Origin of the sequence: Collinsella sp. An271 (assembly GCF_002159695.1) — a bacterium.
Classification (GTDB): domain Bacteria; phylum Actinomycetota; class Coriobacteriia; order Coriobacteriales; family Coriobacteriaceae; genus Collinsella; species Collinsella ihumii.
In genome coordinates this window covers 1-113845 of sequence record NZ_NFJE01000004.1, presented here as the reverse complement: position 1 = coordinate 113845, position 113845 = coordinate 1, and the positions used below count along the sequence as shown (strand labels likewise).

The 113845-nt window shown below is 67.4% G+C and carries 99 protein-coding genes, 2 tRNA genes and 1 riboswitch (1 of these 102 cut by a window edge); of the genes, 75 read left to right on the top strand and 26 right to left on the bottom strand.

Annotation, left to right across the window (positions count from 1 at the left end; all coding sequences use genetic code 11):
- The 4 genes from B5F74_RS04965 to B5F74_RS04950 all read left to right on the top strand — a co-directional run.
- Positions 1-38: transfer RNA gene (locus B5F74_RS04965), tRNA-Gly, on the top strand (it extends 38 nt beyond the left edge of the window).
- Positions 39-84: 46 nt separating this feature from the next.
- A tRNA-Cys gene (locus B5F74_RS04960) sits at positions 85-158 on the top strand.
- 565 nt (positions 159-723) lie between these two features.
- A complete protein-coding gene (locus B5F74_RS04955; RefSeq protein ID WP_143753786.1) occupies positions 724-1362 on the top strand; it encodes a hypothetical protein in 639 nt (212 codons plus the stop codon).
- A 241-nt stretch (positions 1363-1603) separates the two neighbouring features.
- Entirely contained in the window at positions 1604-2350 is a 747-nt protein-coding gene (locus B5F74_RS04950; RefSeq protein ID WP_087200540.1) for a GyrI-like domain-containing protein, read from the top strand.
- Between the two features lie 302 nt (positions 2351-2652).
- Here B5F74_RS04950 and B5F74_RS04945 read toward each other — a convergent pair whose 3' ends face one another.
- Positions 2653-3402, bottom strand: coding sequence for a VTT domain-containing protein (locus tag B5F74_RS04945; RefSeq protein ID WP_087200538.1), 750 nt, complete (start codon positions 3400-3402; stop codon positions 2653-2655).
- Positions 3403-3641: 239 nt separating this feature from the next.
- Between B5F74_RS04945 and secA the strand changes: the two genes are divergently transcribed.
- The 16 genes from secA to B5F74_RS04865 all read left to right on the top strand — a co-directional run bounded on the left by secA (position 3642) and on the right by B5F74_RS04865 (position 21111).
- Entirely contained in the window at positions 3642-6452 is a 2811-nt protein-coding gene (gene secA, locus B5F74_RS04940; protein WP_087200536.1) for a preprotein translocase subunit SecA, read from the top strand.
- On the top strand, positions 6452-7597 hold the full coding sequence (prfB, locus tag B5F74_RS04935; protein ID WP_087200534.1) for a peptide chain release factor 2: 1146 nt from the start codon (positions 6452-6454) through the stop codon (positions 7595-7597). The genes secA and prfB overlap by 1 nt, the downstream gene beginning before the upstream one ends.
- A 60-nt stretch (positions 7598-7657) precedes the next feature.
- Positions 7658-8548: a YitT family protein gene (locus tag B5F74_RS04930; RefSeq protein ID WP_087200532.1), complete on the top strand. Its 891-nt coding sequence runs from the start codon at positions 7658-7660 to the stop codon at positions 8546-8548.
- A 198-nt stretch (positions 8549-8746) separates the two neighbouring features.
- Entirely contained in the window at positions 8747-9568 is an 822-nt protein-coding gene (locus B5F74_RS04925; protein WP_087200531.1) for a transketolase, read from the top strand.
- Positions 9569-9573: 5 nt separating this feature from the next.
- Positions 9574-10515, top strand: a complete 942-nt coding sequence (locus tag B5F74_RS04920) for a transketolase family protein (protein WP_087200529.1) — start codon at positions 9574-9576, stop codon at positions 10513-10515.
- Between the two features lie 176 nt (positions 10516-10691).
- Positions 10692-12083, top strand: coding sequence for a hypothetical protein (locus tag B5F74_RS04915; protein ID WP_087200527.1), 1392 nt, complete (start codon positions 10692-10694; stop codon positions 12081-12083).
- Between the two features lie 398 nt (positions 12084-12481).
- Positions 12482-13021, top strand: coding sequence for a hypothetical protein (locus tag B5F74_RS04910; protein ID WP_066834638.1), 540 nt, complete (start codon positions 12482-12484; stop codon positions 13019-13021).
- A gap of 21 nt (positions 13022-13042) precedes the next feature.
- On the top strand, positions 13043-13273 hold the full coding sequence (locus B5F74_RS04905) for a helix-turn-helix transcriptional regulator (protein WP_222704304.1): 231 nt from the start codon (positions 13043-13045) through the stop codon (positions 13271-13273).
- A gap of 243 nt (positions 13274-13516) precedes the next feature.
- Positions 13517-14689 carry a cell division ATP-binding protein FtsE gene (ftsE, locus tag B5F74_RS04900; protein ID WP_066834642.1) on the top strand — a complete coding sequence of 391 codons (1173 nt, stop codon included), beginning with the start codon at positions 13517-13519 and terminating at the stop codon, positions 14687-14689.
- Complete coding sequence (gene ftsX, locus B5F74_RS04895) at positions 14679-15626, top strand: permease-like cell division protein FtsX (RefSeq protein ID WP_066834645.1); 948 nt, start codon at positions 14679-14681, stop codon at positions 15624-15626. Before ftsE ends, ftsX begins: the two co-directional genes overlap by 11 nt.
- Positions 15627-15912: 286 nt before the next feature.
- Positions 15913-18033 carry an RNB domain-containing ribonuclease gene (locus B5F74_RS04890; protein WP_087200526.1) on the top strand — a complete coding sequence of 707 codons (2121 nt, stop codon included), beginning with the start codon at positions 15913-15915 and terminating at the stop codon, positions 18031-18033.
- A 30-nt stretch (positions 18034-18063) separates the two neighbouring features.
- Positions 18064-18942 (top strand): hypothetical protein, encoded by an 879-nt coding sequence (locus tag B5F74_RS04885; RefSeq protein ID WP_087200524.1) that lies wholly within the window; start codon positions 18064-18066, stop codon positions 18940-18942.
- The gene (gene smpB, locus B5F74_RS04880; RefSeq protein WP_066834647.1) at positions 18929-19399 is read left to right on the top strand and encodes an SsrA-binding protein SmpB; all 471 of its coding nucleotides are present in this window, start codon (positions 18929-18931) and stop codon (positions 19397-19399) included. Before B5F74_RS04885 ends, smpB begins: the two co-directional genes overlap by 14 nt.
- 109 nt (positions 19400-19508) lie before the next feature.
- Positions 19509-20012 carry a flavin reductase family protein gene (locus tag B5F74_RS04875; RefSeq protein ID WP_087200522.1) on the top strand — a complete coding sequence of 168 codons (504 nt, stop codon included), beginning with the start codon at positions 19509-19511 and terminating at the stop codon, positions 20010-20012.
- 157 nt (positions 20013-20169) lie between these two features.
- Entirely contained in the window at positions 20170-20310 is a 141-nt protein-coding gene (locus B5F74_RS04870) for a rubredoxin-like domain-containing protein (RefSeq protein WP_087200520.1), read from the top strand.
- A 114-nt stretch (positions 20311-20424) separates the two neighbouring features.
- A complete protein-coding gene (locus tag B5F74_RS04865) occupies positions 20425-21111 on the top strand; it encodes a Bax inhibitor-1 family protein (protein WP_087200519.1) in 687 nt (228 codons plus the stop codon).
- Between the two features lie 98 nt (positions 21112-21209).
- Here B5F74_RS04865 and B5F74_RS04860 read toward each other — a convergent pair whose 3' ends face one another.
- The 4 genes from B5F74_RS04860 to B5F74_RS04845 all read right to left on the bottom strand — a co-directional run bounded on the left by B5F74_RS04860 (position 21210) and on the right by B5F74_RS04845 (position 24737).
- Positions 21210-21650, bottom strand: coding sequence for a zinc ribbon domain-containing protein (locus B5F74_RS04860; protein WP_239283358.1), 441 nt, complete (start codon positions 21648-21650; stop codon positions 21210-21212).
- Positions 21651-21854: 204 nt separating this feature from the next.
- Positions 21855-22127, bottom strand: coding sequence for a metal-sensing transcriptional repressor (locus tag B5F74_RS04855; RefSeq protein WP_087200515.1), 273 nt, complete (start codon positions 22125-22127; stop codon positions 21855-21857).
- Positions 22128-22139: 12 nt separating this feature from the next.
- A complete protein-coding gene (locus tag B5F74_RS04850; RefSeq protein ID WP_087200514.1) occupies positions 22140-22361 on the bottom strand; it encodes a heavy metal-associated domain-containing protein in 222 nt (73 codons plus the stop codon).
- Positions 22362-22409: 48 nt separating this feature from the next.
- On the bottom strand, positions 22410-24737 hold the full coding sequence (locus B5F74_RS04845; protein WP_087200512.1) for a heavy metal translocating P-type ATPase: 2328 nt from the start codon (positions 24735-24737) through the stop codon (positions 22410-22412).
- A 205-nt stretch (positions 24738-24942) separates the two neighbouring features.
- Between B5F74_RS04845 and B5F74_RS04840 the strand changes: the two genes are divergently transcribed.
- The 4 genes from B5F74_RS04840 to B5F74_RS04825 all read left to right on the top strand — a co-directional run bounded on the left by B5F74_RS04840 (position 24943) and on the right by B5F74_RS04825 (position 30884).
- The gene (locus B5F74_RS04840) at positions 24943-26910 is read left to right on the top strand and encodes a bifunctional UDP-sugar hydrolase/5'-nucleotidase (protein ID WP_158095699.1); all 1968 of its coding nucleotides are present in this window, start codon (positions 24943-24945) and stop codon (positions 26908-26910) included.
- Between the two features lie 131 nt (positions 26911-27041).
- Complete coding sequence (locus B5F74_RS04835) at positions 27042-27296, top strand: DNA-binding protein (protein ID WP_087200509.1); 255 nt, start codon at positions 27042-27044, stop codon at positions 27294-27296.
- A gap of 216 nt (positions 27297-27512) precedes the next feature.
- Positions 27513-29363 (top strand): DEAD/DEAH box helicase, encoded by a 1851-nt coding sequence (locus B5F74_RS04830; RefSeq protein ID WP_239283356.1) that lies wholly within the window; start codon positions 27513-27515, stop codon positions 29361-29363.
- Between the two features lie 477 nt (positions 29364-29840).
- Positions 29841-30884, top strand: a complete 1044-nt coding sequence (locus B5F74_RS04825) for a CPBP family intramembrane glutamic endopeptidase (RefSeq protein WP_158095698.1) — start codon at positions 29841-29843, stop codon at positions 30882-30884.
- An 86-nt stretch (positions 30885-30970) separates the two neighbouring features.
- Here B5F74_RS04825 and B5F74_RS04820 read toward each other — a convergent pair whose 3' ends face one another.
- Positions 30971-32989, bottom strand: a complete 2019-nt coding sequence (locus tag B5F74_RS04820; protein WP_087200503.1) for a YgiQ family radical SAM protein — start codon at positions 32987-32989, stop codon at positions 30971-30973.
- 239 nt (positions 32990-33228) lie between these two features.
- On the opposite strand from B5F74_RS04820, the gene B5F74_RS04815 reads away from it, so the two are divergent.
- The 5 genes from B5F74_RS04815 (at position 33229) to fucO (ending at position 37609) form a co-directional block, all read left to right on the top strand.
- Positions 33229-33915 (top strand): YoaK family protein, encoded by a 687-nt coding sequence (locus B5F74_RS04815; protein ID WP_204212457.1) that lies wholly within the window; start codon positions 33229-33231, stop codon positions 33913-33915.
- A gap of 162 nt (positions 33916-34077) precedes the next feature.
- On the top strand, positions 34078-35475 hold the full coding sequence (locus B5F74_RS04810) for a threonine/serine exporter family protein (protein ID WP_087200501.1): 1398 nt from the start codon (positions 34078-34080) through the stop codon (positions 35473-35475).
- A 67-nt stretch (positions 35476-35542) separates the two neighbouring features.
- Positions 35543-35761 (top strand): hypothetical protein, encoded by a 219-nt coding sequence (locus tag B5F74_RS12190; RefSeq protein WP_143753784.1) that lies wholly within the window; start codon positions 35543-35545, stop codon positions 35759-35761.
- Between the two features lie 145 nt (positions 35762-35906).
- Positions 35907-36233, top strand: coding sequence for an L-rhamnose mutarotase (locus tag B5F74_RS04805; protein WP_087200499.1), 327 nt, complete (start codon positions 35907-35909; stop codon positions 36231-36233).
- Positions 36234-36448: 215 nt separating this feature from the next.
- Positions 36449-37609 carry a lactaldehyde reductase gene (gene fucO / locus B5F74_RS04800; protein WP_087200498.1) on the top strand — a complete coding sequence of 387 codons (1161 nt, stop codon included), beginning with the start codon at positions 36449-36451 and terminating at the stop codon, positions 37607-37609.
- A gap of 115 nt (positions 37610-37724) precedes the next feature.
- Here fucO and mnmA read toward each other — a convergent pair whose 3' ends face one another.
- Entirely contained in the window at positions 37725-38861 is a 1137-nt protein-coding gene (mnmA, locus tag B5F74_RS04795; RefSeq protein WP_204212455.1) for a tRNA 2-thiouridine(34) synthase MnmA, read from the bottom strand.
- A 120-nt stretch (positions 38862-38981) separates the two neighbouring features.
- Positions 38982-39926: a cysteine synthase A gene (gene cysK, locus B5F74_RS04790; RefSeq protein ID WP_087200496.1), complete on the bottom strand. Its 945-nt coding sequence runs from the start codon at positions 39924-39926 to the stop codon at positions 38982-38984.
- 220 nt (positions 39927-40146) lie between these two features.
- Here cysK and B5F74_RS04785 point away from each other — a divergent pair, with 220 nt between their 5' ends.
- A complete protein-coding gene (locus B5F74_RS04785; RefSeq protein WP_087200494.1) occupies positions 40147-40572 on the top strand; it encodes an Rrf2 family transcriptional regulator in 426 nt (141 codons plus the stop codon).
- 53 nt (positions 40573-40625) lie between these two features.
- On the opposite strand, the gene B5F74_RS04780 is transcribed toward B5F74_RS04785, so the two are convergent.
- Positions 40626-40997, bottom strand: coding sequence for a phage holin family protein (locus tag B5F74_RS04780; protein WP_066833914.1), 372 nt, complete (start codon positions 40995-40997; stop codon positions 40626-40628).
- Between the two features lie 85 nt (positions 40998-41082).
- On the opposite strand from B5F74_RS04780, the gene B5F74_RS04775 reads away from it, so the two are divergent.
- From B5F74_RS04775 to dnaE, 6 genes are all read left to right on the top strand, one after another.
- Positions 41083-42144 (top strand): FAD:protein FMN transferase, encoded by a 1062-nt coding sequence (locus B5F74_RS04775; protein ID WP_087200492.1) that lies wholly within the window; start codon positions 41083-41085, stop codon positions 42142-42144.
- A 137-nt stretch (positions 42145-42281) separates the two neighbouring features.
- A complete protein-coding gene (locus B5F74_RS04770) occupies positions 42282-42593 on the top strand; it encodes a YerC/YecD family TrpR-related protein (RefSeq protein WP_066833907.1) in 312 nt (103 codons plus the stop codon).
- A gap of 183 nt (positions 42594-42776) precedes the next feature.
- Positions 42777-45764, top strand: coding sequence for a PD-(D/E)XK nuclease family protein (locus B5F74_RS04765; protein ID WP_087200490.1), 2988 nt, complete (start codon positions 42777-42779; stop codon positions 45762-45764).
- Between the two features lie 3 nt (positions 45765-45767).
- Positions 45768-49418, top strand: coding sequence for a UvrD-helicase domain-containing protein (locus tag B5F74_RS04760; RefSeq protein ID WP_087200489.1), 3651 nt, complete (start codon positions 45768-45770; stop codon positions 49416-49418).
- A gap of 225 nt (positions 49419-49643) precedes the next feature.
- Positions 49644-51101, top strand: a complete 1458-nt coding sequence (locus B5F74_RS04755) for a M81 family metallopeptidase (protein ID WP_087200487.1) — start codon at positions 49644-49646, stop codon at positions 51099-51101.
- Positions 51102-51259: 158 nt separating this feature from the next.
- Positions 51260-55066: a DNA polymerase III subunit alpha gene (dnaE, locus tag B5F74_RS04750; protein ID WP_087200485.1), complete on the top strand. Its 3807-nt coding sequence runs from the start codon at positions 51260-51262 to the stop codon at positions 55064-55066.
- Between the two features lie 83 nt (positions 55067-55149).
- Here the strand turns inward: dnaE and B5F74_RS04745 are convergent, their stop codons facing one another.
- Positions 55150-56253, bottom strand: a complete 1104-nt coding sequence (locus tag B5F74_RS04745; protein WP_158095697.1) for a plasmid pRiA4b ORF-3 family protein — start codon at positions 56251-56253, stop codon at positions 55150-55152.
- Between the two features lie 385 nt (positions 56254-56638).
- Between B5F74_RS04745 and B5F74_RS04740 the strand changes: the two genes are divergently transcribed.
- Positions 56639-58105: a hypothetical protein gene (locus tag B5F74_RS04740; protein WP_087200482.1), complete on the top strand. Its 1467-nt coding sequence runs from the start codon at positions 56639-56641 to the stop codon at positions 58103-58105.
- A 109-nt stretch (positions 58106-58214) separates the two neighbouring features.
- Here B5F74_RS04740 and B5F74_RS04735 read toward each other — a convergent pair whose 3' ends face one another.
- Complete coding sequence (locus B5F74_RS04735; protein WP_087200480.1) at positions 58215-59063, bottom strand: hypothetical protein; 849 nt, start codon at positions 59061-59063, stop codon at positions 58215-58217.
- A 140-nt stretch (positions 59064-59203) separates the two neighbouring features.
- Positions 59204-60721: an S-layer homology domain-containing protein gene (locus B5F74_RS04730; protein ID WP_087200477.1), complete on the bottom strand. Its 1518-nt coding sequence runs from the start codon at positions 60719-60721 to the stop codon at positions 59204-59206.
- A gap of 390 nt (positions 60722-61111) precedes the next feature.
- On the opposite strand from B5F74_RS04730, the gene B5F74_RS04725 reads away from it, so the two are divergent.
- Both B5F74_RS04725 and B5F74_RS04720 read left to right on the top strand, forming a co-directional pair.
- Positions 61112-61363 carry an AbrB/MazE/SpoVT family DNA-binding domain-containing protein gene (locus B5F74_RS04725; protein WP_158095696.1) on the top strand — a complete coding sequence of 84 codons (252 nt, stop codon included), beginning with the start codon at positions 61112-61114 and terminating at the stop codon, positions 61361-61363.
- Complete coding sequence (locus B5F74_RS04720) at positions 61364-61693, top strand: type II toxin-antitoxin system PemK/MazF family toxin (RefSeq protein ID WP_087200473.1); 330 nt, start codon at positions 61364-61366, stop codon at positions 61691-61693.
- Between the two features lie 82 nt (positions 61694-61775).
- Here the strand turns inward: B5F74_RS04720 and ilvC are convergent, their stop codons facing one another.
- The 5 genes from ilvC to ilvA all read right to left on the bottom strand — a co-directional run bounded on the left by ilvC (position 61776) and on the right by ilvA (position 68859).
- On the bottom strand, positions 61776-62771 hold the full coding sequence (gene ilvC, locus B5F74_RS04715) for a ketol-acid reductoisomerase (RefSeq protein WP_066833871.1): 996 nt from the start codon (positions 62769-62771) through the stop codon (positions 61776-61778).
- A gap of 154 nt (positions 62772-62925) precedes the next feature.
- Positions 62926-63411 carry an acetolactate synthase small subunit gene (gene ilvN, locus B5F74_RS04710; protein ID WP_066834327.1) on the bottom strand — a complete coding sequence of 162 codons (486 nt, stop codon included), beginning with the start codon at positions 63409-63411 and terminating at the stop codon, positions 62926-62928.
- 2 nt (positions 63412-63413) lie between these two features.
- A complete protein-coding gene (ilvB, locus tag B5F74_RS04705; RefSeq protein ID WP_343217546.1) occupies positions 63414-65480 on the bottom strand; it encodes a biosynthetic-type acetolactate synthase large subunit in 2067 nt (688 codons plus the stop codon).
- The gene (ilvD, locus tag B5F74_RS04700) at positions 65477-67141 is read right to left on the bottom strand and encodes a dihydroxy-acid dehydratase (RefSeq protein ID WP_087200470.1); all 1665 of its coding nucleotides are present in this window, start codon (positions 67139-67141) and stop codon (positions 65477-65479) included. The genes ilvB and ilvD overlap by 4 nt, the downstream gene beginning before the upstream one ends.
- Before the next feature lie 497 nt (positions 67142-67638).
- On the bottom strand, positions 67639-68859 hold the full coding sequence (gene ilvA / locus B5F74_RS04695; RefSeq protein WP_087200469.1) for a threonine ammonia-lyase: 1221 nt from the start codon (positions 68857-68859) through the stop codon (positions 67639-67641).
- 256 nt (positions 68860-69115) lie between these two features.
- Between ilvA and B5F74_RS04690 the strand changes: the two genes are divergently transcribed.
- The 12 genes from B5F74_RS04690 to B5F74_RS04635 all read left to right on the top strand — a co-directional run bounded on the left by B5F74_RS04690 (position 69116) and on the right by B5F74_RS04635 (position 82919).
- The gene (locus tag B5F74_RS04690; protein ID WP_087200467.1) at positions 69116-69928 is read left to right on the top strand and encodes an ATP-binding cassette domain-containing protein; all 813 of its coding nucleotides are present in this window, start codon (positions 69116-69118) and stop codon (positions 69926-69928) included.
- Between the two features lie 196 nt (positions 69929-70124).
- Positions 70125-70598 (top strand): universal stress protein, encoded by a 474-nt coding sequence (locus tag B5F74_RS04685; RefSeq protein WP_066833858.1) that lies wholly within the window; start codon positions 70125-70127, stop codon positions 70596-70598.
- Positions 70599-70790: 192 nt separating this feature from the next.
- Positions 70791-71150, top strand: a complete 360-nt coding sequence (locus B5F74_RS04680) for a desulfoferrodoxin family protein (RefSeq protein ID WP_066833855.1) — start codon at positions 70791-70793, stop codon at positions 71148-71150.
- Between the two features lie 161 nt (positions 71151-71311).
- Positions 71312-73294 carry a hypothetical protein gene (locus B5F74_RS04675; protein ID WP_087200465.1) on the top strand — a complete coding sequence of 661 codons (1983 nt, stop codon included), beginning with the start codon at positions 71312-71314 and terminating at the stop codon, positions 73292-73294.
- Between the two features lie 199 nt (positions 73295-73493).
- Positions 73494-74018, top strand: a complete 525-nt coding sequence (ruvC, locus tag B5F74_RS04670; protein ID WP_066833849.1) for a crossover junction endodeoxyribonuclease RuvC — start codon at positions 73494-73496, stop codon at positions 74016-74018.
- Positions 74015-74635 (top strand): Holliday junction branch migration protein RuvA, encoded by a 621-nt coding sequence (gene ruvA / locus B5F74_RS04665; protein ID WP_087200463.1) that lies wholly within the window; start codon positions 74015-74017, stop codon positions 74633-74635. Before ruvC ends, ruvA begins: the two co-directional genes overlap by 4 nt.
- Positions 74635-75717 carry a Holliday junction branch migration DNA helicase RuvB gene (gene ruvB / locus B5F74_RS04660; RefSeq protein ID WP_087200461.1) on the top strand — a complete coding sequence of 361 codons (1083 nt, stop codon included), beginning with the start codon at positions 74635-74637 and terminating at the stop codon, positions 75715-75717. The genes ruvA and ruvB overlap by 1 nt, the downstream gene beginning before the upstream one ends.
- 109 nt (positions 75718-75826) lie before the next feature.
- Positions 75827-77494, top strand: coding sequence for a formate--tetrahydrofolate ligase (locus tag B5F74_RS04655; protein ID WP_087200459.1), 1668 nt, complete (start codon positions 75827-75829; stop codon positions 77492-77494).
- Positions 77495-77920: 426 nt separating this feature from the next.
- Entirely contained in the window at positions 77921-78778 is an 858-nt protein-coding gene (gene folD / locus B5F74_RS04650; RefSeq protein WP_066833837.1) for a bifunctional methylenetetrahydrofolate dehydrogenase/methenyltetrahydrofolate cyclohydrolase FolD, read from the top strand.
- Between the two features lie 206 nt (positions 78779-78984).
- On the top strand, positions 78985-80616 hold the full coding sequence (locus B5F74_RS04645) for a C69 family dipeptidase (RefSeq protein WP_087200457.1): 1632 nt from the start codon (positions 78985-78987) through the stop codon (positions 80614-80616).
- A gap of 83 nt (positions 80617-80699) precedes the next feature.
- Positions 80700-81143 carry a hypothetical protein gene (locus B5F74_RS04640; protein WP_087200455.1) on the top strand — a complete coding sequence of 148 codons (444 nt, stop codon included), beginning with the start codon at positions 80700-80702 and terminating at the stop codon, positions 81141-81143.
- A gap of 153 nt (positions 81144-81296) precedes the next feature.
- Positions 81297-82919, top strand: a complete 1623-nt coding sequence (locus B5F74_RS04635) for a lipopolysaccharide core heptose(II) kinase RfaY (protein ID WP_187119145.1) — start codon at positions 81297-81299, stop codon at positions 82917-82919.
- 96 nt (positions 82920-83015) lie between these two features.
- Here B5F74_RS04635 and B5F74_RS04630 read toward each other — a convergent pair whose 3' ends face one another.
- Genes B5F74_RS04630 through B5F74_RS04620 form a run of 3 tightly spaced genes read right to left on the bottom strand, consistent with a single transcriptional unit; the run spans position 83016 to position 86060 of the window.
- Complete coding sequence (locus B5F74_RS04630) at positions 83016-84599, bottom strand: ABC transporter substrate-binding protein (protein ID WP_158095695.1); 1584 nt, start codon at positions 84597-84599, stop codon at positions 83016-83018.
- A gap of 15 nt (positions 84600-84614) precedes the next feature.
- Positions 84615-85124, bottom strand: coding sequence for a hypothetical protein (locus B5F74_RS04625; RefSeq protein WP_087200449.1), 510 nt, complete (start codon positions 85122-85124; stop codon positions 84615-84617).
- 9 nt (positions 85125-85133) lie between these two features.
- Positions 85134-86060, bottom strand: coding sequence for a sirohydrochlorin cobaltochelatase (locus B5F74_RS04620; RefSeq protein ID WP_087200447.1), 927 nt, complete (start codon positions 86058-86060; stop codon positions 85134-85136).
- A 190-nt stretch (positions 86061-86250) separates the two neighbouring features.
- A riboswitch (cobalamin riboswitch) is annotated at positions 86251-86390 on the bottom strand.
- 163 nt (positions 86391-86553) lie between these two features.
- Between B5F74_RS04620 and cobM the strand changes: the two genes are divergently transcribed.
- From cobM to cbiB, 13 genes are all read left to right on the top strand, one after another.
- Positions 86554-87315 carry a precorrin-4 C(11)-methyltransferase gene (cobM, locus tag B5F74_RS04615; protein WP_087200444.1) on the top strand — a complete coding sequence of 254 codons (762 nt, stop codon included), beginning with the start codon at positions 86554-86556 and terminating at the stop codon, positions 87313-87315.
- A complete protein-coding gene (cbiD, locus tag B5F74_RS04610; RefSeq protein ID WP_087200443.1) occupies positions 87305-88477 on the top strand; it encodes a cobalt-precorrin-5B (C(1))-methyltransferase CbiD in 1173 nt (390 codons plus the stop codon). The genes cobM and cbiD overlap by 11 nt, the downstream gene beginning before the upstream one ends.
- The gene (gene cobI, locus B5F74_RS04605; RefSeq protein ID WP_087200441.1) at positions 88464-89162 is read left to right on the top strand and encodes a precorrin-2 C(20)-methyltransferase; all 699 of its coding nucleotides are present in this window, start codon (positions 88464-88466) and stop codon (positions 89160-89162) included. The genes cbiD and cobI overlap by 14 nt, the downstream gene beginning before the upstream one ends.
- Complete coding sequence (locus B5F74_RS04600; RefSeq protein WP_087200438.1) at positions 89159-90187, top strand: cobalamin biosynthesis protein; 1029 nt, start codon at positions 89159-89161, stop codon at positions 90185-90187. The genes cobI and B5F74_RS04600 overlap by 4 nt, the downstream gene beginning before the upstream one ends.
- Before the next feature lie 111 nt (positions 90188-90298).
- The gene (gene cobJ / locus B5F74_RS04595) at positions 90299-91051 is read left to right on the top strand and encodes a precorrin-3B C(17)-methyltransferase (RefSeq protein WP_087200435.1); all 753 of its coding nucleotides are present in this window, start codon (positions 90299-90301) and stop codon (positions 91049-91051) included.
- A gap of 9 nt (positions 91052-91060) precedes the next feature.
- The gene (cbiT, locus tag B5F74_RS04590) at positions 91061-92356 is read left to right on the top strand and encodes a precorrin-6Y C5,15-methyltransferase (decarboxylating) subunit CbiT (RefSeq protein WP_087200433.1); all 1296 of its coding nucleotides are present in this window, start codon (positions 91061-91063) and stop codon (positions 92354-92356) included.
- Positions 92353-93744: a cobyrinate a,c-diamide synthase gene (locus B5F74_RS04585; protein ID WP_239283355.1), complete on the top strand. Its 1392-nt coding sequence runs from the start codon at positions 92353-92355 to the stop codon at positions 93742-93744. Before cbiT ends, B5F74_RS04585 begins: the two co-directional genes overlap by 4 nt.
- Positions 93734-94882 (top strand): nicotinate-nucleotide--dimethylbenzimidazole phosphoribosyltransferase, encoded by a 1149-nt coding sequence (locus tag B5F74_RS04580; protein ID WP_087200432.1) that lies wholly within the window; start codon positions 93734-93736, stop codon positions 94880-94882. The genes B5F74_RS04585 and B5F74_RS04580 overlap by 11 nt, the downstream gene beginning before the upstream one ends.
- Before the next feature lies 1 nt (position 94883).
- On the top strand, positions 94884-95444 hold the full coding sequence (locus tag B5F74_RS04575; protein ID WP_087200430.1) for a bifunctional adenosylcobinamide kinase/adenosylcobinamide-phosphate guanylyltransferase: 561 nt from the start codon (positions 94884-94886) through the stop codon (positions 95442-95444).
- Positions 95441-96211: an adenosylcobinamide-GDP ribazoletransferase gene (locus tag B5F74_RS04570; RefSeq protein WP_158095694.1), complete on the top strand. Its 771-nt coding sequence runs from the start codon at positions 95441-95443 to the stop codon at positions 96209-96211. The genes B5F74_RS04575 and B5F74_RS04570 overlap by 4 nt, the downstream gene beginning before the upstream one ends.
- Entirely contained in the window at positions 96208-96576 is a 369-nt protein-coding gene (locus B5F74_RS04565) for a bifunctional adenosylcobinamide kinase/adenosylcobinamide-phosphate guanylyltransferase (protein WP_087200426.1), read from the top strand. Before B5F74_RS04570 ends, B5F74_RS04565 begins: the two co-directional genes overlap by 4 nt.
- Entirely contained in the window at positions 96573-97166 is a 594-nt protein-coding gene (locus B5F74_RS04560; protein WP_087200425.1) for a histidine phosphatase family protein, read from the top strand. The genes B5F74_RS04565 and B5F74_RS04560 overlap by 4 nt, the downstream gene beginning before the upstream one ends.
- Positions 97163-98119, top strand: a complete 957-nt coding sequence (gene cbiB, locus B5F74_RS04555; protein WP_239283354.1) for an adenosylcobinamide-phosphate synthase CbiB — start codon at positions 97163-97165, stop codon at positions 98117-98119. Before B5F74_RS04560 ends, cbiB begins: the two co-directional genes overlap by 4 nt.
- A 19-nt stretch (positions 98120-98138) precedes the next feature.
- On the opposite strand, the gene B5F74_RS04550 is transcribed toward cbiB, so the two are convergent.
- Positions 98139-99095: a tRNA-dihydrouridine synthase family protein gene (locus B5F74_RS04550; RefSeq protein WP_087200423.1), complete on the bottom strand. Its 957-nt coding sequence runs from the start codon at positions 99093-99095 to the stop codon at positions 98139-98141.
- 170 nt (positions 99096-99265) lie between these two features.
- Positions 99266-99745 carry an HD domain-containing protein gene (locus B5F74_RS04545; protein WP_087200422.1) on the bottom strand — a complete coding sequence of 160 codons (480 nt, stop codon included), beginning with the start codon at positions 99743-99745 and terminating at the stop codon, positions 99266-99268.
- 241 nt (positions 99746-99986) lie between these two features.
- On the opposite strand from B5F74_RS04545, the gene cobD reads away from it, so the two are divergent.
- From cobD to cobK, 4 genes are all read left to right on the top strand, one after another.
- A complete protein-coding gene (cobD, locus tag B5F74_RS04540; RefSeq protein ID WP_087200420.1) occupies positions 99987-101105 on the top strand; it encodes a threonine-phosphate decarboxylase CobD in 1119 nt (372 codons plus the stop codon).
- Positions 101090-102592, top strand: a complete 1503-nt coding sequence (locus B5F74_RS04535) for a cobyric acid synthase (protein WP_087200418.1) — start codon at positions 101090-101092, stop codon at positions 102590-102592. The genes cobD and B5F74_RS04535 overlap by 16 nt, the downstream gene beginning before the upstream one ends.
- 62 nt (positions 102593-102654) lie before the next feature.
- On the top strand, positions 102655-103293 hold the full coding sequence (locus B5F74_RS04530) for a precorrin-8X methylmutase (protein ID WP_087200416.1): 639 nt from the start codon (positions 102655-102657) through the stop codon (positions 103291-103293).
- A complete protein-coding gene (gene cobK / locus B5F74_RS04525; protein ID WP_087200415.1) occupies positions 103290-104033 on the top strand; it encodes a precorrin-6A reductase in 744 nt (247 codons plus the stop codon). Before B5F74_RS04530 ends, cobK begins: the two co-directional genes overlap by 4 nt.
- Positions 104034-104053: 20 nt before the next feature.
- Here cobK and B5F74_RS04520 read toward each other — a convergent pair whose 3' ends face one another.
- From B5F74_RS04520 to B5F74_RS04510, 3 genes are all read right to left on the bottom strand, one after another.
- Entirely contained in the window at positions 104054-104641 is a 588-nt protein-coding gene (locus B5F74_RS04520) for a histidine phosphatase family protein (protein WP_087200413.1), read from the bottom strand.
- Between the two features lie 2 nt (positions 104642-104643).
- Positions 104644-105201 (bottom strand): GNAT family N-acetyltransferase, encoded by a 558-nt coding sequence (locus tag B5F74_RS04515; protein WP_087200412.1) that lies wholly within the window; start codon positions 105199-105201, stop codon positions 104644-104646.
- 171 nt (positions 105202-105372) lie between these two features.
- Positions 105373-107436: a class I tRNA ligase family protein gene (locus tag B5F74_RS04510; RefSeq protein WP_087200410.1), complete on the bottom strand. Its 2064-nt coding sequence runs from the start codon at positions 107434-107436 to the stop codon at positions 105373-105375.
- A 315-nt stretch (positions 107437-107751) separates the two neighbouring features.
- Between B5F74_RS04510 and B5F74_RS04505 the strand changes: the two genes are divergently transcribed.
- From B5F74_RS04505 to B5F74_RS04485, 5 genes are all read left to right on the top strand, one after another.
- On the top strand, positions 107752-108336 hold the full coding sequence (locus B5F74_RS04505) for a DUF3267 domain-containing protein (RefSeq protein WP_158095693.1): 585 nt from the start codon (positions 107752-107754) through the stop codon (positions 108334-108336).
- The gene (locus B5F74_RS04500) at positions 108333-108917 is read left to right on the top strand and encodes an epoxyqueuosine reductase QueH (RefSeq protein ID WP_087200406.1); all 585 of its coding nucleotides are present in this window, start codon (positions 108333-108335) and stop codon (positions 108915-108917) included. The genes B5F74_RS04505 and B5F74_RS04500 overlap by 4 nt, the downstream gene beginning before the upstream one ends.
- 23 nt (positions 108918-108940) lie before the next feature.
- Positions 108941-109684 carry an AAA family ATPase gene (locus tag B5F74_RS04495; RefSeq protein WP_087200739.1) on the top strand — a complete coding sequence of 248 codons (744 nt, stop codon included), beginning with the start codon at positions 108941-108943 and terminating at the stop codon, positions 109682-109684.
- Positions 109685-109818: 134 nt separating this feature from the next.
- Positions 109819-110295 (top strand): hypothetical protein, encoded by a 477-nt coding sequence (locus tag B5F74_RS04490; protein ID WP_087200404.1) that lies wholly within the window; start codon positions 109819-109821, stop codon positions 110293-110295.
- A 355-nt stretch (positions 110296-110650) separates the two neighbouring features.
- On the top strand, positions 110651-111073 hold the full coding sequence (locus tag B5F74_RS04485) for a hypothetical protein (RefSeq protein WP_087200403.1): 423 nt from the start codon (positions 110651-110653) through the stop codon (positions 111071-111073).
- A gap of 33 nt (positions 111074-111106) precedes the next feature.
- Here the strand turns inward: B5F74_RS04485 and B5F74_RS04480 are convergent, their stop codons facing one another.
- Positions 111107-111457: a DUF2200 domain-containing protein gene (locus B5F74_RS04480; RefSeq protein WP_087200401.1), complete on the bottom strand. Its 351-nt coding sequence runs from the start codon at positions 111455-111457 to the stop codon at positions 111107-111109.
- A 188-nt stretch (positions 111458-111645) separates the two neighbouring features.
- On the opposite strand from B5F74_RS04480, the gene B5F74_RS04475 reads away from it, so the two are divergent.
- Positions 111646-112347, top strand: a complete 702-nt coding sequence (locus B5F74_RS04475) for a TetR/AcrR family transcriptional regulator (RefSeq protein ID WP_158095692.1) — start codon at positions 111646-111648, stop codon at positions 112345-112347.
- Between the two features lie 94 nt (positions 112348-112441).
- A complete protein-coding gene (locus tag B5F74_RS04470) occupies positions 112442-113692 on the top strand; it encodes an MFS transporter (RefSeq protein WP_158095691.1) in 1251 nt (416 codons plus the stop codon).
- The last annotated feature ends 153 nt before the right edge of the window (positions 113693-113845 follow it).

Genomic DNA, 113845 nt, shown 5'->3' with positions numbered 1-113845 from the left:
GGTTGGGGTCGCGGGTTCGAGCCCCGTTGTCCGCTCCATCGCATGATTCGGGCCGATTGGAAGATCGGCCCTTCTCATATAGATGGCGAAGTGGCCAAGTGGTAAGGCAGAGGCCTGCAAAGCCTTTACCCCCGGTTCGAATCCGGGCTTCGCCTCCAGACCGTCACAGGGGCCCCCGCGGGCCCCTTTTCATTACGCTGCCTTCAGCCTTTCGCCGCCCTGTCGTTTAAAGCTCGCCAAAAGGCCCCTTTTCTTGTTGGTAATCCAACAAGAATCCGGCGCGCTCGTTAGATTCAAGGTAAGCGCCCGGTAAGCTTGCGAGGGCCTTTCTCAAAATGCGGCCGATGACTCGCGCGGATGGCCGACGCTGTACCCATTATGAGTATTGTGCTTTGCTTCCCACTCGCGTGAACCATTCACAACGCGCACAACGTCTCACTCGAGAGTCCCTCGCTACCCGACCAGAACATGCCGCTGCGAGGATATGCCCCTACCGTCGAGTCCATTCGTGCCGCCCGACAAGCGCTTGAACAGCTCGGCATCTCCCCGTACGACATGCGCGCTCTCGATGTGCTTGTTCCCTCTGAAGGAGACAAGCGCAACAGCGATAGCCTCCGCTGCCATGTGTGGCGCCTCGATCTGCCGGCGAGATCCCTCATCAAGCTTGATTCCGGCGTGTATCTTGCAGGCATAGAGCTCTGCGCTTTTCAGGCGGCGCGCACAATGGATGAATATGAGCTCATCGAGTACTACTTCGAGCTCTGCTCCTTCTATTCGATGCCGGAAGATCCGGCGGAAGACTATCGCGAGTTAAAGGAGCCAAGGACAACGGTTCGCAAGCTCAAAGACTACTTCCTGTCGCTTCCCGATGCATGTAGGGGGCGTTCCAAAGCGCTGCGTGCCCTGCGAAGCGTGCGCGAAGGATCGCGCAGCCCTATGGAGACTGGTATGACCATGGCCATCACCGTGAGGGTCGGGCTTGGCGGCATTCAGGTTCGCGACCTTTCGATGAAGCATAGGGTGGCTATCGATGAAGAGGCGCGGGGGCTTACGAGGCGCAAGGAGATCATCTTCGATGCCTATATCAAACGCGGCAGGCAGGATGTGGAATACCAGGGCGCGCGCCACAACGAGGAGCTGCAGAGCGCGATTGACAACGAGCGGCGCCATGTACTCCAGAAGATGGGATACAAGATCGTGGAGATCAACAAGCAGCAGCTGTTCGACAGGGAGGCGTTCCAGCGCGTCATGAGGACGATCAGCGAGAATGCAGGGATCAGGACCGGCAACCGCCCCGATGATTTCGAAGAACGTCAAGAGCGGCTCAGGCAGTTCATCATTCGCAGGTGGAGACAGCAGTAGGCGCTATGTAGACGCATGCAAACGAGGACGATGGCGGGCGTTACCCGCTAACAGGGCCCCGTAACTGTACCCAGAAGTGGGAGTGAGGCCCCTTTTGGACGCCCTCTCTCATAGTTCTGGGTACCGTTACGGGACCCTGTTAGCGGGTATCCTGGTAGAAGGGCCGAGGCGTTCGGCCCGGTGCCGGACTCGCTCGGGGCGCCTCGGGCGGCACCGCGCGCAGAAGGAGGAGGGCCGCGCCATGGCGTATGACTTCAAGAAGGAATACCGCGACCTGTATGTTCCCAAGGCAAGGCCGTCGCTTGTCGATGTGCCCGCCATGACGTTTGCCGCGATGGCGGGGACGGGGGATCCCAACGAGGAGGGCGGCGCGTACCAGCGTGCCCTCGGCGTGCTCTACGGGTTTTCGTATACCGTCAAGATGGCGAAGATGGGCGATTGGCAGCCGAAAGGGTATTTCGACTATGTGGTGCCCCCGCTCGAGGGCCTCTGGTGGGCGGGCTCCGGTGCGTTCGATGGCGCCTCGATCGCCGACAAGGGGGCCTTGTCCTGGGTGTCGCTCATCCGTCAGCCCGATTTCGTGACGCCCGAGGCGTTCGAGCGCGCCTGCGGCATGATGGTCGCCAAGAAGCCCGAGCTCGCGGATGCGGTCGAGGCGGGCGAGCTGAGACTCGTCCGGTTTGCCGAGGGCCCGTGCGCGCAGATCATGCACAAGGGGCCCTATGACGACGAGCCGGCGACGATCGCCCGCCTCTCGGATTTCATCTCGGCGCAGGGCCTTGCTGCCGATATCGCGGAGGGAGGGGAGTCGCCTGCGGGGCATCGCGCTACGAAGGCGTTCGATGGAGCCGCGATACTCGCCGCGCTCGATACCGGCGGCGCCGTGCCGACGGTCCGGTTGCATCACGAGATCTACCTCGGGGATCCGCGTCGCACCAAGCCGGAAAACCTCAAGACCGTGATCAGGCATCCGGTGCGCTCGGCCTAAAGGGTGCGGATGAATTTGCCGATTCCGGCCCGGATTCGAGTGCTTCCCGCGCGCACCGCGGTGTCGCCCGAATCGAGAGTACGCTATGGGAGCGCCGCCCTGTTGACTGTACGCTATAGCAACGTTTTTCGCCCGAAAGCGTTCCTATAGCGTACAGTCAACAGGGCGGCGTTCCATATGCGTACCGTCGATCCCCCAGCCTCCCCGGTCCGCGGGGCTCGAGGCCCTTTGATCAGCGGTTTCTAGGGGGCACGGGCACAATCGGTACCCACGTGCGGCAGGCGCCTGCGGATATAAGCGGGCTAGCTCTTCGCACGCCGCTTGATCACGGCGAAGATGCCCGTTCCGACGACAGCCAGGGCGACCGCCACCACGACCGCCGCAACTGCTGCCACCCAGTTGCCCTCGGAGGCGAAGCCCGCGGCGAGCGTCGAGGTGATGACGGACGGGATCCGTCCCACCGTGGTGATCGCGGCGATGCGCCACCACGGGCAGGTGGTGAGCCCCGCCACGTAGGTGAGGATGTCCTTCGGGGTGCCGGGTATCAGGAACACGACGAACATGATCAGCTCGAAGCGCGCGGAGTCGCGAAGCCAGGAGACGCCCTCGATCTGCTCGGCGGAGAAGAACGCGCGCACGACGCGCATGCCGAGAAGGCGCACAAGCAGCGTGACCAGCAGCGTGCCGACAAGGCTACCCGCAAGGCAGATGGCGGTTCCCTCCCAGAACCCGAACAGGTAGCCGGCGGCGAGCTCGACGGGCTCGCCGGGCAGGATGGCGACGGCGATCTGCGCCACGACCAGCGCCGTCATGGCGACCGGTGCGAACGAGCCCTGCGCATCGACCCACGCGCGCACGGCCTCGCCGTTCATGAAGAAGCCCCAGAGCTGCGGCCCGAACGCGATGCACGCGCCGATAAGCCCGGCGAGGCAGATGCCCCCGATGACCGCGGCGGCGAGCTTGCCGCACCTTGGGTGCTGCGCGTCGTCCCGCTTGCGCTCGGCGCTGCCGAATCCTGCGGGAACGAAGGTCTCCTCATTCGTCGTCGACATATCCGTCTCCTTTCTCACTGCCATGAGCGTATGAGACGGAAGTCAAGAAAGCGTCAACATCGCGAGATTCTTTCGCACGACAGGGCACTGGCCTTTTGATTCAGAGCCGTTTCGTGTCGTTCCGCATGGTTTCCGTGTGACTGCACGTAACCTTCGCATAACGCAAACTGCAATTGGCTAGAGTAATCATCGACTGTGCATGCGCATGACTGCGCACGAAGATATGAGAAGGAAACCACATGGGATTCGTTTCAAAGCTGCTCTCCTTCGGGGCGGACAAGGACCTCAAGCGCTACGAGAAGATGGTCGTCAAGATCAACGATCTCGAGCCCACCTATGAGAAGATGAGCGACGAGGAGCTCGCCCATCAGACGGTTCTGTTCCGCGAGCGCTATGAGGGCGGCGAGAGCCTCGACAGCATGCTGCCCGAGGCGTTCGCCGTGGTCCGCGAGGCGTCCAAGCGCACGCTCGGCCTGCGCCATTTCGACGTCCAGCTCATCGGCGGCATGGCGCTGCACGAGGGCCAGATCGCCGAGATGAAGACCGGCGAGGGCAAGACGCTGGTGTCGACGCTCGCCGGCTACCTCAACGCGATTCCCGCTAAGGGCGTCCACATCGTCACCGTCAACGACTACCTGGCGCGCCGCGACTCCGAGCAGATGGGGCGCATCTACCACTTCCTGGGGATGACGGTCGGCCTGCTGCAAAACGGCATGCAGCTCGATCTCAAGCGCCCGGCCTACCAGGCCGACGTCACCTACGGCACCAACTCCGAGTTCGGCTTCGACTACCTGCGCGACAACATGGTCGTCCGCCCGCAGCAGCGCGTGCAGCGCGGCCACGCCTACGCCATCGTCGACGAGGTCGACTCCATCCTGATCGACGAGGCGCGCACCCCGCTCATCATCTCCGGCGCCGGTACCAAGTCCGCCGACACCTACAAGAAGTTCGCGCGCGCCGTCCGCGGCCTGACCCGTGGCGAGGAGCCCGAGTTCGACGTCATGGCCGTCGGCGCCGAGCGCCCCGAGCCCACCGGCGACTTCATCATGGACGAGGCCAAGCACACCATCGCCTGCACCGAGCAGGGTCTGGAGAAGGTCGAGCAGCGTCTCGGCATCGACGACATCTACGCCGACCTGTCCGGCCAGCTCGTGAACCACCTGCAGCAGGCGCTCAAGGCCCAGTACATGTTCCATCGCGACAAGCAGTACGTCGTGACGAACGGCGAGGTCAAGATCGTCGACGAGTTCACGGGCCGCATCATGGAGGGCCGCCGCTACTCCGAGGGCCTGCACCAGGCCATCGAGGCCAAAGAGGGCGTGCTCGTACGCGAGGAGAACCAGACGCTCGCGACCATCACCCTGCAGAACTACTTCCGCCTGTACGACAAGCTTTCGGGCATGACCGGTACGGCGCTGACCGAGGACGCCGAGTTCCGCGAGATCTACAACCTGGCCGTCCAGGTGATCCCGCCCAACAAGCCCGTCATCCGCAAGGACAACGATGACCTGGTCTACCGCACCATCGACGCCAAGTTCAACGCGGTGGCCGACGACGTGGCAGCGCGCCACGCCAAGGGCCAGCCGGTGCTCGTGGGCACGGTCTCCATCGAGAGCTCCGAGCGCCTGTCGCGCCTGCTCAACAAGCGCGGCATCCGCCACGAGGTCCTGAACGCCAAGTACCACGAGCGCGAGGCGCACATCGTCGCGCAGGCCGGGCGCCTGGGCGCGGTGACCATCGCCACGAACATGGCCGGCCGCGGTACGGACATCCTGCTCGGCGGCAACGCCGAGGAGCTCGCCCGCGAGGAGACGCTCGCGCTGGGCATCGACCCCGCCGAGAGCCCCGACGAGTACAAGCGGACCTATATGGAGAAGTACGCCGAGGCGCGCGAGATCTGCGCGAGCGAGCGCGAGAAGGTGCTGGCCGCCGGCGGCCTGACCGTGATCGGCACCGAGCGCCACGAGTCGCGCCGCATCGACAACCAGCTGCGCGGCCGTTCCGGACGTCAGGGCGACCCGGGCGAGACCCAGTTCTACCTGTCGCTCGAAGACGACCTCATGCGCCTGTTCGGCGGCGACCGCATGGACAAGGTCGGCGCCATGATGCAACGCTACGACATGCCCGACGACCAGCCCATCCAGAACAAGATCATCTCCAAGGCCGTCGAGGGCGCCCAGCACAAGGTCGAGAACATCAACTTCTCCATGCGCAAGAACGTCCTGGAGTACGACGACGTCATGAACAAGCAGCGCCAGGTCATCTACGCCGAGCGCAACAAGATCCTGGACGGCAAGGACCTGGCCGGGCACATCGACGAGGTCATCGACGACACCGTGTCGCGCTGCGTGCAGGAGTTCTGCGCGGTCGACTCGCGTTCCGGCGAGCGCGACCTCGAGGGCCTGCACAAGTGGCTCGTGGAGCTCACGGGCAACCAGGACGCCCCCGAGTTCGGCGACGAGGACTACGAGGACCTCAAGCGCGACGTGCTCTCCTACGTCGACACCTGCTACGAGCAGAAGTCCGAGCGCCTGGGCGAGAACCTCATGCGCGACCTCAACACCCAGGTCATGCTGCGCGTCATCGACACGCGCTGGATGAACTACCTGCAGGAGATGGACTACCTCAAGCAGGGCATCGGCCTGCGCGGCTTCGGTCAGCGCGACCCGCTGGTCGAGTACAAGTCCGAGGCGTTCGCCGCGTTCCACACGCTGGTCGACACCATGTACGAGGACTACCTGCGCACCGTGCTGCGCATCGAGGTGCGCCAGGCCCCCAAGCCCGAGCCCCCCTCGGCGCTCGACCACGCGACCTATTCCGGCCCCTCCGATCCGGACGGCGCCTCGACCCTTCGTCGCCAGGCCGCGGCCAACGCCGCCAACGCGGCCGGACGCGCCCCGCAGGGGACGGCCGGTGCCGCCGGCTCCACCGTGCGCACGTACCGCAAGGATGAGAGCGGCGACCCGTACGCCAACGTCGGCCGCAACGATCCCTGCCCGTGCGGCAGCGGCAAGAAGTTCAAGAACTGCCACGGCAAGGACCGTGTGTAATGGACGCGTCCACCGTGACCGTGGAGGATCTGGACTCCCTCGCCGTCCGTCTGGCGGAGGTGGAGTCCTATCTCCATCTGGAGGAGAAGCGCGAGCGCGTGGCCGAGCTCGAGCGCAAGAGCGCCGAGCCGGGGTTCTGGGATGATGCCGAGGCCGCCCGCTCGCTGATGGCGGAGCTCTCGCGCGACCGCGACGACGTCCAGTCGGTCGAGCACGCGCGCGAGAGCCTTGCCGACGCGCGCGCCGCGCTCGAGCTCGCCGAGGAGATGGGGGGCGACGAGGAGCTCCTCAAGGAGGCCGCATCGACCGTGGCCCAGCTCACGCATGCCATCGACGAGATGGAGCTCTCTTCGTGGTTCACCGGCAAGTTCGACCATGGCGACGCCATCGTCACCATCAAGCCGGGTCAGGGCGGCCTGGAGGCCCAGGACTGGACCTTCATGCTGTTCAAGATGTACATGAAGTACTGCGCGCGCCGCGGATGGAAGGTGACGGTCAACGACTGCCCGGCGGCAGAGGTGATCGGCATCGACCGCGCGACGTTCACGGTCGAGGGCAAAGACGCGTTCGGCATGCTGCGCGCCGAGGCGGGCGTGCACCGTCTGGTGCGCATCTCGCCGACCGACGACAAGAAGCGCCGCCAGACGACGTTTGCGGGCGTCGAGGTCATCCCGGTGCTGCCCGACGACATCGACATCGAGATCGCGTCCGATGACATCCGCGTGGACGTCTACCATGCGAGCGGTCCCGGCGGACAGGGCGTCAACACGACCGATTCGGCCGTGCGCGTCACGCACCTGCCGACCGGCATCGTGGTCACCTGCCAAAACGAGCGCAGCCAGATCCAGAACAAGGCGGCGTGCATGCAGATCCTGAAGGCCCGCCTCTACGAGCTCGAGCTGCAGAAGCGCGAGGAGGAGCTCGACCAGATTCGCGGCCCCAAGCACGCCATCGGGTTCGGCAACCAGATCCGCAGCTACGTGCTGTACCCGTATCAGATGGTGAAGGATCTTCGCAGCGGCGTGGAGACCGGCAACGTCGAGGCGGTGCTCGAGGACGGAGATCTCGACCCCTTCATCATCGGTTACCATCGCTGGGCGACCGGCAACGCCGACTACACGCCGAGCGAGTCGGACGTGGAGTAGGCGCCGTTGCTGTCGCCACGCGCGGCGGCCGGAGGCGGGGCGTGAGAGAGGGGATGCCGCATGGCCCGTCGTATCGACGTGCGCGCTTTGATCAAATCTCGGTTCGTGCATGAGCTCCCGCTCGTCGTTGCGGGCTGTGCTGTCGCGGCGCTCGCCATCGACATGTTCATGGTGCCGCAGGGCCTCGCCGCCGGCGGCGTGACGGGACTCGCCACCATCATCGCCGAGCTCACGCGCCGCTCCGGCTTCGAGTTGCCCGTCGGCATGCAGACCATCGTCATGAACGCCGTGCTTCTGCTCGCGGCGGTCCGCGCCGGCGGCATGCGCTATGCCGCCCAGACCGTCGTGGGCTTCGTGCTGCTCGGTTTCTTCACCGACCTGTTCGCCCCGTTCGTCTCGCCGCTCGCGTCGGGCGACCTGATGCTCTGCGCGCTGTGGGGAGGAATCCTGTCGGGCGTCGGCTACGGGCTGGTGTTTCGCTGCGGCGCCAACACCGGCGGGTCGGATACGGTGGCCCAGATCGTCTCCCGCAAGACCTCGCTGCCCGTCGGCACGACCGTCATGGCGATCGATGTGGCGGTGTGCGCGGCCAGCGCGCCGGTCTTCTCGCTCGAAAACGCCCTGTACGCTGCGCTCTCGATGGTGCTTATGGGCTTCGTGGTCGACATGGTGGTCGACGGCGCCGAGCGCAGGCGCGCCGCGTACATCATCTCCGAGAGCCACGACGAGATCGCCTACGACATCATGCACGGGCTCGATCGCGGCGTGACCGAGCTGTCCGCGCGCGGCCTGTGGAGCGGGCGGGAGCGCCCCATGCTCATGGTCATCCTCGATCGTCGCGAGGTGTCCGCGCTCAAGACCATCGTGGCCGAGCACGATTCCGACGCCATCATGTTCATCAGCGACGTGACCGAGGCGATCGGCGAGGGGTTCAAGGATTTCGAACGCTGACGGGCGGCCCCCTCCCAAAACGTACCATTGCGCGAAACCGCGCATTCTGACTGGTTCGCTGTGGTATGGTGGAGTAGTCGTGATTGCGGGTTTGACGTGCGCATACCGTGCTCGCGACAGCACGTCCGGATGGGGGCGTTTTCGTTGATCAGTGCTGTTCGGGATATAGCCTAACGCACACCACGGAAAGGAGGCGCCATGAGCGACGATGAGCTCAAGAAGGTTGCCAACGAGGTACGCAAGGGGATCGTGACCGCCGTGCACGCGGCGAAGTCGGGACATCCCGGTGGTTCGCTGGGAGCCGCCGACATCGTCACCTACCTGTATTTCGAGGAAATGAACATCGATCCGGCCGACCCGCGCAAGGCCGACCGCGACCGCTTCGTCCTCTCCAAGGGCCACTGCGCGCCGGCGCTGTACGCGGCGCTCGCCGAGCGCGGCTTCTTCCCCAAGGAGGACCTGGAGACGCTGCGCCACATCGGCAGCCATCTGCAGGGTCACCCCAACATGAACGACACCCCGGGCGTCGACATGTCCACCGGCTCCCTCGGCCAGGGCATCTCGGCCGCCGTGGGCATGGCCCTTGCCGCCAAGCACTGGGGTGATACCTATCGCACCTACTGCCTGCTGGGCGACGGCGAGATCGAGGAGGGCCAGGTCTGGGAGGCCGCCATGTTCGCCGGCAACCACGCTCTGGACAACCTCTGCCTGATCGTCGACCACAACGGCCTGCAGATCGACGGCAGCATCGAGGAGGTCAACTCCGCGATGCCCATCGCCGACAAGTTCCGCGCGTTCAAGTTCCACGTGGTCGAGGTCGCCGACGGCAACGATATGGCTCAGCTGCGCGCGGCCTTCGCCGAGGCGCGCGAGACCGCGGGCATGCCCACGTGCATCGTGTGCGAGACCGTCAAGGGCAAGGGCGTCTCCTTCATGGAGAACCAGGTCGGCTGGCATGGCAAGGCGCCCAACGACGAGCAGTTCGAGCAGGCCATGGCCGAGCTCGCGAAGGAGGCTTAAGAACAATGGCTGACGTGAAGAAGGTCGCCACCCGCCAGAGCTATGGCGAGGCGCTCGTCGAGCTCGGCGCCGAGCACGACGATTTCGTGGTTCTGGACGCGGATCTCGCGGCCGCGACCCAGACCGGCAAGTTCAAGGCCGCCTATCCCGACCGCTTCTTCGATGCCGGCATCGCCGAGTCCAACATGGTCGGCATCGCCGCCGGCATCGCGACCACGGGCCGCGTGGCGTTTGCGAGCACGTTCGCGATGTTCGCCGCGGGCCGTGCGTTCGAGCAGGTGCGCAACTCCATCGGCTACCCTCACCTGAACGTCAAGATCGGCGCCACGCACGCCGGCATCTCGGTGGGCGAGGACGGAGCCACCCATCAGTGCAACGAGGACATCGCGCTCATGCGCACCATTCCGGGCATGACGGTCATTGTTCCGTGCGATGACGTCGAGGCCAAGGCCGCCGTGCGCGCCGCCTACGAGATGGAGGGCCCTGTCTACATGCGCTTCGGCCGTCTGGCCGTGCCGGTCGTCAACGACGCCGACTCCTTCGAGTTCGAGATCGGCAAGGGCATCCTCATGCGCGAGGGCACGGACGTGACGATCGTCGCCTGCGGCCTCATGGTCCAGGCGTCGCTCGAGGCCGCTGAGGCGCTCGCCGCCAAGGGCATCTCCGCCGAGGTCATCGACATGCACACCATCAAGCCGCTCGATGAGGATCTCGTCCTGGAGAGCGCCAAGAAGACCGGCCGCGTGCTGACGGTCGAGGAGCATTCCGTCATCGGCGGCCTGGGCGACGCAGTGTGCGCGGTGCTTGCCGAGAAGAACCCCGTGCCGGTCAAGAAGCTCGGCGTGAACGACGTCTTCGGCGAGTCGGGCCCTGCGGTCGACCTGCTGCACAAGTACGGTCTGGACGCCGAGGGCGTCGAGCGGGCCGTCGAGGAGCTGCTCGCATAAGGACGCGGTGCACTATCGTGCGGGCGCAACTCTAGGGACAGTCCCTTAAATTTAACGGAGGAGGCGCATGCGCCTCCTCCGTTAAATTTAAGGGACTGTCCCTAGAGTTGCGCCCGCACGATTTAGGCTACGATAGGGCGCAGCGCGGGTGGACGTAATGGAAGAAGGGCACGCCGATGAGCGACGAGACTCGTCTCGAAACCGACAATGCCAAGGGCCTCGATCCCGATACGACATCGGGGGAGAGCGCGGCGACCAAGGTGCTTGCCGTCACGGCGACGGCCGCCTTCGCCGATGCCTGCGAGCTGGCGGCGATCGCGGAGCAGGAGCACCGCGAGGCCGCGCTGGCCCTCGAGTCGCTCGTCCAGGCGCCGTCCACCACGGCGATGCTCACCGAGGCGACGCGCTCCGGTGTCACCCAGGAGCTTCCCTATCGCGCGGAGGCCGAGGCGAGGATGGCGGCCGAGGCTGCAGCCGCCGGCGGGGACAACCCGGATGCGGGCGCCTCGCGGGGGCCGCGCCGCCTGCCGATATCCCGCCGCCATCTCGCAGTCGCGGGGGCGTGCCTCGCCGTTCTCGCGGTCGTCGCCGTGGGCGCGGTCTGGTTCGCGAACTCCTCGTTCGCGCAGCCCGACGCGGCGGCGGTCGAGCAGGTCCTCGCGGAGGACCCCGACATCATGGACGGCTTCGCCTCGAACGACTACGTCGACGAGACCCCCTACGAGCTGTCCGATGTCGTGCTGAACTCGTGCGAGGCCGATGACGACGGATCCTACATCGTCGACGCGTCCGCCACCATCTCCAACGAGAGCTTCGAGTCCGAATTCACGGTCGCGCTCAAGTTCGCGCGCGCATCCGAGAAGGATCGCTACGGCGAGCTCGCCCATGCGCAGGCGACGTCGACCGGGTGGGCGGGCGCCGTTCTGCAGACGAACGATACGACCGAGGCCATTGCCGGCGTCACGCGCGACAGCGCGTTCCCGGACGGCTTCGACGCCACGTTCGACCGGGCGGCCCAGACCTGCACGTATACGGCGCAGGACGTCTACGACTTCTGGTTCGGCGCCAATACGGTCAGCACGCCGTACACGTATTCGTTCAACGGGGATGCGTGGACGCGCACGCAGGGGGATGCGACCTCCACGGTCGCCTACGATGCCGATGCGCTTCAAGGCTCCTATGTCGCGTCCGACGGCGATGCGGCGAGCATGGTCGGCTTCAAGATCGACCATGTCGATATCGAGCAGGGGACCTTCACGGTGGAGTATCGCGCCGTGACGCCGGGGTTCGCGAGCGCCGAGATCACGGGCATCATCGACTGCACGCTGACCCGCATGACGCCGGACGGCGCGTGGCGGGGCTATCGCCAGACCGACGGGATGACCTATGTGTTCTCGGGTGATGGCTCGAGTTCCGGGGGCGAGGGCACGGCGCACCTCGAGGGTGCGCTCGGCCTGGACAAGTCGATCATCTTCTCGTTTACGGGCGACTACACGCGCGCCCCACTGCTGTTCGGGCAGCCGACGGACGAGTCGATGGAGCTCGCGGGCACGCTCGTACGCGAATAGGGACGCGCTCGAATAGACAACACGATATTGCTTCCTTCTTCCTATGCACAGGCTGTAGATAACTATAACTAACATATCGATAAGCACCAAAGTAAATAATTATCGAAACGTTTTCACCTGTGATAGTACCTGTACCATATTTCGAGCATGTGGAGACGTTCGCGGCTGGTGCCTGGACGCATACGTTCGTCATCTCATATTCGGGCATCTATAGCCGGTCGGGCGGCTGACGGGTCATTTGCCTGAAGCCGGGGTTGAAACGGGTCGTGGTATGGGAATGGAGGTGATCGGTGTGTCGCTCGCAGTGAAGAGCAAGCCGTCACGAGGTTCGCGTCGCGCTTTTCGTTCTCGAGGCGCCTTGTTACGCCATTCATAATTGAAGATTATATGGAGATTCTATGCTTCGCGAATCATTTTCCGACGTGCGCACGGCGGATTCCATGGTGCCCCGATGGGGCATTTCATACCGGCGCATCGTGGTCGGAGCCCTGTACGGTTTTTGCGGTGTCCTTGCGGTGGGGATCGGGCTGAATGCCGCGGTGATCATCGATCTGATCGCTGATCTGCTTGGGTCGGGCATGCCCGCGCAAGCGGTCCACTATCTTATCATCAGCGGGTTGATCATAGCCTTTGACCTGCTGATTCTTGCAGTCTTTCTTTCGTTTGTCCTCACTGTCGGACGTCGAGCGGAGTTCTTTTCAGCTGCGCAGACGACCCGCCTGGTCATGTTGGGGGCCCTGAACGCGGGCAGTGCCGTAGTGGGTCTGTTAATGCCGCGCTACAGCCTTCAGACCAACATAGGGGAGTGGCTGCGGGCCCCCGAGGTAATTCCGGATTTGGACCTCAATTCTCTTATGTTTTCTATGATGTTCTTTGCACTTGCTGGAGTCTTTGAATACGCTAGAATTCTTCAAGAAGATTCGGACAGTATTCTGTAGGTGATCTAAGTGCCCATTGTGATGCGTCTCGACCGTGTAATGGCGGATAGGAAGATGAGCTCGCTCGAGCTTGCGGAGAAGATCGGTATCTCTCCGGTCAACGTGTCCCGTATCAAAACCGGCAGGTTGAAGGGCATTCGCTTCTCGACCCTGACGGCTATGTGCGAGGCGCTGCACTGCAAGCCCGGCGATATCATCGACTGGATGGACGACGACGAGTACGTCCAGAACTTCGGCAAGCTGCCGGAGTAGCAGACGCCTGATCAATAGCGTTGCCTATGTGGGGAGGACCTCGCGTCTTCTCCACATATCGCATGTCTCGATGCCGTGGTCCGCTGCGTGCGGCTCGGATGGCGCCGGCGTTCGCGTCGCTTGTGCGCGAACGTTTTATGGTTATGTGCCATGGCGCTGCCGTGCTTTATCTGTGCATGCAGAAATCCACTGGTAGAATATCCAGCGTATGTAGTTCAAACGCACGACACGAAGGAGCTTATAGTGGGTAACCACTTCCGTAAGCCCGGTGACGAGCAGGTTGCGAACGGCGCGCCGGTACCAGAGGCCGCGACGGCCTCCCCGGTTTCCGTCGACGAGACGGGCGATCTGTTCTCGCAGGCGGCGGCGCCCGAACAGGCGGCGCAGCCGGTCGCCGACCCCTTTGCCTACGCACCTGCCCCCGAGCAGGTTCCCGCCGTCCCCGAGGTGCCCTCGGTGCCGAGCCTGGATGCCGTCCCGTCGCCCGATGCGGCGCCGGCAGCGGACCAGTCGCTGTTCAGCATCCCGTCTCCCGCCGAGCCCGCCCACGCCGATGTGTTCATGACGCAGGCGGCCCCTGCGCTCGATTCGAGCGACGAGTCCGAGCAGCGCCAGATCGACGATGTGAACGAGGCCCTGACGAGCCCCGATTTCACCTCAGTGTTCGCACCGGTGCAGGAGTCGCGCAAGCAGATGGCGCGCGAGGCAGGCGTCGAGCCGGTCATCCTCATGGAGCACCTCACCAAGATCTACGCGGCCCAGCCCAACAAGCCGGCGCTCGACGACGTCAACCTGGAGATCTATCCCGGTGAGTTCGTCTTTCTGGTCGGCCACTCCGGTTCGGGCAAGACGACGCTGCTCTCCACGATGATCCGCGACGTCAAGCCGACGAGCGGCCGCATCCTGGTCGCCGGCCAGGACCTCATGCGCATCAAGAACCGCAAGGTCCCCTTCCTGCGCCGCCAGATCGGCGCGGTGTTCCAGGACTTCCGCCTGCTGCCCAACAAGACCGCGTACGAGAACGTCGCGTTCGCGCTCGAGTGCATCGGCAAGCCCAAGGCGGTCATCCGCAGCCAGGTGCCCGAGGTGCTGCGCCTCGTCGGCCTGGCCGATCAGATGGACTCCATGCCCGACCAGCTCTCCGGCGGCGAGCAGCAGCGCGTCGCCGTGGCGCGCGCCATGGTCAACCGCCCGCCGCTTCTGATCTGCGACGAGCCGACCGGCAACCTCGACCCGGCGATCTCGCTCGGCATCATGAAGCTGCTCGAGCGCATCAACCGCACGGGCACGACCGTCATCGTGGCGACGCACGACCGCGAGATGGTCGACTCCATGCACCGCCGCGTCATCGCGCTCGAGGCGGGCCACATCGTTCGCGACCAGGAGAGGGGAGGCTACGGCAACTATGGCGCCTAGCAACTTTGGGTATTCGCTGCGCGAGGCGGGCAGCCACTTCGCACGCAACCTCGGCACCTCGATCGGCGCAGTCATCACCATCTTTCTGTCGCTGTTCATCATCGGCCTGTTCATCCTGGGTTCCGCGGTGGTCAACTCGATGATCGGCTCGGTGGAGGATCAGGTGAAGATCAACGCCTTCATCTCCGACGACGCGACCGACGAGCAGATCCAGGCGTTCTACGACAAGCTGACGAGCTGGGAGAACGTCAAGAGCGTCCAGTTCAAGACGAAGGAAGACGCGCTGGCGGACTACACCAGCAACATCTCCAACAACGCCGACATGACGCTCGGTGCGCTCGACGGCGAGAATCCGCTGCCCCGTTCGTTCGTGATCGAGATGTACGAGCCCTCGCAGGTCGAGGAGACCGCGGAGCGCATCAAGGCGGACACCGACTTCCGCCAGATCGTCGACGACGACAACCCCGATGTGGACGACGTCGAGGCCGACGTGAACGCCGGCGTCCTGTACGGCCAGGAGGAGGTCAGCGTCCTGTTCCAGATGACGGCCTACATCCGCGTCGCGGTGGTCGTGCTCGTGGGTCTTCTGACGTTCATCTCCTTCATTTTCATCAACAACACCATCCGCCTGTCCATCACCGCCCGTCGCCGCGAGATCGCCATCATGCGCCTGGTGGGCGCGTCGAACAGCTTCATCCGCGGGCCGTTTTTGACCGAGGGCGTGCTGCAGGCGCTTCTGGGCTCGCTTCTGACCATCGGCGCCTTGGAGCTGTGCCGCAACTTCGGCATGCCGATGATCCAGAGCGTCGTCTCGTTTTTGACCATCAACATCCCGCTGCGGATGTACCTGTTCACCTACGCGGCGCTCGTGCTGATCGGTATCGTGATCGGTCTGTTCGGTTCCGCGATCGCCATGCGTCGCTACCTCAAGGTGTAGACGACGCGCGACAGCTTGCTTGCATGGGGCCGCCTTCGGGCGGCCCTTCTTGTTCTCGCCGCGGGTTCGCCCCCGCCGCGCAGTCTCGTCGACGGTACGCCATAGGCACATCGCCCCGTCGACGGTACGCCATAGGCACGTTATTCGCTCAAAAGCGTTCCTATACCGTACTGTCAACGGAGCTGTGTGCCTATAGCGTACCGTCGACGGGGCTACGTACCCAGGGCGCGCCCGCGGCGCGCGATTGGGTATACACCAACTGATTCGCCATGAGGAGGGAGGCGCCATGGGGCGCAAGAACAGAGGGGGCCGCAGGCACGGCCCCACGCGTGCGCGGCATACGGCGCGCCTGACCGGAACCGTGCGCATCACGGACGCCGGTGCGTTCGTGGAGACCGCGGAGGGCGCCTTCCGCCTGACGCAGCGCGGCGAGCGGGAGGCCATGAACGGCGATGTCGTCACGGTGAGCCTGCACCACGCGCCGGGCGGCAACCACCGCGCCGTGGTCGAGGGCACCCTGTCGCGCGCCAACGCGTGCGTCGTGGGCACCTATGAGCTTGCCGGGCCCCTGGGCGTCATTCGGCCGCTCGACACCCGCATCCGCCAGGATTTCTTCGTGCTTCCGCATGACACGTCCGCCGCCGACCACGGCGTCATGTCGGGCGATGTCGTGTCGGCGCGCATCGTGAGCTACCCGACGCGCTACGAATCGGGTGTGGCGACCATCGAGCAGCGCATCGGCGGCCCGGATGCGCCGGATCTCGGCATCCGGTGCGTCATGGCCCGCTACGATCTCGAGGACGGCTATCCCGAGCAGGCGGTCGCCGAGGCGCAACAGTGCGTACTCGATGTGGAGGGGGCGCTGGAAGACCCGCTGCGCCGCGACATCCGCGACCGGTTCCTGCTGACGATCGACCCGGTCGACGCGCGCGATTTCGATGACGCGATCTCCGTCGAGCGCACGAAGGCTGGGGGCTGGAGGCTCGGCGTCCACATCGCCGACGTGTCGCACTACGTGACCTGGGAGTCGTCGATCGACCTGGAGGCGCGCCGGAGGTCGACCTCGGTGTATCTTGCCGACCGCGTGCTGCCCATGCTTCCCGAGGCGCTGTCGAACGATTTGTGCTCGCTCAAGCCGGACGTGGACCGCCTGGCGTTCACCGTCGATATCGATCTCGACCGCCGGGGGCGCGTGAGCGGCTTTACCGCCTACCCGAGCGTCATCCGCTCGCGCGTGCGCATGGACTACGAGGCTGCCGACCTGCTGCTCGCAGACGGCGCCGGCACGGACGCGCCGCCCGCCGCCGACGACGACGTCGCACGCGCGTGCGGCGAGCGGGCCCGGGCGGCGTGCGAGAAGGCCAGGGCTGCCGGCGTGGACCTGAGCGCATTCTTGCGCGATGCGGACGGGCTCGCCTGCGCGCGACGGGCGATCCGCCATGCCCGCGGGGCCATAGACTTCGAGACGGTCGAGGTGCATGCGCTGCTCGACGGGCAGGGGCTGCCGGTGAGGATCGTCACGCGCGAGCGGACGGCGGCGACCTCGCTGGTGGAGGAGGCCATGCTGCTTGCCAACGAGTGCGTTGCGAGCTGGCTTGCCGACCGCGGGCTCGATGCCGCCTACCGCGTGCACGAGCCGCCGTCGCCCGATGAGCTGGCGGCCGCCTCGAAGACGCTGGCGGAGATCGGCGCCATCGACCGTGCGAGCGCCGCGGCCATCAAGGCGGGCGACCCGGCGGCCATCGAGCGCGCCGTCGAGAAGAGCCATGGCACGGGCTACGCCCCGCTCGTGAACGCCCTGCTGCTGCGCGCCATGCAGCGGGCGGTCTACCGGCCTCACAACCTGGGGCACTACGCGCTGGGTGCAGACGCCTACTGCCACTTCACCTCGCCGATCAGGCGTTATCCCGACCTGCTGGTCCATCGCGAGCTCAAGCGCGCGCTCGCGCAGGAGCGCCTCGGCAAGGCTGCGGCGCGCGAACGGACGCCCCAGCTCACCGGCGTCGGCTCACAGGCCCTGCTGCCGGTGCTGCCGCAGCTCTGCCGCCACGCGAGCACGCGCGAGCGCATCGCCGACGCCGCCGCGCACGCGACGCAGAAGGTCAAGGTCGCCCAGTACTACGCGAGCCGCATCGGGGAGCGCTACGCGGGATCGGTGTCGTGGATCGACGAGATGGGGGCGTTCGTGCGCCTCGACGACACGGGCGCCGAGGGCCTCGTGCGCATGTCCGCTCTCGGCGGTGACGAGTGGTGGGATTTCGACGGGGACCTGATGGTGCTGTCCGCGAGTGCGAGCGGACGGACGATCTCGCTCGGGACCCGCGTGGTGGTCGAGGTCGCGCGCGTCAACCCGGTGCGCGGCCATCTCGATCTTGCCCTCATCCACGCGGCCCGTGCGCTACACTGATAACCCACCGTATTCGATTGGGAGGAACTTGTGGAACTGCCCATTTCCGAACGAGATATCGCGCAGGCGGAGAGCTACCTCGCCGCAGGCGACCTGCCGTCGGCGACCCCGCTGCTCGAGCGCCTAGTCGAGCAGGCCGAGGAGTACATCGACGCCGAGTGCCAAGCGACCGACAAGGTCCAGTACTTCAGCTTCGCCGACGCCTTCGAGCGCCTGGCGTACCGTCGGGTGGAGCGCGACCCGCGCGAGCTCGTGCAGGTCGGCGCGCCGTTTGACCGGCTGTACGCGGCGCTGTCGTTCGCCTATATCAACCAGGAGGATTACGTCAGCGCCAAGAACACGCTCACGCAGGCGGTGCGCTGGGATCCCATGAACTGCGCCTACCGGCTCGACCTGGCCGAGCTGCACCGCGCGCTCGGCAACACCCAGGAGTGGGCGGCGCTGAGCTTCTCGGTGATCGAGCGCGCGTCTGACGGGCGCTCGGCGGCCCGCGCCTACGCCAACCTCGGCCAGTTCTTCCTCGACAACCACAATGCGCTGGCGGCAAGCGGCTGCGCCCGCGTGGCGAGCAGGCTCGCGCCGCATGACGGTCGCGTCGAGGCGCTTGCCGGGCGCCTTGCGGCGGAGCGCCCTGAGGCCGCAGAGGCTTCCGATGAGGAGGCGGAAGCCGAACTCGCCTCCCAGGGCGTTGACGCCACGCCGTCGGCCGACATGGCCGTGTGCCTGCTGATGTGCGCCTCCGATGCCGCCGCGGCGGGAGACCGCAACGAGGCGACGCGCCTGACGGTCCGTGCGCGTGGCCTGATCGGCGACGAGGCCTGCCGCGCCCTGGTCAAGCTCATCCGCGAGTCCGATGCCGAGCTGGCGCGGGAGCGCGCCGAAGGAGGGGAGGGCCATGCCGAGTCGTAAAGAGCGCAAGACGATCGCCAAGAACCGCTCCGCGCATCACGAGTACTTCATCGACGAGACGTTCGAATGCGGTGTCGTGCTCGCGGGCACCGAGGTGCGCAGCCTGCGGGAGCGCGCGTGCCAGATCACCGACACCTTCGCCTTGATCCGCGGAGGGGAGTGCTGGCTCGTCGGCGTGCACATCCATCCCTACAGCCACGGCTCGATTTTCAACCGCGACCCCGATCGCCGTCGCAAGCTGCTGCTCCATCGCAAGCAGATCGACTATCTCGACGGCAAGCTGCGCAACCGCGGGTACGCGCTCGTGCCGCTCGAGCTGTATTTCGACGACAACGGGCGCGTGAAGCTCACGCTCGGGCTCGGACGCGGCAAGAAGCTCTACGACAAGCGCGAGGACATGGCCAAGCGCGACATGCAGCGCGAGATCGATCGCGCCCTCAAGGCGCGCAGCCGCTAGACGGTGCCGAGGGCCCCGTACCCGATAGGGGGTATCAGCCCCCATGAATGCGGGTACGCTACTGTCAGGGCCGGCGTGCCCGCATGCTACGTTTGAGGGGAGCGATCATATGGATCAGACCGCACTGTTCAAGATGAGCTACGGCTTGTACGTGGTGTCCGCCGAGGCGGACGGGCTGCGTGCAGGCTGCGTCATCAACACGGCGACGCAGGTGACCGCCCTGCCGCCGCGCCTGATGGTCGCCGTCCACAAGGACAACGTGACGACCGGCGTCATCCAGCGCGCGGGCGCCTTCACCGTGACGGCGATCGACATGACGGCCGATATGCCCTATATTGGCAACTTCGGGTTCCGCACGAGCGCCAACTTCGACAAGTTCGAGAAATACGGCTGCGAGATCTCCGCGGTGGGAAGCCCGTACTCTCCCGAGCACGTGTGCGCGCTGTTCGCGTGCAAGGTGGTCGATACCGTCGACGTGGGCACGCATCTGCTGTTCATCGGCGACGTCGTGGACGCGCAGAGGCTCTCCGACGAGGAGCCGTTGACGTACAGCTATTACCACTCGACCCTAAAGGGCAAGACGCCGCCCAAGGCTTCAAGCTATCAGGCTTAGCACATACGGGCGGTGCGGGAGCGCCGTGCTGTCCGGTAAATGTTACTAATAATGTGTCCTATTTGCGAAGATGGGCCAATGCCGGAATCTGGGAATAGTTTTTCTCGATGATGGATATACTACCGAATACGGTCATCGCCTACGAAAGGATTCAACCATGGCTGACGAGAAGAAGTATAAGTTCGTGTGCGTCGTGTGCGGCTACGAGATCGAGGTCGACACCCCCGAGCTGCCTGAGGATTATGTCTGCCCCGTGTGCGGCGTCGGTCCCGATCAGTTCGAGCTCGTCGAGGAGTAGCATCGCTGCTTCTTGCACACGATCGCCCCGGCGGCCTCGCGGCTGCTGGGGCCTTTTGCTATATCGGGCCCCCGCGCCCTTCTGCGGGGAAGCGCATAGAAAGGATGTGGTGACATGAACGAGATTGAGCGCAACGTATCGCCGCTGCACGTCGAGTGGACGGCGCCTGCCATCAGCCCGCGCATGTTCAACCTGGTCATCGCCGGCCTCATCTTCGCAGGCTTCTGCGTGATGGGGATCGGCACCCATGTCGTGACGTCGCCGGCGTTCATGAGCTGGCTGGTGCGGCATCCCATCATGTACCTGGTCATCAGCCTCGTCGGAAGCATCGCGGGCATCGTCATCATGAGCGGCGCGGTCAAGCGTCAGTCCGTGGCGCGCTCGCTGATCGGGTACGCCCTGTTCGTCTGCACGTTCGGGCTTCTGTGCTCGATGGCGGTGAGCGCCTACGACCTTCCGACCGTCAACGCCGCCTTCACCGCGACGGCGGGCATCACGGTCGTCTTCGGCGCCCTCGGCCTCGTGATACCGCAGGTGTTCCGCCGGCTCATGGGCGTGTTCTCCGTGGCGCTGCTCGCCCTGCTCGTGGTCCAGCTCGTCATGATGTTCATGGGCGTCGACCAGACGTGGCTCGACATCGCGATCGTCGTGGTGTTCTGTGGCTTCATCGGCTACGACATGCATCAGGCGACGCTGGTCGAGACCACGCTGCCCAATGCGGTCTTCATGGCGTGCAATCTGTTCTTGGACATCATGAACGTCTTTATGCGCCTGCTGAACATCTTCGGCAACAACCGATAGGGACGGTTGCCGCGCGCAGGTTCCGTAAGACCCAAAAAAGGCGCCCCGAACCGCTGGGTTCGGGGCGCCTTTTGCGTGCGATGCGAGAAGGCTGGGGCCTAGGACTTCTTCTCCACCTTGGTGCCGCAGCGCGGGCAGGTGATGCGGATGCGACCCTTGCCGCGGGGAACGGAGAGGATCTGGCCGCAGTTCTTGCACTTGAAGTACATCGTGGTCTTGCGGTTGTCCCACATCTTCTGCGCCGTGCGCTTCTTGCGCTCGAAATCGGCGGCAGCGGCGGACTGCTTGCCGCGCGGGCGGCTGCCGGATGCGAAGCCGCTCAGGAACGGGACCTTGGAGATCGCGTCGAGGAAGGCCTGGTTCTCATGGTCGCGTGCGGGGCTCTCGGGCATAAAGGCGCGCACGAGGGCGAGGATGACGATGATCAGGGCGATCCAGCCCAGGAAGGAGACCGAGAAAATCGAGCCGATGAGCGCAAGCACCATGCTCAGGCCACCGAGTGCGGTGCTCAGCTCGTCGACGCCATGACGGCCGTTCATGAAATTCTGCATTGATCCGAGCCTCGTTTCTATGGCAGATAGATACAACTCAAAAAAGTGTACCTGTTTTTTCATGCCTGTGTGGGCGAAACCCCGATTTCACCACCGTTTGATGCGATGGGGCCGAAACGGGACCGACGAGATGCGCCCCGCCGCCATGCTGAGGGCGACGGGGCGCATCTCGTCGCGGCGATGGGCGAGGGGTTACTTCGCCAGCTTCTCGATGACGGTCTCGATCTCGCTGAGCTTGGCGTCCTTCTCCTGCTCGTCGCCCGTCTCCATGGCCGTGCGCACGCAGCCCTCGACGTGCGCCTTGAGCACGTCGGCGTTGATGCGCGCGAGCAGCGACTGGGTCGCCATGAGCTGGGTCGACACGTCGATGCAGTAGCGGTCTTCCTCCACCATGCGCAGGATCCCGTCGATCTGCCCGCGCGCCGTCTTGAGCAGGCGCGTGATGCGCTCGCGATCGGCTACCATGCGAGGCCCCGTCTACGCGGCCTGGATGCTGACGACCTTGAAGCTGTCGCCCGCGCCCTCGACGGCCGCCGTGAGCTGGTCGGTCGTGACCTCGTCGGCGCACTCGACGGTGACCGTGTTGGTCTCGTGGTCGGCGTCGGCGTCGGTCACGCCCGCGATGTTGAGCAGCGCGCTCTCAACGGAGGCGTCGCAGTGGCCGCAGTGGAGGCCTTCGGTCTTGATGGTGTAGTTCATGATGTGCTCCTCTCTTGCACGCAAACGATTCGGTTTCCGTGCATCATATTACTTCGCCGCGTCGGCGATGTTGGGACGAAAGCCGCGCAGGCGCAGCGCGTTGGCGACCACGCAGACGCTCGACAGGCTCATGGCCGCCGCGCCGAACATGGGCGAGAGCTGCCAGCCGAGAACGGGGTACAGGACGCCAGCCGCCAGCGGGATGCCGAGGCTGTTGTAGAACAGCGCCCAGAAGAGATCCTGCTTGATGTTGCGGATCACCGCGCGCGACAGTTCGATGGCGCGGGCGACGTCGAGCAGGTCGCTGTGCATGAGCACGACGTCCGCCCCCTCCTTGGCCACGTCGGCACCGGCGCCGATCGCCAGGCCCACATCGGCCCGGGCGAGCGCGGGGGAGTCGTTGATGCCGTCGCCCACCATGGCCACCACGTGGCCGGAATCCTGCAGCTCGCGCACGTGGCGCTCCTTGTCGGCGGGCAGGACGTCGGCTATCACGTCGGAGAGACCGACGGCGCGCGCGATGGCGTCGGCGGTCAGCCGGTTGTCGCCGGTGAGCATGACCGCCTTCACGCCCAGGCGGCCGAGCGCCGCGATGGCGGCGGGGCTCGTGGGCTTCACCTCGTCGGCGACCGCGATCGTGCCCACGAGCTCCCCGTTCTTGGCGAAGAACAGCGGGGTCTTGCCCGCGCGGGCGAACGATTCGAGCTGGGCGCGGTCGACATCGATGCCGAGCTCGGCCATGAGCTGGGCGTTGCCGGCCGCGATGGGGTTGGCCCCCTCGCGCGCCGTCACGCCGCGGCCGGGGACCGCCCGGAAGTCGGCGACGGGGCGAGCGACGATGCCGCGCTGGTCGGCGAGCGCCATGATCGCCTCCGCCAAGGGGTGCTCGCTCGATTTTTCGAGGGCGGCGGCAAGCTTGAGCAGCTGCTTTTCGCTCATGGAGCCCCCGTCGGCGCGCACGGCGGGCAGGATGTCGGTCACGGCGGGCCTGCCCTGCGTGACGGTGCCGGTCTTGTCGAGCACGACGGTGTCCACGTTGTGCAGCGTCTCGAGCGCCTCGGCGCTCTTGAACAGCACGCCCATCTCGGCGCCCTTGCCGGTGCCGACCATGATGGCCACGGGCGTGGCGAGGCCGAGGGCGCACGGGCAGCTGATGACCACGACGGCCACGCCGGCGGTGAGCGCCTCGTTGACGTTGCCGGTCGCGACCATCCAGACGATGAACGTGGCGAGCGCGATGAGCAGCACGGCCGGCACGAAGACCGCCGCGACCTTGTCGGCCATCCGCGCGATGGGGGCCTTGGTGGCGTTGGCGTCCTCGACGAGCTGGATGATCTTGGCGAGGCTCGTGTCGGCTCCGACGCGGGTGGCGCGGAACGTGAACGAGCCGGTGCGGTTGATGGTCGCCGCGTGCACGGTGTCGCCGGGGTTCTTCTCGACGGGGATGGATTCGCCGGTGAGCGCCGCCTCGTCGATGGAGGAGGAGCCCTCGAGCACGATGCCGTCGACGGGCACCGACTCGCCCGGGCGCACGCGGACCGTCTGGCCGACCTGGATGGCGTCGACGTCGACCGTCTGCTCTCCGCCGCCGGCATCGACGACGGTCGCGGTCTTGGGGGCGAGGTCGATGAGCGCCTCGATGGCCGAGCCGGTCTTGGATTTGGAGCGGGTCTCCAGGTACTTGCCCACCGTCACGAGCGTGAGGATGGTGCCCGCGCTCTCGAGATACAGGTTGTCCATGGCGGTGGCCGCCGCGCCGTGGACGTCGCCGTATGCGAGCTGGTCCGCCATGACGAACATGGCGTAGACCGACCACGCGACGCTCGCTGTGGCGCCGATGGCGATGAGCGCATCCATGGTCGGCGCGCGGTGGAGCAGCGACTTGTAGCCGTTGATGAAGTAGGCGCGGTTCATGTACAGGATGGGCAGCAGCAGCACCAGCTCAGTCAGGGCGAGCGTCATCGCGTGGATGTGGTCGGTGAAGACCGCCGGCAGCGGCCAGCCGAGCATGTGCCCCATGCCGATGTAGAACAGTGGGACGAGGAAGATGATCGAGGTGATCAGGCGCGTCTTCATCGCGGCGGCCGTCGCCTCGAGCTTTTTGGTGGGCGACTCGTGATGCGCGGCGCCCGGCCCCGCCGCCGAGGCACCCGCGGTGGCGGTCGCCACGAGCGATGCCGAGTATCCGGCGCGATCGACGGCGGCGCAGATGTCGTCAGGGGTGACCTGCGATTCGTCGAAATCGACGGCCATGGATCCCGAAAGGAGGTTGACCGAGACGTCCGAGACGCCCGCAAGGTTGCAGACGGCCTTGTTGACGTGCGCCTCGCACGCCGCGCAGGTCATGCCGCCCACATCGAATTTCTCATGAGCCATACCGGCTCCCTTCTCTCTGGTTGCTGCGCCCATCATACACCCACACCCCCTGGGGGTGTCTAGTCCCTATCGCAGATCGCCAGGCGTTCGGTTGCCGCGCTCGCCGTCTGCATTCGCTCTTGTGGGGTCGCGTTCGTTCTTTTTCGGCGCATCCGCCCCGTCGCGCATCCTATAGTGGTTCACGTCTGCATTAAGGAGGATGTTCATGTCGAAATACAGGGGATCGCGCCGCAGGATGCCCGTGCGCGCGGCGATCGTAGCCGCCGCCTGCCTGCTGGGCATCGCCGCGCCGTCGAGCGCGTTCGCCGAGCGCGTCGACGACGAGGTCGCCATCGCGTTTACCAACGATGTCCACTGCGAGGTCGATAGCACCGCGGGCGAGGCGCTCGGATATGCGGGCGTCGCCGCTGCGGTCGACGACCTCGAGGCGACCTATGGTGAGGCCAACGTGACCGTCATCGATGCGGGCGACGCCATCCAGGGCGGGCCGGTCGGCCTGCTGACGGAAGGCGAGGCTATCGTTCGCCTCATGAACGCCGTGGGCTACGATATCGCTGTGCCCGGAAACCACGAGTTCGACTACGGCATGCAGCGCCTGCTGAGCCTCGTCGAGCTGTCCGACGCCACGTACCTGTCCTGCAACTTCACGGAGCTCGGGTCGGGCGCGCCGGTGTTTTCCCCGTACGCCGTTAAGACCTACGAGGCGAAGCCGGCGGCAGGGGATGCCGACGGCGTGCTTAAGGTCGCCTACGTGGGCATCACCACGCCCGAGACGCTCACCAAGTCCTCGCCGGCATCGTTCACCGACGATGACGGCGCCTATATCTACGGCTTTGAGGAGGACGAGACGGGCGAGGCGCTCTATGCGCGCGTGCAGGCAGCCGTGGACGCCGCGCGCGCCGAGGGGGCCGACTACGTAGTCGCCGTGGGGCATCTGGGGCGCTCCGGCATCACCGACCGCTGGACGAGCGACGCGGTGATCTCCCATACGACCGGCATCGACGCCTTCATCGACGGCCATTCCCACGAAAGCTACGTGACGAGCGTCGCGAACGAGGACGGCCAGCAGGTCCCGCTCGCCCAGACGGGCACCAAGCTCGCCGCGGTGGGCGAGCTCACCATCGATCCCGACGACCCGGACGGCGAGGTCCTGAGCTTCGAGCTCACGTCGGCAGCCGATTTCTCCGAGACCGCCGACGATGTTCAGGCGCAGGTGGATGCCGTGGACGCCGAGCTCGCCGAGGAGCTCGACCGCGTCGTGGGGGAGAGTGCTGTCGCCTTGGTGAGCGAGGACGAGCAGGCGGGCCTGTATGTGCGTCTGGGCGAGACCAACATGGGCGATTTCGTGGCCGATGCGTACCGTGCGGCGACCGGCGCCCAGATCGCGATCGTCAACGGCGGCGGCGTGCGCTCGTCGATCGACGCCGGACCGATCACCAACAACGACCTGTATGGGGTGCAGCCGTTCGGCAACGAGCTCAGCATGGTCGAGGCGACCGGCCAGCAGATCTTGGACGCGCTCGAGATGGGCGTCAGCGAGTATCCCGAGGCGAGCGGCGGTTTCCTGCAGGTATCGGGCCTGACCTACGCGGTGCGCACCGATATCCCCTCGTCGGTCGAGGTGGACGACCACGGCGCCTTCCTGCGCGTCGCGGGCGAGCGGCGCGTGCGCGACGTGCGCGTGGCGGGCGAGCCGATCGACCCCGCGCGCACCTATATGCTTGCAAGCCACGGGTACCTGCTCCATGAGGGCGGCGACGGCATGACGATGTTCGAGGACTGCCCGGTGCTGCTCGAAAACGCTATGACGGACGTCCAGGGGCTGATGACCTATCTCTCCGAGAATCTGGGCGGCGTGGTCTCGGACGCGTACGCGAACCCTGCGGGCGCGGGGCGCATCGTGATGACCTCGGGCGACGTCGAGCCCGAGCCCGCACCGAATCCCGACCCCGCACCGGAGCCCGGGACGGGCGAGGAGACGCCGTCCGATGCGACGGATCCGGGCGACATCCAGGTCAGCGAGCCAGGCGCCGGTTCGGACGCGCGTCCCGGATCGGACGGCCTGCCCCAGACGGGCGACACGGGATTGGCGGGGGCTGCGGCGGCCGGCGGGATTGGCATCCTGTGCTTCGCCGGCGGCATCGCGCTGCTTGCGCACCGCAAGCGCGGCTAGAGAGACGCCGAACGGACCCGGCGCTACGTCCTTACTCCTGAGGGGTATAACAAGCGCAACCGGCGGATTGCCTGTCGGTTGCGCTTGCCGTTTCGCACGCGGTGCGCCTGCAATTTCTTTGGGAGGTCGACATGGGCTCTTTCTCCGAGTTCTCAAAAGCGCTGAACGGTGACGATGCGGGCGAGCGCTACACGGTGGCGGGGCGCCCGGTGACGTGCCCCCATTGCGGCGGGACGCGCTTTTTCGAAAGCGCGGCGCTGCTCGACGGCCGGGCCTCCTCGCTGTTCGGCGTCGAGTGGGCGGGCGGCTCCGCCGTGACGCTGACATGCGCGACCTGCGGGCATGTCGATTGGTTTGCCAACGAGAAGCTCGTCGAGCGCGCATAGCGGCCGTCTTGGGGATCTCGGAGCCCCATTCGTGGTGTTCGGGTGTTTCCATCGCTTTCCCACGGGGTTTATCTGCTCAGTTCGTATACTGTTCGGTCGGCGGATCCTGCTCCATCGCGCAAACCGGCCGCAGAAGGCATTGGCGCGAACCGCTGAATATGATCACGTGTTTGACGTTCACGGCGCCTCGCGCCGTGCGGAATGGATTGTGCATTTATGCCTACAACTGAACAGATTTCCCCGACGTTTGCCGACCTTGGCCTGTCCCAAACGGTGCTGAGTGCGGTTGCCGATATGGGCTATGAGACCCCGACGCCGGTCCAGGCCGCGGCCATCCCGGAGGTCCTCGCCGGTCGCGACCTGCTGGCCGCGGCCCAGACGGGCACGGGCAAGACCGCCGCGTTCCTGCTCCCGCTCATGGACAAGCTCGACCATGTCGCCGCGCCCGTGAAAAAGGGCGAGCGCGGGCGTCGCCGCAAGCGCCTGGCGCGCGGTCGCGGCCCGCTCATGCTCGTCATCACGCCCACGCGCGAGCTAGCCCAGCAGATCGATACCGTGTGCCACGCCGTCGCGCGCCGCACGGGCCATGTCGCGGTGACCGTCGTCGGCGGCGTGGGCTACGTCCCCCAGAAGCAGGCGCTCGCGCGCGGCTGCGACATCCTGGTCGCCACGCCGGGCCGCCTGGTCGACCTGATCGAGCAGGGGTCTGCGAACCTCGACGAGGTCAGCGTGCTCGTGCTCGACGAAGCCGACCGCATGCTCGACATGGGCTTTTTGCCGCAGGTGCGCGCCATCGTCGAGAAGTGCCGCACCGAGCGCCAGACGCTGCTGTTCTCCGCGACGCTCGACGAGGGCCGCGTCGGCTCCATCACCGACCTGGTGCGCGATCCCGCTCGCGTCGAGATCGCCCCGGTGACCTCCACCGCCGAGACCGTCGATCAGTACGTCTGCCCGGTGGCGCTCGACGCCAAGAACGGGGCGCTCACGGCGGTGCTCAAGAAGGAGGGCCCCGAGCGCGTGATCGTGTTCGTGCGCACCAAGCGCCGCGCCGACACCTGCGCCCGCAGGCTCGAGCGCTCCGGCATCAAATGCGGCGCCATCCACGGCGACCGCAGCCAGGCCCAGCGCGAGCGCGCCCTGCGCGACTTCCGTGAGGGCAAGGTGCAGGTGCTCGTGGCGACCGACGTGCTCGCGCGCGGCATCGACATCTCCGACGTGCGCTACGTCGTGAACTTCGACGTGCCCGAGGAGCCGACCGACTACATCCACCGCATCGGCCGCACGGGTCGCGCCGGCGAGGAGGGCTGGTCGCTCACGTTCGTGACCCGCGACGATATCGACGAGTTCTTCGATATCGAGGCCCTGATGGGCAAGACGGCGGATCTCTACGACGCCGAGGGCATCGATCTTGGCTCCGACGCGCCCCGCGTCGATCCCGACCGCGTGCCTGCCGACCACGTCGCCGGCAAGAAGGAGAAGAAGCGCCGTCGCCAGAAGGCCAAGAAGGCCAACGAGCGCCGCGAGCGCCGCGAGAAGAAGCAGCGCGCCCCCCGTCAGCGCGACATCGCCCGCCGCGCCGCCCGCGATGCGGCCCGCGCCGCACAGGAGGAGGCGCCCGAGAAGGCGTCCCGTCCCTCAGCGCGCAAGCGCCCCGGCAAGGTGCGCGTTCGCGAGGACGAGGGCGTGCGCACGGAGGCTCGCGCTGAGGTCGAAGCGGCCGCTCCGGCCAATCGCGCCCAGCGCCGCGCCGTCCAGTTCGCCGAGCAGGCCGATGAGCGCGGCCATCGCGAGCGTTTCGAGGGCTCCCGCGAGGGCCGTCGCTCGCCCCACAGCTCCGCGCGCGACCGCAAGGGGAGCGCGAGGCGCGAGGATCGCGACGATCGTTCCGCGCGTCCGGCTCGCCCGTCTCGCGATACCTGGCGCAACTACGATGAGCCGAGCTCGCGCGAGCGCCGCGGCGGCAAGGGTGGCACCAACCGCGGTGGACGCGGATTCCAGCACCCCTCCGACCGCAGCCGTTCGTCTCGTCGCCCCGGCGACCGCGGCGGCAGGAGCTCTCGTTACTAGGGAAGCGCCGACGCGAGCCTGAGACGATGCGCATTACGGCCCGAGTCCTTCAGCGAGGACCCGGGCCGTCTTTGTATCGATCAGGAGCGTGACGCGTACCGTGGATTCGGGCGAGGCTGCGCGGCGCGGGAGGCGCGGAGGCGGCCCATCTTGCCGAGGGGGGGCGCCCGGGCCGCCGCGTCACCTTCCCGCAAAAACCGTCGCGACGGATTTTGCGGGAACGGCGGGGACATCCTGCATAACGGCCAATACGATACGGCCATTCACCTCGTGGTTCTGCAGTCTGCTCGAGTTGACATGCATATTTCGTCCGAGCTTCCCGCAAAAACCGTCGCGACACCAGGCATGGGTTGGAACGGACCCGTCCCCAACCAACCCATGGGTGTACCTATAGGGCGCTTCCTTAAAAATGGCATGCTGCGCGTTTTCGCCGTTTGGAATGCGGGCGCGCGGGGATACTGCTTGCGAGGTGAAGCTATGAACGAGATTCCGCAGCACGTATCGGACGATCGGTCCCGGCAGGGTTGCGCCCGCGCGCCCGGCGCCCCCGTCTCGCCCCTCGATGCCCGGCTGTCCATGCCGCGCCCCTCTGATACGCCTGAGTCGCCGGTGGTCAACGCCGTGCGCTGGCTGCTCGCCGCACTCGGGGCGACGTTTGCCGTGTATGCGACGCAGCTCGTGTCGATTGCCGTCGGGTCGTTCGCGGTCGCGCTCGTGTTGCTGCAGCTTACGGCCTCGACGGATGCTGCCGCCCTTGCCGCCCAGATCACCATCCCCGTCCAGATCATCTCCGAGCTCGCGGTGTTCGCGGTGGTCCTTCCGTGGTGGCTTCGCGTGCAGCCCGTCTCCTTCCTGCAGGGACGCAGACGGACCCCTCGCTCGCGCGCGTTGGCGGTGGTTGCCGTCGTGCTGCTGGGAATAGGCCTGCAGATGGTGATCAGCTATGCGCTGGGCTTGCTGCTGCCGCTGTTTCCCGATGTCAAGACGGAGTACGATACGCTGACCGACAACCCCGTCATGAACGAGTTCTCCGTGGCGGCGGTCCTGATCCTGGCGGTCGGCGCCCCGCTGACCGAAGAGCTCGCATGTCGCGGCGTGGTGTTCGAGTTCGCCCTTCGCGCCATGTGCCCCAAGCAGGCCGGCCGCTGGAGGGATCGCGCATGGCGTACGGCCCGAAGCCAGCCGTGCCCTCCGCTCGGTGCGGTTCCGCCGCGCGCGTTCTGGCTCGCCAACATCGTGCAGGCGGTGCTGTTCGGCGCCCTGCATCTCAATATCACCCAGTTCGCATATGCCACGGTCATGGGCCTGATCGCGGGTTGGCTCGTCTGGCAAACCGGAAGCCTGCTGCCCAGCATGGGCCTGCACCTGGTCATCAACTTCTGCGCCTACTTCGTCAACGAGATCGCGACGGTGCTCGAGGCGGGAGGCGTCGTGTTCGCCATCGTTGCGTCGGCGGCTATGGTCGGGGCGGGATTGTGGCTGTTTCGTCGGGCTGTGGACCGTCCCACGCCGTTGCTGTAAGGGGTTTTGGGCCCGCGAGGTCCTCGGCAGGTCCTCTGTGAACAGCGCGATGGCCGAACAGGCGCCCAGCACGGAAAAACTGTCCGCTATGGCCGTCTTCTGCTTCCGCGTGCGCCCTCGCGCCCCTGCGCGGCCCGATTGCGACCGTGCGGCGCGGCGCCGGAGGGTCCCTTGCCGCCCTTGCCGAACTTCCCGCCCCGCTTATCCTGCTGCTTGCCGGCAAAACCGCCGCCCGTCTTGCCGCCGGCGCCCTTGCCCTTGCCTTTGCCCTTGGCGGCGCCCGGCCGCGGCGGCACGGGGCGGATCAGGCAGTGCCGGTCGTAGCCGATGAGGTCGGTGCGTCCCGCGCGCTGCAGCGCCTCGCGCACCAGCTTGTAGTTCTCGGGCTTGCGGTACTGGATCAGGGCGCGCTGCATGGCCTTCTCGTGCGGGTCGCGCGCCACGTACACCGGCTCCATCGTGCGCGGGTCCACGCCCGTGTAGTACATGCAGGTGGACATCGTCGACGGCGTCGGGTAGAAATCCTGCACCTGCTCGGGCATGTATCCCATGTCGCGCACGGCTTCCGCCAGCTCGACGGCCTCCTTCATCGTCGAGCCGGGATGGCTGCTGATGAGGTAGGGCACCACGTACTGCTCCAGGCCGTAGCGCTCGCACAGGTCGTCGAACCGACGGCAGAACGCGTCGTAGACGGCACGGCTGGGCTTGCCCATGATGGAGAGCACGGCGTCGCTCACGTGCTCGGGCGCCAGCCTCAGCTGGCCGCTTACATGGTGCTGGACGAGTTCCGTCAGGAACCTGTCCGATCGGTCGGCCATGGCGTAGTCGAAGCGGATGCCGCTGCGCACGAAGACCTTCTTCACGCCGGGAAGCTGGCGCAGGTCGCGCAGCAGGTCGGCGTATCCGTCCTCGTCGACGACCATGTTCTTGCATACGCTCGGCCACAGGCAGCGGCGATTCGTGCACACGCCGTGTTTGCGCTGCTTGTCGCAGGCGGGACGGAAGAAGTTGGCCGTGGGCCCGCCCACGTCGGAGATGTAGCCCTTGAAGTCGGGATCGCGGGTGAGCGCCTCCGCCTCGCGGATGATGCTCTCGCGGCTGCGCACCTGCAGCGCGCGGCCCTGATGGAACGCGAGCGCGCAGAACGAGCACTCCCCGAAGCACCCGCGATTGGACGTGATGGAGAACTTGACTTCGGAGAACGCCGGCACGCCGCCGGCCTCATCGTAGTCGGGGTGCCAGGCGCGCGCGTACGGAAGCTCGTGGACCGTGTCCATCTCCTCGGTCGAAAGCAGCGCCGCCGGCGGGTTCTGCACCACGTACACCCCATGCGGATAGGGCTCCACAAGGCGGTGGGCGGTGATGTGGTCCATGTTGCGATACTGGATGGCGAAGCTGCGCGCGTACGCCAGGCGGTCGGCCTCGAGATCGTCCCACGAGGGGAGCAGCTCGTAATCGTAGACCTCGGCAAGCGCCTGCTCGCCGCCGCTCACGCGGTAGACCGTGCCGTCGACATAGGTGATCTGGTCGATGGGCAGGCCCGCGGCGAGCGCGTCGGCCACCTCGACGATGGCGTGCTCGCCCATGCCGTACAGCACGAGGTCGGCGCCGGAATCGAGCAGGATGCTGCGCTTGAGGGAGTCGGACCAGTAATCGTAGTGGGCGAGGCGGCGCAGGCTCGCCTCGATGCCGCCCAAGATGATGGGCGCGTGCTTGAATGTGCGGCGGATGAGGTTGCCGTAGACGGCGGCGGCGTGGTTGGGCCGCGCGCCCGCGACGCCGCCGGGCGTGTAGGCGTCGGTTCGGCGACGATGCTTGGTGACGGAATAGTGGTTGACCATGGAGTCCATGTTGCCCGCGGAGACCAAAAAGCCCAGGCGCGGCTCGCCGAGCGCGGCGATGCTTGAGGGGTCGCGCCAATCCGGCTGGCAGATGATGCCGACGCGGTATCCGTGCGCCTCGAGCACCCGCGTGATGATGGCCATGCCGAACGAGGGGTGATCCACGTACGCGTCGCCGCAGACGTAGACGAAATCGCAGGCATCCCAGCCGCGCGCGTCCATGTCGGCGCGGGAGACGGGAAGGAACTGCGAGCGGTCGGCCATGGGGACTCCAATCCATTACCTGCGCGGTGACGGGCATCGCGCGATTCTGATCGTGTCGAATTGTACCAATTCGATTACCGTATCTCGTTTTTGCGCGGGGTGCGCACGATTACGCTACGCTTTTCTGCTGGCCGCTCGATTCGTCGTGCGGCTCAGCGGGCGCGTCGCTGTGGGATCGCGGCGCAAGACGACGGGGCGGGCGCGGGGCGCTCCGCTCGACATGAAGGGGAGAGGGCGCCATGGAGCGTGCACGTCAGATATCCGATTCCATCGAGCTCGGCGTCATCATGGCCCTTGCCGGGGGATTCATGGACGCCTATTCCTACATGGCGCGTGGCGGGGTGTTCGCCAACGCGCAAACGGGAAACATCCTGCTGTGCGGCGTGCATCTTTCCGAGGGCGATTGGGCCGGCATGGTCCACTACGCGCTGCCGGTGCTCGCGTTCGCCGCGGGCATCGTGATCGCCGATCTCGTCCATTGCCGCTTTTCGAGCGCGCTGCACTGGAGGCAGGTCATCGTGCTGCTCGAGGCGGCCGCCCTGCTCGCCGTCGCCTTCATCGTGCCCGATGTCGCGGCGAACTGCGTGACATCGTTCGCGTGCGGCATGCAGGTCGAGTCGTTCCGGAAGATCCACGGGCACGGCATCGCCACGACCATGTGCATCGGCAACCTGCGTTCCGCCATGCAGAACATGGACGACTACCTGCTCAACCGCGACCGCGGCTTTTTGGAAAACGGCCTGCTCTACTTCGGTTTGATCGCCTGCTTTGCCGCGGGCGCGGTGCTCGGCAACTGGTGCGTCGGCCGCCTGGGGCACATGGCCATCGGCGTGTGCTCGGGGCTTCTGGTCGCGGCGTTCGCCATCATGTTCATCGATCGCGAGCGCAAGCCCGCCCGCGCAGGGGCGGTCGCCGGTCGCCCGTAGCCCCTGGCGGACGCGGGCGCCCGGCGTGAAGGGGGCCTGCCGGCGTCTCCCTTGCGCGCGCCAAAACGCACCGCTTGTCCGGTTTGGACACCCCTTTGTTTTCAAGCGGGCGCGCCCGCACGGTACCATGGGTAAACCGTGCATCCCATCGAAAGGCGCCCCATGGACCACGAGCAGAAACGGACCGCCGCGGGAATTCGCGAAGCCATCGCGCACGCGCCCCTGCCGCATGTGCACCGCGCGCGCATCCGCCATCGAAACCACATGGCGGTGCCCTGGCATGAGGTGACCGACTGCGACGACATGCTCGCCATCGACGCCGACCTCGACGACAAGTCGTCGATCATCTGCCGCGCGGGCCTGCTGCTGCTCGCGGGCGGTACGGGCAGCTGGCGCGTGCGCGACTGCATGAACAAGATCGCCGGCGTCCTGGGCGTCACCGTCTCGGCGGCGGTGAGCCTCACGACGATCGAATGCACGTGCATCGATGGGCACAACAGCTTCTCCGAGGTCGTCTCGCTCCATACGACCGGCGTGAACACCGAGCGCATCCAGCTCATGGAGGAGTTCGTCCGCGACGTGCAGAGGCGCGGCGACACCCTGACCGTGCGCGCGTTCCATGATCGCATGGATGCCATCGAGCGCACGCCGGGCAACTATGCCCCGTGGGCGGTCGGCTTGGCGTCTGCCGCCGCGTGTGCCGCCTTCGTGTTCCTGCTCGGCGGCGGGCCCATCGAGATGGGCTGCGCGTTCGTGGGTGCGGGACTCGGGAACTTCACGCGCCGCATCATGCTCGATCGCAGGCTCACGCATTTCGTCTGCATCGGCGTGTCGGTCGCGGTCGCCTGCCTGGTTTACCTGGGGTGCCTGTCGCTGCTGTCGCTTGCGGTGAAGGACGTGGCTGAGCACGAGGCGGGCTATATCGGGGCCATGCTGTTCGTGATCCCCGGGTTCCCCCTGATCACGAGCGGGCTCGACATCGCAAAGCTCGATTTCCGCTCGGGGCTCGAGCGCCTCGCCTACGCGTGCGCGGTCATCGTGGTCGCGACGCTCGTGGCCTGGCTCGTGGCGATGATGGTCGAGCTGCACCCGGATGATTTCGCTGCGCAGGGCCTGAGCGCGCCGGTCATGTTCGCCTTGCGGTTCGTCGCGAGTTTCGTCGGGGTGTTCGGCTTCTCGATGATGTTCAACTCGACCTACAGGATGGCGGCGACGGCGGGCGCCGTGGGCGCGATCGCCAACACGCTGCGCCTCACGCTCGTCGACCTGGTCGGCATGCCGCCCGAGGCGGCGGCGTTCGCGGGTGCTATCTGCGCCGGCCTGTTGGCGTCGATCACCGGCACCAAGACGAAGTTCCCGCGCATCTCCATCACGGTTCCTTCCATCGTCATCATGGTCCCCGGCCTGTATATGTACCGGGCGGTGTACTACATGGGCGTGTTCCAGACGCTGGACGCCATGGAGTGGATCATCCGCGCCATCATGATCATCCTGTTCTTGCCGATGGGGCTGGGGCTCGCCCGGGCGCTCACCGATCCGGACTGGCGTTACTGCTCCTGATGCGGCCCGGTAACGATTAAGGCCGGTCGGCGGTATGTGGATCGAGGGATTTCCTAGGTCAAAAACCATGTATATCGAGTTTGGTGCGATTTTTGCGTGCCCCTCGCTCACAGGCGCCACACCCTTCAACAAAAGCCCAGTTGAATCCTGCGGTTTTGTTGAAGGGTGTGGCGCGTGGGGAGAAACGGCACTCAAAAATCGCACCAAACTCAACCTACCGTCTCTATGGGTTTTGCCCGATACGGATTTTTATGCACAAGATTTTCTGGTACCTGCGCGTTTATAAGAATCTTATACGTATATGATTCACGGTGCGATTGTCGTGCAGACCCTGAGCGCCCGTGCGCGGCGAGATCGGCCACATGCGCCGCGAGGTCAGCTGCGCAGATGGGTACATAGGGGTTGTGTCCGCATCGATCAAGGAGGCTCCTATGGGCAAGATCCAGCGCTTCGGTTCCATTTCCCGCACGAACGGGGAGGAGGGGTACGAGAAGTACAAGGCCTACCACGCCGCGCCGTTCGAGGGCGTCAACGAGATGATCAAGGCCTGCAACCTGCAGAACTACTCGATCTACTACTACGACGGCCTGCTGTTCTCCTACTACGAGTACACCGGCGACGACTACGAGGCGGACATGGCCAAGATGGCGGCGGACCCCAGGACCCAGGAGTGGTGGGCGGCGGTCGGCCCCAACATGAAGCCGTTCGGCGAGAACGGGGACTGGGAGTTCATGGAGGAGCTCTACCACCTGGAGTAGGCGCTTCCGCACTGCCGTTCGCCGGCGATTTTCGACCATTTATCCAATGCTGATAAAACGTTTTGCTGGTGGCGGTATTGGATGCGGATCGCCGCTTCTCGCCGTGCCCGAATAAGGCATATCATGGCTTGGGTGCCGCCAGCGCATCACGCGGAGTCGGCATCCTGGACGGCGCGCCCCGCGGCCGGGGCGCGCAAAGACAAGGAGGCATCAACATGGCCAATCGTATCGTTCTGAACACCATCTCCTACCACGGCTCCGGTGCCATCAAGGAGATCCCCGGCGAGATCACCCGCCGCGGCTTCAAGAAGGTCTTCGTCTGCACCGACCCCGACCTCGTCAAGTTCGGCGTCGCCGCCAAGGTCACCGACCTGCTCGACGAGGCCGGCATCGCGTGGAGCATGTACTCCGAGATCAAGCCCAACCCCACCATCAAGAACGTGACCGACGGCGTCGAGGCCTTCAAAGCGGCCGAGGCCGACTGCATCGTGACCATCGGCGGCGGCTCGGCCATGGACACCGCCAAGGCCGTGGGCATCATCGTCAACAACCCCGAGTTCGCCGACGTGCGCTCGCTCGAGGGCGTCGCCCCCACCAAGAACCACGCGGTGTTCACCATCGCCGTCCCCACCACCGCGGGCACGGCCGCCGAGGTCACCATCAACTACGTCATCACCGACCCCGAGAAGGTCCGCAAGTTCGTGTGCGTCGACACCAACGACGCGCCCGAGGTCGCCGTCGTCGACCCCGACATGATGGCCACCATGCCCGCCGGCCTCACCGCCGCCACCGGCATGGACGCGCTCACCCACGCCATCGAGGGCTACACCACCCGCGGCGCCTGGGAGCTCACCGACATGTTCCACCTCAAGGCCATCGAGCTCATCGCCAAGAGCCTGCGCGACGCCGTGGCCGAGGCCAAGAGCGGCCAGCCCGGGAGCGGTCGCGAGGGCATGGCGCTCGCCCAGTACATCGCCGGCATGGGCTTCTCCAACGTCGGCCTGGGCATCGACCACGCCATGGCGCACACCCTCTCGGCGCACTACGACACCCCGCACGGCGTCGCCTGCGCCATGCTGCTGCCCATCGCCATGGAGTTCAACAAGCCCGTCGTGGCTGAGCGCCTGGCCGACGTGGCGGTCGCCATGGGCGTCGACACGACCGGCATGACGACCGACGAGGCCGCTGACGCCGCCATCGCCGCCGTGCGCCAGCTGTCCGTCGACGTCGACATCCCGACGGTCTGCGAGGCCATCACCGAGGACGAGCTCGACCAGATCGCCGACGATGCGCTCGCCGACGCCTGCTATCCCGGCAACCCGCGCGACGCCGACCACGCCACCGTCGTGGAGCTGTTCCGCAAGATTATGAAGTAGCCTGCCGCATCTCGGCATATGGCGCAGGGCCCTGTCTCACGCGGTGCGGCAGGGCCCTGCTTTTTTGCGTTGGGCGGTGCGTTTGAGTCGGGGCTTGCCCCTCGGGCCGGGGCGCCTACAGGACCGTGCCGCCGCCGAGGACGACCTCGCCGTCGTAGATGACGACGGCCTGGCCGGGCGCGATGCCGCGCTGCGGGATGTCGAAGTCGATGTGCACGCCCGCCTGCGCGCCGGCCTCGGCATCGACGAGCCTGACGCGTGCGGGCTGGTCGGGCTGGTGGTAGCGGATCTTCGCCGCCACGGGGAGGCCGTGCGCGCCGGCATCGACGATGCGGCGCTCTATCGTCTCGGCGGGCGCGCTCCAGATCCAGTCGCCGGCGTCGAGCTCGTCTGCCATGAGGTCGTCGACCCCGCCCAGCGTGACTGTGTTGCTCTCGACGTCGATGCCGCATACGTAGAGGGGGTGCGCGGCGGCGACGCCAAGGCCCTTGCGCTGGCCGATCGTGTAGCGCAGCGCGCCGCGATGGCGCCCCAGGACCTCGCCGGAGGTACTGACGATATCGCCCTCGGGCAGAAGGCGCCCCTCGCGCGCCTCGATGAACGAGGCGAAATCGTTGTCGGGGACAAAGCAGATCCCCTGGCTATCGGGCTTGCTCGCGCTGGCGAAGCCCTGCTCGGCGGCGATGCGGCGGACGTCAGCATCCTTGATGAGGTTGCCGAGGGGGAGCAGCACGTGCGCCAGGCGCTCCTGCGTGAGCGAGTAGAGGACGTAGCTTTGGTCCTTGCCGGCGTCGGCGGCGCGCGACAGGGTCCAGGGTCCCGGCGCGCCCGCGTCGGTGGGCGCGCGGCGGACGCGGGCGTAGTGGCCGGTCGCGATGTGCGAGCAGTCCAGGGAGCTCGCGTAGTCGAGCAGCGCGCCGAACTTGAGGTACCGGTTGCAGTCGATGCACGGGTTAGGGGTCCGTCCCGCCTCGTAGGTGCTCACGAACTTGGCGACGACGTCGCGCTCGAAGATGTCGCGCATGTCCACCACGCGGTAGGGGATGCCCAGGCGCTGCGCGACCGCCTCCGCGTCCTCCAGGTCCGACAGCGAGCAGCACGAGCGCTCGCCCATGTCGTCGAACGTCGCGCTGCAGGTCAGACGCATGGTGACGCCCACGCATTCGTAGCCCTGCTGCTTGAGGAGATATGCGGTTACGCTCGAATCGACGCCGCCGCTCATGGCGACGAGCACGCGGCCCTTGCTCGGCATCACGGTCCTTTCTGCTGGTTGCGGCATCTCATTGTAGCGAGGCCGTCCATGCGCGCGCGGCGCGCGCCGAAACGTCATCCGCTCGGCATCATTTCTCCGCAGCGCCGCGAGGCGCGTGTCCTAGCTCGCGTTCCCGAACAGCGGGGTGGACAGGTAGCGCTCGCCGGTGTCGGGCAGAAGGGCGACGATGGTCTTCCCCTCGTTCGCGTCCTCGCGCGCGAGCTGCAGCGCCGCCCAGAGCGCCGCGCCCGACGAGATGCCCACGAGCACGCCCTCGGTGCGCGCGAGCATGCGCGAGGACTCGAGGGCGTCGGCATCGGCGACGGTCATGACGCGGTCGAAGACGGTCGTGTCGAGCACGTCGGGGACGAATCCCGCCCCGATGCCCTGCAGGCCATGGGGGCCGGCGCTGCCCCCCGACAGGACGGGGGAGCCGGCGGGCTCGACGGCCACGACCTTGACCTGCGGGTTCTGCCGCTTGAGGTAGCGGCCCACGCCGGTCACCGTGCCGCCCGTCCCCGCGCCCGCGACGAAGAGGTCGACCGCCCCGTCGGTGTCGTTCCAGATCTCGGGCCCGGTGGTCGCCTCGTGCGCCGCCGGGTTGGCGGGATTGGTGAACTGCCCCGCGATGATGCTGTCGGGGATCGTCCGCGCCAGTTCCTCGGCCCGCGCGATGGCTCCGGCCATGCCCTGGGCGCCCGGGGTCAGCATCACCTCGGCGCCGTAGCCCTCCATGAGCAGGCGGCGCTCGGGACTCATGCTGTCGGGCATGGTGATGATGAGGCGGTATCCACGCGCGGCGCACAGCGAGGCGAGGCCGACGCCCGTGTTGCCGCTCGTGGGCTCGATGATTGTGCAGCCGGCGTGCGGACGGATGGTGCCCGCCGCTTCGGCCTCGTCGAGCATGTTCAGCGCGACGCGGTCCTTGACCGATCCCGCGGGATTGAAGTACTCGAGCTTCACCAGGACGCGCGCCTTGAGGGCGAGCTGCTCTTCGATGCGGGATATCTCGAGCAGGGGCGTGTGTCCGATCAACTGGTCGATCGAGGTGTAGATGTTGCTCATATGCGCCTCCGGGCAGTCGTGTTGCACGGACGCCGGTTGCCGCGCCCGTATAAACCCTATTGTACTACTAGGATTAATGTCGCGGCGTGGGCGCTGTGCAATGTAACAATCGGTAACGAGAAAGAAGATCAGGCGCCGCGCCCGTTCTCGTATGCTTTACCGTAATGGAGTCGTGTCCGTTTTGGTATTCTTGTGCTACGCGACAGAAAGGAGGATGGTCATGCTGGTGTCGACGAAGGGACGCTACGCGCTGCGCGTCATGGTCGATTTGGCAGAACACCAGGACGAGGGACGCATCCCGCTCAAGGAGATCGCCGAGCGCCAAGGCGTCTCGGAGAAGTACCTCGAGAACATCCTCTCGACGCTCGTGCGCAACGAGCTGCTCTCGGGCATGCGCGGCAAAGGGGGCGGCTACCGTCTCACGCGTCCGGCATGCGACTATTCGGTCGGCGAGATCTTGCGCCTGACCGAGGGGAGCCTCTCACCTGTCGCCTGCCTCGACGGCGACCAGATCGGATGCGAGCGCGTGAACTCATGCCCCACGATCCGCATGTGGAAGAGCCTCGGCACCATGATCAACGACTACCTCGACGGCATCACGCTGGCGCAGCTCGCCGAGTCGCCGCGCGGCATGGAGTGCCTCTAGGGAACCACTGATCGATTGCCTTCGCGCTTCGGCATCGCGCCGGGCGCTGATCGCTACTGCGCGTCTTTGGTGGCGACGCCGAGCAGCGCGCACATGATGCTCACCACGATGGCGCCGAAGAACGCTGCGCCGAAGCCGGTGATGGAGATGCCCGCTCCCAGCAGGTTCACCGACAGCCAGCTGGCGAGCTCGAGCATGAGGCTGTTGACCACGAGCTGGAAGATGCCCAGCGTCAGGATGGTCACCGGCAGCGAGATGATGGTGACGAACGGCTTGATGAGCGCGTTGACAAAGCCGAGGAAGAGGCCCGTGAACGCGAAGCTCATCCAGGGCTCCACCATGCCGAACGGCTCGATGCCCGGCACGATGAAGGCCGCGATCGAGATGGCGATCGAGGTGAGCAGCCAGTTGAGGACGAAGCGCATGGGGGTGCCTTTCGGTATGTCGCGCGGCCGCAGGTGCCGCGCGGCTATCATGGACGCATAGATTGTTCCACAGAAAGGGCGGATTTTGCAGCAGACATACCGGTATGGCGATCCGCACACAGCTTTCCCCGAAGCGGGCGTCGACGGGTCGCGCGTCATCGCGCTGTTCATCTTCAACACCGACGTGCACATGCACGCGTATCCGGCGGACGGGATGGATGGCGGCGGTGCCCAGACCGCGGCGCAGCTTGACGAGGCGCTGATCGCGTGCCGCGACCGCTGCCTGTTCTTCGAGCGGACGCTTTCGAGGACGCGGGCGGACTCGGATATCACCCGGGCCCATGCTGCCGCGCCCGACCCGGTCGAGGTGGAACCCGAGACCGCCGAGCTGGTGGAGCTTGCGCGTGGGTACTGCGCGCGCAGCGGGGGCACGTTCGACATCACCATGGGCACGGTCACGTCGCTGTGGGATTTCCACGCCGGCGTGGTTCCGGGGTCGCTCGCCCTGTCCCGCGCGCTGCCGCACGTGGGCATGGGCCACATACATGTGGGCGAGACCGACGGGGGCGCGCCGACGCTTTCCATCGACGACCCGAAGACCGTGCTCGACCTGGGCGGCATCGCCAAGGGTTATATCGCCGACGACCTCGCGCGCATCATGGGTGAGCACGGGGTGGGGCGTTTCGTGCTCAATCTGGGCGGCAACGTGCTCGTGCGCGGCGGCCGGCCCGCCGACCCCCGTCACGGGCATGCGCGTGCGGGAGCCCCGTGGCGGGTGGGCATCGTGAACCCGCGGGACCCCGGGCACAGCCGGGCGATCGTGGACGTGGTTGACGGCTCGGTGGTCACCAGCGGGCTGCACGAGCGCTGCTTCACGCGGGGCGGCGTGACGTACCACCACATCCTCGACCCGGCGACCGGCATGCCCGCGAAGACGGACGTGGTGTCGGCGACGATCGTGGCCCGGCGGTCCCTGGATTGCGACGGGTACTCGACGGCCGTCCTGATGCTGGGCGTCGAGCGCGGGCTGGAGCTGGTCGAGGCGACGCCGGATGTCGAGGCCGTGCTGATCGATGGATCCGATGAGGTGTTCTGGACCTCGGGCATCGAGGACAGCCTGTCGCTCGTCCCCACGTGGACCAGGTAGGGGCGGGACCACCGGGAGCCGGCGCGCTCGTGGATGTTGTGCCGCTCGACGGAGCCGTGGCACTTTAGCGTGGTGGTGTGTTACACTGCATCCGGCTAGAGTTAGTTATGTTTCGCGAACGGATGTGGCGGTGCACCATGGATATCGAGAAGATGTACGAGCGCGGGGACGTCGAGCAGCTTGTCCGTTCCGTTTTGCTGTTGGAGAACGAGGACGATGTGCGGGCGTTTCTGACCGACCTGTGCACGCCGCGGGAGATCTGCGACTTCGCGCAGCGCCTGCAGGTCGCCCGGTATCTCGACGAAGGCGAGCCCTACGTCGAGGTGCAGGCTCGCACCGGCGCGTCGTCGACGACGGTGAGCCGCGTGTCCAAGGCCCTGAACGGCGCCCATGGCGGGTACCGGCGCATCCTCATCAAACTCGAAGACCAGGAGCGCGAGCACAGATAGACCGCCATCCTGGGCAGCTGCTGAACAATTGATTTCACGCCGGGCGCCCCTGTTGCGGGCGCCTGGGTCGTTTGAGGGCGGGTTGGAACGAACCCGTCCCCAACGAATCCATTTGCGGGGAGATGTGTCCACGCGGGCGTGTAGGATACTGTGAACGGATAGTTCTCTCGACGATGGAGGATCATGGCGGTTCAGATAGTGAGACACGCCTCGGGCGCCGTGCCCGCAGGCGACGAGCTGCAGCTCATGGCCCGGGCCGTCGAGTGCTTCGGGCGCGTCACGCTGCTGGTGCCCTCGACGTCCGAGCGCGACGTCTGCCGTCGCGCCGCGGCGGACGCGCACCTAGGCGTCGGGCTCGACATCGTGACGCCGACCGCGTGGATCGAAGGCCTCTGGGAGCTTCTGGGCGACGGTCGGCGCCTGTGCACCAACCTGCAGCGCCAGCTGCTTATCGCCGATACGCTCTACGCCCGCGACGAGCGGGAGCTTGCGCCGCTGCGCGCCAACCCGGGCACCGTGCGCATGCTGGCGCGCATGGCAAAAGACCTGCTTCCCTTCGCCGAGGGGGCAAAGGGCCCGGCGGATGCCGCGACGCGCGTCGTGCTCTCCCTGCTCGACGTGTACGGCGCGCGCCTGCGCGACCGTGGCCTCATCGAGCCCGCACAGGCAGCCGTCCTGCTTGCCGACGCGGTGGCCGATCTGGCCCCCGCATGCGCGCGCTGCGCGATCGTGCGCGACGTGACGACGCTTCCCGCCCACCTCGTCCGCCTGCTCGCCCAGGTGGGCCGGGCGGGTTCGGTGCAGGTGCTGCTGCGCGCCTCCCAGCAGGTGTGGGAGGAGGAGGTCACGCGCGCGTTCTCGCAGATGGGATGTGCGGTCGAGCGGACGCTTGAGCTCGGGGGCGCCGACGGCGCCGCGACGCCCGCCCTGTCGTTTCTGGAGGTCGCCGGCCCCCATGCCAGGGCCCGTGCCTACGCCGACGAGCTCGCCTCGCTGCTCTTATCGGCGCCTGCCGGCGAGAGCGGGGGCGCCAAGACGGCTGTCGTCGCCTGCGCCCGTCCGGCCGAGCTGTTCGACGAGCTCGCCGGGTACCTCGCCGCGCGCGGCATCGCCTCGAGCGTCACGCGCTTCTCGCGATTCTCCCAGACGGTCGTCGGCCAGCAGTTCGCGGCGCTTTCTGACGTGGTCTCGCGCATGAAGGCCGCGCAGGTGGGCCAGGTGGCAGACGGCGCATGGTGGCCCGCGCCCGAGCTGACCGACTGGCTCTACGCGCCCGTCTCCGGTGCCGACGCGGCGCTCGCTCGCGGCTTCGACAAGAAGATCCGCTCCAATCGGGCCCTCGGCGTCGAAGGCGTTCTGCGGGAGCTGCAGAGCGTCCAGTCGCGCGCGGGCTCGGCGCGCCGCAAGCTCGCAGACGACCATCCCCTGCGCCGGGTTCCCGCGGTCTGCTCGGAGGTTGTGCAGTTTATCTGGCAGGACCGCCCCGTCTCCGCGTTCAAGTCGATGCTCTCCGCCATCGAGGCGCTGCCGGCGTCCTCGTTCGGCACGCGCGACGGGCGCTGCCGCCAGGCGACCGAGCGCGCCATGGCGGAGCGCGCCGTCGACGTGCTGATGAACGAGGCGCGCGCTCTCGATGTGAGCCAGGCCGTGGCGACGAAGATCCTCGACGGGCTGTGCACGGCGTCTCGCGAGCGCGCCGCGTCGGCGTCCTCTGAGGGCGAGGTCGGCACCGTCGTCTTCATGACGCTCGCCGACGCCGCCGTGCTTGAGCCCGCCTCGGTCGACGCGGTACTGCTTGCCGACGTCGACGTGGCGAGCTACCCGCTTTCCCACGAGGAGGGCCCCGTCGTGACGCTGGGGTCCGCCCTGGGCGCCGACGCCGTTGTGCTCGAGCCCGCCGCGCGCCTGCGCGACCAGGCCGAGCGGGCGATCTGCGCCTCCCGCGGGCCGGTGGCCCTGACGCGCGTGTCGCACGACCGGCAGGCGAAGGACCGGTATCCGGCCGCGCTGTGGACGGAGCTCCTCGCGCTTCGGGGCGGGGACGAGGCGCCGGTCGAGAAGACGGGCGAGGGCGACGTGGCGGGCGATTTCGACCCGGCTGGAACGGGGACGGCGCGTGTCGAGCGTGTGCTCTGCCTGCCGCCGCAGCGCCTGGGCGTCTCCGCCGTGCCGTATCTGGTCCTGATGCGCCGAACCGAAGACGGGGCGCTCGTGCCGCGCCAGTTCTCCGCCTCGCAGATCGAAAGCTATGTGGGGTGCCCGCTGTGCTGGTTCGTGTCGTCGCGCGTTCGCCCCTCGATGATCGACGCCGGGTTCACCAATATGGAGAAGGGCAACTTCGTCCACGACGTCATGGACCGGTTCCACGAGGAGGTGCGCGAGCGCGGCATGCGCCGGGTGACGCCGGAGAACCTGCGCGCGTCGCTGGAGCTGCTCGACGAGGTGTTCGCCGCGGTGCGCGCAGAGCACGCGCGCGGCAAGACGGCGAGCTCGGCGGCCCTCGTCGCGCTCTCGCCGACCGAGCAGGCGCAGATCGACGACATCTTGCCCCAGCTGCGGCGCGTGGTGCGCTACGAGGCGGATGCGCTCGCGCCGTTCGCCCCCGAATACCTCGAATACTCGTTCAACGGCCTGGGTGTCGACTACGCCGGCTGGCCGCTCGGCGGACGCATCGACCGCGTGGACGTCGATGCCGAGGGCCGCGCCGTGGTGATCGACTATAAGCACCGCTCCGACGCCAACCCGTTCAAGCTGAAGGACCCCACCGTGCCGCTCAAGAAGACCGGCGAGGTGCTCGCCGACGACCCGCGCTGGCTGCCCGAGCACACGCAGACGCTCATCTACGGGCAGGCGCTGCGCCGCGCGCTCGGCCTCGACGTGCGCGGGGCGCTGTACTTCTCGACGAAGGGCAAGGTCGCCATGCGCGGCGCGGTCTCATCGGAGCTCGCCGAGGAGGAGCCCGGGGACGGGCGCGTGCCCGGGTTGCGCGACGGGTTCCCCGCCGTGCAGGCGGGCGGCACCATGGACTTCGACGCGCTGCTCGACCGCGTGGAGGCGGGGATTGCCGAGCGCCTCGGCGAGCTCAGGGCAGGGCGCATCGCCGCGGCCGCCGACCCGCTCACGAGCTGCTACCACAACCATCCGCTCGGATTCGAACGAAGGGACGCGTAAGGTATGGATCTTTCGACCCTCATGCCCCAGCAGCGCGAAATCGTCACGACGCTCGACCAGCCGCTGTTCGTGTCGGCGGGCGCCGGTTCGGGCAAGACCTTCACGCTCACCCGGCGCATCCTGTGGGCGCTCTCGCCCGAATCCGGCCCGTTCATCGAGCACGTCGACCAGGTGCTCGCCATCACGTTCACCAAAGACGCCGCGGCCGAGATCCGCGAGCGCGTGCGCGGGGCGCTGATCGAGGAGGGGATGGGCGACGAGGCGCTGCTCGTCGACGACGCCTGGATTTCGACCATCCACGGCATGTGCTCGCGCATCCTGCGCGCGCATGCGCTCGGGCTGGGGCTCGACCCCGAGTTCAGCGTCGTCGAGGACACCGACGAGCTGATCGGCCAGGCGGTCGACCGCGTGATCGCGCAGGTCGAGCAGGGGGAAGGGGCGATCCGTGCGGACGAGCTCGCGGCCCTGCTGTCGTGGTATCCGCTGAAAGGCGAGACGGGCCCGTCGGGGTACGAGGCCTCCACGAGCGCGCAGGGGCTGGTGCGCCGTCTGCTGGAGCTCGCGTGCAGCCTGCCGCACGGCATGGACGACGTGCGCCTGGCGCGCGGCGACGACCATGTGCCGGAGCTCGCCGACGCCTACCGGGCCTGCCTCGACGCCAGCCCCAAGGCGGCCGAGATCGGGCGCGCGGCGATCAGCGCCATCGAGGCCTACGAGGCGAGCGGCCGCACCGTGGCGGACCTCACGGCGTGCATGATGAGCTGCGAGATCCCTCGGGCGAGCAAGGCGCTGCCCAAAGAGCAAATCGAGCTTCTGCGCGCCGACGTGGCCGACACGTTCATCAACGCCTATCTCGCCGTGGGCGCGCCGGCGCTCGATGCCCTCATGGGCCTCGCGCGCGCGGTCGAGCATGAGTACCGCTCGCTCAAGCTCGAGGCCTCGGCGCTCGACAACAACGATCTTCTGCGCATCGCCTACGAGGCGCTGCGCGACCACGAGGCTATCCGGGCCGCATACGTCGATCGCTTCAGGCTCGTGATGATCGACGAGTTCCAGGATACCGACCAGCAGCAGGTCGACCTGATCGGATACCTCACCGATGGCGGCCGGCGCCTGTGCACGGTCGGCGACGCGCAGCAGTCCATCTACCGGTTCCGCGGCGCCGAGGTCGAGGTGTTCCGCCGCCAGGAGCGCTCGATCGCCTCCTCGGCGGAGGGGGCCTGCGGCGAGCCCGCCGCCGAGGAGGCGTCCGGCCGCATCGTCCGCCTGGTCAAGAACTTCCGCAGCCACGCCGAGATCCTCGAGTACGTCGCGCGCATCTTCGACGGCGAGCGGGGTGGCCTCATGCAGGGCTTTTTGGATCTGCAGGCGCACGACGAGCGCGAGGATTCGCTGGTGGCGGACGCTTCGCGCCGCCAGGCGGTCTTCATCGCGGGCGGCACCTCCGAGGAGCGCGCCGAGGCCAAGGCGAAGGCGGTCGCGCGGCGGTTCCGCGAGCTCGCCGACGCGGGGCAGCCGGTGGGCGACATGGTGCTGCTGCTGGGGGCCATGACCTTCTCGGGCGTCTACGCGGACGCGATCCGCGCCGAGGGGCTCGACTGCGTGATCGCGGGCGGCTCCGTGTTCTCTTCGACGCCCGAGGTGAAGGCGGTGCGCGCGCTCGCCTGCGCGCTCGCGAACCCCGCCGACACCGCGCAGGGCCTGGTCCCGCTGCTCGCCTCGCCCATGTTCGCGCTCGGGGCGACTGAGTTTCTGGCGCTCTCGACGGTCATGGATCCCGAGACGGGCGAGACGCGCCGCCGCAACGCGGACGCCGGCATCATGAGCGATGACGACGCCCCCGGTCTCGACGGCTTGGAGCTGTTGAGCCGTGCGCGCAGCGTGCTGCGTGCGGCTCTTTCCCGCGTGGGCCGCGATTCGTTCGAGGCCATTGCGCGCGATGTGGTGCGCGAGTCGGGCTGGCTCGTCCGTCTGGCGGCTCGCGGCCCCGAGGGCCGTGCCGTCGCGGCGAACGTGCTCAAGGCACTCGATATGCTGGGCGAGGCGGAGGCGCGCGTCGGGCGCTCGCCCCGGCGCATCGTGCGCGCGTTCGACACGGCGCTCGCGGGCAAGCAGGCGCCCGGCGCCATCAACGAGCAGGGCGGGGCCGCCGTGCGCATCATGACCGTGCACGCGTCCAAGGGCCTGGAGTTCCCCGTGGTCGCGGTCGCGGAGTGCTACGGCTGCAAGCGCAACACGGATCGCATGCAGACGAGGCGCCTTGCGGGCGCAATCGAGGCGGCGGCGATGCCGGCGCGCTTCGCCGGCACGGTGCGCGCCGACGGCAGCGCGGCGATCGATACCGACGTGGAGAAGCGCTTCAAGCAGCTCTACTCATCGTGGCTCACGCCCGAGGCGTTCGACGACGTGTGCGCGACCGGTTCGTCGGCCGAGGCGTTCATCTCGATGCGCGAGGAGGCCGCCGCCCGCGAGCTGGAGGAGAAGGCGCGCCTGCTCTACGTCGCCATGACGCGCGCCCGCGAGCTGCTGATCCTCGTGATGGACGGGCGCGTGGTCACCGGCAAGGTGCCCGAGCTCGCCTTCGACGAGGGACGGGACCTCACGCGCGCGGTGCTCGAGCGCATTCTGCCGAACGACGGGGCGCGCCTCGATGTCGACCGGCTGGTGTTCGACAACGCGCGCGCGGGCGATTTCGAGCTCATCGCGCTGCGCGACTTCATGTTCGCCGGCGAGAGCTATGCCGCGACGGTGTCCGATGGGGACGAGGAGTGCCCGGACGAGGGCGCCGCGGACGCGCTCGACGACGACGCGCCCGACAGCGCGAAGTCCGATACGTTCACGCTCGTCCATCCCGTCCAGGTCGATTGGCGCGTGAGCCCCGAGGCCCGTCCCGAGCGCGTCTCGTACAGCTACTCGTCGATCTCCGCGGCGCTGCACGCCGAGCAGGAGGACCGTGCCCAGGCGCTCGACGCCCAGGCGATCGCGGCGGCCGACGAGGCGAGCGCGTCGCTGCCGGGGCCGGGTGCGGAGGAAGGGGAGGTCGCCTTCGCGCCGTCCGGGCCGGTTGTTCTGGATGTGGTGGCAGCCGACGCCCTCGAGGCCGCTGCGGAGCCCGTCGCGGCAGGGGGAGATCCCACGGCGCTCGGCTCTGCGTTCCACGCGGCCGCCCAGTGGCTCATCGAGACCGGTGCCGCGGGGGTTCCGGCGGCGCGCGTCGATGCGCTCGCGCGCTACTGGAAGGTCACGCCCGCTCAGCGCGAGCGGTTGGAATCGGCGCTCGCGCGCTGGGAGGCCTCTGCCGTGCGCGCCGAGCTCGCCGCATGGCCGCAGGTCCGCGCGGAGGTGCCGTTCTTCTCGCTCGGCCTGGACGATACGGAGATCTCCTCGGCGTTCGGCGCGTACGCCGAGGGCGCCATCGATGCGCTGGCGACCGATCCCGCCCGTCCCGACGAGGCGCTGGTCATCGACTACAAGACCGGCGGCAGCGAACAGGAGACGCCCGAGCGGCTGCGCGAGAAGCACGCCCTGCAGGCGCGCGTCTATGCCGACGTCCTGCACAAGGCCGGCTTTGCGCGTGTGACGCTCAAGTTCGTGCGCGTCGAGGTCCCGGAGGCGGGCGGCAACGAGCCCCAGGTGGTCACCTACCGGCTGTAGCGCCGCCGCTGAGGGGGCTCTTGTTGTAACCCCGCCGGTATCACCCGGCCGGGTTACGGCTTTCGGTGCCTGGGGAAGCCGCCGATCGACTCACTCCGCGGCGCCGCCCCCCTAGGGCGGGTTGAGGCGTTCGCGTCCCCTTGTGCCCCTTGCGTGAAGGTGCGGGCATCAACGCACCGCGGTGGTAGGATACCCTTCGCTTGCGACAAGGTGGAAAGGGATTTTATGAAAGTATTCGTCGCTCACGTACACGCTGAATGCAACGAGCACGTCACGCACGACGGCAAGCTCGAGGACTTTGTGCTGCTCTACGGCGACCAGTGCATCAACTCGATGCACATCAGGGACATCTTCGAGGGCCATGGCATCGAGATCATCCCGTCGATCTTTGCGGGCGTGAACCCGACCGGCATGATCGAGCGCCGCGCGTACGACTTCATCTCCGACAGCATCCTGTCCGACCTGCGCGACCATCTCGACGAGATCGACGGCATCTACCTCCAGCTGCATGGCGCCAGCGGCATCCGCGACCTCGACTGCGTGTCCGGCGAGCACGATCTTCTGCGCCGAATCCGCGAGATCGTGGGCAAGTACATGCCCATCGCCGTCGCCTACGACCCCCACGGCAACGTGACCGCCGAGCTCTGCTCGCGCGTGAACATCCTGCGCTGCTTCCGCGAGTCCCCGCATATCGACACCGTCGACACCTGGCGCACGGTCGCCGAGAAGCTCGTTGACCTCATGGAGCACCGCCGTCCCATGAAGCCGATCGTGCGCAAGCTCCCCATCATCGTCGAGGGCGAGCGCAGCGTGTCGGCCAACGAGCCCATGCGCTCCATCAACCGTCTGCTTGATGAGGCGGAGACCGACCCGCGCGTGTTCTCCAGCTCCTACCACGTCGGCTACCTGCGTCACGACGACGACAAGCTCGGCGCCGCGGTCGTCGTGGTCCCCAACACGCCGGCCGACGAGGCCTATTGCACCGAGGTCGCCGAAAAGGTCGCCCGCTACGCCTGGGACCACCGCGAGGAGTTCACGTTCGGCGGGAACTTCGGTGACCCGGCCGATTCCGTAGCGCGCGCGGTGGCCTTCGAAGGCAAGACGGCCGTCATCACCGATTCGGGCGACAACTGCGGCGCCGGCTCCTCGGGATCCGCGACGGTCATGGTGCGCGAGCTCATGGCGGCCGACCTCCGCGGCAAGAAGGTGCTCGTGGCGGGCGTCAAGGATCCGCGCGCATGCGAGGAGCTGTCGCACGTCAAGGTGGGGGACCACGTGACGTTCATGCTGGGCACCGGCGAGAACGAGGTATCTGAGCCCATCGAGATCTCCGGCGTGCTGAGCGTCGTGGGCGAGGCCGAGATGGGTTCGCAGAAGAGCGCGGGCCCCTGCTACATCGTGACGGTCGACGGCACGGCGCTCGACGTGCTTGTCATGCCCCAGAACGTCCAGTACGGCCATATGGAGCAGTTCCATGCCGCGGGCGTCGAGTTCCACGATTACGATATCGTCGTGGTCAAGATGGGCTACCTCGACACGTACCTCATCCCCGAGACCGCCTATCACATCATGGCCCTGACCGGAGGTCCGACCGACCAGCTCTACGAGAAGATCCCCATCAGGCGGATGTTTCGCCCCATGTGGCCGATCGACCAGATGGACGAGCTCATCTACATCGAGTAGCGCAGACGGCGCCCCGGCATCCCCGGGGCGCCGTCTTCTTGTGCCGTCGGGGACGGGCCCTGTGGGCGTCTCGCGACCGCGGGCGTGCGCCTCGGGGCGCGTCTGCGCGCTGCGGTACAATGCTTCCAGCACATGACGAAAGCAAGGAGCACATCGGTATGGCGTTTGTCCACCTGCACAATCACACCGAATACTCGATGCTCGACGGCGCGACGCGCATCTCCGACATGGTCGATCGCGCCGTGGAGCTCGGCATGCCCGCCGTGGCCATCACCGACCACGGGTACATGTACGGCGTGCCGGAGCTCGGACTTGCCTGCGACTCCGTGAACCACAGCACGCCTGAGTACAAGGTCTGGAGCCACGACAAGTCGTTTCTCTCCAAGGGCCGCCGCGACGAGCTCGAGGTGCCCGACCAGGAGAAGAACCCGCGCGGCTACGCCCAGTACATGCGCGACATGGAGGAGTGGGACCGCTCGGGCAACCTGGACGCCACCAAGCCTCCGCTCGTGATCAAACCCATCTTCGGCTGCGAGGTGTATTTCACCCCGGACGACACGCTCGCGCGCGACCATAAGCCCGAACTGTACCACATGGTGCTGTTCGCGCAGAACGAGCAGGGCTACATCAACCTCATGCAGACGGTTTCCGAGGCCGCCGTGCAGGGCTTCTACTACAAGCCGCGCGTGACGCTCGACAACCTGCGCCGCCATCGCGAGGGCCTTATCGCCAGCTCGGCATGCATCGCCGGCATCATCCCCAAGTGCATCGACCGCGGCGAGCTCGACCGTGCGATCGAATGGGCCACGACCTTCCGCGACCTGTTCGAGCCGGGCAACTTCTACATCGAGATCCAGGAGCACGGCATTACGACCGACTCCGGCCTCACCGACGAGCAGCTCGACCGCCAGCTCATCGACATCGCCAACCAGGTCGGCGTCAAGGTCATCGCCACCAACGACTTCCACTATCTCACGCGCGACGACGCGCCGGTGCAGGACATCATGATGTGCATCGGCATGAACTCCAAGGTCGACGACCCCAACCGCATGCGTATGCAGGGGTCGGAGTTCTACATGAAGACCGAGGAGGAGATGCGCGCGCTGTTCCCGTACTGCCCGGAGGCGTGCGACAACACGGTCGAGATCGCGGACAAGTGCAACGTCGAGCTCGAGTGGGGCAAGATCATCTTGCCTCGCTACCCGTTGCTCGACGAGGGAGAGACGCATGAGAGCCAGTTCCGCCGCGAGTGCGAGGAGGGTCTCGCAAAGCGCTACGGAGACGACTGGCGCGAGCAGACCATCGGCGGCGTGAACGTGTCCGAGCGCTTCGAGTACGAATACAAGGTCATCTGCGAGAAGGGCTTCGCCGCCTACTTCCTCATCGTGGCGGAATACGTGCGCTGGGCCAAGCAAAACGGCATCGGCGTCGGCCCGGGCCGTGGCTCGGCCGCCGGCGCGCTCGTCGCCTACGCCATGGACATCACCACCTTCGACCCGCTGTCGAACGGACTCATGTTCGAGAGGTTCCTCTCCCCGGAACGTTCCGAGATGCCCGATATCGACATGGACTTCGACGATGAGCGGCGCCTCGAGGTCATCGAGCACGTGCGACAGCTCTATGGCCCCGAGAAGGTCACCCACGTCATCACCTACTCGACCATCAAGGCCAAGCAGGCCATCAACGACGCCGCGCGCGTGCTGGACTACCCGGTCTACGTGGGCCAGCGCCTGTCGAAGATGATCTCGAGCGACCCGAGCGTCAAGCTCAAGCAGGTCCTTACGCGCGTCGAGGGCAAAGAGGACCTGTACAACCCCGATTTCGCCGAGGCCTATCAGAAAGACGACGACTCCCGGCGCATCATCGACGCCGCGCTCGCCATCGAGGGCCTCACGCGCGGCGAGGGCGTGCACGCGTGCGCCGTCCTCATCTGCCGCGACCCGGTGAACGAGCACGTGCCCACCAAGCTCGACACCAAAGGCGGCGTGGAGATCACCCAGTACGAAGGCCATACCGTTGCGGACATGGGCCTGCTCAAGATGGACTTCCTGGGCCTGCGCACGCTCACGGTCATCTCCAAGGCCAAGGCCAACATCAAGAAGAACTTCGACATCGACATCGATGTGGACAAGATCCCCTTCGACGACCCCAAGATCTTCGAGCTGATGCAGGCCGGCCACACGGCGGGCGTGTTCCAGATCGAGTCCGCCGGCATGACGGCGACCATCAAGAACATGAAGCCCACCGAGTACAAGCACGTCGTCGCATTGATCGCCCTGTACCGCCCGGGTCCGCTGGGCGCGGGCATGGTGTCCTCCTACATCAACCGCATGAACGGCAAGGAGCCCGCCGTCTCCTACGACCCGCGCCTGGACGATATCCTGGGCGAGACCTACGGCACCATGGTCTACCAGGAGCAGGTCATGAACATCTCGGTCGAGATGTGCGGCTTCTCCAAGGGCGAGTCCGACTCGCGCATCCGTAAGCCGGTGGCGAAAAAGAAGATCAAGATGCTCACCGAGCAGGTCTTCAACTGGTCGGACGGCGAGGACGAGACCATTTACGACCACTGGATGAACGGCGCCGAGAAAAACGGCTACAAGCGCGAGACGGCGCAGAAGATCTGGGACGACGTGCTGGAGTTCGCGTCCTACGCGTTCAACAAGTCGCATTCGGCGGGCTACGCCATCCTGGTCATGCAGACCGCGTGGCTGAAGGCGCACTACCCGCACGAGTACATGGCGGCCGTTCTGACCTCGTATACGGGCAAGACCGAGAAGATCGTGCACTACGTGTCCGCGTGCCGCCACGACGGTATTCCGGTCCTTCCGCCTGACGTGAACGAGTCGGGTCGCGAGTTCACAGCGACGTCCGAGGGCGTGCGCTTCGGCCTGGCCGGTATCCGCGGCGTGGGCGAGGGCGTGGCCGACGCCATCATCGCCGAGCGCGAGCGCGGAGGCGCCTTCAAGAACCTGCACGATTTCGTGGACCGCGTGGACTCGAGCCAAGCGAACCGCCGCGTCATCGAGGCGCTCATCAAGGCGGGCGCGTTCGACTCGACCGGCTATCCGCGCCGTCAGCTCATGAGCTTCGTGGACAAGAACAACCCGGAGAACATCATCGACGCCGCGACCAAGCGCCAGAAGGACCGCGCCGCCGGCCAGACGTCGCTGTTCGACGTGTTCGGCGACGTGGAGGGGTCGGGCTTCGAGGTCGTCGTGCCCGAGCCGGACGGCCAGGAGTGGGACCGCCACATGAAGCTCTCCGCCGAGCGCGACGTGCTGGGCATCTACGTGTCCGACCACCCGCTGCGCCCGTTCGAGTACGCGCTCGCCAAGTCGCGCGAGTTCTCGCTGTCGCAGATCGACACGGGTTTCGAGACCGCCAACCCGGCGGGCGAGGGCACCATCAACCAGGAGATCCCCGAGGGCAAGCCGTTCTGGTTCGCCGGCATGGTGGCCGAGGTCTCCAAGCGCGTGACCAAGAACGGCGACCCCATGGCCATCGTGCGGCTGGAGGACATGGAGGGCGAGGCCACGGTCGTGGTCTTCCCCAAGACCTACAAGGACGCCGAGGGTTATCTCTACGGCGAGACCGATCCCGAGACGGGTGCCGTGCTCTCCGACGCGTTCATCCGCGTACGCGGCAAACTGGAGCGCTCCGATCGCGGTGACCAGATCATCGCGCAGGAGATCTTGCCGCTCGAGCTTTCCGAGGAGAACAACCGTCCGAAGGTGTTCGAGATCATGGTGCCGAGCGCACGCTTCTCCCAGGGCAACATGGCGCGCCTGGCGACGATCCTGGCCACGAATCCGGGCGGCGACCGCGTGGAGCTGTTCATCGAGCAAAACGACGGTCAGACGATGCGCGCCGAGATCCCCACGAGGGTGAATGCACGCAGCATCCCGCTGATCGCCGAGGTCAAGGGCATCGTCGGCAGCCGAGGACGCGTGACCGTGGTCTGAGAAAAGAGGGACGGGCGCCGTTTTCCCACGAAGGGCCGCGAACATTTCTGCTCGCGGCCCTTCGCTTGTCCATGCGGAGTGTTTTACCTGTTCCTGCGGACGACCTCTTTCATCCATCTTTCCCGATCCGCATCGAAGCTCTCTGCAAGTTCACGCTGTTTTGCCGCCAAATCGAACGGAAACGCCATCTGGGACTCCGCCCATGCGAGCATGCTCTCATGGTCCGGGTCTTTGGGGTTTGCGACAACCTGCAGGAATCTCTCGAAACCGCCCGGGCCTCCTACATCCTCGGGAGGCGCGTCGCCCGCTCCGTCGACGAGCCGCGGTACGGCGAGCTTGCTGTTGGAGATGGTTTTGACGACCTTGACCTTGTGCTCCCAACCGTCGCCGTAGTCATAGTCGTAGCGTGCGGTGCGCGTGCGCGGGAAGACGTCGCCCAGCCTGATGCCGGCTGCTTCGATGACGGCGTAGTCTGCCGGCTCAAAGACTTCGAGCGAGGGGTCGAGAAAGCACGCTTCCTCGATATGCAGCTTCTGGCCGCGCGCCGTGGTCTTGAAGCTGAACAGGTGCTCGTCGTACCAGTTGAAGATACGCTGGATGACCACGTGCAGATCGAGAAACGTGGCTGTGGCGGGAATCTCGATTTCGCGCCAGCAGGGGTGGAGCCCCTCGAGGTCGAGTTCGATGTGCACACGGAACGCGCGGGCGTCGTTTTCGCGACGATTCGCCGCGGGGTCGAACGGGGGTCGGTCTTCCATGCGGATGGGCGGACAGGGGTCGAAGGAGCTCGGCGCTGCCGGGCGTGCCGGTTGCTCCGCTTGCGGATGGTTCGCGTCGTGCCCGCCATCCACAACCGTGAACCCAGGGCGCGACAGGGATTCACCCTCTCCACCATGTGCGTACTCCGGGGCATGGGGGTTCCGAACGGATTCGAGCAGCGTCATGCCGATGCGCGCCGCCATCACGTCGCCGAAGAAGAAGCCGTCGGCGGTGAGGTCAAGCCTGCCGGTCTCACCTTTCCATTCGACGAGGCCCTGTTGGATGAGCGACGCGATGGTGCTGACGTCATAGCTTGTCGATGCGACGTAGCGCGAGGTGCCCTTATCCTTCTCGTGCGTGCAGGTGAGGCGCATGAGCGCGAGCGTGAGCATCTCGATTACCGCCTGGTCGAAATCTACCTCGTTCATGAAGTCGTTCGGTCCTTTGGGTGCCACGGTACCGCCTCGCTTTAGCATTCCCGGTTTTGCGCTGATGCCTGCAGTATACGGTATGGCGCATTCGCGGACTGTCCGTGCAACGAATATTCCTGGCTGCAGAAGGCCGAGGCGTTGCCATGCAGAAGCGTTCGGTTGGGTGGTTTCCATGTGGATTCGTGTGCTCGGCTTCCTGCGTTGTGCCGAGCTTGATCGTCTCGACGCGTCGCGTACGTGCGCCGACGGGAAGTTTATCCGCTCCTGTTCGGGAACCTGTCGGATGCTCGTCAGGGAGCACGGGTTTTGCGCTGGAGGGTGTCGAGTACCTCTGATGGCACGCGCGTGCATCCGGCATGCGCCTATCAGAAGGAGGAGCACCATGAGCTGCCAACCAACGCATCTACGCCATCAATCGGCATCCAACGGTGTCGGCACGCGCTTGCCGCCGGGGGTGCATCGCGGCGCTCTTGCCGGTCTGACCGGGGAGGAGCGCGAACGGGCTATCATGGAGCATCATGATAGGTACCGCAGTTCATCTGAGCCGGAAACGTATAGGAATAGGAAGCGGTCGTTATATGGATATCATCCTACTCCGGTTGGTGTGCGGAACGTTGGCTGCGTGCCCGATAGCACGTTTGCGAGTTGTCTGCAGAAAGTCAGCAAGGACACCATCGTCCGCCTGCTCGGCGCCATGGGCGTCCGCCGTGTGTCCGCGTTGCGCAAACAGCAGGTTGTCAAGCGGCTGCTGCAGGAGATCGATAAGCTGCCGCAGGCGATCGAGGCGATGCTGACAACGAGTACGGACAGCGAGTTCGAGGGCTTCAAGCTCCTCATGGAGAAGCCTGACGGCATGTTCGTCTTTACCGAAGACGACGGCGTAAGGATCGATGGCCTGGCATCGCTTGAGCCCCTCATCTGGGTGTTCCACTGCAAGGGGGCCTATCATGCCATAATGCCCCAGGAGGTATGGGGCGCCGCCCGCTCGGTCGATATGGAAAAGATTCAAGCGTTGCGCGATCGCACGTGGCAAGTTCCCGTTGCCGCAGAAGTGCTTCGCGAGTTTTGCGGGGTTGCCTCTATAGACGATGTCATATGGTGCTGCAAGGAGCTGTACGGGTTCGAGCCGAGCAAGCAGGATGTCGTGACAAGCCTGAGGTCTCATTCCCTGGGGCGTAGTGATTGGGAGTGCGGTAGCGCACGATATTACTATTGCTGGCCGAATGATACGCCATCTGAAGACGGCTTTGTCGTCCACCGTCACCTGACGGATGCCTACGCGGATGACGTTGCGAGAAGTCGCGCCAACTGGCATCGCCGTGCGGTCCCGTATAGAGCCCGGGTTGCTTGGGCAGACGGGGAGCCGGCAACGTCGGACTACGCTTCATTCCAATCAAAGGAGCGCTCGGCACGAGACGGGCTGATTCGGAGGTTGCTGAGCGATAGGAGTCAGGGGATCGTGCCTGCTCATCCGGTGTTCGATTCGGCACTTGCGAGTCTGGGAGCTCCCCGTTGGGTGGGAAGTTTGCCGGAGATGGTCGCCGTCATCTCCTGGCTGGACGAGCATGTGCCAAACGATAAGGACGATTACGAATATGCTGATGACATTGCGGATGCGCTCGTATACGGCAGGCATGATTCGCCCAATCCGTTCTATATGCTGCAGATTGCCTGGCAGCACGGTCTATTCTCCCACACGTACGATTCCGGAGAGCTCATCAGGTTGCTCGTCGACCTTGAGAGCGTGCTGCCCAGCTGGAGGCTGAACGGCTGGTCGCCGCGCGCATACCATGAGTGGCTTGCCGAGACGAAGGCCGATGCGACCGAAGAGGTCGACCGCGCCGCATAGTACTTGTGTGCAGCGACCGTCTGTTGGCGGATGAGAAAAGCGCGGGCCCCGATGCCATATAGCATCGGGGCCCGCGTCTGAAGATCGCGTCGGAGCGTATCGGGAGATGTTACGGCCTGCAGTTCTTGCAGGGTTCGTATCCTGCCGCGATAGCGGCGTCGCGCGACATGGCGCGCACGCTGTGGCCTGAGGTCGACGGGCACGAGGCGCGATGGAACTTCTTGCCCGACGGCGTGACGTAGACGGTTTCCACCGCAGGCTCGCTTGGCTGCTCGGGCTGCGTCTGCTGCTGGAGCGCGCCGGTAGCGGGATCGAAGTAGTAAGACGTGCCATCGATGGTTCGCCAACCGTAAACCATGCGGCCTGTGGTCGTGTCGTAGTACACGCGCTTGCCGGGAAGGTCCTTCCAGCCGTACTGGACCGCGCCCGTCGTATCGTCGAAGTACATCCAGCCCGGCTCGTCGCCGTGGGAGCCGTCTATGTAGCGCTCGCCGTGGGCCATCTGGCCGGTCACGTAGTCGTAGAACACCCACTTGCCTCCGTTGGAGGGCACGTAGGTGAAGCCCTTGAGCATCTCTCCGGTCACGGGGTCGAAGTAGTACCAGCCACCGTAGCGGAAGTCCTCGCCCTTGACCATGTGGCCCTCCGCGTCGTAGCGCACCCACTTGCCGCGCGTGCGGTCGTCGTTGGAGACCGGCACGAAGACGTCCTTGTCCCGGGCCATGGTCCCGTCGGCGTCGAACCAGTACCACGCGTTCGACTCGGGGTCGTAGACCTGCTTGTCGCGGGCCATGACGCCGTCGTCGTACCAGTAGCGCTCGCCGCCCACCTCGTCCCAGCCGTTCTGGGGCGCGGCGAGGGCGACGGCGGGCACGGCGGTCATCGCCACCATGCAGAGCGCCATCAGGCACCCCATCACGCGCGTCTTTACAGATCCGAACACATGCCGATTCTGCATCCCTGCTCCTTTCTGACCAAATTGCCCCGGTCCTTCCGTCACCGGGTTTGCACGGTACGTTCTATTATAGGACCCCCGCATTGCGCATATCATGGGCGGGCCGAACGGTAACAATGGCACCGCGTGCTGGCAGGAAGCCGCTAGATGATGGCCAGCTCCTCGATGGCGCGGACGATGAACGCGCCGCCTTCGGCCCTCGTGCAGGGGTCTTGCGGGCGCAGACGCCCGCCACTGCCCACGATGAGACCGATCTCGAGGCTCTCGAGCATGCTGCCGCGCGCCCAGGACGACGTGCCGGCGCTATCGGCGTACGAATCGAAGAGCGCTTGCGTGTCGCGGTCGACGTCGATTTCCGTATCGGTCATGCGCAGCAGCATGACCACGATCTGCTCACGCGTGACCGGGTCGTTCGGTTTGAACCGGCGTCCCTCGGCCGTATCGACCCCTGCGATGAGCCCGGATTCAATAGCCCAGTTCGCGGCGCCGGTGTACCACTGTCGGGACTCGACGTCGGGCATGCCCGTCTCGTTTACCGTGTTTTCCTGTCGGTAGGCCGCGCTGGCGGTGGGCTCGAGGTATCGCCACATGATGGTGGCGAACTGCGCGCGGGTGAGCGGATCGTTGGGCGCGAAGCGCGTCTCGCTCACGCCCAGGATGAGGCCGTGCTCCACCACGTACTCGATAACACCGCTGGTCACGAACCAATCGTCTGCCGTCATGTCGCGGAAGCGGTACGGGGGCTCGACGGGGCCGTCGTAGGAGACCCAGCGCCAGTTCTCGTAGCGGGTGTCGGTGCAGGATGGGGTCGGCGTCCAATCGTGGTGACCGCGCCCGCGCGTGCGCATCGTGGCATCCGAGAGCATGAAGTAGGTGGTCTCCACCGCATCGTGGAACCCGCCGTCCTGACCGGTGCTGAAGCTCACGGGATCGTCCCACGTGACGTCGACGTGGTAGTTGTTGCCGTATATCGTGACGACGTTCCAGGCGTGGTTCATGGCGTCCGACGAGACGATGGTCGAATCGATCCCGACCTGTTCGAGCAGATACTCGTATGCCTCGGCATATCCGTTGCAGACTGCCCGCCCGAGCACGAGCGCGCCGTAGGCGGTGTATGACTCGGCGGGGATGGTGCCGGCAGCGTAGTTGTGGTAGTCGTAGACGCATGTGCGGACCAGATAGTCGTGCAGGGCCTTCGCCTTGTCGTAGTCCGACTCCATATTGTACCCGACCCAGGTGAGCGCCTCGTCCACCGCTGCGGCGAGCTCGGTGCGCATCGTCTGAATCTGCGACGTGGGCCAGTCGTAATGGAGCTCGATGTTCGTCACCGCGCCGTCGATGTGCCAGATGGTGACCGTGCCGAGGTAGAACAGGTCGTGCCGGGTGTTCCGGACGAGCGCGATGGCGCTGTGGACCTGTTCGAGCGTGGCGCCGTAGGAGGAAAGGTCGAGGCCGTCCTGCAACGCGTCGACCCCCTGCGCGATCGCTCGGGCGAGCTGTTCCTCCTTGGTGTCGAGCATCTCGATGGAGCCCTCGCGTGCGGCAAGGTCGCGAAGGATGACGATTTCTGCCTGCGGCGTCTGCCCGCAGGCGATTGCGGGCTGCGCACAGGCGAGCAACAGCATGATGGCGAGCACGAACCGAGACAGCAACCGTGACATGACCCGACCTCCACGGAGACGCTTCGTTCAGTGTTGCTTCCATCATATGTCCCGCGGGCAGTCTATGGGGTGTCAAAAGATTTCAGTCGGCGAGTGGCAGGGCAGGGCCGCATGCGGTTTCTCTGATGATGGCGCGGCGGTTGCGGGGACGAGGCGCGTCATGGGTCCCTTCGGGCGCGTATCGCTTCTGCGTGCCTGCCGTGTCGGGAAACGGGAAGATGGTGCCCGGTGGACTGTTTGGCGCATGTGGGGCTTCAAGGGACAGGTTCGTGTTCAAGGGGAGTAGTCTCGTCTGGCTCTATCGCGACAACCGGAAGGGGACGCACTATGCCTGCACACACGGCTATACTAAGTCTAAACAACACCTTCGATGTTGGGAGGCCGATACGCATGCCGACTTCGACATTGACCAAATGGGGCAACAGTCAGGGGATCATCCTGCCCAAATCCATCTGCGAGGCCCTGGGCCTGTCCTGTGGCGACAAGGTCGACCTGGAGGTTGCAGACGGCGAGCTCCGCGTGCGCCCGGCGCGCAAGTCCTACACGATTCAGGCGCTGCTCGCCGACTACGACGGCCCCGGTCCCGAGCCCGTGGACTACTGGGAGGGCTGGGGAGGCCCCGTCGGTAAGGAGGTGTGGTAAATGAATTACCGGCAGGGGGATATCGTCTTCGATCGTTATCCCGATCCTATTGGGCATGATCCCGCGGGGTCGCGCCCCGCTCTTGTCGTGAGTGACGATTTCTTCAACATGTCGACATCGATGACGCTGCTGTGCCCTATCACCTCATCCGCACATGTCTTTCCGCTTCATATCGACCTGCCGTCCGGACTGGGCGTGAGCGGAAAAGTCGCCACCGAGCAACTCCGTGCTTTTGATTTGAATCATCGCTCACCGAAGGTCATCGACCATCTCGACCCGGCGTCGGAGACGATGCGCGCTGTGCTGGAGTGCGTGAAGTCTTTCTTCTGAGCGGGTATCGGGCGCAAAAGCGGGAGCCCCGCCTTCCCGAGGGGAGGGCGGGGCTCCTGTCATGCGGCGATATCGCGCTGCCTTACTTCTTGATCCAGCTGAACATGGAACGGATCTTCTCGCCGGTCTTCTCGATCTCGTGCTCGTTGATCTTCTCGCGCTGCTCGAGCAGCCACTTGTGGCCGTTGGCGCAGTCGTCCACGAACTCCTGGGCGAAGGAGCCGTCCTGGATGCGCGCCAGGATCTGCTTCATAGCCGCGCGGCTCTCCTCGTTGATGACCTTCGGGCCGGCGTAGTACTCGCCGTACTCCGCCGTGTTGGAGATGGAGTAGTTCATGAAGTGGATGCCGCTCTCGTACATGAGGTCGACGATCATCTTCATCTCGTGGTAGCACTCGAAGTACGCGAGCTCGGGCGGATAGCCCGCCTCGGTCAGGGTCTCGAAGCCGGCCTTGACGAGCTCGACGAGGCCGCCGCAGAGCACGGCCTGCTCGCCGAACAGGTCCTCCTCGGTCTCCTCCTTGAAGGTGGCCTTGATGATGCCGGAGCGGGCACCGCCCACGCCCCAGCAGTAGGCGAGCGCGATATCCCAGGCGTTGCCGGTCGCGTCCTGCGCCACGCAGGCCAGATCGGGCACGCCGGAGCCCTCGACGAACTGACGGCGCACGATGTGGCCGGGGCCCTTGGGCGCGCACATGATGACGTTCACGTCCTCGGGAGCCTTGATGTAGCCGAAGTGGATGTTGAAGCCGTGGGCGAAGGCCAGGGTGTCGCCGGGCTTCAAGTGGGCGGCGATGTGGTCCTCATAGACCTTGGGCTGGGTCTCGTCGGGAACGAGCATCATGATGATGTCGGCTTCCTCGGCCGCGGTGTCCATGTCGCAGACCTTGAGGCCGGCCTCTTCGGCCTTCGCCCAGGAGCTGGAGCCCTCACGCAGGCCGACGCGCACGTCGCAGCCCGAATCGAGCAGGTTGAGCGCATGGGCGTGGCCCTGGGAGCCGTAGCCGATGATGGCGATCTTCTTGTCCTGGATGACCTTGGGATCGCAGTCGCTCTCGTAATAGATCGTAACAGCCATGGTTGTTCTCCTTAAGGTTGGTGGCTGGTGTTACCTGGTGATGCGCCGTGGACTTTTCGGGACAGGTGCTTTTTTCTCATGTCCCGAAAAGCGCTGGCATTACGGTGTCCGTTCGGGACATGAGAAAAAAGCACCTGTCCCGAAAAGTCCATGCCTATGAGTCGCGGGCGCCGCGGCTCATAGCGATCTTGCCGGTGCGGGTGAGCTGGCGGATGCCGTAGCTGCGGAAGAGGTCCTCCATGGCGTCCAGCTTGCTCTGGGTGCCGGTGGCCTCGACCGTGAGCGAGTTCTTGCCCACATCGACGATGTTGGCGCGGAAGATGTTGGCGATCTCGATGATCTCGTGGCGCCGGTCGGGGGTCGCGATGACCTTGAACAGCACGAGCTCGCGCTCGATGGCGTCTTCGAACGTGAGGTCCGAGATCTTGTAGACGGAGACGAGCTTGTGCAGCTGCTTGGTGATCTGCTCGTAGCCCACCTCGTCCGCCTCGACGATGATGGTCATGCGGCTCATCGTGACGTCCTCGGTGGGCGCGACGGTGAGCGAGTCGATGTTGAAGCCGCGGCGGGAGATGAGGCCGGTGACGCGCGAGAGGACGCCCGGCTTGTTCTCAACGAGGACCGACAGGATGTACTTCACGGTCACTCGCCTCCTTTCTTGCCCGATTCGTCCGCAACGAAGTCGGCGGTGGCGCCCGCCACGCGCGTGTCGGCGTCGGTGTCGGATAACGGCAGGGGCTCGGCCACGGTGCCCGCGGTCTTGCCGGCGGGACTCATGCCCTTCTCGGTTACGCGCACGCCTCCGAGCGTCACGTCGATGGCGCCGATGATGTCGTCGATGGCGGCACCCGGGGCGACCATGGGGTAGACGGTCTGGTTGGTGGGGATGACCACGTCGAGCAGGTAGGGGCAGTCGGCGTCGAGCATGCGGTCGAGCGCCTCGTCGACCTGGTCGGGATGGTTGATGCGCTCGCCCTGCCAGCCGTAGGCCTCGGCCAGCTTGACGAAATCGGGGTTCGCCGTGAACTCGGTGCACGAGTAGCGCTCGTGGTAGAACAGGCGCTGCCACTGGTGGACCATGCCCAGCGCGTTGTTGTCGATCAGCAGGACCTTGACCGCCACGCCGTTGCCGATGGCGGTCGCCATCTCCTGGATGTTCATCTGGATGCTGCCATCGCCCGCGATGCAGACGACCTGCGCGTCCGGGCGCCCGATCTTGGCGCCGATGGCCGCGGGGAACCCGAAGCCCATGGTGCCCAGGCCGCCGCTCGAGATGAACGTGCGCGACTCCTCGCGATGGATGTGCTGGTGCGCCCACATCTGGTGCTGGCCGACCTCGGTGGTGACGACGCTGGCGTGCGGGTCGAGCTTGGCGGACAGCTTCTCGAGCACGATCTCGGGCGCGATGCGGTCCGGGTAGTCGGCGAAGTCGGTCGTGTAGAACGGCCAGCGCTCGCGCCATTCGTAGCACGTCCGGACCCATTCGTCCGAAACCGGTTCGGCGCCCACCTTGGCGATGCGCTCGTTGATGGCGGCGACGACCACGCGCGCATCGCCCACGATGGGGACCTGCGGGTCGCGGACCTTGCCGATCTCGGCGGGGTCGATATCGATGTGGATGACCTTGGCGTGCGGCGCGAACTCGGAGAGCTTGCCGGTCACGCGGTCGGAGAAGCGCGCGCCCACGGCGATGATGAGGTTGCACTCGGTCATGGCCATGTTGGCGTACTTGGAGCCGTGCATGCCCACGGGCCCGAGGTTCAGCGGGTTGGAGCAGGGGACGGCCGCCTTGCCGATCAGCGTGGTGACCACGGGGATCTGCATGGTCTCGGCGAGCTCGACGACCTCGTCGCACGCATGGCTCGTCACGCAGCCGCCGCCGACCAGAAGCAGCGGGCGCGTGCTGTGGGCGATGAGCTCGACCGCCTGGCGCACCTGCTTGGCGTTGCCCTTGTACGTGGGTCGGTAGCTGGGGATATCGATCTTGTCCGGATAGTGGAAGACCATCTGCTCGCCGGCGAGGTCGCTCGGGATGTCGATGAGCACGGGGCCGGGGCGCCCCGTCGAGGCGATGTAGAACGCCTCGCGGAACGTGCGCGTGAGGTCGTCGTTGGACTGCAGCAGGAAGCTGTGCTTGACCACGGGCATGGTGATGCCCACGATGTCGGCCTCCTGGAAGGCGTCGGTGCCGATGACGCCGCGCGTGACCTGGCCGGAGATGACCACGAGCGGCACGGAGTCCATGTAGGCGGTGGCGATGCCCGTGACCGTGTTCGTGGCGCCCGGGCCGCTCGTCACCAGGACCACGCCCACGCGACCGGTCGCGCGCGCGTAGCCGTCCGCCTCGTGGACCGCGCCCTGCTCGTGGCGGGCGAGGATGTGGCGGATCTTGGTCGAGTCGTACAGCGCGTCGTACATCTTGATGGCCTGGCCGCCGGGGTAGCCGAAGACCGTGTCGACGCCCTCGGCCTCGAGGCTCGCGATGATGGCCTGTGCGCCGGTCATGGTCTTGCCCTCGTGCTCGGTGCCGCTGCCCGGGCCGAAGGGCTCGCCGGAGATGGCGCGCGCCTTGCGGGCGAGCCTCGCCTCGCGGCTCATGTCGGTGACGCGCGCGGCGCCGCTGGCGCTCGAGCAGCGGTGCTGGCGGATGTCGTCGGGCATGTCTGGCGTTCGCGGGCTGCCCGCCAGGGGCATGGTGCTGTTCGTCATGAGAGGTACGCCCCCTTGTCTGCGCTGGTGACGAGCTTCGCGTAGCGCGAGAGCACGCCGGTGGTGTACTTGGGCGCGGGCGGCTGCCATGCGGCGCGGCGCGCCTCGAGCTCGTCGTCGGACAGGCGCACGTCGAGCTTGCCCGCCTCGATGTCGATATCGATGATGTCGCCTTCCTGGATCAGCGCGATGGGGCCGCCCGCTGCGGCCTCGGGGCTCACGTGCCCGATGCACGGGCCCTTGCTCGCGCCGGAGAAGCGGCCGTCGGTGATGAGCGCCACGGACTTGTCGAGGCCCATGCCGCAGATGACGCTCGTGGGCGTGAGCATCTCGCGCATGCCCGGGCCGCCGGCGGGTCCCTCGTAGCGGATGACCACGACGTCGCCGGGGTTGATCTTGCCGCCGAGGATGGCCTCGCAGGCGGTCTCCTCGGAATCGAAGACGCGGGCGGGGCCGGAGTGCCTGTACATCTCGGGCGCGCAGGCGCTGCGCTTGACGACGCCGCAGTCGGGCGCGAGGTTGCCGCGCACGACCTTGAGGCCGCCGATGGGGGAGTAGGCGTTCTCGACGGTGCGGACGATCTCGCCGTCGGGTTCGGGGCACGCCTCGATCCAGTCCCTCATGCACCCGTGGCACGTGCAGGCCTCCTCGCGCAGCAGTCCGGCGCGGCCGAGCACGCCGATGATGGCGGGGATGCCGCCCACGGCGTTCAGGTCCTCGATGTGCAGCGGGCCCGCTGGCGCGATGCGCACGATGTTCGGGGTCTTGTCTGACACGCGGTCCCAGTCCTCCATCGTCACGGGGCAGCCCGCCGCGTGCGCGATGGCCGTGAGGTGCAGCATCGTGTTCGTGGAGCCGCCGAAGGCCATGTCGAGCACCATGCCGTTGTAGACGGAGGCCTCGTTGATGATGTCGAGGGCGCGGATGCCCTTGTCGAGAAGGTCCATCACCTTCATGCCCGTGCGCTTGGCCAGGCGGATGCGCTCGGAGAAGACCGCGGGCACGGTGCCGTTGCCGGGAAGGGCAAGGCCCAGCGCCTCGGCGAGGCAGCAGATGGAGTTCGCGGTGAACATGCCCGAGCAGCTGCCGCAGGTGGGGCAGGCGGTGTTCTCGAGCCATGCGCACTCCTCGGGCGTCATGGTGCCGGCGGTGACCTGGCCCACGGCGTCGAACAGGGTGTTCAGGTCGGTCTGGTTGCCGCACTTGTCGCGCCCGGCGAGCATGGGGCCGCCGGAGACGAGCATGGTGGGGATGTTCAGGCGGCACGCGGCGATAAGCATGCCGGGGACGATCTTGTCGCAGCTGGGGATGAGGACCATGGCGTCGAACTGGTGGCCCTGGATGGCGCATTCGACCGAGTCGGCGATGACCTCGCGGCTCGTGAGGGAGTAGCGCATGCCCTCATGGTTCATGGCGATGCCGTCGCACACGCCGATGGTGTTGACCTGCAGCGGCGTTCCGCCCGCGAGCCGTATGCCCGCCTTGACGGCGTCGGCGATCTGCTGCAGGTGGATATGGCCGGGGATCACTTCGTTTTGGGCGGACACGACCGCGACGAGCGGTCGCTCGAGCTCCTCGTCGGTCAACCCGTCGGCTTTCAGAAGGCTTCTGTGGGGCGCTCGCGCCAGCCCCTTCTTGATGGCATCGCTTCTCAGTTGCATCCGTCCCCCTCGCTATCGCAGTGTTGGATACCAGGATGTGCGAAGACGGAGGTGCTACCCTGCAAGGATGCCTGTCACGGCGGCTTCCGGCGCAGCGTACTTGCGTCTCGTGCTGATACGGGGATCGCCCGTCCGCCGATACGCGTTCGGCTTGGCTGCTCGAGGGTATGTTCCCGACCGCACGCCACGGGTTCTCACGCTGCCCGCTCGCTGTGGTGCGTCCGTCCGGTACTCGCCCTGTCGTCGCATTTCCTAAGTTGCTCTACTATGCTACAGTGCGACCTGCGCAAGCAAGCGATTTTTTGTAAACATCTCGTTACTCGGCCAAAGACCCCGTACAGCCGGTAAACGGCCTTATGCAAATCGGGGACGTGCCTGTTGCGTGCATGTATGCACGCAACAGGCACGTCCCCGATTTGCATAAGGTGGGGAGGGGCGGCGGGCCGGAAGCGTCCGGCCCGCCGCCCTTATGAGATCCGTGTTGTCGGCTGTTTGCGCTACAGCATCGTCTGGCTGGCGTGCGGCTCGAAGCCGGCGGCGCGCAGCGCGTCGATGATCTGCTGCTTGTGCTCCGTGCCGTAGGCCTCGATGGTCACGCGCAGCTCCACCGCCGCGTTGCGGTTGGTGCTCACGAACTGGTTGTGCTCGAGCTTGATGACGTTGCCGTTCTGCTCGGCGATGGCGTTCGCCACGCGCACGAGCATGCCGGGGCGGTCGGGCAGAAGCACGCTCACCGTGAAGATGCGGTCGCGCTGGATGAGGCCGTGCTGGACGACGGAGGACATGGTGATGACGTCCATGTTGCCGCCGGACAGGATCGACACGACGCGCTTGTTCGCCGCCGGGAGGTGCTTCAGCGCGGCGACGGTGAGCAGGCCGGAGTTCTCCACGATCATCTTGTGGTTCTCGACCATGTCGAGGAACGCGACGATGAGCTCCTCGTCGGGCACCGTGATGACCTCGTCGAGGTTCTGCTCCAGATAGGGGAAGACCTCGTCGCCGACCTCGAGCACGGCGGTGCCGTCGGCGATGGTGTTCGCGCTGGGGAGCTTGACCGGACGGGAGGCCTCGAGCGCCGCGGTGAGGCTCGCGGCCCCCTCGGGCTCGACGCCGATCACGCGGATCTTGGGGTTGTAGAGCTTGGCGAACGTCGAGACGCCGCAGGCGAGGCCGCCGCCGCCCACGGGGACCAGGATGGTGTCGACGAGCGGCAGCTCCTGGACGATCTCCATGGCGATGGTGCCCTGGCCGGTGGCGACGACCGGGTCGTTGAAGGGGTGGATGAACGTGTAGCCGTGCTCCTCGGCGAGCTTGAGGGCGTGGTCGCACGCCTCGTCGTAGACGTCGCCGTGCAGCACGACCTCGGCGCCGTACTGCTTGGTGCGCTCGACCTTGATGAGCGGGGTCGTCGTCGGCATGACGACCACCGACTTGGCGCCCGCGCGGGTGGCCGCGTAGGCGACGCCCTGCGCATGGTTGCCGGCGCTCGCGGTGATGAGGCCGCGGTCGAGCTCCTCGGGCGTGAGCGTCGAGATCTTGTAGTAGGCGCCGCGGACCTTGTAGGCGCCCGTGCGCTGCATGTTCTCGGGTTTGAAGAACACGCGGTTGCCGGTCGCCTGGCTGAAGTACGGGCTCTCGACGAGCTCGGTCTTCTGGGTGACCTCTTTGACCTTGGCGGAGGCCTCCTCGAATGCGTCCAGCGTGAGCATATCGGTCATAGCGTGCGCCCCTCTTCTTAATTCCCATGGATGTGCTTTTGCGTTGTAAAGTATCACGTTCTCGGAGGCGGCGCAACGCGGGCCCGGTGCTTGGGGAACCTTTGGGGACAGTCCCTTTTTGTTCGCGACGGCGCACGTGCGCCGTCGCGAACAAAAAGGGACTGTCCCCAAAAGCTCAAATCTCGTTTCGGCCCTTTTCGCGTGGGGGCGCTTGGCGTAGCATAGCCAAAACATCCGTGCGGAAATGAGGTCGACTATGGAGACGAAAGCTTGCGAGCGGGCGGCAGCCCCCTTGTTCCAGCTGCGCGATGCGCAGGTCGTGCGCGGGGGACGCACCATTTTGTCGGTCGACCGCTTCGATTTGGCCGAAGGCGAGCACGTGGCGCTGCTTGGTCCCAACGGCGCCGGCAAGTCGACGTTCATCCAGCTGCTCACGCGCGAGGTGTTCCCGCTCCATCGGGATGAGCCGCCCATGCGCTTCCGAGGCCAGGCCCGCCCGCTGCTCTCCGACATCAAGCAGGCGCTCGGCATCGTGTCCGCCACGATGCACGACCAGGTGCGCGTGCACCTGCCGGTCGTCGACATCGTGTGCGGCGGCCAGTTCGGCACGCTGGGCCTGCCGCGCCACGTGGACGTGGACGACGCGGTCCGCGCCAAGGCGCTCGAGGCGCTCGATCGGCTGGGCATCGTCGACCTCTCCGAGCGCGACGTGATGACGCTGTCGACGGGCCAGGTGCGCCGCGTGCTGGTCGCCCGCGAGCTCATGAGCGACCCGAGCATCCTGATCTTCGACGAGCCCTGCACGGGCCTCGACCCCGAGGGCATGTACCACGTGCGCAACACCATGCGCCTGCTCGCCGAGGAGGGCCGCTCGGTGGTGCTCGTCACGCACTATCCCGAGGACATCATCCCCGCCATCGACCGCGTGCTGCTGATCAAGGACGCCCAGGTGTTCGCCGACGGCCCCAAGCGCGAGCTTCTGAACAGCCGGACCATGAGCGACCTGTTCGGCGTCCCGCTGGAGGTCGAGCAGCACGAGGGCTGGTACGCCCTGCGCGGCCGCTACTAGCGCGCATGGCGGCCCCGTGCAAATCGGGGACGTACCTGCCGCGTGCATACATGCACGCGGCAGGTACGTCCCCGAATTTGCACGGGGCCGCTTGGGGGCCGATTTGCGCCGTTGCCGGCGCGGGCGCCGGCCGCATCCGCGGGGCGGGTATAAAGGCGGGTGAGGTCCGTGTTCGTTCGCGAGGGAAGGAGCGCCTATGTTCTTCAAGAACGTGTTGGTTCCCTATGACGAGTCCGATCATGCGAGAAGCGCGCTGCATATCGCCTTCGGGATGGTGGGCGACGACCCGGATGCCACGGTCCACGTGATCTCGGTCGTGTCGTTCAACGCCGTGTCGATGCCCATGCTCGCCGGCGGCGCCTTCGACGACTCGTCCATCATGGCCAGCTCGGTGGACTACGACAGCATGATGGGCGCCATCGTCCATCGCGTGCGCGCCGACATCCAAAACGTCGTGGACGACGCCCTCGACAACGCGCAGTGCAAGATCGTGACCAACGCGAAGGTCGCGAATTCCCCGGTCGAGGGAATCGCCGAGTACGTGTCCGACCACGGCATCGACCTGGTCGTCATGGGTAGGCGCGGCCTGGGCGCCCTGCGCGGCATGCTCGGCAGCGTGAGCTTCGGCGTGCTGCGCTCGGTCGACGTTCCGGTGCTGACGGTCAAGTAGGCTCCGAGAGTCACCGATCGGTTCAATCCGCGCCACCGTGCTGCGCGGCGCGAGCGCAACGACCAGGGGTTTCTTGAGGCCGCCTTCGCCAATCCGTCCTCACTTGTGGGCAAACCGCGTCCGGTGTATGCCCGTCGTTCGCGTGGGCATAATAAGCCCGAGTGAACGAACGACGAAACGAAGGGAGCCGACATGGCTACGTTCTATAAGGATGAGAACGGCAATTTCCTGGCGAACATCAAGGGCGAGGCGGTGCCCGAGGGCTTCACCGCGCTCGAGCCCAACACGGTGGACGCCGCAACCGAGAAGCACGTCCCCTCTGTCGACCTGCAGCGCGACGGGCACATCATCCATGTGCAGATCGGCGAGGTCGAGCACCCCATGGTCGAGGAGCACTACATCGAGTGGGTGGCGCTCGAGGCCGATGACCGTCTCGAGGTCCACTATCTCAAGCCCGGCCAGACGCCGGTCACGTTCTTTGCCGGCGGCATGAAGTCCGGTACCATCTATGCGTACTGCAACCTGCATGGTCTGTGGAGCGCGAAGTTCTAAGCATGTAGCATCCCGTCGCCACCTGCGGCGGGGGATCGCCGCGTGCCGTGCAAAGAAGGGCCGTCCCGTGCGGGCGGCCCTTCGCTTATTGTCGCGCGCTCGCCTACGGGCGGGCGTCGAGCGGCTATCATGGATGCAGTGATGTGATGAGGGGATATCCGATGAAGCTTGCGTTGGCGCAGATCGATATGCGCCTTGGAGACATAGAGGGCACGTGCGCGCGGATCGCCGACCAGGCGGAGCTCGCCGCGCGCGCCGGTGCGAACCTGCTGTGCGCGCCGGTCCCGCTGTTCGGCGGCATGCAGCCGACGACGCTCGTTGACTATCCCAACTACGAGAACGACCTGGTGGGCGGTCTTGCCGATGTGGCCCGGAGGGTGGAGCACCTCGGCGTCGACTGTCTGGTTCCCGCGGTGGTCGCCATCGAGCAGACCCCCTTCGTGGAGGCGTTTCTGCTGCGCGAGGGCCGCGTGCTGCCGCTGCGCACCATGTTCTCCCTGCGCACGGGAAGGTTCGATGTCGGCGTGTGGGAGCCGGCGGTCTTCGACGTCGCGGGTTCGCGCGTGGCCGCCGTCTTCGACCTGGAGCGCGACATGCCGCAGCTGCCGCGCGGATGCGACGTGGCGATTTATTTCCAGATGAGCGGCTTCAACGCCTACAACGAGGAGACCTGCGCGGTGGCGGGCGTGGCCGACGGGCACTTCACCGAGGTCGCGTCCCAAAACGGCGTGTGGCTCGCCTGCATGGCGCCGGTCGGCGCGTTCGACGAGACGGTCTACACGGGCGGGTCGTTCGTGATGGACGATTCGGGCCGCGTCGTCGCCTGCTCGCCGTGCTTTGAGGAGGACCTGCTGATCCAGGAGGTCAGCCGCGGCGTGATCGTGCCGGCGCTCGATGCGCACGAGCTGCCGCGCTTCTTCCGCGAGGAGTGGATCTGGGAGGCGCTTCGCCTGCATGTGCGCGACACGGTGCAGGCGAGCGGCCGTGCGCGCGCGGCGCTGGCGCTCGAGGGCGATCTTCCGTCGAGCCTGCTCGCCGTGCTCGCCGTCGACGCGCTCGGCCCGCGCAACGTGGTCGGCGTGGCGTTCGAGCGCTCCGATGTGTTCACCCCGCAGCAGGAGGCGCAGGAGCGCGAGCGCATGGAGTGCGTCAGACAGCTCGCCGCCAATCTGAACATCCGGCTGGTCGAGCGCTCCCAGGGCGATATCTCGCGCTGGATGGACCGCGACGTCCCCGCGCGCGACGCGGGGCGCCTGCGGATCGGCATCGACGCGCTGTACCTGGCGGACGTGGCGCACGAGATGGACGCCTGCATGCTGTCGTCGCTCACCAAGACCGACGCGGCGCTCGCGCCCGCCGCCGCGTTGAGCTCCGGCGCGTCCCTTGCCGTGGACGCCCCGTTCGGCGACGTCTACCTGACATCGCTCGAGTTCCTCGCCCGCTACCGCATGCGGGTCTCGTCGGTGCTGCCGCCTTCGGTCGTCACGCTCGAGGCGGTTGCCGAGCGCATGGGGCTGATCCTTGCGCACGCGATCATGTCGTGCCGCGAGGACCCCGTCTACACGGAGCGCATGGCGCAGCTTCTGGCGACGCTCGAACCCACGCAGATTGACGGCGCGCTCGAGGCGCATGTTGACCGCAACCGGGTGCTGGAGGAGCTTCCGCTGTACAAGACCTCGCCGGAAGGGGCCGCCATCCTGCTCATGCTGACGAGGCGGGCGGAGATGGCGCGCCGCGCGCTGCCCATGATCCCGGCGGTGTCCCCGCGCTCGTTTGGCGAGCGCATCTGGCCCGCCATGCTCAGCTGGTCCGATCTGGGCCGTCATGGGGAGGAGCCCCGCACGGTGGTCGACGTCGCCCGCGAGGGCGTCAAGCACGTCGAGTCGCTCGGCGAGGCGCACAGCGAGCGGGTGCGTGGCGAGATCCTCGGCCTTCTGGGAAACCTACTCGGCCTGTCTCCCGAGCAGCAGGAGGAGCTCATGAGCGAAGAGGGCCAGCAGCGCATGCGCGAGAACATGGAGCGCTTCGAGAGCAGCCTGCGGTCCATGCTGAACTCCGCTTCCGACGGGCAGGTGCCCGATGCGGACGCCCAGCAGGCGTTCGGCAGCCATATCAGGCAGTACCCCTTCTTCTCCCAGAACTGATGCCGCCCCGCGAGGTGCGCCTCCCATGCAAAAGTGCAAGAAACAGGTACGTCCCCCGCATGCATTTTTGCAAGAGGGGGACGTACCTGTTTCTTGCATGCGGAGGGCGGGCGCGAGATGGAAAAATGTGTCCATGCGGGACCGGCTCTCATGGTATAGTAGAACAGATGTTCGAACATACACGCGTGAGGAGGTGCGCATGGTCATCTTGGGTATCGATCCCGGTCTCGCCAACACCGGCTGGGGCGTGGTCGAGGAGCGCCGCGGCGAGGTGCGCTGCCGCGCATACGGCTGCATCCAGACGTCTTCGGGCAGCGACCTGGCCGTGCGCCTTCGCCATATCGCCGACGACCTGACGGCGGTGGTGGAGCGCTACCGTCCCCAGGAGGCGGCGGTCGAGGGCGTGTACTTCGGCGCGAACGTCCGCTCGGCCATCCCGACGGCGCATGCGCGCGGCGCGGCGCTCGTCGCGATCTCGCTGTGCGGCGTCGAGGTGGGCGAGTACACGCCCATGCAGATCAAGCAGGCGGTCGTGGGCACCGGCGCTGCCGACAAGGGCCAGGTCATGTACATGGTGCGCAATCTTCTCCACCTCGACCACGACCCGCGCCCGGACCATGCCGCTGACGCCCTCGCCTGCGCCATCTGCCATGCCAACCAACGTCGAACCGCTGCCCTGAGCGGCTGGTCGTATGTCGAGAAGAGGGGAAACGGCTACTCATGATCACCCAGATTCGCGGAACGCTCATCGAGGCGACGCCGAGCGTGGCGGTCGTCGACGTCGGCGGCGTCGGGTTCGAGCTCGGGATATCCGGGACGACGGCGACGTCCCTGCCCGCGCCGGGCGAGGAGTGCCGCCTGTTCACGCGCCTGCAGGTGCGCGAGGACGCCATGACGCTGTTCGGCTTCGCCACCAAGGAGGAGCGCACGATGTTCGAGCGGCTCGTGTCCGTCTCGAAGGTCGGTCCGCGCCTCGCGCTCGCGGTCCTGTCGAAGTTCACCGTGTCCCAGCTCTACAGCGTGGTGATGGCGGAGGACGACCAGGGCATGGCGACGGTGCCCGGCGTGGGCAAGAAGACCGCCCAGCGCCTCATCCTCGAGCTCAAGAGCGTCTTCGCCAAGGACCACGGCCTGCTGGCGGCCGATATCCCCGCAGCCGGCCAGCTGCCGCTCGCGCCCGCACCCGCGCCCTCCGCGATCGACGACGCGCGCGCCGCGCTGCTGTCCATGGGATTCAGCCCGCAGGAGGTCGACCTCGCGCTTTCCGGATATGATGGGGACGGCATGCGCGTCGAGGATCTTCTGACCGCGGCGCTGAAGCGTCTCGGAATGGATGCATGATGTGGGAAGCAGATGATTCGGTAGACCTGTGGGCCGATGCGGCGCCCCCGCACCCGTCTTCGGCAACAGGCGGGCACGAGAACGGCCGCTTCGTCACCGGGAACCTCACCACCGAGGACTTGGACGTCGAGCGCTCGCTGCGCCCGCAGCGCCTAGGCGACTATTGCGGGCAGGACCATATCAAGCAGAGCCTGCGCATCCTCATCGAGGCGGCTAAGTCGCGCGGCGAATGCCTCGACCACGTGATCTTTTCGGGTCCTCCGGGCCTCGGCAAGACGACGCTCGCCGCGGTCGTCGCGAACGAGATGGGCGCTCAGATCAAGACGACGTCGGGCCCCGCTATCGCCCGCACGGGGGACCTGGCTGCCATCCTCACGAACCTGCAGCCCGGCGACGTGCTGTTCATCGACGAGATCCACCGCCTGAACCGCCAGGTGGAGGAGATCCTCTATCCCGCGATGGAGGACTTCGCCCTCGACATCGTGATCGGCAAGGGCCCCGCGGCGCGATCGATCCGCCTGGACATCCCACACTTCACGCTCGTGGGAGCGACGACGCGCTCCGGCATGCTCACCGGCCCCTTGCGCGACCGCTTCGGCATCTCGTTCCGCCTCGACTACTATTCCATCGCCGACCTCGCCGATATCGTGGTGCGCTCGGCGACCATTCTGGGCGTGGAGATTGACCACGAGTCCGCCTGCGAGATCGCGTCCCGCTCGCGTGGGACGCCGCGCCTGGCGAACCGCCTGCTCAAGCGCGTGCGCGATTACGCGCAGGTGCGCGGCGGGGGGCATATCGACTATCCCATCACGCGCGAGGCGCTCTCGTTCTTCGAGATCGACGAGCTCGGTCTCGACTGGATGGACATTCGCATCCTGGAGACGCTCGTCAAGACGTTCCGCGGCCGCCCGGTCGGCCTCACCACGCTGGCGAGCGCGGTGGGCGAGGACCCCAACACGATGGAGGACGTGTACGAGCCCTATTTGCTGCAGCGCGGTTTGATCGTGAGGACGCCGCAGGGACGCGTGGCCACAGCCGTCGCGTTCGATCACTTGGGTATCGAGCCCCCTGCAGATGCGTAGGTTACTTTCGGTTTATACATTTGGCCGGTTACGGAGGAGTTCTTCGTAACCGGCCGTGTTCGTTGTATGCTAGTCGTCTGTTTTACAAGGCGCGTCAGGGAGGTCCGCCATGTTGTCAGACATCGAGATTGCACATTCCGTCAAGCCGCTTCCCATCATCGAGGTCGCTCGCGAAGCGGGCGTCGATGAGAAGTACGTCATCCCGTACGGGTTCGACAAGGCCAAAATCGACTATTCGTTGCTGAACGAGCCGACGGACCACGACGCCAAGCTGGTGCTGGTCACCGCCATCAACCCCACCCCTGCGGGCGAGGGAAAGACCACCACGACGATCGGCCTGGCCGACGGCCTGCGCCGCCGCGGCGTCAAGAGCGCGGTGGCGCTGCGCGAGCCGTCGCTCGGCCCGGTGTTCGGCGTCAAGGGAGGCGCGGCGGGCGGCGGCTACGCCCAGGTCATCCCCATGGAGGACATCAACCTGCACTTCACGGGCGACTTCCACGCCATCGGCGCCGCCAACAACCTGCTCGCGGCGATGCTCGACAACCACATCCAGCAGGGCAACGCCCTCGGCATCGATCCCAAGCGCATCACCTGGAAGCGCGCCGTGGACATGAACGACCGCCAGCTGCGCCATATCGTGGACGGCCTCGGCGGGCGCGCCCAGGGCGTGCCCCGCGAGGACGGCTTCGACATCACCGTCGCCTCCGAGATCATGGCCATCCTGTGCCTGTCCACCTCCATCACCGACCTCAAGAACCGTCTGGGCGAGATCGTGGTGGGCTACGCCTACGACGGGCGCCCGGTGCGCGCCTCCGAGCTCAAGGCCCAGGGCGCCATGGCGGCCCTGCTCAAAGATGCGCTCAAGCCCAATCTCGTACAGACGCTCGAGCACACGCCGGCCTTCGTGCACGGCGGCCCGTTCGCCAACATCGCGCACGGCTGCAACTCCATCATGGCCACCCGCATGGCCATGCGCTTCGGCGACATCGCCATCACCGAGGCGGGCTTCGGCGCCGATTTGGGTGCGGAGAAGTTCCTCGACATCAAGTGCCGCATGACCGGGCTTTCCCCCGACGCCGTGGTGATTGTCGCCACCGCCCGTGCGCTCAAGTACAACGGCGGCGTGGCCAAGGCCGACCTCAACGAGGAGAACCTCGAGGCCCTGCGCGCCGGCCTGCCCAACCTGCTGCGCCACGTCGACAACATCCAGAGCGTCTACGGCCTGCCGTGCGTCGTGGCCATCAACCGCTTCCCGTCCGACACCGAGGCCGAGCTCGCCCTCATCGAGGAGGAGTGCAAGAAACTCGGCGTCAACGTCAAGCTCTCCGAGGTCTGGGCGAAGGGCGGCGAAGGCGCACTCGAGCTCGCCGACGAGGTCATGCGCCTGGTCGAGCAGCCGAACGAGTTCCGCTTCTCCTACGAGGACGGCACGGACATCGCCGATGCGATCGAGGCCGTGGCGACCAAGGTCTACCGTGCCGACGGCGTCGACTTCACGCCCGCTGCCAAGCGCCAGCTCGCCCAGCTGCGTGAGAACGGCTTCGGCAACCTGCCCGTCTGCATCGCGAAGACCCAGTACTCCTTCACCGATCAGGACAAGGTTCTCGGTGCGCCGGAGGGCTTCCGCATCACGGTGCGCGAGCTCAAGGTGTCCGCCGGCGCGCACTTTGTGGTCGCGCTGACCGGACAGGTGCTCACCATGCCGGGCCTGCCGAAGGTCCCGGCAGCCGAGAACATCGACGTCGACGAGAACGGCGTCATCTCCGGTTTGTTCTAGGCGATAGGCCTCCGATCGCTGGATATGCGGCCCGGGCGGTTGAGCTGCCCGGGCCGCTTGCGTTGCGGGCGGGCCGTGGCAAGAGGGCGCGTCAAATCGAAACATGCGCGACGCCGAGGGCGGTCGCGCCCGTTTCGTAGTAGGCTAGGGAAACGCTGACCAATTCATTCCGCACCGGTCGGCCCCGTGCCGGGCGCCTGCGGGCTCAGGCTGCGTCGGCGCAGCGCAGCTGCGCCTTCCTCGCCTTCGTCCGCATCCGCCTCGCCACGGAACCGACCGCCGCGAGAGCAATTGATCAGCGTTTCCCTAGGGAACCACCGATCAATCCATTCCGCGGCGTCGGCCCCGTGCCGGGCGCCGTGAACGCGATCGATCGGCAGCTCCCTTGGGAAACGGTTTCCAGAACACAGATGAAAGGAACGGTCCGTGGCGACGATTATCGATGGAAAGGCGTTGGCGGCGAAGGTGCGCGAGCGCGCAGCGGCGGAGGTCGCCGAGCTCGGCGGTCGCGGCATCTCGTGCGGGCTCGCCGTGGTGCTCGTGGGCGACGACCAGGCTTCGGCCACCTACGTGCGCTCCAAGCTGCGCGATTGCGAGCAGTGCGGCATCCGCTCCTTTGACTACAAGCTGCCCGCCGAGACGTCGCAAGAGGAGCTCATGGAGCTTATCGGGCGCCTGAACGCCGATGAGGACGTCACGGGCATCCTCGTCCAGATGCCGCTGCCGGCGCACCTCGATACCGAGCAGGTCGTGGCGGCCATCGACCCGAACAAGGACGTCGACGGCTTCCATCCCATGAACATGGGCCGGCTTGTGCGCGGCCTCGAGGGCCTGCGCCCTTGCACCCCGGCGGGCATCATGGAGATGCTCGACGAGTACGAGATCGATCCGGCGGGCAAAAACGCGGTGATCGTCGGCCGCTCGTCGATCGTCGGCAAGCCGATGGCCTTCATGCTGCTCGCCCGCAACGCGACGATCTCGGTCGCGCATTCCCGCACCGACCCGCATGAGCTCGCGCGCATCTGCCAGAGCGCCGACATTCTCGTGGCGGCCTGCGGCGTTCCCAAGATGATCAAGGGGCCGTGGGTGAAGCCGGGCGCGACGGTCATCGACGTGGGCATGGACCGCGATGAGGCGGGAAAGCTCTGCGGCGACGTCGACTTCGACTCGGCCGAGCTCGTGGCCGGCGCCATCACGCCGGTGCCCGGCGGCGTGGGCCCCATGACGCGCGCGATGCTGATGAGCAACGTGGTGCTTGCCGCGAAGCTGCAGCACGGGCTGTAGGGGCCCGTGCACCTCGTTCGTGACAACAAGACGGAGCCATTGTCACGTCAGGAAGCCGAGGTGCCCTCTATGCGCGGAAGCCGGCCGGCGTGACGACTCCGCCTTGCTGTCGCGCCGCGTGTCCGGACGAGGCGTTACACTAGTGCGGACGGCATACCGATGGCCGGCGCATCCCGCGTCCGGCCGGACGAGGAGGATCACCAGCTATGGCCTGCACGACGATTCTGGTAGGTAAGCTCGCGAGCTATGACGGCTCCACGATCGTGGCGCGCAACGAGGACTCGCCCGGCGGCAAGTTCGAGCCCAAGCGCATGGCCGTGGTCATGCCGGCAGACCAGCCGCGCACCTATACCGCGACGGCCTCGCACCTCACCTTCGATTTGCCGGACGACCCGATGCGCTACAGCTCGGTGCCCGACGCGCTGCCCGGCCACGGCATCTGGGCCGCCGCCGGCTTCAACGAGGCCAACGTGGGCATGTCAGCCACCGAGACCATCACGAGCAACGAGCGCGTGCTGGGCGCCGACCCGCTCGTGGAGTATGCGCCCGCCCGTGGCACCGAGGGCGAGGAGGGCTACGTGCCCGCGGTCCCCGGCGGGCTCGGCGAGGAGGACTTCGTCACCGTCGTGCTGCCCTACGTCCGCACCGCGCGCGAGGGCGTCAAGCGCCTGGGCGAGCTGCTCGAGCGGTACGGCACCTACGAGATGAACGGCATCGCGTTCTCGGATGCCGACGAGATCTGGTGGCTGGAGACCATCGGCGGCCATCACTGGATCGCCAAGCGCGTGCCCGACGACGCCTATGTCACCATGCCGAACCAGCTCGGCATCGACTATTTCGACCTGGCGGACGCCGAGGGCGATCAGGTCGAGCACATGGCGAGCGCCGATCTGCGTGCGTGGATGGAGGCCAACCACCTGAACCTCACCATGCTCGCGCCGCACGTGGTCGACGACACGCTGGACGATATCTACGACGAGCTGGCCGACGCGCTGTTCGACGCCGACGACGACATGCTCGACGACCTCGACAACTTCGTGGACGACGTTCGCGAAGGCCTGCTCGCTGGCGACATCTTCAACCCGCGCGAGGCCTTCGGCTCCCATTCCGATTCCGACCACGTGTACAACACGCCGCGCGCCTGGTACATGCAGCGCTGCCTGAACCCGGGCGACGGCTGGGACGGCCCGGACGCCGCCTTCGGCCCCGAGTCCGACGACATCCCCTGGAGCCGTGTGCCCGAGCGCAAGATCACGATCGAGGACGTGAAGTACGTGCTGTCCGCCCACTACCAGGGCACGCCCTACGACTGCTACGGCCGCGGCGGCACCGACGCCACGCGCGGCGCGTACCGCCCCATCGGCATCAACCGCAACGGCCAGCTCGCGGTGCTCCAGATCCGCCCCTACGTTGCGTACGAGAACGCCTGCGTGCAGTGGATGGCCTTCGGCTCCAACGTGTTCAACGCGCTCGTGCCGCTCTACGCGAACGTCGAGCGCATGCCGGAGTACCTGGAGAACACGACGGAGCGCGTGACGTCCGAGAGCTTCTATTGGGCCAACCGCATCATCGCGGCGCTCGCCGACGCCCGCTTCCACGACAACTCCGCCCATATCGAGCGCTATCAGGAGAAGATCGGCGGCATGGCGCACCGCCTGCTGCGCGAGACGGACGCCGCGGTGGAGAAGCTTTCCCGCGACGAGGTGAGCGCGGCGCTCGCGGAGGCGAACGACCGCATGGCGGCGGACCTCAAGCGCGAGACCGACGACCTGCTCGGCCGCGTGCTCTTCACCACGAGCCTCGCGATGAAAAACGCTTTCGCGATGTCGGACAACTAACAAGGCGGTTCGGGGTACAAGAAGACAATACGCACGTGGCGAGCAGACGAATGCCCGGCACGGTTCGGAATAAGGAGGCTCACATGGCCACGAAGTTCGAAGACCTCGTCAACAATATGGTGAACATCGGTTTTGGAGCGGCTGCGCTCACGGCCGAGAAGGGCAAGGAGGTGCTCGACAGCCTGTCCGCCAAGGGCGAGGAGGTCCGCCGCGACTCCTCGACGCCCGATTTCGCGCGCTCCATGTCCGACATCTTCGAGCGCGCCGGCGGTGCGTTCTCGGATGTGACCGACCGCTTGAACACCCAGGGCGAGACCGTCGCCGAGCGCATCCTCGACGAGCTCATCTTGGCGCGCGTGCGCGCGATGACCAAGGCGGAGCGCGTCGAGTTCATGGCGCACGTCCGCGATCTGGTCGACTCGGTTGACGACGACACCGTGTCGGTCAAGGTCGAGGCGGTCGAGGTCGAGCAGGAGGCAACGGAGGCCGAGGGCTCGAGTGCGCCCGAGACGGAGCAGGACGCGTAAGCATTCATCATGGCAGGAGTCGACACCATCAGCCCACAACGGGACAAACTGGACCCCGACGATACCATCGTCTTCGAGGACGAGGAGCTCATGGCGCGCCTGGGCCACAGGCGCGCGCGGGCAAAGGACGAGTTTCCGGATGAGCCGGAGGTCATGGCTCCTGCCGAGGAGTTCCAGCTCACGGCGAAGGGGCGCAGGCGCCGCATCGCCGAGATCTTCAACCTCGTGCGCAAGTACGAGGCGTGGAACAACATCACGCCGGTGCGCCTGCGCTGCCTCATCGAGGAGCTCGGCCCCATGTTCGTCAAGATGGGGCAGATTCTCGCGAACCGCTCCGAGATCCTGCCGCAGCGGTTCTGTGACGAGCTGAGGCGCCTGCGCACCGACGTGGAGCCGGTGCCGTTCTGGGTGATTCGCGACTGCCTGGAGGCCGAGTACGGCCGCAAGACAGCCGAGGTCTTTGAGTGGATCGACCGCAAGCCGCTGGGAAGCGCCTCGCTCGCGCAGGTCCATCGCGCGCGGCTGCTGACCGGCGAGGACGTCGCCGTCAAGGTGCAGCGCCCGGGTGCCCAGCAGGTCATGGCGCAAGACATCGACATCATGCGCTCCATCGTGCGCACGGCGTCGCGCTTCGTGAAGACCGACCAGTTCGTGGACCTCCAGGGCGTCGTCGAGGAGCTGTGGCAGTCGTTTCGCGAGGAGACGAACTTCCTCATGGAGGCGCGCAACCTCGACGACTTCTACACGTTCCACAAGGACACGCGCGGCATCTCGTGCCCGCGGTCGTACCTGCAGTACTGCACCGAGCACATCGTCGTCATGGACTACATCGACGGCATCTCGATCGCCGACCCCCTGACGCTCTCCGAGGCGGGCTACAGCCTGGAGAAGATCGGCGCGCGCATCGTCGAGGACTATTCGACGCAGGTGCTCGACGACGGCTTCTTCCATGCCGACCCGCATGCGGGAAACATCATCTTGAAGGACAACGTGGTCTACTTCATCGACCTGGGCATGGTGGGGCGCATGTCCAGCCACGACCGCGCGATCGTGAAGGACATCATCTTCTCGGTCGCCGAGAACGACGTCGCCAAGCTCAAGGACTCCCTGATGCGCTTCGCGGTCACGCGCGGGGACTCGTCCGAGCTCGACCATTCGACGTTTCTGTCCGATCTCGACTTCATCGTCGCGGATTTCGCGGGCCTGAACCTGAAGGACCTGGATATTGGCGAGTTCCTGACATCGCTCGTGAGCCTGGCGCGCAAAAACGACGTCGAGCTGCCGAGCGTCGTGACGATGTTCGCGCGCGGCATGGTGACGCTCGAGGGTCTGCTGTCCGAGTACATGCCCGAGGTCAACATGGTCGAGATCATCTCGGCCCATATCAAAAACGAGAAGAGCTCCTTCACCCGCGCCGCCGAGACCGCCGAGGAGATGGCGCACGCGTCGGTGCGGGCGGCGAAGGGCCTGCTCGAGGCGGCCGACCAGCTCGGCTTGGCCTCGCGCATGCTCACGCGCGGCCAGCTCAAGATCAACACGCAGGTGCTGGGCAGCGAGCGCGTGCTGCGCCATGTGGGCGGCATCGTCGACCGCATGTCCATGGCCATCGTCATCGCCGGTCTGTTCATCGGCTCATCGGTGGTCTACTACGCCAAGATCGAGCCGGTCATCTTCGGCATTCCCGTCATCGGCTTTCTGGGGTACCTGTCGGCGCTCGTGCTCGCGCTCATGCTGGGGCGCGAGATCTGGCGCAACTCCCACAGCAGGCGCCGCTGACGGGTCGGGCGCGACGCCAATCCGCCCCGCCCTCGACGCCCCCGTGTCAAAGGCGCCGAGGGCGGGGCAGATTGGCCCGTGGCTGTTGTGCGCGGATCAGCTCAGCTGCTTGAGGTAGGTGAGGTCGTCGGTGTCCCCGACGAGCACGTTGTGGATATCGGTGATGATGCCCGCGGTGTTGGTCATCTGCTGGTACATGTTTTGGTCGGTCGTCCAGACGTTGCCTTCCTGCACGGCGGAGAACTGCTCAAGCAGCTGGTTTTTGGCGAGCAGGTCGGACAGGCTCGAGACGCTGCCGTCGATCGTGCTGTTGTAGATGATGACGTCGACGTCGCGCGCCGTCGCGAAGAACTCCTCCATCTCGAGCGTGACGGTCGAGGAGGAGGTGCCGTCTTCTCCCGTGAGGTCGGAGAACAGATACGTGCCGCCGGCGAGCTCGATCATCTGCGCCACGTAGTCGCCCGAGCGCCGGGTGACGGCGGCGCCGTTCGAGTTGATGTAGAAGAACGCGACGGTCTTGCCGGTCGGCTCTTTGGTGGCGACGGCCTCGACGCGCTCGGCGGCCTGCGCGAAGAACGCGTCCGCCTCGGCCTCCCTGCCGAACAGCACGCCGAACAGCTTGATCCACTCGAGACGCCCCAGCGCCTCGGGTTCGCGGCTCGACTGCTCGGTGAGCACGGTGATGCCCAGGTCCCGCAGCTTCTGCTTGGCGTCGGGATTGTGGTTGATCATGGTGTTCTCGATGGCGAGCGTGCAGCCCGTGCCGGCGATGAGCTCGAAATCGGGTGTGTCGTAGCTTCCGCCGTAGCTCACGGCGCCCGCCTCGTAGGCGCGCGCCAGGCCCTCGATGGGGCAGCCGTCCTGCTTGATGGACGTGGTGCCGATCGCATCGATGGCGCCGAGCTCGTCGATAAGGCAGGCGACGCTCGATGAGACGAGATAGACGTTGTCGAGCGGCAACTGGATCACGGCGATGTCATCGGCCAGTCCGTCGGGGGCCGTAGAGCCTTCGGGCACGACGAGGAAGCGCTCGCCGTTGGCGATGCAGACGAGCCTGAGGCCGCCTTCGAAGGTGTCGACGGTGAAGTTCGTGGCGTACTGGAGCTCCAGCGACCCGGTCGGCTCGAGGCTGCACCCGAGATCGGTGTTGTGGAACTCGGCGACGTTGGCGCCGGACGCCGCCGCGGACGATTCGTCCGTCTCCGCCGCCTGGGGCCCAGCCGAGCCGTCGGCGGGCGCGAGCGATTCCGTATCGAGCTCGATGGTGTACTCGATGAGGTGGGGGTCTCCCATGGCGGTGGTCTCGGCCTGGACGGCAAGCGAATCCACGAGTTCGGGCAGCTCGATGTCGAACGTGGAGCCGCCCTCGGTGGTCGTCGGGGCGTATTCGGTCCCGTCGACCACCATGAGGTCGTAGTTCGAGCTCGACCACACGAGCGTCAGCGTGATGGCGCCGTCCTCAACGTTGACGGCGGCGGGGGAGGCGACCTGCGCGCGACCGGTGCCTCCCTCAAGCGACACATCGATCGTGTAGCTGCCGTCCGCCAGCCCGGAGCCGGAAGAGCCGGCAGGGCTTCCGCATGCGCCGAGCGCGAGGCAGAGCGCGCACAGCAGCGCGGCGGCAAGCGCGCCGATCCCAGGGACGCGACGGGCCCGGGGGGAGCGGGAAGCGATGAGCATGGCGACCATCTTCCCCTAGGCGGAACGGAACGCGGACTCGGGGAGGTCGCCCGATTCGAACACGAGGGAGCGGTCGTACCACTTCTGCTTGCGGATGCTGAATGCGGCGCAGTCGCACTCCTCGTCCAGAGACGCGACGGGCACGGTGTAGGTGTAGGAGCCATCGTCGCCCTCGACGAAGAAGTGGCACTGGTCGTCGGAGGCCGACGCGGCCTCGTCGCTCGTGCCCATGAACAGCTTCTCGTACCCGGTTCCGCCCAGCGTCATGGCGCAGGTCATCTGGCCGTCCGCCACGGTGAGCTCGGCGTGCACGATGCGGAACATGCTCGAACTCGAGTCGACGGAGATCTCGTAGGTGCCGTCGACCAGCATGTCCGCGGTGACGGGCCCGGATTCCTGGTCGTCGGAGGCGGTCTGCGCGGGCGCGGACCCCGTATCGGCCGGCGTCTCGGATGCCGTCGAGCAGCCCGCCAGGGCGAGAGTGCCCGCGAGGGCCGTGATGATGAGCAGCGAAGATTTGATCATGGCGTGTCCTTACAGGGTCGCGATGGCGGATTCGACGTGGTCGACGTAGATCTCGTCGATGGCGGCGTACTGGCCGAGGCCGACGAGCAGGCATGTGGTCTCGATGCCCGCCGCGGCGAATTTGGAGGCCCAGGACTCGGGGTCCCCGGTGTCCGCCATGTCGTTGGTGGCGTGATCGCCCGCGACGACCATGAGCGGCGAGAGGACGGCGCGGCTGTAGCCTGCGGCCTGGACCGCGGCGATGACGTCCTCGCAGGTGGGCTCGGCCTCGACCGTGCCCACGAAGTAGGCGCCCATGCCGCGCGCGGTGAAGGTGTCCTGCATGGTGGCGTAGTCGGCGTTGGCGTCGGCCTCGGTGCCGTGGCCCATGAAGACGAAGGCCGTCTGGCCGTCATCGTAGGAGGCCATGGCGTCGCCGAGCGCGGCGGCAACGGCCTCGAAGTCCTCGGGCGCGTCGAGCAGCGGCGCGCCGAGCGCGGTCGCGTCGAACCTGTCGGCGTACTCCTCGAGCGCATCGGCCAGGTCGGTGTACTCGAAGCCGTCCATGAGGTGGGTGGGCTGGACGACGAGCGTCTTCACGCCGTCGGCGACGCAGCGGTCGAGCGCGCCCTCGACGTTGTCGATCTCGATGCCGTCGCGCTCCTTCAGGATGTCGATGATGGTGTCGGCCGTGAAGGCGCGGCGCACGTCGTACTCGTGCCCGTATTTCTCGCGGATGGCGTCCTCGATGGCGCCGATCGTGATGTGGCGGCTCGCGTTGTAGCTCGTGCCGAAGCTCACGACGAGGATGACGGGTTTGCCCTGCGATTCGGATGTTGCGGAAGAGCCCGCCTCGCCGCCCGCGCTCGAGCATCCGGCGAGCGCTGCGGCCGCCGCGAGGGCGCCTGCGCCCGCCGTGCCCACGAGGGCGCGCCTGGTCAGGTGCTGGTCTACCATGGTGCGATCCTTTCTGTCTGGTGTACAGCGACCGGTACCGCGCGTTCTCGTACACCTGCCTGGACCGCAAAAGAAAAACGCCCTTCACGAGGTGAAGGGCGTTGCATCGGGCCGTTTGCCCACACGGGGCGAAAAGACGGATATGCACGCACGCCCTCCGGGGTTCACGGAGTCGAACGTCGCGGTGTTGCGTTGCACCGCAAGGAACGGCAAGGCAGTCTGGCTTGAGGCGTGTGCCTCTCACAGTAATGGCCCTTGCTCAGGATTCGCACCTGATTTCCCTTGACGATACCGGCGGTACGAGCGCCGGCCGTTCCTCTTCTCGAATCGGTGGTAGCAGTACGGTACCGCCTCCATCATACCTGCTTATTCGATTTTGTGCAGCATGACGGCGAAATTGATCGGGAGCCCCGCATGCGCGCACGGCTTTATGCGCGCCGTGTCCGCACGCTGCGCTACAATGCCCTCACGATAACGACGAAAGGGGATTGCCATGGTGCACTTTGTGGGAGCGGGCAGCGGAGCGGCCGATCTCATCACCCTGCGCGGAGACCGCCTGCTGCGCGCGGCGGACGTGGTGATCTGGGCGGGAAGCCTCGTGAACCCCGAGCTTCTCGACGCATGCCGGCCCGATTGCGAGGTCCACGACAGCGCGACCATGACGCTCGAGGAGGTCGTCGCCGTCATGGAGCGCGCGCATGCGGCAGGCCGCGAGGTCGTGCGCCTGCACACGGGCGACCCGAGCGTGTACGGGGCGATCCAGGAGCAGATGGATGCTCTCGCGGCGCGCGGCATCCCCTTCGACGTGACGCCGGGCGTGTCGAGCTTCTGCGGGGCCGCCGCGGCGCTCAGGCAGGAGCTGACGCTTCCCGGCGTGAGCCAGACGGTGATGCTGACGCGCCTCGAGGGCCGCACGCCCATGCCGGCGGGCGAGGACATGCGGTCGCTCGCCGCCCACGGCTCCACGATGGTGATCTTTTTGAGCGCGGGCATGCTCGAGCGGCTGCAGGAGGAGCTGCTCGCGGCCGGCAGGTCGCCCGAGGAGCCGGTGGCGATCGTGTACAAGGCGACATGGCCCGACGAGGAGGTCATCCGCTGCCGCGTCGGCACACTCGCCGAGACGGGCGCGGCGCACGGCATCCGCTCCACGGCGCTCGTGGTGGTCGGGCGCGTGCTCGAGGGGTCCTACGATCGCAGCCGCCTGTACGACCCCGGGTTCTCCACAGGGTTCAGGAGAGCGCACGATGGCGCTTGATCTGTACCGCGTGAGCGCGGGCAGGCGCCTGCGCTGCGGCTATACCACGGGCACGTGCGCCGCCCTGGCGTCGCAGGCCGCGACCCGCCTTCTGCTCGACGGCGCGGCCCCGGCGTCCGCGGCCGTCGTGACGCCGGCGGGCGTCCGTGTGGAGTCCGAGGTCCTCGACGCGCGGGCGGGCGCGGGCTGGGCGCGCTGCGCGATCCGCAAGGACGGCGGCGACGACGTCGACGCGACGGACGGCGCCCTCGTCTGCGCGCAGGTCGAGGCCGCGGAACGCGACGGCGTCGCCATCGAGGGCGGTGTCGGCGTGGGCCGGGTCACCAAGCCGGGGCTCGACCAGCCCGTGGGGGCGGCGGCCATCAACACGGTGCCCCGCGCGATGATCACCGAGGCGGTGCGCGACGTGTGCCGCGAGCGCGGCTATGCGGGCGGGCTCAAGGTGACGATCTCGGTTCCCGAGGGGGAGCGCATCGCCCGCCGCACGTTCAACCCCAAGCTCGGCATCGAGGGTGGCATCTCGATTCTGGGGACGACCGGTATCGTGGAGCCGCGCAGCCTGGCCGCGCTGCGCGAGAGCATCGAGCTCGAGATCCGCCAGCACGCCGCGCTGGGCTGCCGCGCCCTGGTGATCGTCCCGGGAAACTACGGGTACGACTACCTCGCCGGGCACCTCGATACCGGGCGCGCCCCGGTCGTGGCCTGCTCGAATTTCATGGGCGCCGCGCTCGATGCGGCGGTCGCCTGCGGGTTCGAGCGCATCCTCGTGGTGGGCCATATCGGCAAGATGGTCAAGGTCGCGGGCGGCATCATGGACACGCATTCGCGGGTGGCCGACGGACGGGCCGAGATTGTGTGCGCGCACGCCGCGCTGGCGGGGGCCGCGGGCCCGGTGGCGCGCGAGATCATGGATGCGGCCACGACGGATGCGATGCTCGATGTCGTCGAGCGCGCCGGCGTGCTCGACGAGGTGCTGGAAAGCCTCACGCGCGCGCTCGAGGGGCATCTGCGCGACCGCGTGGCGCTCGGCTGCGACGCCGGGTCGCGGCCCGCGTGCGAGATCGCCGCGATCGTGTTCAGCCAGGTGCGCGGCGAGCTGTTTTCCACGTCCGGCGCACACGGTCTGTGCGAAACGTTGAGGAGCGAATATGGCAGACGGTAACGGCATCCTGTTCGGCGTGGGCGTGGGCCCGGGGGATCCCGAGCTCATCACCATCAAGGCGATGCGCGCCATCGAGGCGTGCCCGGTGGTGGCGACCCCGCAGACGGCGGGCGGCGCGACCGTGGCCCTCGATATCGCGCGCGCGGCGGTCGACCTCGCGGGCAAGGAGATCCTGACCTTGAGGTTCTCCATGGGGGGCGAGGGCGCGCGGCGCGCGGAGCGGCATGCTCGGGCGGTCGACGAGATCGTCGGGCGGCTCGGGCGCGGCCTGGATGTCGCGCTGCTGAACCTCGGAGACCCGAGCATCTACGCCACGTTCCAGCGCATCGCGGCCGCCGTGCGCGAGCGGGGCTTCGAGGTCCGCACCGTTCCCGGCGTGCCAAGCTTCTGCGCCGTCGCGGCGACGCTCGGCGCCGACCTCACGCCGCGGATGGACACGCCGCTGCATATCGTGCCCGCCGCGTGCGCGGACGCGGAGCGCGCCTTCGCCTGGCCGGGCACGAAGGTCCTCATGAAGGCCGGGGGCCATCTGGGGGAGCTGCAGCGCGACCTGGCCCGCGCAGACGTCCTCGACCGCGCGTCCGCGGTGACCGACTGCGGCATGGCCGGCGAGCGCGTCTTCCGCACGCTGGCCGACGCGCCCGAGGAGAGCGGCTACTTCACGACCGTGGTGGTGCGCCCATGAGGATCGCCTGCATCGCGTTCACGGCTGCGGGCGAGGCGCTGGCGGATCGAGCCCGCGCCGCCCTGCCGGGTCACGCGTGGAGCCTGGCCCGCGGCTTCGGTGCGGACAGGGTCCCGCTCGCCCCGTGGTGCGCCGACGCGTTCGCCGCATCTGATGCGCTCGTGTTCGTGGGCGCGGCCGGCATCGCCGTGCGGGCGATCGCCCCGCATGTGCGGTCGAAGGTGTCCGACCCCGCCGTCATCGTGATGGACGAGGGCGGGCGCTGGTGCATCCCGATCCTGTCGGGCCATGTGGGCGGCGCGAACGCGCTCGCCCGCGAGCTCGCCGGCGCCGTCGGCGCCGCGCCCGTCGTCACGACGGCGACCGATGGGCGCGGCGTGTGGGCGGTCGACACCTGGGCGGTCTCGCGCGGCATGGCCATCGGCGAGCCGGAGCGCATCAAGGACGTGTCCGCCCGCCTGCTTGCGGGCGGGGAGGTTGCGCTGTGGTGCGACGCCGAGGTCTTGGGCCCCCTGCCCGCACGCGTGCGCCGTGCGCCCTCCCGTGCGGAGGCGCACGTCATCGTGTCGCCGGCCGCGCGCCCGGGTGAGCGAGCGCTCCACGTGGTCCCGCGCTGCATCGTGGCGGGCATGGGGTGCCGCCGAGGCGCATCGGCGGACGCGATCGAGGGGGCGTTTCGGGCCGCGTGCGCCGAGGCGGGCATCCTGCCGGACTCGCTCGGCGCGGCGGCGACGATCGAGCTCAAGCGCGATGAGCCGGGGCTGGTCGAATGGTGCGCGGGCCGCGGCGTCGCCCTCGAGGCGTTTACCGCCGACGCACTCGCGGCGCAGCCCGGGGATTTCTCGTCCTCGGCGTTCGTGGCGCAGACGGTCGGCGTCGACAACGTGTGCGAGCGCGCCGCGGTGGCCGCGGGCGGCAGGCTCTGCGCGGGCAAGCTCGCGCGCGGCGGCGTGACGGTCGCGCTCGCAGAGCTCCCCTGGACCTGCTCGTTTGACGAGCCTGGGGGCCGGGGAGGCGCCGGCTGACCTGTGCGGCGCCGTCCGCTCCCGCGACGGCGGGAGGCGGGCACGGATCGAGGCGGTCGACGGAATCAAGGAATGCCGGTGCCCGGACGGTGCCGGAGAGAGGATGGTCACATGGGCACGCTGTTTGTGGTGGGGCTCGGCCCGGGGGATCCCGCGGGCCTGACGGCGGCTGCCGACGCGGCGCTCGGCAGGGCGGAGGTCATCGTGGGCTACGACGCCTACATCGGGCTGCTGGACGGCCGCTACCCTCAGGCGGAGCGCGTGTCGACGCCCATGATGCGCGAGGTGGAGCGCTGCCGGCGCGCGCTCGAGCTCGCGTGCGACCATGACGCCGTCGCGCTCGTGTGCAGCGGCGACGCGGGCGTATACGGCATGGCTGCCCCCGTGCTCGAGCTCTCGGACGGCTTCCCGGCGGTCGAGGTCGAGATCGTGAGCGGGGTTACGGCCGCCCAGAGCGGCTCGGCGGTGCTGGGGGCCCCGCTCGCGCACGATTTCGCGGTCATCTCGCTTTCCGACCTGCTCACGCCCTGGGGGATGATCGAGCGCAGGCTCGAGGCTGCGGCATGGGCGGACATGTGCATCTGCCTCTACAACCCGCGCAGCAGGAAGCGCGCCGACTACCTGGAGCGCGCCGCCCGCATCATCGGCCGGCACAAGGCCGCGGGCACGGTTTGCGGATGGGTGCGCAACATCGGGCGCGACGGCGAGGAGCACGGGCTCACGACGCTGGGCGAGCTTTCCGGTCTCGAGGCTGACATGTTCACGACGGTGTTCGTCGGCAACGCGCAGACGCGCGTGGTCGCGGGCCGCATGGTGACGCCGCGCGGCTATCGCGAGCTTGCCGACGCCGCGGGCAAGCGGTAGGGAGGCGGCATGAGGCATATCGCTATCGTGGGCGCGGGCCCCGGCGACCCCGGGCTGCTGAGCTGCGCCGCGCGCGATGCGCTGCGCGGCGCCGACCTCGTGGTGGGTGCGCGCCGCCTGGTCGAGGGGACGGGCGGCGCGTCGCGCGCGGGGGCGCTGCCCGCCTTGTTCGAAGGGGCGCGCACGGCGGTCGCCGCGCGCGCGGCCGATGTGGCCCATGCGCTCGCGAGCGACCGGGATTGGGTGCGCGCCTGCGTGCTCATGAGCGGCGATACGGGCCTGTTCAGCGGGGCCGAGGGCACCGCCCGGGCCGTTGCCGACGAGCCCGGCCTTGCGGATTGCACCGTCGAGGTCATACCGGGCATCAGCTCCGCGTCGATGCTGGCGGCACGCCTGGGTCGGCCCTGGCAGGGCTGGCGCTTCGTGACGGCGCACGGCGCCGCGTGCGATATCGTCGGGGAGGCGGCGCGCGGCGGCACGGTGTTTCTCGTGACGTCGGGGGCGACCGGCCCGGCCGAGCTGTGCGGCCGGCTCGTGGCGGCGGGTTTGGGGGACGTCGAGGTGGTGGTGGCCGAGCGCCTCTCGTATGCGGACGAGCGCATCGAATCGGGCACGGCCGCCGCGTTCGCCGACCGCACCTTCGACCCCCTGAACGTGATGCTCGTCGACCTGGACGGGGCGTGCGCGCGCCCGTGGCCGTGGGCCACGCCGGGCATCCCCGACGAGCGTTTCGAGCGCGGGCGCGTCCCCATGACCAAGCAGGAGGTGCGCGCGGTGGCGCTCGCCAAGCTGCGCGTCGCCGAGACTGACACCGTCTTCGATGTCGGCGCGGGGACGGGCTCCGTGACGGTCGAGTTGGGGCTGCTCGCGCGCGCAGGCGCGGTGTACGCCATCGAGCGCAAGCCGGAGGCGGTCGAGCTGTGCCGTCGCAACGTGGCGGCGTTCGGCCTGGACAACGTCCGCGTCGTCGAGGGCGAGGCTCCCGGCGCGCTGCGCGACCTGCCCGCTCCCGACGCCGTGTTCGTGGGCGGGAGCGGCGGTGCGCTCGCCGGGATCATGGACGCCCTGCGCTTGCGCGCGGCGACGTGCCGCATCTGCCTCACCTGCGTGTCGCTCGAGACGCTGGCCGAGGCGACGCGGCTGCTCGCCGCCCCCGATATCGAGGACGTCGACATCTGCCAGGTCTCCGTGGCCCGCGCCGAGCGCGCGGGATCCCATAGCCTGATGCGCGCGAGCAACCCCGTGTTCATCGTGTCTGTGCGGCTCGGTCGCGCTTCCGGCGTGCGCGCGGGAGGCGCGTCGTGACCGCCGTGGCGCTGCCGCCCCGCGTGATGATCGCGGCGCCCGCGAGCGGGAGCGGAAAGACAGTCGTGACCTGCGCGCTCATCCGGTTGCTCCAGCGCGCGGGCATGGCGCCGGCGGCGTTCAAGTGCGGCCCCGACTTCATCGACCAGCTGTTCCACCGCGAGGTCACCGGCGCCGCGGCAGGCAACCTCGACGCGTTCTTCTCCGACACCCCGACGCTCGCCTCCCTGATGGCGCGTGGTGCGGTGAGCTGCGATATCGCGGTGGTCGAGGGGGCGATGGGGCTGTTCGACGGCATGGCCCCGGGGACGACCGACGGCAGCGCCTACGATGTCGCGCGCGCGACCGCGACCCCGGTGGTGCTGGTCGTGCCCGCGCGCGGCGCCTCGACCTCGCTGGCGGCGACGGTGCAGGGCTTTTGCCGGTTCCGGCCGGATGCGGATGTGCGCGGCGTGATCCTCAACGGCTGCAGCGCCCATGCGTGCGCCTATGCGAGCGAGGCGATCGAGCGCGAATGCGGCGTGGAGGTCGTCGGCTACGTTCCGCGCGACGACGCCTTCGCCCTGGAAAGCCGTCATCTGGGCCTGGTGACGGCGGGCGAGGTCGCGGACCTGCGCGCGCGGGTGGACGCCATGGCCGACGTCCTGGCCGCGACGATCGACCTCGAGCGCCTGGTAGGGCTCGCGCGCGCCGCCCGGCAGATGGAGGTCGAGCCGTACCGCTCCGATCCCGTCGGGCGCGCTGCGCCCCGCATCGCCGTCGCCTGCGATGAGGCGTTTTGCTTCCGCTACGCAGAGAACCTGCGCATGCTTGAGGACATGGGCGCCGAGCTCGTCTCGTTCAGCCCCCTTCGCGACCCGGGGCTGCCGGAGGGTGCCGACGGCCTGTACCTGTGCGGGGGCTACCCCGAGCTGCATGCGGAGGCCCTTGCGGGAAACGGCGCGCTGCGCTCCCGGATCCGCCGCGCGCTGGCGGGCGGCATGCCGTGCGTGGCGGAATGCGGCGGCTTCCTCTACCTGCTCGAGCGCCTCGAGGACGAGGCGGGCGCGGTGTGGCCCATGGTCGGCGCGCTGAAGGGGGCCGCGCGCCGCGGGGGCGGGCTGGAGCATTTCGGGTATATCGAGCTGACCTGCGGCGCACCCGGTCTCTACGGGGACGCCGGCGTTGCGCTGCGCGGGCATGAGTTCCATTATTGGCGTGCCGAGTTCGAGGGGGATGACGCCGTGGCGCGCAAGCCCCGCCGTGAGCGCAGCTGGCCCTGCCTGGTGCACGCGCCCTCGCTCGCGGCGGGTTTTCCGCACGTGTACTATCCGTCGAATCCCGAGGCCGCGCGCGCCTTCGTGCGCGCGTGCGATCGACACAGAAAGCAGGGGAGCAATGAGGGCTGACGAGATCGAGAGCGCATTCGAGAATCGGTGGCGGGCATGCCCCGCGGACGGCGGCGGCGCGGGCGCCGCCGACGACGCGTGGCTGCGCGCGCTGACGGCGCGTATCCGGCCCGCCGACGCGCAGGTGCGCGCGGCGGCCCGGAGCCATTGGGCGGCGGTCGCCAAGCCCCTAGGGGGCCTGGGGCTGCTCGAGGACGCCGTCTGCACGCTCGCGGCGGCCCAGGGAACGCCGCATCCGGTGAGCGCCCCGCGGGCCCTCGCGGTGTTCTTCGCCGACAACGGGGTCGTCGCCGAGGGGATCTCGCAGAGCGGTCAGGAGGTCACGCTGACGGCGGCGCACAACATCTGCGGCGGCACGGCGAGCGTGAGCTGCATGGCCCGCGTCGCCGATTGCGCCGTGGTGCCCGTGGACGTCGGCATGGCCGAGCCGGTCGACGACGCGCGGATGCACGTCTGCGCCACGATGCGCGGGACCGCCGACATCGCCCTCGGTCCGGCCTGCCCGCGCGACACGGTGCTTCGGGCGATCGGGGTGGGCGCGCACGTGGCGGGACTGCTGGCAGATGCCGGCGCGCGCGTGCTCGCCGCCGGCGAGATGGGCATCGGCAACACGACGACGAGCGCCGCGGTGGCAAGCGCGCTGACCGGCGCTGCGCCCGAGCTCACCGTGGGGCGCGGCGCCGGCCTCACGAGCGAGGGGCTCGCCCGCAAGCGCGCGGTCGTGGAGCGGGCGCTGCGGGTGAACCAGGTCGACGCGTGCGCCGATGCCGTGGACGTGCTCGCCGCCGTGGGCGGCCTTGACATCGCCGCCATGTGCGGGCTGTATCTGGGCGCCGCCGCACACGGCTGCCCCGCGGTGCTCGACGGCGTCATCTCGTGCACGGCCGCGCTCGCCGCGGTCCGGATCGCACCCGAGCTCTCGGGCTATCTCGTGGCGAGCCACTGCTCGTCGGAGCCCGCCGCGCGCCTGCTTTTGGACGAGCTGGGGCTTTGCGCCCCGCTGCAGGCGGGCATGCATCTGGGCGAGGGCACGGGCGCCATGGCGCTTTTGCCCCTGCTCGACATGGCGCTTGCGGTCTACGACGAGGCGGCCTCGTTCGATGCGTGCGGCATGGACGCCTACCGGGAGCTGAGCTAGCGTGCGGGCGCTTGTCTTCGGCGGCACCGCGTGCGGCAAGAGCGCCTTCGCGGAGGGGCTGTGCTGCGCGCGCGGCGGGCGGGTGCTCTACGTGGCGACGATGGAGCGTGCGGGCGCGGATGCCGAGGCGCGCATCGAGCGCCACCGGCGCCTGCGCGCCGGCAAGGGGTTCTCGGTGCTCGAATGTCCCCGCGGGCTCGCGCACGCAAAGATCGGGCCGGTCGATGTCGCGCTCGTGGAGGACGTGGGCAACCTCGTGGCCAACGAGCTCTTCTCCGGCAGGGAGGATGCGGGCGGCTGCCTCGATGCGGAAGGAGCGGCGCGGCGCGTGGTCGCCGGCATCGACCATCTCGCCGACCGCGCGGACGACGTGGTCGCCGTCTCGATCGACACAGGGCGCGACGGCGTGCGGTATGACGAGGGGACGGAGGCCTACCTCGATGCGCTCGCGCGCGTGAACGCCGAGCTGGCGGCCGCGAGCGCGTGCGCGGTCGAGGTGGTCTGCGGGCTGCCCGTGTGGCTGCGGGGGAGCATGGACGTATGGAAGGACGGTGCACGATGAGGGCCGTGCCGTCGCTCGCCGCGGCGTTCGCGACGTTTTCGCGCGTCCCGGTTCCGCAGCGCCTGCTCGACCGCGCCGATTGGACGGGCGGGGCGCTGGCGGCGCTGCCCGCCGTGGGCGCGGTGCAGGGCCTCGTCTCGGGCGCGTGGCTGGTGGCGGCCCATGCGCTCGGCGTTCCCGCCCCGGTCGTCGCCGCGGTCCTCGTCGCCTTGCCGTTCGCCGTGAACGGCGGCATCCATATGGACGGGTTTTCCGATGTGGCCGACGCCCGCTCGAGTCACGCCGCGCGCGAAAGAAAGCTCGAGATCATGAAGGACCCGCATATCGGTGCGTTCGGCGTGATGGCGATCGTGCTCTACCTGTTCATGCAGTTCTCGCTGTTCGCGTGCTGGGGGCCGCGCGCGGGCGCGGCGCTCGCCCTCGTGCCCATGTGCGCGCTGTCGCGCGCGCTGGGCGCCCTGTCCGTGGTCACGCTGCCCCATGCGCGGCCCGAGGGCATGGCGGCGGCGCTTGCCGGAGACGACTCCCGTGAGCGCGCGACGCGTCGGGCGCTCATCGTGCAGGCCGTGCTGGCCGCCGTTCTGCTCGTCGTCCTCGCGGGCGCTCGGGGGGCGTGCGCGGCGGCGCTCGCGCTCGCGCTGTTCGCCGCTCATCGTCGCCGTTGCCTGGCCGAGTTCGGAGGCATCACGGGCGACCTTGCCGGCTGGTACATCCAGGTTTCCGAACTCGTCATGGAGGCTGCGATCGTGTTGGGAGGACTCTATTGATCCTGCTTGTCGGAGGTTTCGGCGCGGGCAAGCGCGCCTTTGCGGAACGGTGCCTGGGCGTCGGGCCCGCGTGCATCGCGGACGCGCGCGACCTCGAGGGGCCGTGCGCGGGCGTCCGCGTCGCCGTGCGCGCTCAGGAGCTCGTGCGCGACCGCGCGCCCGAGGAGGCGCTGCGCCTGCTGTTCGACTCCCGGCTCGATGCCGTCGCGATAGACGAGGTGGGATGCGGCGTCGTCCCCGTTGACGATGCCGAGCGCGCCTGGCGCGAGCGCGCCGGACGGCTCGCCTGCCTGCTCGCCGGGCGCGCCGATACGGTCGTGCGCCTGGTCTGCGGGCTGCCCCAGGTCATCAAGGGGGAGCTATGATCGTCGAGCTCGTTCGCCACGGCGCCACGCGGGGCACGGCGGCTCGCCGGTACGAGGGCGCGGGAAGCGACACCCCGCTGTCGGAAGAGGGGGCGCGGCGGCTTGAGGGGATGGACGCCGACCCGTCCGTGACGGTCGTCTACACGAGCGGCATGGTCCGCTGCTCCCAGACCGCCTCCATCCTGTTCCCGGCGGCCCGGCAGGTGGTCGTGAGCGGTCTGCGCGAGATGGCGTTCGGCGCGTTCGAGGGCAAGTCGTTTGCCGACCTTGCCGACGACGCGTCCTATCGCGCCTGGGTCGAGGGAGGCTGCACGGCGCCCTGCCCGGGCGGGGAGGACCAGGCGGGGTTCGTGCGCCGCACGGTCGAGGCGTTTCGCGCGCTTGCCGACGAGCGCATGCGCGCGGGCGACGCGCGCTGCGTCGTCGTCGCGCATGCGGGCACGGTGCGCGCGGTGGCAAGCGAGCTTGCCCGCCCCGCCGTCGCCTACTTCGACGCGAACACCCCTCCCGCCGGGCGCTGGACGTTTTCTTGGGACGGTGCGCACCTCGCGGTGCTGGGAAGGCCTGAGCGGGGAGGCGGTGCCCTATGATGACGCTTGCCGCCGTGTTGCTCGGCTTCGCGCTCGATGCAGCGCTCGGCGATCCGAGCTGGCTGCCGCACCCCGTGGTCGGCATGGGGCGCATCATCTCCTGGGCGGAACCGCGCCTGCGCAGCGTCTTTCCCGATACGCCCTCCGGCCGCCGCGCGGCGGGCCGCGTGCTCGCCTTCGGCCTGCCGCTGGGTTCGGGCCTGGTCACCTGGTGCGCGCTCGCGCTCGCCGGCATGCTGCACCCGGCGCTGCGCTTCGCGCTCGAGACGTGGCTGTGCTATCAGCTGCTCGCTACCTGCGAGCTCAGGCGACAGAGCATGGCGGTGGCCTCGGCGCTCACCGAGCGCGGTCTGGAGGCGGGGCGCCAGGCGGTGTCGCGCATCGTGGGGCGCGACACGGGTGCGCTCGATGAGGCGGGGGTGGTGCGCGCCGCGGTCGAGACGGTCGCCGAGAACGCGAGCGACGGCGTCGTGGCGCCGCTTCTGTACATGATGGTCGGCGGGGCGCCGCTCGCCATGGCGTACAAGGCCGTGAACACGCTCGACAGCATGGTCGGCTACAAGAACGAGCGCTATCTCCATTTCGGGCGCGCCTCCGCGCGCCTCGACGACGTCGTGAACTTCGTTCCCGCGCGCTTCGCCGCCCTGTGCCTCATCGTCTCCGCCCCCCTGGTCGGCCTGTCAGGTGAAGGCGCCTGGCGCATCTGGCGGCGCGACCGCGCGCGCCATGCGAGCCCCAACGCCGCCCAGACCGAAGCCGTCATGGCCGGCGCCCTGGGCGTGTGGCTCATGGGACCGGCTTCCTACGCCGGCCGCATGGTGGATAAGCCCACGATCGGCGACGCGGTGCGTCCCATCCAGGTGGAAGACATCCGCCGTGCGAACCGCCTCATGGTCGCCGGCGTGCTCGTGGCGCTCGCCGTCGCATCCTGCATCCGCTTGGCCGTGGCGTGACGGCGAGACGGGGCGGCCGTCACGCCGCCTGGAAGCGCGCTGTGGCCGCGAGGCGCTCGGTGCGAAAGACCCGCTCCGTCGCCGCACGGTACTCGTCGGCCTTGCGGACCTTCCTGACGGCGCGGTGCACCGATTGCGGGTCCGCGAAGGCGAACCGGGCGTAGGACCACCACTCCTTCATGCGGAAGACCGCGTTGCCGCCCATCTCGGCCTCGTAGGCGCCGTACAGCCTGTCATGGAAGCGCTCGAGCTCGGTTGCCGTGGCGGCCGGCCCGCCCTTCAGCATGCGGGCGAGCGCCGGGTTGGCGAGGATGCCGCGGCCCAGCATCACGTGGCGCATTTCCGGATACGCCGCAAGGAGCGCGTCCATGTCGTCGACGCCGAAGACGTCCCCGTTGTACGCGACCGGGCACGAGACGGCCCTCAGGGTCGCGCCGTAGGCCTCTTGGCGCGGTGTGCCCTGGTAGCGGTCCTTCTGGACGCGGGGGTGCACGATGAGCTCCGCGAGCTCGTGGCGCCGATACACCTCCAGGATGCGCTCGTACTCCGCGTCATCCGAGACGCCGATCCTCGTCTTGACCGAAACCGGGAGGGGGGAGCGGGCGCAGATCTCGTCCAAAAACGCGTCGAGCCTCTCGAGGTCGCGCAGGAACCCTGCGCCCTTGCCCTTGGAGACGACCGTCCCCGAGGGGCATCCCAGGTTCAGGTTGACCTCCGTAAACCCCATGTCGGCGAGAAGGCCTGCCGCCCATACGAATTCGTCGGCGTCTTTCGTGAGCAGCTGCGGCACCACGACCAGGCCCCAGTTGACCTCGGGGTCGAGCTCCGCGCGGACGCGCCCTCCGAACGAGCTCCCGACCCGCGGGGGTGCGATGAACGGCGTGTAGTACCGGTCGAGGGCCCCGAAGCACTCGGCGTGGATCGCTCGGAACGTGTGACCGGTCAGCCCTTCCATGGGCGCCAAAGACAGAATCATGAACCCTCGCTCACGACATCGGTTGGGTAGGGGCTTGGCGTCGGGCGCGCTGCCTCGCGCGCCTCGCCGGTTGGGCGCGGCTGACGTCAAGCGGCTCTCCATCATACAGGACCGAAGGGGCTTTCGCCTCATCCAAGGGAGAGCGAGGGTGTGGGTGACGAGGCGGGGCGTCAATCCGGGTTGCCGGCAGGGTCGGCCCCGGCCCCGCCGGCAACCTCGTCGAGGATGGCGAGCGCGTCCCGGTACCTCTTGCACCTGCGGGAGCATTCCTCTGTCGGCGGCGGGGTGCTGCCCGCATAGCGCGAGGTGTCGAGGTTGTGCGCGAGGTCGGCCCGCTTGACCGCGCGTGCCAGCGGGTTCACGGATATGGCGCGGACGTAGTCGAGATAGGGCACGCCCGCCTCGTGCGTGAGCAGGCGCAGGGCGTCGATGACCTCGGGCGGAAACGCACGGGCAAGCTCGTCGAGGGTGGTATCGGTGTCCTCGACCACGTCGTGCAGCAGCGCGACGCAGACCGCGTGCTCGTCGGGCATCTGCTCCGCGAGGTGGAACGGGTGGAAGACGTAGGGCGTCCCGCACTTGTCGGTCTGCCCGTCGTGCGCCGCGTAGGCGATGCGCATCGCGCGGTTGGTGAGCGGTGTGTATATCATGGCGGCCTCCTTGCGCTGGGACCATTGTCGCACGTTTTGGCCGGGCCCGGCGCATGCCGCGGGCGATCCCGCGAACGCTGCGGCCGTTTCCTGATAGGCTAGGGAGATGCTGAACAGCCCATATCGCGTTGCCGTCGCCGGGCCGAGCCGGGCCCGGGGGCGCGGCGCGCCGGGAGGCCCGTCCGGAGCCTCTTCGGACGACACTCGTTCCCGGCGGGGACTCAAGTTGAAAGGAGGGGCGATGGGGGCGATCGATACGGCTGCCCGGCGGCCCTACGGACATGGCGGCGACATCTGGGGGAGCCGCGAGCGCTGGGGCGCGGACATCGTCGACTTCTCCGCCAACACGAACCCGCTCGGCATGCCCGCCGCCGCACGCGAGGCGGCATCGCGCGCCCTCGAGACCGCGGACCGCTATCCCGACCCGCACTGCCGGGAGCTCACGGCCGCCATCGCCGGGCACGAGGGGGTCGACGCGTCGTCCATCCTGTGCGGCAATGGCGCGGCCGATCTCATCTGGCGCCTGATGGCGGCGCTGCGGCCCAAGACGGTGCTCGTCTGCGCCCCGACGTTTTCGGAATACGCCCAGGCGGCTCGGGCCGCAGGAGCCGCCGTGCGCGAGCTCGCGCTTTCCGAGCAAAACGGCTTCGCCGTCGACATGAGCCTGATCGACGCGATCGACGAGAGCGTCGACGTCGTGTTCCTCTGCAGCCCCAACAACCCGACGGGTCGGACGATCGCCCCCGACGTCCTCGAGGCGATCGAGCGGAAGTGCCGCGAGGCGGGCGCCCTGCTCGCGCTCGACGAGTGCTTCCTCGGGTTCGTGGCCGACGGCGCCTCCCGCTCGCGCGTGCGCGCCGCGGCCGCCGGCACGGGCCTCATCGTGTTCAGGGCCTTCACCAAGCTCTACGGCATGGCGGGGCTCCGTTTGGGCTACGTCGTGTCGGGGGACGTCGAGCTCACGGCGCGTATGTACGCGGCGGGCCCTCCATGGGCCGTCTCGTCGATCGCGCAGGCCGCGGGCCGTGCGGCCTTGGGCGACGCGGCGTTCGTCGACCGCACGAGAGGGCTCGTGGCGGGCGAGCGCCCGCGCATCGCGGGCGCCTTCGAGGACATCGGCTTCGCGGTCGTTCCCAGCGAGGCGAACTATCTGCTCTTGAAGTGCCCGGTCGCCGATATGGCCGAGCGCATGGCGGCGCGCGGCGTCATCGTCCGCCCGTGCGCCACGTTCGGAGGGCTCTCTTCCGCCTACATCCGCGTGGCCGTGCGCACGCCCGAGGAGAACGACCGCCTGATCGACGCCGCGCGCGCGGCGCTTGCGGGCGAGGAGGGGATGGAGGCGCCATGGCAAAGCCGCTGATGGTCCAGGGTACCATGTCGAATGCGGGCAAAAGCCTGCTGGTGGCGGGCCTCGCCCGCGTGCTTGTCCAGGACGGCGTGCGCGTCGCCCCGTTCAAGAGCCAGAACATGGCGCTCAACAGCTTCGTTACCAGGGACGGGTGCGAGATGGGTCGCGCCCAGGCCATGCAGGCCGAGGCGGCGGGCATCGAGCCCGATGTGGCCATGAACCCGATCCTGCTCAAGCCCGAGGGCGCGCGCGGCAGCCAGGTCATCGTGTCCGGGCGCGCCATCGGGACCATGCCGGCGCGCGAGTATTTCTCGTATCGGCGCTCGCTCATCCCGACCATCCGCGAGGCGTACGATCGGCTCGCGGCGGACTTCGACGTGGTGCTCGTGGAGGGCGCGGGCTCTCCTGCCGAGATCAACCTGCAGCGCGACGACATCGTCAACATGGGGCTCGCGCGCCTGATCGACGCGCCGGTGCTGCTTGCGGGAGATATCGACCCCGGAGGGGTGTTCGCCCAGCTCTACGGCACCGTCGCGCTGCTCGATGAGGCGGATCGGGCGCGCGTGCGCGGCCTTGTGGTCAACAAGTTCCGCGGCGACGCCTCCATCCTCAAGCCGGGCCTGAAGCCGCTCGAAGAGCTCTGCGGCGTCCCGGTGCTGGGCGTGGTTCCCTATCTCGATATCGATCTGGACGACGAGGACAGCCTTTCGAGCCGTCTTGGCGCCCGCGGGCACGACCGCGCGATCGACGTGGCGGTCGTGCGCCTGCCCCACCTGTCGAATTTCACCGACTTCGACCCCCTGATGCGCCATCCGGCCGTCGGGCTGCGGTATGTGGAGCGCGCGGAGGACCTGGGCCGACCGGACCTGCTCGTGCTCCCGGGCACCAAGAGCACGCTTGCCGACCTGGCATGGCTGCGCGCGACGGGCATCGCGGCGTGCGCGCTGGCGCTTGCCGACCAGGGCACGCCGGTGCTGGGCATCTGCGGCGGATACCAGATGCTGGGAGAGGGGATCGACGATCCCCTGTCGGTCGAGGGCGGGGGATCGGCGCCGGGGCTCGGCCTGCTCCCGATCCGCACGACGTTCGCGGAGCGCAAGCATCTGACCCAGACCGAGCTCTCCCTGCATCCCGGCATGGGCGTCTTCTCGTGCTGGGACGGCCTGGTCGCCCACGGGTACGAGATCCATGCGGGCGACACGCGGGTCGATGCCGCTCCGGCGGGATCGGTGCGGGAGGCGGATGGAGCCGTCCGCATGCACGGGGCGGTGCGCGGCAACGTGCTGGGAACCTACCTTCACGGGCTACTCGACGACGGTTGCATGGTCGACGCCCTGGTCGGTGCGCTGCTGCACCGGCGCGGGCTCCCCGCCTCGACGGTGCCGTCGGCTGCAGACGCGCGCTTCCATAAGGACCGCCAGTACGATCTGCTCGCCGATGCCGTGCGCGCCGCCCTGGACATGGACGCCGTGTACCGCATCATCGAGCAGGGCGCGTAGGCGCAGGGGAGCAGGACGCTCGGCCGCAAGGCGTTGATATGAGACAAGGAGGAGTTGGTCCCATGGATCACCTGTACACCGCTCCGCATGAGATCGAGCGCCGGAGCTTTGAGATCATCACCCGGGAGCTGGGCGAGCGCGCGCTCGACCCGCTTGAGGAGCCCGTCATCAAGCGCGTCATCCATACGACCGCCGATTTCTCGTTCGCCGACACGCTGACGTTTGCGCACGATGCGGTCGCGCGCGGGCTCGAGGCGCTGCGCGCGGGCGCCACGATCGTGACGGACACCAACATGGCGCTCTCGGGCATCAGCAAGCCGGCGCTTGCGAAGCTGGGGTGCACCGCGACGTGCTTCATGGCGGACCCTGAGGTCGCCGAGGCGGCACGCGCGGCGGGAACCACGCGGGCGCATGCGAGCATGGACCGCGCATGCGCTATCGACGGCCCGCTCATCATCGCTGTGGGCAACGCGCCGACCGCGCTGCTGCGCCTGTGCGAGCTGATGGACGCCGGCCGCATCGATCCCGCGTTGGTCATCGGCGTGCCCGTGGGGTTCGTGAACGTGGTCGAGGCGAAAGAGGAGCTGCTCGCGCGCACGGCGCCGGCGATCGTGGCGCGCGGCCGAAAGGGCGGCTCGACGGTGGCGACCGCGATCGTGAACGCGCTGCTGTACGAGATCACGCGCGCGGGGCATCGATGAGCGGGGAGGTCGCCGTCTTTGCCGGCACCACCGAGGGTCGCGAGCTCTGTGAGCGCCTGTCCGCCTGCGGGCGGGATGCCCGCGCGTTCACGGCGACCGATTACGGCGAGGCGCTCGTCTCCGATCTGCCCGGCATCGAGGTCCATGCCGGCCGGTTGGACGAGGAGGGCATGGCGGTCGCCTTGAGGGGCTGTAAGACGGTTGTCGACGCCACGCACCCGTTCGCCGTCGAGGCGAGCCGCACCATCGCGGCCGCGTGCGCGCACACCGGCTCACGCTACGTACGCCTCGCCCGCGGACGGCTGGACGAGGAGGGCGAGGCGGTGCGTGTGGCCTCCGTGGCGGATGCGGCGGCGTATCTTCGCGCGCGCGAAGGGTGCGCGCTCGTCACGACGGGCAGCAAGGAGGCGCACGCGTTCGCCTCCCCCGAGCTGCTCGAGCGCGTCTATCTGCGCGTGCTGCCCGATGCCTCCGCGATCGCCCGCATGCGCGGTCTGGGGTTTCCCGCTGCGCGCATCATCGCCATGCAGGGGCCGTTCTCGCGCGAGCTCAACGCCGCGATGCTCAAACAGATCGATGCCCGCTGGCTGGTGACCAAGTCGTCCGGAGCCGCGGGCGGCGAGGGGGAGAAGCTCGCCGCGGCGCGCGACGCCGGGGCGCGCGTGGTCCTGGTCGAGCGCCCGGTCGAGCGCGCCGGCGCGTGCTCCTTCGACGAGGTGTGCTCGCTGCTCGGCGTGTAGGGGCGCCATCGGCTTTGCGGTCAGGAGCGCGCCCCGAGGTAGGTGAAGACGTTCCGCTCGCCATCGAATTCGAAGACGAGGATGGAGCCGTTGTCGAGCGACGGGGGAGGGCAGGCGCGGTCGTGCTCGCTTGCCGCCCAGAAGAGCCCCATGACGGTGCCGTGCGAGACGGCGAGCACATCGAGGCCGGGATGCGCCTCCATGATGCGCGCAAGGCCGGCGACGATGCGCGCGGAGGAATCGGCCTGGGTGTCTCCGCCGTGCGTGCGGTACGCCTCGCCCGGCTTCCAGGGATCCTGCGGGAGGTCGTCCAGAGCGCGGCCCTCGAGCGCGCCGTAGCGCTGCTCGGCAAGGCAGGGTTCGACCGATGAGGGGCACGAGGCGAGCGCGGGGTGCGCATCGCATGCGATCTCGAGCGTGCGGCGCGCCCGCCCGAGCGGGGAGCTGCAGACGGCTCCCACGTTCGCGGCGTGGTCGCGCAGCCATGATGCGGCGGCGCGCGCCTGGGAGACGCCGCGCTCGGTCAGCTGCGAGTCGAGTCCGCCCTGCAGGATGCCGCGGGCGTTGTGCTCCGTTTGGCCGTGGCGCATGAGGTACAGACGGGCCACGGCTAGACCAGCTTCTCGTAGGCGATGCGACCGAGGTCGGTCTCGCTGCCGCCCTTCTGCGTGAGCTCGATGGGCGCGATCTCGGTGAATCCCTGCTTGATCAGAAAGCCGCGCATGGCGCGGTTGCCCGGATGGGTGTCGATGCGGATGCTTCGGGCGCCGCGCTCCCGCGCGATGGCCTCGGCGGCGTCGAACATGAAGCCCATGACGCCGCTCCCGAGCGCCTCTGCGGCCGTGGCGCTGCGGTGGATGGCGAGATAGGGGGCGTCTTCTTCGCCCTCGAACGGATTGGGCGTCAACCAGGGGACCTGCGCGCGGCAGTACTCGGGATCGATGCCGCCCAGCAGCGCCAGGGTGCCCACGAGCGCGCCGGAGGGGTCTTGGGCCACATAGCAGGAGCCCGTCGCGATATCGGCGCGAACGCTCTCGATGTTGGGGTAGCCGCGCTGCCACTGCTCGATGCCGAACTGCGCGATTGTGCGCTTGCCGTCCTCGAGGATCTCGGCCACGCGGGCGGCTTCCTCTTCACGCGCCGGGCGCATCTGAAGATCAAGTCCCATGTGGTATGTCCTTTCATGCCGGGGCGCGGCGGGCGCCGTCGGCGATGCGGTCGATTGCAAGGTTCAGAGTATGCCTTGTCCCATCCTAGATGAGAAGGCGCAACAAGGCGACGCCACATAAAAACGGGGAGGACCGAAAGCCCTCCCCGTGCGCGTCGATGCGATGCGAGCCTACTGCTGGCTCGGATGCTTCTCGAAGAAATCGAAGCGCGGCGGCAGCGGGACCACCTTGTGCGTGCCGGGCTGCTCGCCCAGGCTCGCCACGAGCTCGTCGCAGGTGTCGAAGATGCGATCCCACGAGAAGAACGTGTCGGGGTCGATGGCGAAGTGCTCGCAGATGAGCTCGCAGCCGACCGGCACGATGCCGTGCATGAGAACCGTGGCGACGCGCAGCTCGTGGAAGGCGTTCACGAGCGCACGCTCCATCGCGGCGTCGTCCTCGGCGTTCTTGGCGGCCTTGCTCGCGTCGCTCCAGCGCTTGTTCGCGGTGCGCAGGTAGCTGTCGCATACGCCGAGTGCGTGATGGAACTCAAAGGTGTGCATGGCCTGCTCAAAGGCGAGCGCTGCCTGCTCGGATGCCTCGATGACCTCGGCGTCGGGCGTGCCTGCGGGGATACAGCCGCAGCGGTGGCTCGCCTCGTCGCCCTCCTTCTCGGCCACGCCGTAGAAGCAGGAGCGCGCCAGGCGGTTGAACACACCGGTGAGCAGCGCGCCCTCCTTCAGGACCGGGTCGATGACGCGCTTGTCGTCGCGTGCGAGCAGCGGCGTGCCGTCGGCGTTCTTGCCGGTCTCGCGCGTGTCGTAGGCCTTGGGGCTGAACGAGACGGGTTTCTCGCCCAGACCGAGCGACAGGAAGTGCGCGCGCAGCTGCTCGGCGGTGTAGTGCTCCAGCAGCTCAGCGGCGGGCGGGGGCGGGGTCTGGGAGCTGGAGCTCGCCTTCTTGCCCATGTAGAGCACGTGGTAGTTGGCCACGAGCGTGCTCTGCTGCATGTGGCAGCCGAGGGCTTCCCACAGCGCGGTCTGCGCGATGCCGTAGAAGTAGATGTTGTCCTGGCCGATGAACTGGTAGGCGTGCGCGTCCTCGCTGCACCACCAGTCGTGCCAGTCGAGGCTCGCGTAGCGGTCCGCGCGGCCTGCGCGCTCGGCCTCGGCCAGCACGGTGCGGGTGAAGCTGATGGGCGCCCAGAGGCTCTCGGGCCATACCCAGCAGGTGAGGCCGGAGCAGCCGCACTCGTCGGGCACGGGCACGCCCCATTCGATGTTGCCGGTGATGCGGAAGGGGACGAGCGCCTTGCCGGAGCGGAAGCGCACCCCTCCTGCGGCGAGCACCTCGTGCGCGGCGTCGCGCTCCTCCCAGCTGGGGAACGTGACGGTAAACGAGCTCTTGTTGCCCTCGGGCTCGGTCACGGTGTGGGCGGGCAGTCGGTCCTCGATGGCGTCGAACGCCTCGCGGAACTTGTTCTGGATGTAGATCTGGGCGGGCAGCAGCCACTCCTCCATGGTCTTGGACACCACGGGGCGCACCGTCTCGTCGGCCTCGAGCCTTCTGGTGTAGTCCTTCAGGAAATCGAGGTAGGCGGGCAGGTCGAAATAGATGTTGTCGACCGGGCGCAGCTCGGGGGTCTCGCCGGTGAGGGCGGACTTGGGCGCGATGAGCTCCTCGGGCTCGTACTGATGGCCCAGATCGCACTCGTCGGCGTAGGCCTTCTCGGACTTGCAGCCCTGGATGGGGCAGCGGCCGACGACCTGGCGGCCGTTCAGGAACTGGCCGGCGCGGACGTCGTAGAACTGCTTGGTCGCGCGCTTGTGGAGCACGCCGCGCTCGTTGAGGCGCTCGATGATCTCTGCGGTCGTCTGGTTGTGGATGGGAGCCGCGGGCGGAAGGGCGGATCCGCCGAACAGGTCGAGCTCGATCTCGAAGCCGTCGATCGCGGACTGCTGCAGGTTGTGGTTGGCCTGCACGTAGTCGGTGAGCGTACAATCGGTGCCGCAGGTCTCGCGCAGCTTGCGATGGCCCTCCATGATGGGGGAGCCGTAGCAGTCGGTGCCCGAGACGAAGATCACGTTCTGCTTGCCCAGACGGTCGCGCAGGAAGCGCGCGAAGAAATCGGCCGGGACGAACACGCCGCCGACGTGTCCAAAGTGCAGGTTCTTGTTTCCATACGGCATGCCTGCGGTGACGATGGTGCGGTGCGGCCATGAAGGGCGGCAATCTTTGCTGAGCTTGTGTGCCATGCGGGCTCCTCAGTGCGTGTTGATTCGACGTGCATACGGTGACCCATTATCGCACAAGGCCAAGGGCGTGCAGGTTGCGGCGGCAATCCGTAAAAAACGACAGAGAGCGGCCCGCCGCCCCGCTGCCCGCCCGTGGCCCGTCGCGGCTTGGGCCCGCGTTCGCGCTCGGGGGACGTCAGGGCGGGCGAGCGCATGAGAGCGCCGCGCCCCCGGTTTCCCGCGCGGGGGACGGCGCCCTGCACTCCGTGGTATCCTCAGGGCATGAAAAGGATTGCCTGCATACACACCTTTGAAGACAAGGCGTTTTTGGCGCGCATGATGCGCATGACGGCGGCGACGCTGGTCGTCGGCGCGATCGCGGGCGTCGCATGGTTCGTCTCGGGCGCGCCGGACATGCTGGGCCTGCCGGGCAGCGAGCTCGCCTCCGTTCTCAAGGGAGAGGACCCGCGCTTCCCGGCCCTGCCCCCGACGTTCTGGTGGTTTGCCGCCGGAGCCGTCGGATGCTTCGCCTCGCTTGCCGTCCACGAGCTCGTCCACGCCATCTTCTTCAAGGCGTTCGCCCCCGCCGGCACCAAGATCACGTTCGGGGCGAACTGGAAGGCGGGCATGCTCTATGCCTGCGCCGAGGATGTCGTCTACACGCGCGGGCAGTACCTGGCTATTGCGCTCGCGCCGACGTTTGCGGTGACGCTGCTGCTCTTGGCGCTCGGCGTCGTGAGCGGTTGGCCGGTGCTGGCCTACATCGTGGCCGTGCTGCATCTGTCCGGATGCACGGGCGACTGGGGCTACGTCGCCGCGATGCTCGCCGACGCGCGCATCACGCACTGCATCGACCGCGACTGGGGCGTTGAGTTTCTCGGCGACGGAGAGCCCGATCAGGCGCGTGGGGAGGACCTATGACACGGCTTTTGCTGCACGCCTGCTGCGCCCCGTGTTCGCTCGAGCCGGTTCGCTTGCTGGTAGAGGAAGGTTTCGAGCCCACGATCTGCTGGACGAATCCGAATATCCAGCCGGCAGACGAACACGATCGCCGCTTGGAGGAGCTGCGTCGTTGGACCGCCGCGAACGACATCCCGCTCATCGAGGCGCGCGAGGACTATGACGCGTGGGAACGCGGGGTGGCGCCCATCGGGGCACGCGATCGCGAGCGCCGATGCCGCGCCTGCTACGGCCTGCGGCTTGCCGAAGCGGTGCGCGTAGCCTGCGACGAGGGTTTCGACCATATCGCAACAACGCTCGCGGTGTCGCCTTACCAGCTGTTTGAGACCTGCAACGACGTCTTGACGCGTCTGGCGGGCGCGCACGGCCTCACGGCGGTCGTCCGCGATTTCCGCCCCTGGTACCCGGAGGCCACGCGTCGATCGCGCGAGCTCGGGATGTACCGGCAAAACTACTGCGGCTGCCGCTTCTCGGCGGCCGAGGCGGCGCTCGACCGCATTCGGCTGCGCGATGAGCGCAAAGCCGCGAAGCTCCATGCATGATGCCCGCGTGCTGGGGAGAGACGATGGGAAGCGCGCCGTTCATCAAGTCCGTTGCCGTCCGCTGGGAGCTTGTGCCGGGCGATGCGTACCTGCGAGGAATCCCCGCTCTCACCCGTCTGGGTTTCGAGCCGCTGGAGCTCTCCGGGAGCGTGACGTTTTTCGTCGGCGAGAACGGGTCGGGCAAGTCGACGCTGCTTGAGGCCATGGCGGTCGCCTACGGCCTCAACCCGGAGGGCGGCACGGCCAACTTCGCGTTCTCCACGCGGGATTCGCACTCATCGCTGCACGAGGGCATCGAGATGGGCCGCGGCCTGCTGCGCCCCTGGAGTACGTTCTTCCTGCGGGCGGAGAGCTTCTACAACGTGGCGACCGCCGCCGAATCGTATGCGGGGATGACCTACACGAATCCGGCGACCGGCGCACATGAGCTGCTGCACCAGATGTCGCATGGCGAGGCGTTTCTCGGCTTCATCCAGGATCGCGCAAAGGAAAACGGTCTGTACTTCCTCGACGAGCCGGAAGCTGCGTTGTCGCCCTCCCGTCAGCTCACGCTGCTCTACGAGATGCATCGGCTGGCATGCCACGGCAGTCAGTTCATCGTGGCGACCCACTCGCCGATTCTGCTCGGTCTGCCTGGCGCGCAGATCGTGTCGTTTGATGGAGAGCGTCTGCACGAGATCGCCTATGAGGAGACCGATAGCTATCAGGTGACCGAGATGTTCATCAACGGCCGCGAGCGCCTGCTGCACGAGCTGCTCAGCGTTTGATGGTGTTTTTGGGACCTGCCGCGAGGGCCGTGCTAGCATGTGTGGCGCAACGCGCTGCGGGAAGGCATAAGTCCAGTTGCCCTCCCGCGGCGCGTTTGTGCGGAGATGAGGGCTGGGCGCAATGGAGGCGAACCATGCCCAAAACAAAAGCCCAACGCATCGTGTTCTCCCTGCTTATGGCATTCGCGATGGTCTACGGGATGGAGCTGTACAACCAGGCGCTCATGGCCGGCGGGCTCAAGACGGAGCTGTTTTTCGCGCCGTTTGCCGACATCGTGCCGCTCATGGTCGCGGTGATCGTGCTCGAGACGCTTGTCGGCGGGCGCATCGCGCACCGTCTCACGTTCAGGCTTCTCGACCCCACGAAGGTGCCGGCACTGCTCGTCACCGTGTTCATGGGGGCGTTCACCTGCTGGAGCATGTGCCCGATGATGAGCCTGGTGGCGACGCTCGCGTTCAAGCAGCCGCCTGCGGGCGAGCTCGTGGCGACGTGGATTCAGACCGTGGCGATGAACTTTCCCATGGCGCTCCTGTGGCAGCTGTTCGTGGCGGGGCCCGCGGTGCGCGCCGTCATGCGCCTGCTGCGTCGGATCCCGGTGCTCTCCGACTAGGCGGGCGTCGGTCGGCTTTTTCATGGGTTGCTTGGGGACGGGTTCGTTTCAACCCATCCGGCGGCCCCCGCGGTCCCTGCGAGCCGGAACGGAAGCTTCCCGCCGCTCGTCGCCGCCCCACGCTATTTCATGAACGCGAAGGGGCCCCGTATCCGCGGGGTCTAACAGAGGTTCATGAATAAGCGGGGACGTCAAAAGGCGATTCCTGCGCAAACGCCGAAAAGACCCCCGTTCGTTCATGAATGACTCGGAGCTTCCTTAGGAGTTCATAAAGCGCGATCGCGCAAGCCGGGCGCGGGGTATACGGCACGACGAGGACCGATGAGTTCGTTGTCGAATTGAGGATTGATACTCCATGAAGAAAGCCAAGCGCGGCGTTCAGCCGCCTGCAGATCGCAAGAAGCCCGCAGCGTCCGAGGTGTCCCGCGGTGCAAAGGCCAAGGGTGCCGCGCAGATGGTTGCGGGCACGGTCCTTGCGGTTGCGGGCGTGCCCATGTGCATCCTGCCCGGCCCCGGCGTGGCGGCCATTGCGGGCGGGGCGGCGCTCATCAGCCGTGGACAGCGCACGTATTCTGGGCGCCAGGCGACCAAGATCGAAGAGCGTCTGGACCAAGCAGCGCATAAGGCGGGCGTTGCGGCAAAGCAGCAGGCGGCGAAGATCGCCCGCAAGGCGGGGAGGGCAGCGGTGCACGGTCTTGGTACGGCCCGGACGGGCGGCAGGTTCGTCGTCCGCACCGTGAGTCGCGCCTCGGCGAAGGCGGATCCGAATCCGCTATAGAGCGCGAGAGAACCTCCCGGGCTGCAGCCTTTCTTACGCGCGCAGGATCTTCTCCATGGCGCGCCCGCGGGCCAGCTCGTCCACAAGCTTATCGAGATAGCGGGCGTTCTGTTCGATCGGATCCTCGATGGCCGTCACGTCGACGCCGCAGATCTTGCCGGTGATGAGCGTGCGATGCGGGTTGAGCGCGGGCGCCTCGTTGAAAAAATCCGCGTAGGTCAGGTCGCGCTCAAGCTGGCGCGCAAGCCCTTCTGGGTCGTAGCCGGTGAGCCAGCAGGTGACGGCATCGACTTCTTCGCGCGTGCGTCCCTTGCGTTCTGCCTTCTGCACCAGCAGCGGATAGATCTTGGTAAACGACATCTGGGCGATGGGCGTGCGTGCCATGGGCGCTCCAATCCATATGAGACGCGGGCTGTGGCCCCATTATGACGCGTCCGGCACGACTCGGGCGCATCGCGGCCGCTTTCGGTAGCGTCCCGCGCCGTCCGCGGCGGATGCGGACCGTCTCGTCCTTGCTATAGATACATACCGTTGGTATGATACCCATGAAGACCGGAGCGGGGGAGGGCGGCATGGCGCGCAACAAGTATCCCGAGGAGACCGTCAAGCGGATTCTCGACGTGGCCGAGGAGCTGTTCATGACCAAGGGCTACGAGCAGACGACCATGGCCGATATCGTGAACCACCTCGGCGGGCTCACCAAGGGCGCGGTCTACCATCATTTTAAGAGCAAAGAGGATATCTTCGAGGCGGTGTTCGAGCGGGCGAATCGCCCGGTCGTCGAGCGGGCCGAGGCCATCATCTCCAATCAGTCGCTTTCGGGTATCGAGAAGATCCGCGCACTCGACGAGTCGTCGGCGGAGGGGCCGTCGGCCGACATGCTGCGAGCCATGCGGCCCTCCTCGGATCCCGTGCAAAACTCCCGTCTTCTGGCGCGGGAGTTCGCCGACGCCCTCGAGGTCGCGCACCGCTATATCGAGCCGGTGATACGCGAGGGTGTGGCGGACGGCACGGTGAGCTCCGAGTTCCCGCGCGAGACCGCCGAGGTCATGCTGCTGCTTGCCAACCTGTGGATGGTGCCGCTGTTCCATCCGCTCGCCGATGAGAGCGAGTTCGAGCGCCGCGTGAGCGTGCTCGTGCGCGTGATGCACGCGCTCGGCGTGGACCTGGTGGATTGGAAGTTTTTCGACCCGGCGCGCATGTGGGACGACTCGTGGGGAGCGTTGGCGCGCGATTTCATCGCCGACGATGGGGGAGAAGACGATCGGTCCTGACGCTGCCGGCAGGTGATGACGGGGGAAGCCGCTTCGAGCGGCTTTCTTTCGAATCAATATACATACCAACCGAATGTATGAAAGAGAGGACGACATGAACGGTACCAACAAAGGCGGCGCCGCACCTGGACGGGGAGGAGGACTCGCGTCCCCGCGCTTCGCAGCGGTCATGGCATCCCAGGCGCTCTCGCTTCTCGGCATGGAGATCCTGCAGTTCGTGCTGCCCCTGCACCTGCTGAACCTCACGGGGTCCGGCGCGCTGTACGGAGGCGTGGTCGCGGCGGGGTTCGTGCCCTACACGCTGCTCGCGCCCATCGGGGGCGTCATCGCGGACCGCACGCGAAAGCGCGGCGTCATGATCGCGGTGGACGCGGTCCTGGCGATGGCGATGGCGGCCTACCTGCTTGCGGCGGGGACGTCGGCGGTCATCGCCGCCACCGTGGCCGTGCTCATGCTGGCGTTCGCCGCCCAGGCGCTCTACCAGCCGTGCGTGCAGTCTGCGATTCCGCATCTGGTGGAGTCGCACGAGGTGGAGCGCGCCGTGGCGCTCGTGAACCAGGTGGGCATGCTCACGGGGATCGGCGGCCCCGTCGCCGGAGGGATCGCGTTTGGGTTTCTCGGTCTGGCGCCCATCGTCTTCATATCCGCCGCCTGCTTCGCCGCATCGGCCCTCGTGGTGGCGGCCCTCGTGCACGTCCCCTACGAGCCGCCCGCGCGCACGGCGGGCGCCGTCGCCACGGCGCGTGCGGACCTGAAGGAGGCGCTCGCCTTCCTCCGCTCGCGCCCGCTCATGTGGCGCACCATCATGGCGGCGACGCTCGTGAACCTGTTCGGCTCATCGTTTTTCAACGTGTGCTCGCCCTATATCGTGACCGAGACGCTCGGTCTGCCCAACCAGCTCATGGGCGTGCTGCAGGGAGCCCTTGCCGTGGGCGGTCTTGCGGGAGGGGCGATCGTGGCGGCGGCGCCGGGCACGCTCGGCATCCGCCGCGTCCCCGCGCTGCTTCTCGGGGTCGTGGCGGGTATTGCCGCCATCGCCTTCGCGCTCATGGTGCCGCTGCCGGCCCTCGGTACCTATACGGCGCTCGTCGTCCTGTACCTCCCCACGATGGCCGTGTGCATGTGCATGAGCATCGTCGCGACGAGCTATCTGCAGGTCGAGAGCCCCGGCACGCTGGTGGGCAAGGTCATGGCGCTCGCGATCATGCTGGCGAACTGCGCCACGCCGGTGGGCCAGCTCGCCTACGGCGTCGCGCTCGACATCGTGCCCGCTTGGGCGATCGCGCTCGTGGCGGCATCCATGACGGCCGCCGTGGCCTGGTGGCTCGCCTGCGCCGAGCGGTAGGGAGTCGTCCGTTTCGGCATCTCGCGCCTGAGATCCCGTGCTAGAGCTGCGGGCCCTGGCACGGGATCGGCCGATATCGCGAGCGCAGGATGTCTTGCGCGGCAGGCGTCGATACGCGTGGAGGGGCGGCATGCCTGCGCGCTTCCGTCGGGG

Bases quoted from the DNA above. Each gene is read 5' to 3' on its own strand.
- B5F74_RS04955 (WP_143753786.1), top strand. From the start codon at position 724: ATGGATGAATATGAGCTCATCGAGTACTACTTCGAGCTCTGCTCCTTC.
- B5F74_RS04950 (WP_087200540.1), top strand. From the start codon at position 1,604: ATGGCGTATGACTTCAAGAAGGAATACCGCGACCTGTATGTTCCCAAG.
- B5F74_RS04945 (WP_087200538.1), bottom strand. From the start codon at position 3,402: ATGTCGACGACGAATGAGGAGACCTTCGTTCCCGCAGGATTCGGCAGC.
- secA (WP_087200536.1), top strand. From the start codon at position 3,642: ATGGGATTCGTTTCAAAGCTGCTCTCCTTCGGGGCGGACAAGGACCTC.
- prfB (WP_087200534.1), top strand. From the start codon at position 6,452: ATGGACGCGTCCACCGTGACCGTGGAGGATCTGGACTCCCTCGCCGTC.
- B5F74_RS04930 (WP_087200532.1), top strand. From the start codon at position 7,658: ATGGCCCGTCGTATCGACGTGCGCGCTTTGATCAAATCTCGGTTCGTG.
- B5F74_RS04925 (WP_087200531.1), top strand. From the start codon at position 8,747: ATGAGCGACGATGAGCTCAAGAAGGTTGCCAACGAGGTACGCAAGGGG.
- B5F74_RS04920 (WP_087200529.1), top strand. From the start codon at position 9,574: ATGGCTGACGTGAAGAAGGTCGCCACCCGCCAGAGCTATGGCGAGGCG.
- B5F74_RS04915 (WP_087200527.1), top strand. From the start codon at position 10,692: ATGAGCGACGAGACTCGTCTCGAAACCGACAATGCCAAGGGCCTCGAT.
- B5F74_RS04910 (WP_066834638.1), top strand. From the start codon at position 12,482: ATGCTTCGCGAATCATTTTCCGACGTGCGCACGGCGGATTCCATGGTG.
- B5F74_RS04905 (WP_222704304.1), top strand. From the start codon at position 13,043: ATGCGTCTCGACCGTGTAATGGCGGATAGGAAGATGAGCTCGCTCGAG.
- ftsX (WP_066834645.1), top strand. From the start codon at position 14,679: ATGGCGCCTAGCAACTTTGGGTATTCGCTGCGCGAGGCGGGCAGCCAC.
- B5F74_RS04890 (WP_087200526.1), top strand. From the start codon at position 15,913: ATGGGGCGCAAGAACAGAGGGGGCCGCAGGCACGGCCCCACGCGTGCG.
- smpB (WP_066834647.1), top strand. From the start codon at position 18,929: ATGCCGAGTCGTAAAGAGCGCAAGACGATCGCCAAGAACCGCTCCGCG.
- B5F74_RS04875 (WP_087200522.1), top strand. From the start codon at position 19,509: ATGGATCAGACCGCACTGTTCAAGATGAGCTACGGCTTGTACGTGGTG.
- B5F74_RS04870 (WP_087200520.1), top strand. From the start codon at position 20,170: ATGGCTGACGAGAAGAAGTATAAGTTCGTGTGCGTCGTGTGCGGCTAC.
- B5F74_RS04865 (WP_087200519.1), top strand. From the start codon at position 20,425: ATGAACGAGATTGAGCGCAACGTATCGCCGCTGCACGTCGAGTGGACG.
- B5F74_RS04860 (WP_239283358.1), bottom strand. From the start codon at position 21,650: ATGAACGGCCGTCATGGCGTCGACGAGCTGAGCACCGCACTCGGTGGC.
- B5F74_RS04855 (WP_087200515.1), bottom strand. From the start codon at position 22,127: ATGGTAGCCGATCGCGAGCGCATCACGCGCCTGCTCAAGACGGCGCGC.
- B5F74_RS04850 (WP_087200514.1), bottom strand. From the start codon at position 22,361: ATGAACTACACCATCAAGACCGAAGGCCTCCACTGCGGCCACTGCGAC.
- B5F74_RS04845 (WP_087200512.1), bottom strand. From the start codon at position 24,737: ATGGCTCATGAGAAATTCGATGTGGGCGGCATGACCTGCGCGGCGTGC.
- B5F74_RS04840 (WP_158095699.1), top strand. From the start codon at position 24,943: ATGTCGAAATACAGGGGATCGCGCCGCAGGATGCCCGTGCGCGCGGCG.
- B5F74_RS04835 (WP_087200509.1), top strand. From the start codon at position 27,042: ATGGGCTCTTTCTCCGAGTTCTCAAAAGCGCTGAACGGTGACGATGCG.
- B5F74_RS04830 (WP_239283356.1), top strand. From the start codon at position 27,513: ATGCCTACAACTGAACAGATTTCCCCGACGTTTGCCGACCTTGGCCTG.
- B5F74_RS04825 (WP_158095698.1), top strand. From the start codon at position 29,841: ATGAACGAGATTCCGCAGCACGTATCGGACGATCGGTCCCGGCAGGGT.
- B5F74_RS04820 (WP_087200503.1), bottom strand. From the start codon at position 32,989: ATGGCCGACCGCTCGCAGTTCCTTCCCGTCTCCCGCGCCGACATGGAC.
- B5F74_RS04815 (WP_204212457.1), top strand. From the start codon at position 33,229: ATGGAGCGTGCACGTCAGATATCCGATTCCATCGAGCTCGGCGTCATC.
- B5F74_RS04810 (WP_087200501.1), top strand. From the start codon at position 34,078: ATGGACCACGAGCAGAAACGGACCGCCGCGGGAATTCGCGAAGCCATC.
- B5F74_RS12190 (WP_143753784.1), top strand. From the start codon at position 35,543: ATGTATATCGAGTTTGGTGCGATTTTTGCGTGCCCCTCGCTCACAGGC.
- B5F74_RS04805 (WP_087200499.1), top strand. From the start codon at position 35,907: ATGGGCAAGATCCAGCGCTTCGGTTCCATTTCCCGCACGAACGGGGAG.
- fucO (WP_087200498.1), top strand. From the start codon at position 36,449: ATGGCCAATCGTATCGTTCTGAACACCATCTCCTACCACGGCTCCGGT.
- mnmA (WP_204212455.1), bottom strand. From the start codon at position 38,861: ATGCCGAGCAAGGGCCGCGTGCTCGTCGCCATGAGCGGCGGCGTCGAT.
- cysK (WP_087200496.1), bottom strand. From the start codon at position 39,926: ATGAGCAACATCTACACCTCGATCGACCAGTTGATCGGACACACGCCC.
- B5F74_RS04785 (WP_087200494.1), top strand. From the start codon at position 40,147: ATGCTGGTGTCGACGAAGGGACGCTACGCGCTGCGCGTCATGGTCGAT.
- B5F74_RS04780 (WP_066833914.1), bottom strand. From the start codon at position 40,997: ATGCGCTTCGTCCTCAACTGGCTGCTCACCTCGATCGCCATCTCGATC.
- B5F74_RS04770 (WP_066833907.1), top strand. From the start codon at position 42,282: ATGGATATCGAGAAGATGTACGAGCGCGGGGACGTCGAGCAGCTTGTC.
- B5F74_RS04765 (WP_087200490.1), top strand. From the start codon at position 42,777: ATGGCGGTTCAGATAGTGAGACACGCCTCGGGCGCCGTGCCCGCAGGC.
- B5F74_RS04760 (WP_087200489.1), top strand. From the start codon at position 45,768: ATGGATCTTTCGACCCTCATGCCCCAGCAGCGCGAAATCGTCACGACG.
- B5F74_RS04755 (WP_087200487.1), top strand. From the start codon at position 49,644: ATGAAAGTATTCGTCGCTCACGTACACGCTGAATGCAACGAGCACGTC.
- dnaE (WP_087200485.1), top strand. From the start codon at position 51,260: ATGGCGTTTGTCCACCTGCACAATCACACCGAATACTCGATGCTCGAC.
- B5F74_RS04745 (WP_158095697.1), bottom strand. From the start codon at position 56,253: ATGAACGAGGTAGATTTCGACCAGGCGGTAATCGAGATGCTCACGCTC.
- B5F74_RS04740 (WP_087200482.1), top strand. From the start codon at position 56,639: ATGAGCTGCCAACCAACGCATCTACGCCATCAATCGGCATCCAACGGT.
- B5F74_RS04735 (WP_087200480.1), bottom strand. From the start codon at position 59,063: ATGCAGAATCGGCATGTGTTCGGATCTGTAAAGACGCGCGTGATGGGG.
- B5F74_RS04730 (WP_087200477.1), bottom strand. From the start codon at position 60,721: ATGTCACGGTTGCTGTCTCGGTTCGTGCTCGCCATCATGCTGTTGCTC.
- B5F74_RS04725 (WP_158095696.1), top strand. From the start codon at position 61,112: ATGCCGACTTCGACATTGACCAAATGGGGCAACAGTCAGGGGATCATC.
- B5F74_RS04720 (WP_087200473.1), top strand. From the start codon at position 61,364: ATGAATTACCGGCAGGGGGATATCGTCTTCGATCGTTATCCCGATCCT.
- ilvC (WP_066833871.1), bottom strand. From the start codon at position 62,771: ATGGCTGTTACGATCTATTACGAGAGCGACTGCGATCCCAAGGTCATC.
- ilvB (WP_343217546.1), bottom strand. From the start codon at position 65,480: ATGACGAACAGCACCATGCCCCTGGCGGGCAGCCCGCGAACGCCAGAC.
- ilvD (WP_087200470.1), bottom strand. From the start codon at position 67,141: ATGCAACTGAGAAGCGATGCCATCAAGAAGGGGCTGGCGCGAGCGCCC.
- ilvA (WP_087200469.1), bottom strand. From the start codon at position 68,859: ATGACCGATATGCTCACGCTGGACGCATTCGAGGAGGCCTCCGCCAAG.
- B5F74_RS04690 (WP_087200467.1), top strand. From the start codon at position 69,116: ATGGAGACGAAAGCTTGCGAGCGGGCGGCAGCCCCCTTGTTCCAGCTG.
- B5F74_RS04685 (WP_066833858.1), top strand. From the start codon at position 70,125: ATGTTCTTCAAGAACGTGTTGGTTCCCTATGACGAGTCCGATCATGCG.
- B5F74_RS04680 (WP_066833855.1), top strand. From the start codon at position 70,791: ATGGCTACGTTCTATAAGGATGAGAACGGCAATTTCCTGGCGAACATC.
- B5F74_RS04675 (WP_087200465.1), top strand. From the start codon at position 71,312: ATGAAGCTTGCGTTGGCGCAGATCGATATGCGCCTTGGAGACATAGAG.
- ruvC (WP_066833849.1), top strand. From the start codon at position 73,494: ATGGTCATCTTGGGTATCGATCCCGGTCTCGCCAACACCGGCTGGGGC.
- ruvA (WP_087200463.1), top strand. From the start codon at position 74,015: ATGATCACCCAGATTCGCGGAACGCTCATCGAGGCGACGCCGAGCGTG.
- ruvB (WP_087200461.1), top strand. From the start codon at position 74,635: ATGTGGGAAGCAGATGATTCGGTAGACCTGTGGGCCGATGCGGCGCCC.
- B5F74_RS04655 (WP_087200459.1), top strand. From the start codon at position 75,827: ATGTTGTCAGACATCGAGATTGCACATTCCGTCAAGCCGCTTCCCATC.
- B5F74_RS04645 (WP_087200457.1), top strand. From the start codon at position 78,985: ATGGCCTGCACGACGATTCTGGTAGGTAAGCTCGCGAGCTATGACGGC.
- B5F74_RS04640 (WP_087200455.1), top strand. From the start codon at position 80,700: ATGGCCACGAAGTTCGAAGACCTCGTCAACAATATGGTGAACATCGGT.
- B5F74_RS04635 (WP_187119145.1), top strand. From the start codon at position 81,297: ATGGCTCCTGCCGAGGAGTTCCAGCTCACGGCGAAGGGGCGCAGGCGC.
- B5F74_RS04630 (WP_158095695.1), bottom strand. From the start codon at position 84,599: ATGCTCATCGCTTCCCGCTCCCCCCGGGCCCGTCGCGTCCCTGGGATC.
- B5F74_RS04625 (WP_087200449.1), bottom strand. From the start codon at position 85,124: ATGATCAAATCTTCGCTGCTCATCATCACGGCCCTCGCGGGCACTCTC.
- B5F74_RS04620 (WP_087200447.1), bottom strand. From the start codon at position 86,060: ATGGTAGACCAGCACCTGACCAGGCGCGCCCTCGTGGGCACGGCGGGC.
- cobM (WP_087200444.1), top strand. From the start codon at position 86,554: ATGGTGCACTTTGTGGGAGCGGGCAGCGGAGCGGCCGATCTCATCACC.
- cbiD (WP_087200443.1), top strand. From the start codon at position 87,305: ATGGCGCTTGATCTGTACCGCGTGAGCGCGGGCAGGCGCCTGCGCTGC.
- cobI (WP_087200441.1), top strand. From the start codon at position 88,464: ATGGCAGACGGTAACGGCATCCTGTTCGGCGTGGGCGTGGGCCCGGGG.
- B5F74_RS04600 (WP_087200438.1), top strand. From the start codon at position 89,159: ATGAGGATCGCCTGCATCGCGTTCACGGCTGCGGGCGAGGCGCTGGCG.
- cobJ (WP_087200435.1), top strand. From the start codon at position 90,299: ATGGGCACGCTGTTTGTGGTGGGGCTCGGCCCGGGGGATCCCGCGGGC.
- cbiT (WP_087200433.1), top strand. From the start codon at position 91,061: ATGAGGCATATCGCTATCGTGGGCGCGGGCCCCGGCGACCCCGGGCTG.
- B5F74_RS04580 (WP_087200432.1), top strand. From the start codon at position 93,734: ATGAGGGCTGACGAGATCGAGAGCGCATTCGAGAATCGGTGGCGGGCA.
- B5F74_RS04570 (WP_158095694.1), top strand. From the start codon at position 95,441: ATGAGGGCCGTGCCGTCGCTCGCCGCGGCGTTCGCGACGTTTTCGCGC.
- B5F74_RS04560 (WP_087200425.1), top strand. From the start codon at position 96,573: ATGATCGTCGAGCTCGTTCGCCACGGCGCCACGCGGGGCACGGCGGCT.
- cbiB (WP_239283354.1), top strand. From the start codon at position 97,163: ATGATGACGCTTGCCGCCGTGTTGCTCGGCTTCGCGCTCGATGCAGCG.
- B5F74_RS04550 (WP_087200423.1), bottom strand. From the start codon at position 99,095: ATGATTCTGTCTTTGGCGCCCATGGAAGGGCTGACCGGTCACACGTTC.
- B5F74_RS04545 (WP_087200422.1), bottom strand. From the start codon at position 99,745: ATGATATACACACCGCTCACCAACCGCGCGATGCGCATCGCCTACGCG.
- cobD (WP_087200420.1), top strand. From the start codon at position 99,987: ATGGGGGCGATCGATACGGCTGCCCGGCGGCCCTACGGACATGGCGGC.
- B5F74_RS04535 (WP_087200418.1), top strand. From the start codon at position 101,090: ATGGCAAAGCCGCTGATGGTCCAGGGTACCATGTCGAATGCGGGCAAA.
- B5F74_RS04530 (WP_087200416.1), top strand. From the start codon at position 102,655: ATGGATCACCTGTACACCGCTCCGCATGAGATCGAGCGCCGGAGCTTT.
- cobK (WP_087200415.1), top strand. From the start codon at position 103,290: ATGAGCGGGGAGGTCGCCGTCTTTGCCGGCACCACCGAGGGTCGCGAG.
- B5F74_RS04515 (WP_087200412.1), bottom strand. From the start codon at position 105,201: ATGGGACTTGATCTTCAGATGCGCCCGGCGCGTGAAGAGGAAGCCGCC.
- B5F74_RS04510 (WP_087200410.1), bottom strand. From the start codon at position 107,436: ATGGCACACAAGCTCAGCAAAGATTGCCGCCCTTCATGGCCGCACCGC.
- B5F74_RS04505 (WP_158095693.1), top strand. From the start codon at position 107,752: ATGATGCGCATGACGGCGGCGACGCTGGTCGTCGGCGCGATCGCGGGC.
- B5F74_RS04500 (WP_087200406.1), top strand. From the start codon at position 108,333: ATGACACGGCTTTTGCTGCACGCCTGCTGCGCCCCGTGTTCGCTCGAG.
- B5F74_RS04495 (WP_087200739.1), top strand. From the start codon at position 108,941: ATGGGAAGCGCGCCGTTCATCAAGTCCGTTGCCGTCCGCTGGGAGCTT.
- B5F74_RS04490 (WP_087200404.1), top strand. From the start codon at position 109,819: ATGCCCAAAACAAAAGCCCAACGCATCGTGTTCTCCCTGCTTATGGCA.
- B5F74_RS04485 (WP_087200403.1), top strand. From the start codon at position 110,651: ATGAAGAAAGCCAAGCGCGGCGTTCAGCCGCCTGCAGATCGCAAGAAG.
- B5F74_RS04480 (WP_087200401.1), bottom strand. From the start codon at position 111,457: ATGGCACGCACGCCCATCGCCCAGATGTCGTTTACCAAGATCTATCCG.
- B5F74_RS04475 (WP_158095692.1), top strand. From the start codon at position 111,646: ATGGCGCGCAACAAGTATCCCGAGGAGACCGTCAAGCGGATTCTCGAC.
- B5F74_RS04470 (WP_158095691.1), top strand. From the start codon at position 112,442: ATGAACGGTACCAACAAAGGCGGCGCCGCACCTGGACGGGGAGGAGGA.